This is a genomic window from Actinoplanes sp. NBRC 101535, from assembly GCF_030269225.1.
GTDB classification, from domain to species: domain Bacteria; phylum Actinomycetota; class Actinomycetes; order Mycobacteriales; family Micromonosporaceae; genus Actinoplanes; species Actinoplanes rectilineatus.
In genome coordinates, this window is record NZ_BSSY01000003.1 from 1 (window position 1) to 113001 (window position 113001).

108 protein-coding genes, 1 rRNA gene, 2 pseudogenes and 1 riboswitch (1 of these 112 only partly in view) are annotated in these 113001 nt (G+C 71.2%); of the genes and pseudogenes, 65 read left to right on the forward strand and 46 right to left on the reverse strand.

All coding sequences use genetic code 11. The features are described from left to right. The first annotated feature begins 9 nt into the window (after window positions 1–9). Window positions 10–126: ribosomal RNA gene (gene rrf / locus QSK32_RS09035) — 5S ribosomal RNA — on the forward strand. 356 nt (window positions 127–482) lie between these two features. On the opposite strand, the gene QSK32_RS09040 is transcribed toward rrf, so the two are convergent. Next, entirely contained in the window at window positions 483–1466 is a 984-nt protein-coding gene (locus tag QSK32_RS09040; protein ID WP_285471651.1) for a hypothetical protein, read from the reverse strand. Window positions 1467–1540: 74 nt separating this feature from the next. Between QSK32_RS09040 and QSK32_RS09045 the strand changes: the two genes are divergently transcribed. From QSK32_RS09045 to QSK32_RS09055, 3 genes are read left to right on the forward strand one after another with little or no spacing between them, the layout of a single operon-like run. Beyond that, a complete protein-coding gene (locus QSK32_RS09045; RefSeq protein WP_285471652.1) occupies window positions 1541–4180 on the forward strand; it encodes a valine--tRNA ligase in 2640 nt (879 codons plus the stop codon). 39 nt (window positions 4181–4219) lie between these two features. Then, on the forward strand, window positions 4220–5545 hold the full coding sequence (locus QSK32_RS09050) for a bifunctional folylpolyglutamate synthase/dihydrofolate synthase (protein WP_045748444.1): 1326 nt from the start codon (window positions 4220–4222) through the stop codon (window positions 5543–5545). Continuing rightward, complete coding sequence (locus QSK32_RS09055; RefSeq protein ID WP_045748443.1) at window positions 5542–5937, forward strand: DUF4233 domain-containing protein; 396 nt, start codon at window positions 5542–5544, stop codon at window positions 5935–5937. The genes QSK32_RS09050 and QSK32_RS09055 overlap by 4 nt, the downstream gene beginning before the upstream one ends. A gap of 77 nt (window positions 5938–6014) precedes the next feature. Here QSK32_RS09055 and QSK32_RS09060 read toward each other — a convergent pair whose 3' ends face one another. After that, entirely contained in the window at window positions 6015–10010 is a 3996-nt protein-coding gene (locus QSK32_RS09060) for a VOC family protein (RefSeq protein ID WP_285471653.1), read from the reverse strand. 151 nt (window positions 10011–10161) lie between these two features. On the opposite strand from QSK32_RS09060, the gene ndk reads away from it, so the two are divergent. Beyond that, window positions 10162–10581 (forward strand): nucleoside-diphosphate kinase, encoded by a 420-nt coding sequence (gene ndk, locus QSK32_RS09065; protein ID WP_285471654.1) that lies wholly within the window; start codon window positions 10162–10164, stop codon window positions 10579–10581. A 257-nt stretch (window positions 10582–10838) separates the two neighbouring features. Here ndk and QSK32_RS09070 read toward each other — a convergent pair whose 3' ends face one another. Genes QSK32_RS09070 through QSK32_RS09085 form a run of 4 tightly spaced genes read right to left on the reverse strand, consistent with a single transcriptional unit; the run spans window position 10839 to window position 14479 of the window. Continuing rightward, window positions 10839–11624 (reverse strand): ABC transporter permease, encoded by a 786-nt coding sequence (locus QSK32_RS09070; protein ID WP_285471655.1) that lies wholly within the window; start codon window positions 11622–11624, stop codon window positions 10839–10841. Then, complete coding sequence (locus tag QSK32_RS09075; RefSeq protein ID WP_045743421.1) at window positions 11621–12391, reverse strand: ABC transporter permease; 771 nt, start codon at window positions 12389–12391, stop codon at window positions 11621–11623. The genes QSK32_RS09070 and QSK32_RS09075 overlap by 4 nt, the downstream gene beginning before the upstream one ends. Next, entirely contained in the window at window positions 12388–13431 is a 1044-nt protein-coding gene (locus QSK32_RS09080; RefSeq protein ID WP_083449119.1) for an ABC transporter ATP-binding protein, read from the reverse strand. The genes QSK32_RS09075 and QSK32_RS09080 overlap by 4 nt, the downstream gene beginning before the upstream one ends. A 28-nt stretch (window positions 13432–13459) precedes the next feature. Beyond that, window positions 13460–14479, reverse strand: coding sequence for an ArsR/SmtB family transcription factor (locus QSK32_RS09085; RefSeq protein WP_045743420.1), 1020 nt, complete (start codon window positions 14477–14479; stop codon window positions 13460–13462). A gap of 59 nt (window positions 14480–14538) precedes the next feature. Here QSK32_RS09085 and QSK32_RS09090 point away from each other — a divergent pair, with 59 nt between their 5' ends. The 3 genes from QSK32_RS09090 to QSK32_RS09100 all read left to right on the forward strand — a co-directional run bounded on the left by QSK32_RS09090 (window position 14539) and on the right by QSK32_RS09100 (window position 20397). Beyond that, the gene (locus QSK32_RS09090; protein ID WP_285471656.1) at window positions 14539–16065 is read left to right on the forward strand and encodes an alkaline phosphatase D family protein; all 1527 of its coding nucleotides are present in this window, start codon (window positions 14539–14541) and stop codon (window positions 16063–16065) included. A 376-nt stretch (window positions 16066–16441) separates the two neighbouring features. Further along, complete coding sequence (ileS, locus tag QSK32_RS09095; protein WP_285471657.1) at window positions 16442–19558, forward strand: isoleucine--tRNA ligase; 3117 nt, start codon at window positions 16442–16444, stop codon at window positions 19556–19558. Window positions 19559–19722: 164 nt separating this feature from the next. After that, window positions 19723–20397 carry a lysophospholipid acyltransferase family protein gene (locus tag QSK32_RS09100; RefSeq protein WP_045743417.1) on the forward strand — a complete coding sequence of 225 codons (675 nt, stop codon included), beginning with the start codon at window positions 19723–19725 and terminating at the stop codon, window positions 20395–20397. Here QSK32_RS09100 and QSK32_RS09105 read toward each other — a convergent pair. Further along, entirely contained in the window at window positions 20388–21536 is a 1149-nt protein-coding gene (locus QSK32_RS09105; RefSeq protein ID WP_157411099.1) for a hypothetical protein, read from the reverse strand. The two genes, QSK32_RS09100 and QSK32_RS09105, sit on opposite strands and share 10 nt — an antisense overlap. 303 nt (window positions 21537–21839) lie before the next feature. On the opposite strand from QSK32_RS09105, the gene QSK32_RS09110 reads away from it, so the two are divergent. The 18 genes from QSK32_RS09110 to QSK32_RS09195 all read left to right on the forward strand — a co-directional run bounded on the left by QSK32_RS09110 (window position 21840) and on the right by QSK32_RS09195 (window position 42679). Beyond that, window positions 21840–22637, forward strand: a complete 798-nt coding sequence (locus QSK32_RS09110; protein WP_045743416.1) for an alpha/beta fold hydrolase — start codon at window positions 21840–21842, stop codon at window positions 22635–22637. 29 nt (window positions 22638–22666) lie between these two features. Further along, the gene (locus tag QSK32_RS09115; RefSeq protein ID WP_045743415.1) at window positions 22667–25168 is read left to right on the forward strand and encodes a SpoIIE family protein phosphatase; all 2502 of its coding nucleotides are present in this window, start codon (window positions 22667–22669) and stop codon (window positions 25166–25168) included. Next, window positions 25165–25509: an STAS domain-containing protein gene (locus QSK32_RS09120; protein ID WP_045743414.1), complete on the forward strand. Its 345-nt coding sequence runs from the start codon at window positions 25165–25167 to the stop codon at window positions 25507–25509. Before QSK32_RS09115 ends, QSK32_RS09120 begins: the two co-directional genes overlap by 4 nt. 21 nt (window positions 25510–25530) lie before the next feature. After that, window positions 25531–27474 (forward strand): TIGR03960 family B12-binding radical SAM protein, encoded by a 1944-nt coding sequence (locus QSK32_RS09125; RefSeq protein WP_045743413.1) that lies wholly within the window; start codon window positions 25531–25533, stop codon window positions 27472–27474. Between the two features lie 52 nt (window positions 27475–27526). Continuing rightward, the gene (locus QSK32_RS09130) at window positions 27527–28261 is read left to right on the forward strand and encodes a TIGR03936 family radical SAM-associated protein (RefSeq protein WP_083449123.1); all 735 of its coding nucleotides are present in this window, start codon (window positions 27527–27529) and stop codon (window positions 28259–28261) included. Window positions 28262–28392: 131 nt separating this feature from the next. Beyond that, window positions 28393–31725 (forward strand): Rne/Rng family ribonuclease, encoded by a 3333-nt coding sequence (locus QSK32_RS09135; protein ID WP_285471658.1) that lies wholly within the window; start codon window positions 28393–28395, stop codon window positions 31723–31725. 112 nt (window positions 31726–31837) lie between these two features. Continuing rightward, window positions 31838–32377 (forward strand): hypothetical protein, encoded by a 540-nt coding sequence (locus tag QSK32_RS09140; protein WP_157411098.1) that lies wholly within the window; start codon window positions 31838–31840, stop codon window positions 32375–32377. A gap of 152 nt (window positions 32378–32529) precedes the next feature. Continuing rightward, window positions 32530–32844, forward strand: coding sequence for a 50S ribosomal protein L21 (gene rplU, locus QSK32_RS09145; RefSeq protein WP_045743411.1), 315 nt, complete (start codon window positions 32530–32532; stop codon window positions 32842–32844). A gap of 8 nt (window positions 32845–32852) precedes the next feature. Beyond that, window positions 32853–33110: a 50S ribosomal protein L27 gene (gene rpmA, locus QSK32_RS09150; protein ID WP_045743410.1), complete on the forward strand. Its 258-nt coding sequence runs from the start codon at window positions 32853–32855 to the stop codon at window positions 33108–33110. Window positions 33111–33416: 306 nt separating this feature from the next. Continuing rightward, the gene (obgE, locus tag QSK32_RS09155) at window positions 33417–34922 is read left to right on the forward strand and encodes a GTPase ObgE (RefSeq protein ID WP_045743409.1); all 1506 of its coding nucleotides are present in this window, start codon (window positions 33417–33419) and stop codon (window positions 34920–34922) included. Window positions 34923–34979: 57 nt separating this feature from the next. Next, the gene (locus tag QSK32_RS09160) at window positions 34980–35432 is read left to right on the forward strand and encodes a GNAT family N-acetyltransferase (protein WP_045743408.1); all 453 of its coding nucleotides are present in this window, start codon (window positions 34980–34982) and stop codon (window positions 35430–35432) included. Window positions 35433–35556: 124 nt separating this feature from the next. Next, complete coding sequence (gene pepN / locus QSK32_RS09165; protein ID WP_045743444.1) at window positions 35557–38049, forward strand: aminopeptidase N; 2493 nt, start codon at window positions 35557–35559, stop codon at window positions 38047–38049. Window positions 38050–38119: 70 nt separating this feature from the next. Continuing rightward, the gene (locus QSK32_RS09170) at window positions 38120–39622 is read left to right on the forward strand and encodes a hybrid sensor histidine kinase/response regulator (RefSeq protein ID WP_285471659.1); all 1503 of its coding nucleotides are present in this window, start codon (window positions 38120–38122) and stop codon (window positions 39620–39622) included. 58 nt (window positions 39623–39680) lie between these two features. Continuing rightward, a complete protein-coding gene (gene nadD, locus QSK32_RS09175) occupies window positions 39681–40286 on the forward strand; it encodes a nicotinate-nucleotide adenylyltransferase (RefSeq protein WP_045743406.1) in 606 nt (201 codons plus the stop codon). Window positions 40287–40325: 39 nt separating this feature from the next. After that, window positions 40326–40730 (forward strand): ribosome silencing factor, encoded by a 405-nt coding sequence (gene rsfS / locus QSK32_RS09180; RefSeq protein WP_045743405.1) that lies wholly within the window; start codon window positions 40326–40328, stop codon window positions 40728–40730. Next, complete coding sequence (locus QSK32_RS09185; protein WP_045743404.1) at window positions 40727–41356, forward strand: histidine phosphatase family protein; 630 nt, start codon at window positions 40727–40729, stop codon at window positions 41354–41356. The genes rsfS and QSK32_RS09185 overlap by 4 nt, the downstream gene beginning before the upstream one ends. A 52-nt stretch (window positions 41357–41408) precedes the next feature. Next, window positions 41409–41804 (forward strand): hypothetical protein, encoded by a 396-nt coding sequence (locus QSK32_RS09190; protein WP_285471660.1) that lies wholly within the window; start codon window positions 41409–41411, stop codon window positions 41802–41804. Between the two features lie 29 nt (window positions 41805–41833). Beyond that, on the forward strand, window positions 41834–42679 hold the full coding sequence (locus tag QSK32_RS09195) for a DegV family protein (RefSeq protein WP_045743403.1): 846 nt from the start codon (window positions 41834–41836) through the stop codon (window positions 42677–42679). A gap of 31 nt (window positions 42680–42710) precedes the next feature. Here the strand turns inward: QSK32_RS09195 and QSK32_RS09200 are convergent, their stop codons facing one another. Continuing rightward, window positions 42711–45008, reverse strand: coding sequence for a ComEC/Rec2 family competence protein (locus QSK32_RS09200; RefSeq protein ID WP_285471661.1), 2298 nt, complete (start codon window positions 45006–45008; stop codon window positions 42711–42713). Beyond that, the gene (locus tag QSK32_RS09205) at window positions 45008–45787 is read right to left on the reverse strand and encodes a ComEA family DNA-binding protein (RefSeq protein WP_083449116.1); all 780 of its coding nucleotides are present in this window, start codon (window positions 45785–45787) and stop codon (window positions 45008–45010) included. The genes QSK32_RS09200 and QSK32_RS09205 overlap by 1 nt, the downstream gene beginning before the upstream one ends. A gap of 79 nt (window positions 45788–45866) precedes the next feature. Here QSK32_RS09205 and QSK32_RS09210 point away from each other — a divergent pair, with 79 nt between their 5' ends. The 4 genes from QSK32_RS09210 (at window position 45867) to QSK32_RS09225 (ending at window position 49716) form a co-directional block, all read left to right on the forward strand. Continuing rightward, window positions 45867–46652, forward strand: a complete 786-nt coding sequence (locus QSK32_RS09210; protein ID WP_045743401.1) for a putative protein N(5)-glutamine methyltransferase — start codon at window positions 45867–45869, stop codon at window positions 46650–46652. Between the two features lie 22 nt (window positions 46653–46674). After that, a complete protein-coding gene (locus QSK32_RS09215) occupies window positions 46675–47736 on the forward strand; it encodes a hypothetical protein (protein WP_211275398.1) in 1062 nt (353 codons plus the stop codon). A 310-nt stretch (window positions 47737–48046) separates the two neighbouring features. Continuing rightward, window positions 48047–49030 (forward strand): DNA polymerase III subunit delta, encoded by a 984-nt coding sequence (gene holA, locus QSK32_RS09220; protein ID WP_285471662.1) that lies wholly within the window; start codon window positions 48047–48049, stop codon window positions 49028–49030. Further along, window positions 49027–49716, forward strand: coding sequence for a hypothetical protein (locus QSK32_RS09225; protein WP_285471663.1), 690 nt, complete (start codon window positions 49027–49029; stop codon window positions 49714–49716). The genes holA and QSK32_RS09225 overlap by 4 nt, the downstream gene beginning before the upstream one ends. 449 nt (window positions 49717–50165) lie before the next feature. On the opposite strand, the gene rpsT is transcribed toward QSK32_RS09225, so the two are convergent. Together rpsT and QSK32_RS09235 are read right to left on the reverse strand one after the other, a co-directional pair. Next, a complete protein-coding gene (gene rpsT, locus QSK32_RS09230; protein WP_045743399.1) occupies window positions 50166–50432 on the reverse strand; it encodes a 30S ribosomal protein S20 in 267 nt (88 codons plus the stop codon). Window positions 50433–50679: 247 nt separating this feature from the next. Continuing rightward, complete coding sequence (locus QSK32_RS09235; protein ID WP_285471664.1) at window positions 50680–51660, reverse strand: phosphotransferase family protein; 981 nt, start codon at window positions 51658–51660, stop codon at window positions 50680–50682. Window positions 51661–51712: 52 nt separating this feature from the next. Between QSK32_RS09235 and QSK32_RS09240 the strand changes: the two genes are divergently transcribed. The 4 genes from QSK32_RS09240 (at window position 51713) to QSK32_RS09255 (ending at window position 55629) form a co-directional block, all read left to right on the forward strand. Then, window positions 51713–52246, forward strand: a complete 534-nt coding sequence (locus QSK32_RS09240; RefSeq protein ID WP_045743397.1) for a DUF4240 domain-containing protein — start codon at window positions 51713–51715, stop codon at window positions 52244–52246. A 247-nt stretch (window positions 52247–52493) separates the two neighbouring features. Next, complete coding sequence (locus QSK32_RS09245; RefSeq protein WP_045743396.1) at window positions 52494–53192, forward strand: MOSC domain-containing protein; 699 nt, start codon at window positions 52494–52496, stop codon at window positions 53190–53192. Window positions 53193–53376: 184 nt separating this feature from the next. Continuing rightward, window positions 53377–55254 carry a translation elongation factor 4 gene (lepA, locus tag QSK32_RS09250; protein WP_045743395.1) on the forward strand — a complete coding sequence of 626 codons (1878 nt, stop codon included), beginning with the start codon at window positions 53377–53379 and terminating at the stop codon, window positions 55252–55254. A 93-nt stretch (window positions 55255–55347) separates the two neighbouring features. After that, entirely contained in the window at window positions 55348–55629 is a 282-nt protein-coding gene (locus tag QSK32_RS09255; RefSeq protein WP_045743394.1) for a GlsB/YeaQ/YmgE family stress response membrane protein, read from the forward strand. A gap of 104 nt (window positions 55630–55733) precedes the next feature. On the opposite strand, the gene QSK32_RS09260 is transcribed toward QSK32_RS09255, so the two are convergent. The 3 genes from QSK32_RS09260 to QSK32_RS09270 form a co-directional block, all read right to left on the reverse strand. Continuing rightward, window positions 55734–57377: a PAS domain S-box protein gene (locus QSK32_RS09260; RefSeq protein WP_285471665.1), complete on the reverse strand. Its 1644-nt coding sequence runs from the start codon at window positions 57375–57377 to the stop codon at window positions 55734–55736. Between the two features lie 72 nt (window positions 57378–57449). Then, window positions 57450–58319 carry a hypothetical protein gene (locus tag QSK32_RS09265; protein ID WP_045743392.1) on the reverse strand — a complete coding sequence of 290 codons (870 nt, stop codon included), beginning with the start codon at window positions 58317–58319 and terminating at the stop codon, window positions 57450–57452. 91 nt (window positions 58320–58410) lie between these two features. After that, window positions 58411–59175, reverse strand: a complete 765-nt coding sequence (locus QSK32_RS09270; RefSeq protein WP_045743391.1) for an enoyl-CoA hydratase-related protein — start codon at window positions 59173–59175, stop codon at window positions 58411–58413. Between the two features lie 27 nt (window positions 59176–59202). Between QSK32_RS09270 and hemW the strand changes: the two genes are divergently transcribed. The 3 genes from hemW (at window position 59203) to dnaJ (ending at window position 62690) form a co-directional block, all read left to right on the forward strand. Continuing rightward, window positions 59203–60402 (forward strand): radical SAM family heme chaperone HemW, encoded by a 1200-nt coding sequence (hemW, locus tag QSK32_RS09275; protein WP_285471666.1) that lies wholly within the window; start codon window positions 59203–59205, stop codon window positions 60400–60402. A 97-nt stretch (window positions 60403–60499) separates the two neighbouring features. Further along, window positions 60500–61522: a heat-inducible transcriptional repressor HrcA gene (gene hrcA, locus QSK32_RS09280; RefSeq protein ID WP_045743389.1), complete on the forward strand. Its 1023-nt coding sequence runs from the start codon at window positions 60500–60502 to the stop codon at window positions 61520–61522. Window positions 61523–61556: 34 nt separating this feature from the next. Continuing rightward, window positions 61557–62690 carry a molecular chaperone DnaJ gene (dnaJ, locus tag QSK32_RS09285; protein WP_045743388.1) on the forward strand — a complete coding sequence of 378 codons (1134 nt, stop codon included), beginning with the start codon at window positions 61557–61559 and terminating at the stop codon, window positions 62688–62690. Window positions 62691–62914: 224 nt separating this feature from the next. Here dnaJ and QSK32_RS09290 read toward each other — a convergent pair whose 3' ends face one another. Further along, window positions 62915–63742 (reverse strand): SDR family NAD(P)-dependent oxidoreductase, encoded by an 828-nt coding sequence (locus tag QSK32_RS09290; RefSeq protein WP_285471667.1) that lies wholly within the window; start codon window positions 63740–63742, stop codon window positions 62915–62917. A gap of 44 nt (window positions 63743–63786) precedes the next feature. Further along, window positions 63787–64656, reverse strand: a complete 870-nt coding sequence (locus QSK32_RS09295; protein ID WP_285471902.1) for a TIGR03620 family F420-dependent LLM class oxidoreductase — start codon at window positions 64654–64656, stop codon at window positions 63787–63789. A gap of 118 nt (window positions 64657–64774) precedes the next feature. On the opposite strand from QSK32_RS09295, the gene QSK32_RS09300 reads away from it, so the two are divergent. Then, entirely contained in the window at window positions 64775–65377 is a 603-nt protein-coding gene (locus QSK32_RS09300) for a TetR/AcrR family transcriptional regulator (protein ID WP_045743385.1), read from the forward strand. Between the two features lie 17 nt (window positions 65378–65394). Then, the gene (locus QSK32_RS09305) at window positions 65395–66129 is read left to right on the forward strand and encodes a 16S rRNA (uracil(1498)-N(3))-methyltransferase (RefSeq protein ID WP_045743384.1); all 735 of its coding nucleotides are present in this window, start codon (window positions 65395–65397) and stop codon (window positions 66127–66129) included. A gap of 46 nt (window positions 66130–66175) precedes the next feature. Here QSK32_RS09305 and QSK32_RS45450 read toward each other — a convergent pair. Both QSK32_RS45450 and QSK32_RS45455 read right to left on the reverse strand, forming a co-directional pair. Further along, a pseudogene (locus QSK32_RS45450) lies at window positions 66176–66451 on the reverse strand (hypothetical protein); the annotation flags it as partial. Window positions 66452–66516: 65 nt separating this feature from the next. Further along, window positions 66517–66738 (reverse strand): annotated as a pseudogene (locus QSK32_RS45455) (PadR family transcriptional regulator); the annotation flags it as partial. An 87-nt stretch (window positions 66739–66825) separates the two neighbouring features. Here QSK32_RS45455 and QSK32_RS09315 point away from each other — a divergent pair. Beyond that, the gene (locus QSK32_RS09315) at window positions 66826–68382 is read left to right on the forward strand and encodes an MATE family efflux transporter (protein ID WP_285471668.1); all 1557 of its coding nucleotides are present in this window, start codon (window positions 66826–66828) and stop codon (window positions 68380–68382) included. Here the strand turns inward: QSK32_RS09315 and QSK32_RS09320 are convergent. Next, window positions 68372–70744 carry a beta-glucosidase family protein gene (locus QSK32_RS09320; protein WP_285471669.1) on the reverse strand — a complete coding sequence of 791 codons (2373 nt, stop codon included), beginning with the start codon at window positions 70742–70744 and terminating at the stop codon, window positions 68372–68374. The two genes, QSK32_RS09315 and QSK32_RS09320, sit on opposite strands and share 11 nt — an antisense overlap. A gap of 69 nt (window positions 70745–70813) precedes the next feature. Here QSK32_RS09320 and QSK32_RS09325 point away from each other — a divergent pair, with 69 nt between their 5' ends. The 8 genes from QSK32_RS09325 to QSK32_RS09360 all read left to right on the forward strand — a co-directional run bounded on the left by QSK32_RS09325 (window position 70814) and on the right by QSK32_RS09360 (window position 78697). After that, a complete protein-coding gene (locus QSK32_RS09325; RefSeq protein WP_045743382.1) occupies window positions 70814–71161 on the forward strand; it encodes an HIT domain-containing protein in 348 nt (115 codons plus the stop codon). Next, entirely contained in the window at window positions 71158–72546 is a 1389-nt protein-coding gene (locus QSK32_RS09330) for a serine hydrolase domain-containing protein (protein ID WP_045743381.1), read from the forward strand. The genes QSK32_RS09325 and QSK32_RS09330 overlap by 4 nt, the downstream gene beginning before the upstream one ends. A 272-nt stretch (window positions 72547–72818) precedes the next feature. Continuing rightward, window positions 72819–73895: a PhoH family protein gene (locus tag QSK32_RS09335; protein ID WP_045743380.1), complete on the forward strand. Its 1077-nt coding sequence runs from the start codon at window positions 72819–72821 to the stop codon at window positions 73893–73895. A 22-nt stretch (window positions 73896–73917) separates the two neighbouring features. Then, window positions 73918–74388, forward strand: a complete 471-nt coding sequence (gene ybeY, locus QSK32_RS09340; RefSeq protein WP_045743379.1) for an rRNA maturation RNase YbeY — start codon at window positions 73918–73920, stop codon at window positions 74386–74388. Window positions 74389–74393: 5 nt separating this feature from the next. Then, entirely contained in the window at window positions 74394–75767 is a 1374-nt protein-coding gene (locus QSK32_RS09345) for a hemolysin family protein (protein ID WP_045743378.1), read from the forward strand. Further along, window positions 75760–76143 (forward strand): cytidine deaminase-like protein, encoded by a 384-nt coding sequence (locus QSK32_RS09350; protein ID WP_045743377.1) that lies wholly within the window; start codon window positions 75760–75762, stop codon window positions 76141–76143. Before QSK32_RS09345 ends, QSK32_RS09350 begins: the two co-directional genes overlap by 8 nt. A 509-nt stretch (window positions 76144–76652) precedes the next feature. Further along, entirely contained in the window at window positions 76653–77573 is a 921-nt protein-coding gene (era, locus tag QSK32_RS09355) for a GTPase Era (protein ID WP_045743437.1), read from the forward strand. Window positions 77574–77656: 83 nt separating this feature from the next. After that, on the forward strand, window positions 77657–78697 hold the full coding sequence (locus tag QSK32_RS09360; RefSeq protein WP_285471670.1) for an acyltransferase family protein: 1041 nt from the start codon (window positions 77657–77659) through the stop codon (window positions 78695–78697). Here QSK32_RS09360 and QSK32_RS09365 read toward each other — a convergent pair. Beyond that, window positions 78656–79414: a DUF4097 family beta strand repeat-containing protein gene (locus QSK32_RS09365; protein ID WP_285471671.1), complete on the reverse strand. Its 759-nt coding sequence runs from the start codon at window positions 79412–79414 to the stop codon at window positions 78656–78658. The genes QSK32_RS09360 and QSK32_RS09365 overlap by 42 nt on opposite strands. A 107-nt stretch (window positions 79415–79521) precedes the next feature. Between QSK32_RS09365 and recO the strand changes: the two genes are divergently transcribed. After that, the gene (gene recO / locus QSK32_RS09370) at window positions 79522–80301 is read left to right on the forward strand and encodes a DNA repair protein RecO (protein ID WP_045743375.1); all 780 of its coding nucleotides are present in this window, start codon (window positions 79522–79524) and stop codon (window positions 80299–80301) included. Further along, window positions 80298–81080 carry an isoprenyl transferase gene (locus QSK32_RS09375; protein WP_045743374.1) on the forward strand — a complete coding sequence of 261 codons (783 nt, stop codon included), beginning with the start codon at window positions 80298–80300 and terminating at the stop codon, window positions 81078–81080. The genes recO and QSK32_RS09375 overlap by 4 nt, the downstream gene beginning before the upstream one ends. 135 nt (window positions 81081–81215) lie before the next feature. Here QSK32_RS09375 and QSK32_RS09380 read toward each other — a convergent pair whose 3' ends face one another. From QSK32_RS09380 to QSK32_RS09390, 3 genes are read right to left on the reverse strand one after another with little or no spacing between them, the layout of a single operon-like run. Next, window positions 81216–82001, reverse strand: coding sequence for an SAM-dependent methyltransferase (locus QSK32_RS09380; protein WP_245674012.1), 786 nt, complete (start codon window positions 81999–82001; stop codon window positions 81216–81218). Between the two features lie 10 nt (window positions 82002–82011). Next, complete coding sequence (locus QSK32_RS09385) at window positions 82012–82689, reverse strand: HAD family hydrolase (protein ID WP_045743372.1); 678 nt, start codon at window positions 82687–82689, stop codon at window positions 82012–82014. Continuing rightward, complete coding sequence (locus QSK32_RS09390) at window positions 82686–82982, reverse strand: MTH1187 family thiamine-binding protein (protein WP_045743371.1); 297 nt, start codon at window positions 82980–82982, stop codon at window positions 82686–82688. The genes QSK32_RS09385 and QSK32_RS09390 overlap by 4 nt, the downstream gene beginning before the upstream one ends. A 150-nt stretch (window positions 82983–83132) precedes the next feature. On the opposite strand from QSK32_RS09390, the gene QSK32_RS09395 reads away from it, so the two are divergent. Both QSK32_RS09395 and QSK32_RS09400 read left to right on the forward strand, forming a co-directional pair. Beyond that, window positions 83133–83348: a hypothetical protein gene (locus QSK32_RS09395; protein ID WP_045743370.1), complete on the forward strand. Its 216-nt coding sequence runs from the start codon at window positions 83133–83135 to the stop codon at window positions 83346–83348. Beyond that, entirely contained in the window at window positions 83345–83764 is a 420-nt protein-coding gene (locus QSK32_RS09400; protein WP_285471672.1) for a PIN domain nuclease, read from the forward strand. Before QSK32_RS09395 ends, QSK32_RS09400 begins: the two co-directional genes overlap by 4 nt. 21 nt (window positions 83765–83785) lie before the next feature. On the opposite strand, the gene QSK32_RS09405 is transcribed toward QSK32_RS09400, so the two are convergent. The 5 genes from QSK32_RS09405 to QSK32_RS09425 all read right to left on the reverse strand — a co-directional run bounded on the left by QSK32_RS09405 (window position 83786) and on the right by QSK32_RS09425 (window position 88056). Next, entirely contained in the window at window positions 83786–84160 is a 375-nt protein-coding gene (locus QSK32_RS09405) for a PH domain-containing protein (RefSeq protein ID WP_045743368.1), read from the reverse strand. Window positions 84161–84191: 31 nt separating this feature from the next. Beyond that, window positions 84192–85112 carry a methylenetetrahydrofolate reductase gene (locus QSK32_RS09410; RefSeq protein ID WP_285471673.1) on the reverse strand — a complete coding sequence of 307 codons (921 nt, stop codon included), beginning with the start codon at window positions 85110–85112 and terminating at the stop codon, window positions 84192–84194. Window positions 85113–85238: 126 nt separating this feature from the next. After that, a complete protein-coding gene (locus QSK32_RS09415) occupies window positions 85239–86042 on the reverse strand; it encodes an energy-coupling factor transporter transmembrane component T family protein (protein ID WP_425394654.1) in 804 nt (267 codons plus the stop codon). Beyond that, window positions 86039–87469, reverse strand: a complete 1431-nt coding sequence (locus QSK32_RS09420) for an ABC transporter ATP-binding protein (protein WP_285471674.1) — start codon at window positions 87467–87469, stop codon at window positions 86039–86041. Before QSK32_RS09420 ends, QSK32_RS09415 begins: the two co-directional genes overlap by 4 nt. Window positions 87470–87471: 2 nt before the next feature. Continuing rightward, window positions 87472–88056, reverse strand: coding sequence for an ECF transporter S component (locus QSK32_RS09425; RefSeq protein WP_285471675.1), 585 nt, complete (start codon window positions 88054–88056; stop codon window positions 87472–87474). A 71-nt stretch (window positions 88057–88127) separates the two neighbouring features. Beyond that, window positions 88128–88232: riboswitch (TPP riboswitch) on the reverse strand. A gap of 59 nt (window positions 88233–88291) precedes the next feature. Between QSK32_RS09425 and QSK32_RS09430 the strand changes: the two genes are divergently transcribed. Then, window positions 88292–89104 (forward strand): alpha/beta fold hydrolase, encoded by an 813-nt coding sequence (locus tag QSK32_RS09430; protein WP_285471676.1) that lies wholly within the window; start codon window positions 88292–88294, stop codon window positions 89102–89104. A gap of 29 nt (window positions 89105–89133) precedes the next feature. Next, window positions 89134–89667, forward strand: a complete 534-nt coding sequence (locus QSK32_RS09435; RefSeq protein WP_045743363.1) for a DUF6328 family protein — start codon at window positions 89134–89136, stop codon at window positions 89665–89667. Here the strand turns inward: QSK32_RS09435 and QSK32_RS09440 are convergent. The 6 genes from QSK32_RS09440 to QSK32_RS09465 are packed head-to-tail and all read right to left on the reverse strand — an operon-like array spanning window position 89636 to window position 93519. Further along, window positions 89636–90241 carry a hypothetical protein gene (locus QSK32_RS09440; RefSeq protein ID WP_045743362.1) on the reverse strand — a complete coding sequence of 202 codons (606 nt, stop codon included), beginning with the start codon at window positions 90239–90241 and terminating at the stop codon, window positions 89636–89638. The two genes, QSK32_RS09435 and QSK32_RS09440, sit on opposite strands and share 32 nt — an antisense overlap. A 45-nt stretch (window positions 90242–90286) precedes the next feature. Further along, window positions 90287–90583: an ArsR/SmtB family transcription factor gene (locus QSK32_RS09445; RefSeq protein WP_045743361.1), complete on the reverse strand. Its 297-nt coding sequence runs from the start codon at window positions 90581–90583 to the stop codon at window positions 90287–90289. 28 nt (window positions 90584–90611) lie between these two features. Then, window positions 90612–91478, reverse strand: a complete 867-nt coding sequence (locus tag QSK32_RS09450) for a metal ABC transporter permease (protein WP_285471677.1) — start codon at window positions 91476–91478, stop codon at window positions 90612–90614. Next, on the reverse strand, window positions 91478–92272 hold the full coding sequence (locus QSK32_RS09455) for a metal ABC transporter ATP-binding protein (protein WP_285471678.1): 795 nt from the start codon (window positions 92270–92272) through the stop codon (window positions 91478–91480). Before QSK32_RS09455 ends, QSK32_RS09450 begins: the two co-directional genes overlap by 1 nt. Beyond that, window positions 92269–93204: a metal ABC transporter substrate-binding protein gene (locus tag QSK32_RS09460; RefSeq protein ID WP_285471679.1), complete on the reverse strand. Its 936-nt coding sequence runs from the start codon at window positions 93202–93204 to the stop codon at window positions 92269–92271. The genes QSK32_RS09455 and QSK32_RS09460 overlap by 4 nt, the downstream gene beginning before the upstream one ends. A gap of 57 nt (window positions 93205–93261) precedes the next feature. Further along, window positions 93262–93519: a DUF6703 family protein gene (locus QSK32_RS09465; RefSeq protein ID WP_045743357.1), complete on the reverse strand. Its 258-nt coding sequence runs from the start codon at window positions 93517–93519 to the stop codon at window positions 93262–93264. Window positions 93520–93554: 35 nt separating this feature from the next. Between QSK32_RS09465 and QSK32_RS09470 the strand changes: the two genes are divergently transcribed. From QSK32_RS09470 to QSK32_RS09480, 3 genes are all read left to right on the forward strand, one after another. After that, window positions 93555–93896 carry an antibiotic biosynthesis monooxygenase family protein gene (locus tag QSK32_RS09470; RefSeq protein ID WP_045743434.1) on the forward strand — a complete coding sequence of 114 codons (342 nt, stop codon included), beginning with the start codon at window positions 93555–93557 and terminating at the stop codon, window positions 93894–93896. Window positions 93897–93946: 50 nt separating this feature from the next. Further along, window positions 93947–94477 carry a hypothetical protein gene (locus QSK32_RS09475; protein WP_052720551.1) on the forward strand — a complete coding sequence of 177 codons (531 nt, stop codon included), beginning with the start codon at window positions 93947–93949 and terminating at the stop codon, window positions 94475–94477. A 68-nt stretch (window positions 94478–94545) separates the two neighbouring features. Continuing rightward, entirely contained in the window at window positions 94546–95925 is a 1380-nt protein-coding gene (locus QSK32_RS09480; RefSeq protein ID WP_045743356.1) for a glycine--tRNA ligase, read from the forward strand. A gap of 22 nt (window positions 95926–95947) precedes the next feature. On the opposite strand, the gene QSK32_RS09485 is transcribed toward QSK32_RS09480, so the two are convergent. After that, window positions 95948–96427, reverse strand: coding sequence for an XdhC family protein (locus QSK32_RS09485; RefSeq protein WP_045743355.1), 480 nt, complete (start codon window positions 96425–96427; stop codon window positions 95948–95950). Between the two features lie 239 nt (window positions 96428–96666). Here QSK32_RS09485 and QSK32_RS09490 point away from each other — a divergent pair, with 239 nt between their 5' ends. The 4 genes from QSK32_RS09490 to QSK32_RS09505 all read left to right on the forward strand — a co-directional run bounded on the left by QSK32_RS09490 (window position 96667) and on the right by QSK32_RS09505 (window position 100520). Continuing rightward, a complete protein-coding gene (locus QSK32_RS09490) occupies window positions 96667–98478 on the forward strand; it encodes a trypsin-like serine protease (protein WP_285471680.1) in 1812 nt (603 codons plus the stop codon). Between the two features lie 62 nt (window positions 98479–98540). Next, the gene (gene dusB / locus QSK32_RS09495; protein ID WP_045743354.1) at window positions 98541–99659 is read left to right on the forward strand and encodes a tRNA dihydrouridine synthase DusB; all 1119 of its coding nucleotides are present in this window, start codon (window positions 98541–98543) and stop codon (window positions 99657–99659) included. A gap of 166 nt (window positions 99660–99825) precedes the next feature. Then, window positions 99826–100194, forward strand: coding sequence for a type II toxin-antitoxin system RelE/ParE family toxin (locus QSK32_RS09500; RefSeq protein WP_045743353.1), 369 nt, complete (start codon window positions 99826–99828; stop codon window positions 100192–100194). Then, window positions 100191–100520 (forward strand): helix-turn-helix domain-containing protein, encoded by a 330-nt coding sequence (locus QSK32_RS09505; RefSeq protein ID WP_045743352.1) that lies wholly within the window; start codon window positions 100191–100193, stop codon window positions 100518–100520. The genes QSK32_RS09500 and QSK32_RS09505 overlap by 4 nt, the downstream gene beginning before the upstream one ends. A 20-nt stretch (window positions 100521–100540) precedes the next feature. On the opposite strand, the gene QSK32_RS09510 is transcribed toward QSK32_RS09505, so the two are convergent. The 11 genes from QSK32_RS09510 to QSK32_RS09560 all read right to left on the reverse strand — a co-directional run bounded on the left by QSK32_RS09510 (window position 100541) and on the right by QSK32_RS09560 (window position 109307). Then, the gene (locus tag QSK32_RS09510; RefSeq protein ID WP_052720549.1) at window positions 100541–100897 is read right to left on the reverse strand and encodes a Rossmann-fold NAD(P)-binding domain-containing protein; all 357 of its coding nucleotides are present in this window, start codon (window positions 100895–100897) and stop codon (window positions 100541–100543) included. 8 nt (window positions 100898–100905) lie between these two features. Continuing rightward, window positions 100906–101139 carry an SDR family NAD(P)-dependent oxidoreductase gene (locus QSK32_RS09515; RefSeq protein WP_052720548.1) on the reverse strand — a complete coding sequence of 78 codons (234 nt, stop codon included), beginning with the start codon at window positions 101137–101139 and terminating at the stop codon, window positions 100906–100908. 164 nt (window positions 101140–101303) lie between these two features. Further along, window positions 101304–102374, reverse strand: a complete 1071-nt coding sequence (locus tag QSK32_RS09520) for a TFIIB-type zinc ribbon-containing protein (RefSeq protein WP_285471681.1) — start codon at window positions 102372–102374, stop codon at window positions 101304–101306. Next, window positions 102371–103459 carry an SPFH domain-containing protein gene (locus QSK32_RS09525; protein ID WP_285471682.1) on the reverse strand — a complete coding sequence of 363 codons (1089 nt, stop codon included), beginning with the start codon at window positions 103457–103459 and terminating at the stop codon, window positions 102371–102373. Before QSK32_RS09525 ends, QSK32_RS09520 begins: the two co-directional genes overlap by 4 nt. 74 nt (window positions 103460–103533) lie before the next feature. After that, on the reverse strand, window positions 103534–104676 hold the full coding sequence (locus tag QSK32_RS09530) for an MFS transporter (RefSeq protein ID WP_285471683.1): 1143 nt from the start codon (window positions 104674–104676) through the stop codon (window positions 103534–103536). Between the two features lie 81 nt (window positions 104677–104757). After that, window positions 104758–105834, reverse strand: a complete 1077-nt coding sequence (locus tag QSK32_RS09535) for a DUF2786 domain-containing protein (RefSeq protein ID WP_285471684.1) — start codon at window positions 105832–105834, stop codon at window positions 104758–104760. Between the two features lie 304 nt (window positions 105835–106138). Then, window positions 106139–106510, reverse strand: coding sequence for a hypothetical protein (locus tag QSK32_RS09540; protein ID WP_045743348.1), 372 nt, complete (start codon window positions 106508–106510; stop codon window positions 106139–106141). Window positions 106511–106556: 46 nt separating this feature from the next. Further along, entirely contained in the window at window positions 106557–107081 is a 525-nt protein-coding gene (locus QSK32_RS09545) for a roadblock/LC7 domain-containing protein (protein ID WP_045743347.1), read from the reverse strand. Between the two features lie 38 nt (window positions 107082–107119). Further along, complete coding sequence (locus tag QSK32_RS09550; RefSeq protein WP_045743346.1) at window positions 107120–108238, reverse strand: DUF4388 domain-containing protein; 1119 nt, start codon at window positions 108236–108238, stop codon at window positions 107120–107122. 55 nt (window positions 108239–108293) lie between these two features. Then, a complete protein-coding gene (locus QSK32_RS09555) occupies window positions 108294–108644 on the reverse strand; it encodes a roadblock/LC7 domain-containing protein (RefSeq protein ID WP_245674011.1) in 351 nt (116 codons plus the stop codon). Between the two features lie 144 nt (window positions 108645–108788). Next, entirely contained in the window at window positions 108789–109307 is a 519-nt protein-coding gene (locus QSK32_RS09560; protein WP_157411096.1) for a hypothetical protein, read from the reverse strand. A 77-nt stretch (window positions 109308–109384) separates the two neighbouring features. Between QSK32_RS09560 and QSK32_RS09565 the strand changes: the two genes are divergently transcribed. The 4 genes in view from QSK32_RS09565 to QSK32_RS09580 are tightly spaced (at most 45 nt apart) and all read left to right on the forward strand, a layout consistent with a single transcriptional unit that may run on beyond the window. Further along, window positions 109385–109537 carry a VOC family protein gene (locus QSK32_RS09565; protein WP_353050961.1) on the forward strand — a complete coding sequence of 51 codons (153 nt, stop codon included), beginning with the start codon at window positions 109385–109387 and terminating at the stop codon, window positions 109535–109537. A gap of 18 nt (window positions 109538–109555) precedes the next feature. Then, window positions 109556–110770, forward strand: coding sequence for a deoxyguanosinetriphosphate triphosphohydrolase (locus QSK32_RS09570; protein WP_285471685.1), 1215 nt, complete (start codon window positions 109556–109558; stop codon window positions 110768–110770). 45 nt (window positions 110771–110815) lie between these two features. After that, the gene (gene dnaG / locus QSK32_RS09575; RefSeq protein ID WP_045743342.1) at window positions 110816–112684 is read left to right on the forward strand and encodes a DNA primase; all 1869 of its coding nucleotides are present in this window, start codon (window positions 110816–110818) and stop codon (window positions 112682–112684) included. Window positions 112685–112694: 10 nt separating this feature from the next. Continuing rightward, window positions 112695–113001, forward strand: the 5' portion of a protein-coding gene (locus QSK32_RS09580; protein WP_045743341.1) for a molybdopterin-binding protein. Its footprint extends 221 nt past the window's final position; the window shows 307 of its 528 coding nt (coding positions 1–307); its start codon is at window positions 112695–112697; the stop codon falls past the right edge of the window.

Here is a 113001-nt window from a genome sequence, read left to right on the forward strand (position 1 = left end):
GAAAGGTGTTTCGGTGGTCATAGCGGAGGGGAAACGCCCGGTTACATTCCGAACCCGGTAGCTAAGCCCTCCAGCGCCGATGGTACTGCACTCGGGAGGGTGTGGGAGAGTAGGACGCCGCCGGACTTAACGTTGAGAAAGGCCCACCCTTCGGGGTGGGCCTTTCTTCGTTTCCGGACTTTTTCCGTTCTGGACCCGTTTTCACAGGGTGATTCTGACAGCGTTTTCCGGCTGCAGAGAATACGAGCTGGGACGGTGTGGGGCGTGGGATGACCTCCTCCGGGCGGTCAGGCTCGATCCCCGCGTAGGCCATTCCACGCCCCACACCGTGCCTACCTGATCAGGCCAGCGGCCTTCCCCGCGCACTCTTTCTTGCCGCATCGCGGCCGTCGCCTGCACCCTGTCCGCTGCCACGAGAACGCCGGCTCGGCCTCGGTGAGACCTTGCCGGCGTCTGGTGTGTCGCTCCGTACTGGAGGAGGGTCAGCTTCGGGTCTGGGTGGCTGTGCGGATCTGGCGCATCAGTGGGGGGACGTCGGCCTCGGCGTACTGGGGGAACATGGCCAGGGCCAGGCTTCCGTGGTCGGACCAGCCGCAGACGGCCATGTCGACACCGTCGGACTTGGTGGTGCCGCACTTCATGACGCCGCCCAGGTCGCCGGGATCCACCGACTTGAGGCTTGTCACGGCGCCCTCGTCGTCGGCGATCAGGCTGAAAGCGTTGTCGAGTTCCTTCTCCGGGGACCACAGGAGGGTGGTGCCCCCGAAGAAGAGCACGTTCTTGTCCTCGGGCGTGCTGTAGACGCCGCCCACCGTCTTGTCGAGCTGCACCTCCGCGGAGAGTGCCCCGCGCAGGTAGTCGGCGGTGGCCGTCGCGTCCTCGCTGTCGTCGAGCACCAGGTCGGCGATCTGCGGGGGCGTCGAGAGCGTGGTGTGGCGTTCGGAGTTGATCTGCCAGCCGACGTAGGCGAGCATGCCGCCGCCGGCCAGGACCACCACCAGCAGGACGGCCAGCACGATGGTGCGGACGTTGCTCGGGCGGGCCGGCGTCTCAGCGGGCTGGTCGGACTCACCGGCCAACAGGAACGGGCCGACGTCGATCTCGCCGGGCTCGCCTTGCGCGGGGGCGTCGCCGGGAGCGTCGTCCGAGGTCACCGACAGGTCGCGGAGGCCGTCGTCAGGCCCGGTGGAGGGGTTGTCCTGCCAGAGTTCGACGCCGTCGTGCTCGTCGCCGTCCGGAGCCGGGGTCTCGCCCTGACGCCATCCGGGGCGCTGCTGCTCGTGGCCGTCAGGGTGTGCCTCGGGGTCGTCGAGCCCGTCGGGATCGGGCCTGTCGGCGACCGGGGCGACGGGGTCGGTGGTGCGGGTGGCGCCGATCGCGTCGAAGGGGTTGAAGGCGGGGCGCTCGGTGTCCGGCGCCGCCGCGGGGTCGGCATGGGAAGGCGTTTGCTGACCGCGGTCCGACATCAGGCGAGCCTACCGTCCCCCACGGGTGGAGGTGCGAATACCGGGCGCTCGGCGGGGCTCCGTAGACTTGTCGGGTGACCGATGAGACCGAACCCCGTACCCCCGACAGCCGGCCAGCCGGTGGCCTATCCGCCCAGTACCAGCCGGGCGAGGTAGAGCAGCGGCGGTATGAGCGTTGGGTATCGGAGGGTTACTTCACCGCCGACCCGACCAGCGACAAGCCACCGTTCACCATCGTCATCCCGCCGCCGAACGTGACCGGTTCGCTGCACATCGGCCACGCCCTCGACCACACCATCCAGGACGCTCTCGTCCGCCTCAAGCGGATGCAGGGGTTCGAGGTGCTGTGGCTGCCCGGCATGGACCACGCCGGCATCGCCACGCAGAACGTGGTCGAGCGCCAGCTGGCCGAGCAGCAGCTGTCCCGCCACGACCTGGGCCGGGAGAAGTTCGTCGAACGGGTCTGGGAGTGGAAGGCCGAGTCCGGCGGCACGATCCTCGGGCAGATGCGCCGTCTCGGCGACTCCGTCGACTGGAGCCGTGAGCGCTTCACGATGGACGAGGGCCTGTCCCGGGCCGTGCAGACGGTGTTCAAGCGGATGTTCGACGACCAGCTGATCTACCGGGCGAACCGGATCATCAACTGGTGCCCGCGCTGTCTGACCGCGCTCAGCGACATCGAGGTGGAGCACACCGACGACGAGGGCGAGCTGGTCTCGATCCGCTACGGCGAGGGTGCGGACAGCATCGTCGTCGCGACGACGCGTGCCGAGACGATGCTCGGTGACACCGCGGTGGCCGTGCACCCCGACGACGAGCGTTACCGGCACCTGGTCGGCACCGAGGTGGAGCTGCCGCTGACCGGCCGGCGCATCCCGATCGTGGCGGACGAGCACGTCGACCCGGCGTTCGGCACCGGCGCGGTCAAGGTGACCCCGGCGCACGACCCGAACGACTTCGAGATCGGCCAGCGGCATGGGCTGCCGAGCCTGGCAGTGATGGACGAGCGCGCCGTCATCACCGTACCCGGACCGTTTGAAGGTCTTGATCGTTTTGAGGCGCGTCCGGCGATCGTCGCGGCGCTGCGGGCGCAGGGCCGGATCGTCGCCGAGAAGCGGCCTTATCTGCACTCGGTGGGCCACTGCTCGCGCTGCAAGACCACGGTGGAGCCGCGCCTGTCGCTGCAGTGGTTCGTCAACACCACCCCGCTGGCGAAGGCGGCCGGTGACGCCGTGCGCGACGGCCGGGTGACCATCGAGCCGGCCGAGCTGTCCAAGCGGTACTTCGCCTGGGTCGACAACATGCACGACTGGTGCATCTCCCGGCAGCTGTGGTGGGGCCACCGCATCCCGGTCTGGTACGGCCCGAACGGCGAGATCGTCTGCGTCGGGCCGGACGAGCAGCCGCCGTCCGGTGAGGGCTGGCGCCAGGACGAGGACGTCCTGGACACCTGGTTCTCCTCCGGCCTGTGGCCGTTCTCCACGCTGGGGTGGCCTGCGAAGACCGCCGAGCTGGAGAAGTTCTATCCGACCAGTGTCCTGGTCACCGGCTACGACATCCTGTTCTTCTGGGTCGCCCGGATGATGATGTTCGGGCTGTACGCGATGGACGGCAAGCAGCCGTTCGACGTGGTCAACCTGCACGGCATGGTCCGCGACCAGTTCGGCAAGAAGATGTCGAAGTCGTTCGGCAACGTCGTCGACCCGCTCGACTGGATCGAGCGGTACGGTGCCGACGCCACCCGCTTCACGCTGGCCCGCGGCGCCAACCCCGGTTCCGACGTGCCGATCAGCGAGGAGTGGTGCCAGGGCTCCCGCAACTTCTGCAACAAGCTGTGGAACGCCACCCGGTTCGCGCTGATGAACGGCGCCACCGTGGAGGGCCCGCTGCCCGACAAGGCCGCGCTGTCCGCGATCGACAAGTGGATCCTGTCCCGGCTGCAGCACACCATCGCCGAGGTCAACGAGCAGTTCGACAGCTACGAGTACGCGAAGGTCTGCGACACGCTCTACCACTTCGCGTGGGACGACGTCTGCGACTGGTACCTCGAGCTCAGCAAGCCGGTGCTGGCCGGCGAGGGCGCGGCGGCAGACAACACCCGCCGGGTGCTCGGCCACGTGCTCGACCAGCTGGTGCGTCTGCTGCACCCGGTGATCCCGTTCGTCACCGAGGAGCTGTGGATCGCGCTGACCGGCGGCGAGACCGTGATGCGGGCCGCCTGGCCGGCCGTCGACCACGACCTGGTGGACGGCGGTGCCGAGGAGGAACTGGCCGCCCTGCAGAAGGTGGTCACCGAGGTCCGTCGCTTCCGGTCCGACCAGGGCCTCAAGCCGAGCCAGCGGGTCACCGCGGCGCTCACCGGCCTGGGTAACGTCGGCATCGACACGCACGAGCCGCTGATCCGTTCCCTGGCCCGGCTCGACGTGCCCGGCGCCGACTTCACCGCCACCGCGACGCTCGCCGTCACCGGCGGCATCACGGTCGACCTGGACACCCGCGGTGCCATCGACGTCGCGGCCGAGCGGGCCCGCCTGGAGAAGGACCGGGTGGCCGCCGAGAAGGAGGCCACCCAGTGCCGGGCCAAGCTGAACAACGAGGCGTTCGTCGGCAAGGCCCCGGAACAGGTGGTCGCGAAGATCAAGGACCGGCTGGCGGCCGCGGAAGCGGACCTGGTCCGCACCGCCGACGCGCTGGCGGCACTGCCGTCCGCCTGAACCGGCGGCGGTCCGGCGACAGCTGAGAGAAAGAAGAGCATGACCGAGTACACCGAGGTCGAAGCCGCGCTGGACAAGCGCGGCTTCACCCGCATGGTCTTCGACATGCAGAAGATCCGGGACGTGATGGACGTGCTGGGCAGCCCGCAGCGGGCGTACCCGTCCGTGCACCTGACCGGCACCAACGGCAAGACGAGCACGGCCCGCATGATCGACGCGCTGCTGCGGGCGCACGGCCTGCACACCGGCCGGTACACCAGCCCTCACCTGGAGAGCGTGCGGGAACGGATCAGCCTCGACGGTGAGCCGATCTCCGAGGAGCAGATGGTCGCCACCTACGACGAGGTGGCGCCGCTCGCCGAACTGATCGACGCGCGCAACCCGGAACCGCTGACCTACTTCGACATGACCACGGCGATGGCGTACGCGACGTTCGCCGACGCCCCGGTCGACATCGCGGTCGTCGAAGTCGGCCTGGGCGGCGAGGAGGACGCGACGAACGTCATCGAGGCGGGCGTCTGCGTGCTCACCCCGATCGGGTTGGACCACACCGAGTGGCTCGGCGACACGATCGAGGACATCGCCTGGCACAAGGTGGGCATCATCCACCAGGGCGCCACGGTGATCACCGCGCTGCAGGAGGAGGACGCCATGCGGCCGATCCTGGAACGCTGCGCGGACATGGGCGCCACCCTCGCCCGCGAAGGCAGCGAGTTCGGCGTGGTCCAGCGGACCCAGGCGGTCGGCGGGCAGGTGCTCGTCCTCCAGGGCCTCGGCGGCGTCTACGAGGAGGTCTTCCTGCCGCTGTTCGGCGCGCACCAGGCGCAGAACGCGGCACTGGCCCTGGCGGCCGTCGAGGCGTTCCTCGGCGCGGGCCCCGACAAGCAGCTGCAGATCGACCTGGTCCGGGAAGGCTTCGCCGAGGTGGACTCGCCGGGCCGCCTCGAACGGGTCCGCAGCGCGCCGGCGATCCTGCTGGACGGCGCGCACAACCCGCACGGCATGGCGGCGACGGTCACCGCCCTGGAGGAGGAGTTCTCCTTCCGGCACCTGGTGGCGGTACTGGCGGTGCTGGGCGACAAGGACGCCAACGGCCTGCTCGAACTGCTCGAACCGGTCGCGGCCCGGATCGTGGTCACCGAGAACAGCTCGCCCCGGTCGATGCCCGCGGAGGAACTCGGCCGACTCGCGATCACGATCTTCGGTGAGGACCGGGTGACGATCGCCGAGACCATGCCGGACGCCATCGAAGAAGCGGTCGTCCTGGCCGAGGAGGACGCCTCCGGCGAGATGAGCGGCGTCGGCGTGGTGATCACCGGCTCGGTGGTCACCGTCGCCGACGCCCGGAAACTGCTCAAACGATGACCGAGCCGGAGAAGGACGCGATGACCGTCGAGAGCGACGCCCCTGCCGCGGTGCGGCGCTCCGGTCTGAAGAATCCCGAGGCTGCGGTACGCGGACTCGGCTCCGGAACACTGGCCCTCGAGGCGATCGTGCTGCTCCTGGCGATCGCCCCGCTGAGTGTTTTCGCCGGTGACCGTCGCGGGCCGGCGATCGGGACGGTGCTCGCCCTGACGGTGCTGTGCGTGCTGCTGGCGGGAGTGATGAAACGCAGCTGGGCGTGGAACGGTGGCACGCTGATCCAGGTGCTGCTGCTCGCCGGCGGGTTCCTGCACTGGTCGCTGGCGGCGCTCGGCGTCGTCTTCGGCCTGGCGTGGGCCTACGCGACCCATGTGCGCCGCAGCATCCTGGGCTGATCGTTCTCTGCGCTTCGGTGCCGTTGTGAAAGGGCGGGAGACCATCGTGGTCTCCCGCCCTTTTCTCGTACGCTCGGTCAGCCGATGGCCCGCCACTGGGTGATGGCGATGTTGTGGTTGTCGGGATCCCGGAAAGTGGCCGACCAGAGTTCCAGTTTGTCGCCCCGGTTCACGGCCCGCGGCGAGTGCACGAACTTCACGCCCTTGGCCACGAGCTCCGCGTAGACGGTGTCGACGTCGCCGACCTCCAGATTGAGGTAGATCAGCCGACCCGCCTCGACCGACAGGTTGTGCACGGTACGCAGCACCAGCCGGGTGTCACCGGACGCCAGCACGGTGCTGCTCTCCCCGCTGTCGATCTCGAAGAACCCGAGCATGTCCCGGTAGAAGACGGTCGACCGGGCCAGATCGGTGACCAGCACGGTGATCCCGACCCCGTGGATGGCGCCGCCGGGGCCGGGGCGGGCGCTCGGATAGCCGGTGATGATGTCGCCGGCGCGGTCGTCCGGCTCGGAGGTCCCGAAGTCCCCCCACGGTCCGCCGGCCGTCCGCCGGCCGTCCGCCGCCGCGCCCTTGCGGGCCTCGGCGTCGCCGGAGTCGTCCTGACCGGCCTCGCTCTCGCCGGTGTCGGTCTTGCCGGCCGCGTTCTTGTCGGTGTCGGTCTCGCCGGCTTCGTTCTCGTCGGTGTTGGTCTTGCCGCGTTCGGTCTCGAGTCCGGATTCGGGGGAGGCATCCGTCTCGGACGGCTTCTCGGCGCGAGAGGCCGGCGGGATCGGGACAGCCGCTGTGGTGGCGGTGTTCCCCAGGGCTGAGGGCTCTCGAGCCGGGATGGCGGCCGCTGAGGTGCTCTCCGGGGCTGCGGGCTCCGGGACCGCGGTGGTGTTCCGCGTAGGGCCCGGGAGCGGTGTAGCGGCTGCGGTGGTGCCTTCCGCGGGCTCCGGGAGCGGGATGGCCGCCGCGGGGGAAGCCGTATCCGGGCGGCCCGGCTCCGGGAGGGGGATGGCGGCGGCCAGGAACGACGAATCCTCCCCAGCCGGGATGGCTGGATCCGGAGAGGGGTTCGTGTGGGGAGCCGCGTGCCGTGGGACGTGGGACTCCGCGGAGGTGTCCGTCTCGTCCGCGTGAACGGGAATGGCCGTAGCCGCAGAACCGTGGACGGGTCTGGCCGGGTCATCCGCAGATGACCCGGTCGGCTGGGCGGGGATGGTCTCGGCGGGGGGAGCGATGATGCCGTCGGCCATGGCTGCTGCGGCTGCGGGGCGGAATTCCGGTGCGGGCTCGGGGTAGTCGTCCAGCGGAATGTCGACCTGATCGTCGAGAGGGATGTCGATCTGGTCGGTCGGGGGCCGGTCGTCGGCGCGGAGCGGTGATCGGCCCGGATCGGACGGGGCCACTGCCGAATCGGACGCCGCCGGGTTGGACGCCGCCGGGTTGGACGCCGCCAGGTTGGACGCCGCCAGGTTGGACGCTTCCGGATCGGACGTCGTCGGGCCGGGCGTTGCGGTGCTGGACGCTGCGGGGCCGGACTGGGGCTGATCGGATGCTGAAAGGCTGGAACGGGGCGGGCCGGATTGCGGGGTGGGTCCGGACGGCGGCCGGGTGGACGGGGTGGGGGCGGTCGGGAACGGTCTGTCCGGTTCCGGGGCCACGGGTGGGGCGGAGACCGGCCTGGGGGAGGACAGGGTCGTCGCCGGGGTGGGTTCCGGGCGTGGACGGGGCTGCGGGCGGTCCTCGGAGGGTTCCGGACCGGGGACCGGCGCGGATCCGGTGGCGAGCACCGTCGCGTTCTCGCTGCGCGGCCGTCCGCCGACCGTGCCCTGCCGTGAGCTGTCTGTCGAGCTGTCTGCCGGGTCGACGGCGTGACCGTCCGCCGAACTGTCCGTAGGGCCGTTTGCCGGGCGGCCGGCCGCGTTCCGGGGCGAGCCGTTCACCGCGTCGTCTGCCGAGCCGTTCACCGCGTCGTCTGCCGGGCCGTGCGCTGCGGTGCCGGCCGGGTCGTCGACGGGGACAGCGGCAGGGGCGGACTCGCCGGCGGGCGACGGCGGGGTGGCGCTGCCGGGCCTGATGGCCCACGGCGGGACGTCGTCGGGGTCGTCGGGGAAGTCCGCGGGGGTGCTGCGGGCCGCGTGCGGTGACGGCTGTTCCACGGTGGGGGATTCGCCGGGCTGCATGATGAAGCGGGTGCCGCCGGGTGAACGACGCCGGAAGACCGGCTCGGGTTCGGGGGGTGGTTCGGTCCAGGTGGGAGGTTCGGTCCTTCGGGGCCGGCCGGTCTGCGCGGACTGGCTCGGGCTGCCGGACTCGGTCGCCTCCGAGGAATCGGCCGGGACATGGCTCACCGGTCCACCGGACTCGTCTGACTGGGCAGACCGGGCGGCAGGGGCGGAACCCTCCGGAGCGGCCGCGGGGGTGGCGTCGTTGCGGGTGGCGGGTTCTGCGGTGCCGGCGGAGTGGGAGCGGATCGGGGCTGCGGCGGTCCAGGCTGTGGTGGAGAGACCGGATGACGCGGGGCGGTCCTGGTCATCGAGCGGGAGATCCAGTGGATCGTCGGCCTGAGGTGTGCCGGTGTTCCGGAACTCCGCCTCCCGAAGCCCCGCCTCCCGGTCCCGGGAACCGGCATTCAGGAGACCCGCATCCCGAGACTCCGCATCACGGGAGCCGCCATTCCGGGATCGGGCTTCCCACGATCTTGCGTCCTGAGACTCGGCATCCGCCGTCTCCGCGTTTTGGGAGCGCGCGTCCTGGGAGCGCGTGTCCGGGAAGTCCGGGGCCGGGGCGTCCGGGGCCGGGGCGTCCGTGGGGCGGGCGGTGGACGGGCCTGCGCCGGTGCGGCGGGTGTCGGACGACGAGGTCCTCTGTGCCGGCGGGCGCGTGGTGACCAGGGGCGTACTGGGGGCCGACGAGGCGACGTGGGACTGCTCGTCGTCTGTCGGCGGGGTGTCGCCGGGCGTGGAGGCGTAAGGGTCCTCGTCGCGCTCGACTGTCGCGGTTGCGGCGCCGCCTCGGGGGCGGGGACTGGGCCGGGCGCCCGGCGGTCGTGTGGTGCCCGGGCCGCCGGCCGAGCCGCGTGTGGACGAGCCGGGACCGGACCACGGTGAGCCCGGAGCGCTGCCGGAGGGACGGTCGTCCTCGGCCGCGGAACCGGAGCCGGGCCCATAGCCGGAGCCGGGGTCGGAACCGGGCCCGTAGCCGGAGCCGGGGTCGGAGCCGGGTCGGGAGCGGGATCCGGGCGCGTGGTCGGAGGCGGACCGGAAACCGGAGTCGGGGTCGGTGCCGGGGGTGAACGGGTCGTCGGCCGGGCCCGGCGGGGTGTGGGCCGCGGTCGCCGGGCCGGGCGCCTGGCCGAAACGGGTGCCCCCGGCGCGCCGGGGCAGGGGCTGCGGGTCCTCGTCGGAGCCGACGACCTGGCCCTCCAGTATCGGGCCGGCGGGCGTGTCGCGGACCACCACGGGGGTGGCGCGGCTGGTCATCCGGTGTGGCGGCTGCGGCGGGGGCGGCGGCTCGTCGGCGTCGACCGACCAGTCGCGTTCGCGGCCCTCCCACGGTGCGGGGCCGACCGCGCCCAGCACGTCGTCGTCGATCTCGTCGTCGGCGTAGTCGGCCGGCGGCGGCGGGGGTGGCGGGTCGCCGCCCTCGGCGCGGGCCGGCGCGTCCTTCCAGTTGACCCGGACGCGGCGGGTGTCGTCGACGTCGACCGAGATGGGCACGGTGGCGCCGGGGACCGGCCATTTGGCGACCGGGATGCGGGACTCGCGCAGGGTGGTCTCGAACGTGCCGAGGCCGGGGGCGATCACGATGACCGCGATGTCGGCCCGGCCGTATGCCGCCGAGACCGGTGGCGGCGGGATCGACTTGACCTCGGCGTTGCCGACCACGGTGGCTCTCCCGCCGCGGCGGGAGACGTTGAGGAGCGCGAGGAGTATCGCGAGCACGAGGACGGCCAGGCCGAAGAAGGCGACCGCCCAGCTCGACATGCCGAGCCCGAAAACGATCACAAAGACCGCGAGCGTGCCCATCACCGCCGCCACGAGCTTGCGCGCCGGAGCTATGGGCCTGCCGCCCTGGTTCGCCACTGTGGACCTCCCGGTTGTTCCCGTCAGGTTATGACCCCCGGTGGCTCGGCGAAAGTGCGGGCAGTCCGGGGATCGCCACTCACCGTTCGTGGCGGTACCGATAGGCTGATGGCCCCGCGTGTCGGCTAGTAGTGTCAACGGAGGATCCCGCGTGTCCAGCAACACCGAGCGTTCGCTCGTGCTCATCAAGCCTGACGCGGTGCGTCGCGGCCTGCTCGGCGACATCCTTTCCCGTTTCGAGCGCAAGGGGCTGCTCGTCGACGCGCTCGAGTTGCGCACGATGGACGCGGCTCTCGCTGACGAGCACTACGCCGAGCACGTCGACAAGCCGTTCTACCCGCCGCTGAAGGATTTCATGACCAGTGGCCCGCTGGCTGCCGTGGTCCTCTCCGGAGACTCGGTCATCGAGGTGGTCCGGGCCATGATCGGCGCGACCGACGGCCGCAAGGCGGCCGCCGGCACGATCCGCGGCGATCTGGCGCTCTCCAACCGGGAGAACCTGGTGCACGCGTCCGATTCCCCGGACAGTGCGAAGCGCGAGCTGGCCATCTGGTTCCCGGGTCGGTTCTAGACACGTTTCATGGTCAGCGTCCGTGTGGTGACTTCGGGTGCTCAGCGCGCCCGTATTCACCACGCCCCACCACGGGTGTGGTGACTTCGGGTGCTCAGTGCGCCCGTATTCACCACGCCCCGCCACGGGTGTGGTGACTTGGGGTGCTCAGTGCGCCCGTATTCACCACGGTCCACGACGGGTGTGGTGAATACGGGCGCCCAGCGCGCCTCAAGTCACCACGCGGACGGGCTTCATGACCTGACCACGGAACGTTTCTACAGGGTCTCCAGGCTGGCCCGGCGCCGCGACTCCGCCTCGAAGATCTTGAGGAGGAGCACGGCGAGCAGGGCATAGCCGGTTCCGACCAGCAACTCCGCTCCCAGCGCGGGCGCGGCCGCACCGAGCCCGCGTCCCGCGGCGAGTGTCCGGGCCGCCTCCGCCGCGTGGGTGATCGGCAGGAACTCGCCGACGGTGGCCATCCACGGGGGCAGGCCGCTCCGGGGCACGTTCACGCCGGTGAGCAGGAGCAGCAGGCTGGCCGCGACGTTCGACACCACCCACACGTCACGGAACCGCAGGCCCACCGCGCCCAGGGTGAGTCCGAAGAACGCGCAGGCCAGCGAGCCGGTTGCCAGGGCCAGCACGATTCCGGGCAGGGCGGCGAGGGGGATCCGCAGACCGAGCGCCGCGGTGCCCACGGTCAGCGTGAAGGCCGCGATCAGGAGACCGTTCCCGGCGTACGGGAGAACCCGCCCGGCGAAGATGGCGGTGCGGCTGCGCGGCGACAGCAGGACATGGCCCAGGGTGCCGTAGCGGCGTTCGTTGCCGACGGCCAGCGTCCCGCCGAACACGCAGGCGGTCGAGGCGGCCAGCACCGCGTTGCCGACGATGAAGAAGCGGTCGTCGGCGACCTGCAACTGTCGTCCGAGGTACGCGAAGAAGATCAGCTGGAAGGCCGGGCCGGCGAGCAGAGTGCCGGCGTACATGGCGGGCGTGGTCCAGTTGAACAGGGCCCGGTAGGCGAGGGCGCCACCCGTGGTGACGAGCCGGACCGGGTTCATGACAGCGCCAGGGTGGCGGTCACGCGGGCGCGACGCTCGAACACGGTCAGGCAGTAGCCGCCGACGACCAGGCACACGGCGCCGATGGCCAGGCAGATCCCGATCGACGGCCAGACCGGCCCGCCCACGGTCGCCTCACGCAGCGCCCGGGCACCCCAGGTGGTGGGCAGCACGGCCGCGACCGGGAGCGTCCAGGACGGCAGCACGGTGATCGGCACGAGCATCCCGGAGAGCAGCCAGATCGGGTAGTCGAGCGGGTTGGCCAGCGCGTTGGCGTTGCGCAGCAGCACGAACGTGGAGGCCAGCAGCAGGCCGAACATGCCCAGTCCGAGGACGCAGGCGACGGCGGCGGCGAGGAACGCGGCCGGGTGCGCGAGTTCGATCCGGATGCCGTAGACGATCCGTCCCCAGGCGAGTGTGGCGAGCAGGGCGTACATGCCGGTGACGGCGGTGGCGGCGGTGATCGGCAGGATGACCGTGACCGGCCGCCGCGGCGCCAACATGATCATCTCGAGGGTGCCCTGCCAGCGCTGGTTCTGGATGGCCCCGCCGGAGCCGGTGAGCACCGACGCCCAGATGCCCATCAGGCCGGCGCCGACCGCGGCCTCGATCAGCCGGTGCGAGCCGTCGCCGGAACGGAACAGGTGGACGGCGAGGGTGGCCTGGACCAGCGGGACGATCAGGGCCATCGCCACCTCGAACGGGGAGCGGCTGAGGTGCTTGGCGTGCAGCAGGGTGCCGATCGCCAGCATGCGCAGGGTCGTCATGACGCGTTCACGATCGCCACGTACGCGTCCTCGAGGGTGGGTTCGCGGCTGGTGACCCGGCCCAGCCGGATCCCGGACAGCTCGCGCAGCACGTCGCCCTGCACGTCCACGTCCGTGTCGGACTGGACGGTCAGCAGCTGCTGCGTGCCGCGCGCCTCGACCGCGGTCTCGCGGACGCCGGGCAGTTCCCGGAGGGCGGCGAGGGCGGCGTCCGGCACCCCGTAGGCCTCGATCTCCAGCACCCGCCGTCCGTCGGCCCGGCGCCGCAGCTCGGCCGGGGTCCCGAGGGCCTGGATGCGGCCGCCGGCGATGACCGCGATCCGGTCGCAGAGTTCGTCCGCCTCGGCCATGTAGTGCGTGGTGAGCACGATCGTGGTGCCGTTGGCGGCCAGGCCGGCCACCGTGCGGCGCAGTTCGCGGGCGGCCACCGGGTCCACCCCGATCGACGGTTCGTCCAGGAACAGCACCTCGGGACGGTGCAGCAGGCCGCGGGCGATGTGCAGGCGCTGGCGCATACCCCGCGAGTAGCCCTCGACGCGTTCGCCTTCGCGGCCGCGGAGACCGACGAGTTCCAGCAGTTCGGCGATCCGGCGCTTCTGCTCGCGGGCCGGCACCGCGTAGAGCTCGGCGAAGTAGCGCAGGTTGTCCAGCCCGGACAGCCTGTCGTAGAGACCTCGGTCGCCGCCGAAGACGTACCCGATGCGCCGCCGCACCTCCCGGGTCTGGGTGACCACGTCGTAGCCGCCGACCCGGGCGGTGCCGGCGCTCGGGATGAGCAGTGTGTTGAGCATCTTGATGGTGGTGGTCTTGCCGGCGCCGTTCGGCCCGAGCAAGCCGAAGAGTTCGCCGCGCCGGACGCTCAGGTCCACGCCGCGGACCGCGTCCACCGTCTGCAGGCGGGGCCGCAGCCAGCCGGTACGGGTCCGGTAGGTGCGGGACAACCCCTCGGCCTCGATGGCGAAGTCACTGCCGGCTCGGGTCGAGGGGGACAGTGCCGGCGGGGGTGGTGAGGGGGCCGTGAGGGTGTGCTCGCTGTCCATGCCGCCGAAGGTAGGCGGGACCGGGCGGTCAGGAAACGGATTCGGCTCCGGCCGAATCGTCGCCGAGCAGGGTCACCAGGGCCAGCCCGGCCGGTTCGAGACCGTAGAGGACCCGGCGGCCGGCCCGGCGGCGGTGCACCACCCCGGCGGCCAGCAGCCCGGTCAGGTGTTCGGAGACCGTGCTCGGGGCCAGGCCCAGCGCGCTCGCCAGTGCCGTCGTGGTGGCCGGTGTGGTCAGGGCGCGCAGGATGACGGCCCGGCCCCGGCCGAGCAGGATCGCCAGCCGGTCGTCGTCCGCGGCGGCCACCGGCGGGGCCGCCTCGGCCAGCAGCGCGGCGCCCCGGGCCTGGTAGGTGACCATCATGATCTCGGGGTGGTCGGTGGAGCAGCTCAGCGCGCCCCGGGAGAAGATCAGCGGGACCAGGAGCAGCCGCTTGTCGGTGGCGACGACGTCCCGGTCGAGGTTCTTGACCAGGGTGAGCACCGGACGCTCCCAGCGGATCCGGTCGTGCAGGCGGGCGAGCAGCGAGTCGGGGCCGTCGGCGGCCAGCGCCCGGGCCCGCAGCAGGACCTCCTCGTCGAGGGCCGCGCGCATGGCAGGCCAGTACGGTGCGATCGCCGCGGTCCAGTAGGTGCCGAGTGCGGTGGCGAGCCGGTCCAGGGCCGCCTGCCGGTCGTCGCGGAACGCCGTCAGACAGTTCGGCAGGTCGCCGTCGGGATGGTGCCGGGCGAGCTGTTCCTCGATCAGGGCGGCCGGGGTGTTCCGGATCTGGTCGAGCTGATCGTCGATGGTGGGCACCGCGACCTCGGGCACCGGGTCGAGGAAGTCCGGATAGGATCCGTCGAGCCGGTTCAGGTAGAGCGAGAGCGGCTCGAGCGACGGGTCGGTGCGCAGGATCTCCCGGGCCCGGGCGGCCCAGGCCGTGTACGGCCACGGCACCTCGGGGTTGCGGCGCAGCAGGTAGAGGCCGCAGATCAGCTCACCGAGCGGGCTGATCGCGATGCGTGTCCGCGCCAGCGTCGGTTCATCGATCTCGATCCGGATCACGGGGTGAAGTTTAGGGCCTGGACACCCGGCTGCCATCTGCGATCGATAGGCATCAGGACATGAGCTCCCTTTCCCGACGGAACCTGCTGCGGGCCGGACTGGCCGGCGGCGTCGCCACGGCGGCCCTGCCCGCTCCGGCGCTCGCCCTCGGCGGTGCCCGGCCCTTGATCACCCACGGCGTACAGAGCGGCGACCCGGCCGGCGGCACGGCCGTGGTCTGGAGTCGCGCGGACCGTCCCGGCCGGCTCTGGGTGCAGACCAGCCGGCGTCCGGACTTCCGCGGCTCGCGGGTGATCCGCGGTCCGATCGTCACCCCGGAGACCGACTTCACCGGCAAGGTGCGGTTGCGCGGGCTGCCGGCCGGCGAGCGCCTGTACTACCGGGTCAAGGTGGAGAGCCTGGACCGGCCGGGACTGTTCAGTGTTCCGGTGACCGGCGAGCTGACCACCGCGCCCACCGACCGCCGGGACGTGCGCTTCGTCTGGACCGGGGACGTCGCCGGTCAGGGCTGGGGCATCGATCCCGCCTTCGGCGGCATGCGGATCTTCGAGTCGATGCGGCGCCGCCGGCCGGACTTCCTGCTGCACAGCGGGGACACGGTGTACGCCGACGGCCCGCTCGCCGAGAGCGTGACTCTCCCGGACGGCCGGGTGTGGCGCAACGTGCTCACCGACGCCAAGCTCAAGGTCGCCGAGACGCTCGACGAGTTCCGCGGGCAGTACGCGTACAACCTGCTGGACGAGCACTACAGGCGGTTCGCCGCCGAGGTCCCGCAGATCAACCAGTGGGACGACCACGAGGTCACCAACAACTGGTACCCGGGGGAGATCCTGGCCGACGACCGGTACACCGAGAAGCGGGTGGACGTGCTCGCCGCCCGGGCCCAGCGGGCCTACCACGAGTGGGTGCCGGTCCCGGGCTCGACCGCTCCGATCCACCGGAAGATCTCGTACGGCCCGCTGCTCGACGTGTTCGTGCTGGACATGCGGACGGTCAAGGACGCGAACGACGGCAACATCTACGCCGATCCGGCGCGCGGGCTGCTCGGGGCCGAGCAGCGGCGCTGGCTGATCGACGGTCTGCGGCGCAGTCGCGCCACCTGGAAGGTGATCGCCAACGACCTGCCGATCGGTCTGGTCGTGCCGGACGGGGCCGCCGCCCAGGAGGGTGTGGGGCAGGGCGACCCGGGTGCGCCCAAGGGCCGGGAGCTGGAGTTCGCCGAGGTGCTGCGGTCGATCCACCGGCACGGGGTGCAGAACGTGGTGTTCCTGACCGCGGACGTGCACTACACCGCGGCACACCACTACGACCCGTCGCGGGCGGCGGTCCGGGACTTCACGCCGTTCTGGGAGTTCGTGTCCGGGCCGGCCCATGCCGGAGCGTTCGGCCCGAACGCGCTGGACGCCACGTTCGGGCCGGAGGCGGTGTTCGTGCACGCGCCGCCGGCCGCGAACACGTCGCCGGCGAGCGGGTTCCAGCATTTCGGCGAGGTGCGGATCGACGGTGGATCGGGCACGTTCACCGTCGATCTCCGCGACCGTGACGGCGTCAGCCTGTGGTCGGTCGTTCTGCGGCCCGGGCGATGACCCGGCAGCTCAGCCCGGAGGCGGCGGCAGAGGCGTGACCGGCGACGGCGGTCGCGAGGGAGGCACGGGACTTCTCGCGACGCGTACCCCCACATGAATTTGATCTTGGAAGTTGATCGTCGGGGGTAATGCGGATGAAGGAATCCCGGGGTGGCCGGTATCGTTGTGCTCCGACGCAGGCAGCGAACCGGCCATCACCGGGGAGCCTCCGGAAGAACGGGTCTTTCTCGGAAGATCCTGGTAGAACCGGGCGGACCGGCACGCGCGACAGGCCGGCGAATGAGCGGGCGCCCCCGAGGCGTCAAGCGAGGTGGTACCGCGGGCTGATTCCAGCTCGTCCTCGCAGTCACGTGATGTGAACTGCTTGAGGAGAACCATGGCCTACCCGAAGCACACCGACGCCACCGGCGTTCCGGCGTCCCCGGACCTGCCGGCGGTCGAACGCGCGGTCCTCGACCACTGGACGGCGGACAAGACCTTCGAGGCGTCCGTCGCGCAGCGCCCGGCCGGGGAGAACGGCGACAACGAGTACGTGTTCTACGACGGCCCGCCGTTCGCCAACGGCCTGCCGCACTACGGGCACCTCTTCACCGGTTACGTGAAGGACCTGGTGCCGCGGTATCAGACGATGCGCGGCAAGCACGTCGAGCGGCGGTTCGGCTGGGACACCCACGGGATGCCCGCCGAGATCGAGGCGGAGAAGCAGCTCGGCATCACCACCAAGGCGCAGATCGTCGAGCTGGGCATCGACAAGTTCAACGAGGCCTGCCGCACGTCCGTGCTGGCCTACACCAAGGACTGGGAGGGTTACGTCACCCGCCAGGCCCGCTGGGTGGACTTCGAGAACGACTACAAGACCCTCGACCCCAGTTACATGGAGTCGGTCATGTGGGCGTTCAAGACCCTGCACGAGAAGGGCCTGGTCTACGAGGGATTCCGCGTCCTGGCCTACTGTTTCCGGTGCGAGACGCCGCTGTCGAACACCGAGACCCGGATGGACGACGTCTACCGGGACCGGACCGACCCGGCGCTGACCGTGCTCTTCCGGCTTTCGACGGGCGAGGACATCGCGGTCTGGACCACCACGCCATGGACGCTGCCGTCCAACCTGGCGCTGGCGGTCGGGCCGGACATCGAATATGTCCTTCTCGAGAAGGACGGTCACCGCCTGTTCGTCGGCGCCGGCCGGGTGGGTGCCTACGCCAAGGAACTGGAGGGGTACGAGCAGACGGGCACCGTCCTCGGGCGCGAACTCGTCGGCCGCCGCTACACGCCGCTCTTCGACTACCTGGTCGAGCCCGCCGGGGAGAACGCCTTCCAGGTGCTCGGCGCGGACTTCGTGACCACCGAGGACGGCACCGGCGTGGTGCACATGGCGCCCGCCTTCGGTGAGGACGACCAGAACGCCTGCAACGAGGCCGGCATCCCGACCGTGGTCACCGTGGACGAGCGGACCCGGTTCACCTCGCTGGTCCCGGACTACCAGGGCCTGCAGGTCTTCGAGGCGAACAAGCCGGTGATCGCCGCACTCAAGGCGCGGGGCGTGGTGCTGCGGCACGACGCGTACACGCACTCCTACCCGCACTGCTGGCGCTGCGACACCCCGCTGGTCTACAAGGCGGTCTCGTCCTGGTTCGTCGCGGTCACCGCGTTCCGGGACCGGATGGTCGAGCTCAACCAGCAGATCACCTGGACGCCGTCGCACATCAAGGACGGCTCGTTCGGCAAGTGGCTGGCGAACGCCCGGGACTGGTCGATCTCCCGGAACCGGTTCTGGGGCTCGCCGATCCCGGTCTGGAAATCCGACGACCCGCAGTACCCGCGGGTGGACGTCTACGGCTCCTACGAGGAGTTGGAGCGCGACTTCGGCGTGCGGGTCACCGACCTGCACCGTCCGCACGTGGACGAGCTGACCCGGCCGAACCCGGACGACCCGACCGGGCAGTCCGTGATGCGGCGCGTGCCGGAGGTGCTGGACTGCTGGTTCGAGTCCGGGTCGATGCCGTTCGCCCAGGTGCACTACCCGTTCGAGAACAAGGACTGGTTCGAGGACCACTACCCGGGTGACTTCATCGTCGAGTACATCGGGCAGACGCGCGGCTGGTTCTACACCATGCACGTGCTGGCCACGGCGCTGTTCGACCGCCCGGCGTTCCGGAACTGCCTGAGCCACGGCATCCTGCTGGGCGAGGACGGCCGGAAGATGTCGAAGTCGCTGCGCAACTACCCGGACGTCTACCGGGTGTTCGACTCCTACGGGTCGGACGCGATGCGCTGGATGCTGATGTCGTCGCCGGTGCTCCGGGGTGGGGACATGCCGGTCACCGAGGTGGCGATCCGGGACTCGGTGCGTCAGGTGCTGCTGCCGCTCTGGAACGTCTGGTACTTCTTCAGCCTTTATGCGAATGCATCGGGGTACGAGGCGAGGTTCCGGACTTCGTCGGATCACCTGCTCGACCGTTACGTCCTGGCCAAGACCGGCGAGCTGGTGGCGGACGTGCAGCGCCAGATGGACGAGTACGACATCTCCGGTGCTGCCGCTTCGGTGCGGTCGTACCTGGACGCGCTGACCAACTGGTACGTCCGCCGCTCGCGGGACCGTTTCTGGGCCGGTGACCAGGACGCGTTCGACACCCTGGCGACCGTGCTGGAGACCCTGTGCCGGGTGGTGGCGCCGCTCGCGCCGCTGACCAGCGAGGAGATCTGGCGTGGCCTGACCGGTGGCCGCTCGGTGCACCTGACCGACTGGCCGTCCGCGGACGCGTTCCCGGCCGACCACGAGCTGGTCGCCTCGATGGACGCGATCCGGGACGTGGCGTCGGCGGCGCTGTCGCTGCGCAAGGCGAAGGGCCTGCGGGTCCGGCTGCCGCTGGCGGCGCTGACCGTGGCCAGCGGGTCGGGTGCCTCGCTGACCGGTCTCGGTGACCTGCTCAAGGACGAGGTCAACGTCAAGCAGGTGGTCTTCACCGACGACGTGGCCGCGTACTGCCAGCAGGTGCTGACGGTGGTTCCGCGGGCGCTCGGCCCCCGGGTCGGCAAGCAGGTCCAGCAGGTGATCAAGGCGGTGAAGAGCGGCGACTGGCAGCTCGTCGACGGCGCCCCGGTCGCGGCCGGCGTCACCCTCGCCGAGGGCGAGTACGAGCTGAAGCTCGTCGCCGCCGACCCGGAGAACTCCGCGCCGCTGCCGGCCGGTGCCGGTGTGGTCGTGCTGGACACCGTGGTCACCGCGGAGTTGGCCGCCGAAGGCGTGGCCCGTGACGTGATCCGCGTCGTGCAGCAGGCCCGCCGGGACGCGGACCTGGACGTCAGCGACCGGATCGACCTGGTCCTGTCGGCCAGTCCGGTGGTGCGGTCGGCGGTCGAGACCTTCCGCGAGTTCGTGGCCGGTGAGACCCTCGCCACCTCACTCGATTTCGGGGATCTCGGCGGCGCCGGCTTCACCGGTGAGGTCGGTGAAGGGGAGCAGGTGGCCGTCAAGGTCACCGCCGTGTGATTCATCACGGTCGCATGAATCAGCCGAAAGGCCCGGATGTTCGCCTGGTGGGGGCGAATGTCCGGGTCCCGGCCCAAGATCACTAGGTTCATCGGGCGCCGCGTCCGATAACCTCACAGCACCCCGCTCCCAACTTCGCACTGTGTGTATTTCCGGAGGACGCGTTGCCGCTGCTCTACTCACTCGCCAAGGTCACCATCGGTACGGCCTTGATGACGGGCTGGCGGCCGACCGTCGAAGGCCTCGAACACGTGCCGCGCACCGGGGGAGCCATCTTCGCCGGCAACCACCTCTCCGTCGCCGACGAGCTGTTCCTCGGCGCGGTCGTGCCCCGCCACCTGGCCTTCTGGGCCAAGTCCGACTACTTCACCGGCACCGGGGTCAAGGGCTTCCTCAACCGCAAGATGATGGAGGGCGTCGGCGCGATCCGGGTCGAGCGGGCCGGCGGCCGGGCCGCTCTCACCGCCTTCGACGCGGCGATCCCCGCCCTCGCGGCCGGCGACCTGGTCGCGGTCTACCCGGAGGGCACCCGCTCACCGGACGGCAAGCTCTACCGCGGGCGCACCGGGGTGGCCCGCCTCGCGGTCGCCGCCGGGGTGCCGATCATCCCGGTCGGCATGCAGGGCACCGACAAGGTGCAGCCGATCGGCCGGCTCTACCCGAAACTGATGCGCGACACGGTCACCATCCGGGTCGGCAAGCCGATCGAGACCGCCGGGCGCTCCGACGACCGGACCTCGCTGCGCGAACTGACCGACCTGGTGATGAGCGAGATCCAGAAGCTCACCGGCCAGGAGTACGTACCGCGCTACGCCCCGAAGCGGCCCGATCAGATCTGATCGGTCAGGAACCGCGGCAGGTACTTCGGGGTCAGCACCTCGGTGCGCAGCCGGGCCACCAGCTCGGCGCTCTCGTCGATCGACCGGCGGGTGAGCACGGCGGTGGCCATGCTGCCGTGGTCGGCCCACGCGCACACCACCACGGCCGAGCCGTCCAGCCGGCCGATGCCGCAGCTCTCGTGCACGCCGGCGTCACCGGAGTCGTAGACCACGATGTTCTTCAGCTTCAGGTCGCCGGACAGGCTCGCCAACTGCTCCTCCACGTCGGAGCCCGGGGTGAACCGCCATCCGGTGACACCGAACAGGGTGACCCGCTTGCCGTTGCCGTCGCCGTAGACCCCGGCGAACGCGTCACCGGTCGCACCGGCCGCGGAGAGCTGCTCGGCCAGGCGCTCGGCGGCCTGCCGGCCGTTGTCGCGCAGCTCCAGGTCGGAGAAGGACGGCGGCAGCACCGCGCTGACCGGGAACTGCCGGACCGCCGGGAACTGCCAGTAGGCCAGCGGGGCGCCGCAGCACAGCACGAGGGCGAGCGCGGAGGACGTGGTCAGCCGGCGCAGCCAGCGGCGGCGCCGGGGCCGGGGCCGGGACAGCGGTGGCGGCATCGGCGGGCGCGGCTGCACGGGGGCGCGCTTCTGCGGCGCCGGCGACTCCTTCCACCAGCGGGGCTTGGCGGGTGCGCGCGGCGGCAGCCCGGTGCCGGCGGGCGGCGGCGGGTAGGTGCCCGGGCTCGGGATCGCGGTCTTCTTCTCCGTGCGGGCCGCCTTCAGGGCCTCGGCGGCGGCCTTGAGAGCCTTCTCCTTGACCTCTCGGGCCTTCTCCTTGGCCTCCTGCGCCGCGGGGATCACCACGCGGGTCGGCGGCATGTCGACTGCCGGTGCGGGCGCCTCCGGCCAGACCGGGGTGTGCTCCTCCGTCTGGTCGGCCCAGGGGTCGACGGCCGGCACCGCGGTGCGGTCGTCGAAATCGGGCGCCGGCCCGGCGACCTTGTCGCGCAGCCGGGACCACACCGATCGGCGGGGTTCGGTCGCGGGGATCGGCGCGGCGCCGCTCCAGCGTGCCGGCGGCAGTGTCGCGGTGGCCGGTTCGGCGGCATCCTCGATCCGGGTCGTCTCGGGCGTGTCCCGGGCACTCTCGGGCATCCCCGCGACCGGAGTCGATTCTTCCGGCTGGTCGGCCATTCTCGTGTTCTCCTCCCGCGCGCTCTCTAATCCCAGGTTAGGCATGGTGTGCCACTAGGACGGCGATGCCGGATCCGGACGGTGGACGTGAATGCCGGACAAGGAGGGCGATGTGCGGAACGCTCCGGAGTCGTATGGTTACCCGGACTTGTCATCTGACCTGTCCACCGAAGGTGGATAGTGCCGGTCGTCACCCTGTGGTTTTCCGTTCGGTCACGTGCTATTGGGAGGAGGGGCGCCGCCCTCGGGGGCGCCACTAACAGCATGAGCACCACATACAGAAACGCCGTCTCGACGCTCGGTTCCGACGCCGGACAGCCGATGCTCTTCGCCCACGGGTACGGCTGTGACCAGAACATGTGGCGCCTGGTGACACCGGCCTTCGAGAAATCGCACCGGATCGTCCTCTTCGACCACGTGGGCAGCGGCAAGTCCGACCTGTCGGCGTACGAGGACTCCCGCTACGCCGACCTGAGCGGCTACGCCGACGACATCCTGCAGATCATCCACGAGCACGACCTGCACGACGTGGTCTTCGTCGGCCACTCGGTGAGCGCGATGATCGGGGTGCTGGCCGCGGTCCGCGAACCCGAGCGGTTCGCCTCGCTGGTGATGGTCGGCCCGTCCCCGCGCTACATCGACGACGAGCAGGATGGTTACGTCGGAGGCTTCAGCGCGCCGGACATCAGCGAACTGTTGGAGTCGCTGGACAGCAACTATCTGGGCTGGTCCAGTGCGATGGCGCCGGTGATCATGGGAAACCCGGAGCGCCCGGAACTCGGCGAGGAGCTGACCAACAGCTTCTGCCGGACCGACCCGGCGATCGCCAAGAAGTTCGCCCGGGTCACCTTCCTCTCCGACAACCGCAAGGACCTGCCCCGGCTGCGGGTGCCGTCGCTGATCCTGCAGTGCGCCGATGACGTGATCGCCCCGACAGCCGTCGGCAGGTACGTTCACCAGCACACTCCCGGCAGCACCTTCGTCGAGATGAACGCGACGGGGCACTGTCCGAATCTGAGTGCTCCGGAGGAAACGGTTGACGCGATCAAGTCCTGGTTGTAGACAGCGGGCATGATCGGCGGAGCAGTTTCGTGAGTGAATCTGGTGGGCCGGACGTGACAAGCGAGTTACGACTGCCCTGGGACGACGATCCTGAGGACCTGTACGAGCACGCGCCGTGCGGCTATCTCACGACGCTCCCGGACGGCACGATCGTCCGGGTCAACGAGACCTTCCTGACCTGGACCGGGTATGCGCGTACCGACCTGGTCGGGCACCGGCGGTTCCGGGACCTCCTGGCGGTGGGGGACCGGATGTACTACGAGACGGTCTACGCACCTCTGCTCATGATGCAGAGCGAGGTGCACGAGATCGCGCTCGAGGTGGTCGGGCAGGACGGCCGGCGTCTGCCGACCCTGGTCAACTCGGTGCTCGAACGCGGTCCCGGGGAGTCGCCCAGGATCATCCGGACGATGGTGCTCAACGCCACCGAACGGCGCAGCTACGAGCGTGAGCTGCTGACGGCGCGGCGGGCGGCCGAGTCGTCCGAGCAGCGTGTCCGGGTGCTGCAGCAGATCGTGGCCGACCTGGCGGCGGCCCCGACCGAGGCCGAGGTCGCCGAGGCGGTGGTCCGCGCGCCCGAACCCGGCTTCGAGGCGGCGAGCAGCAGCATCTACCTGGTCGACGTGGAACGCGACCAGCTCGTCGCGGTCGCCTCCACCGACCCGACCACCGGCAACTGGGACGACATGCCCCGGTCGTCGCAGCGGGCGGTGGCCGAGGTCGCCCGCCGCGGTGACCTGCACGTGGTCGCCACCGTCGACGAGGCGCGGGAGCACTTCCCGGACCTGGCCGAGACGATGACCCGGTCCGGTCGCAGCACGGTGGTGCTGCTGCCGTTGACCACCGGGCCGGTCGAGGAGCCGGACGGGGTGACCGTGCTCGGGGTGCTGGCGTTCAGCTTCCGCGAGGAGCGGGTTCTCGACGACGCCGAGCTGACCGTGATCCGGCTGCTCGGCCAGCAGGCCGGTCAGGCGCTGGACCGAGCCCGGCTCTACGACGACGCCCGGCGCCGCGAGGAACAGGCCGGTTTCCTGGCCCGGACGACGCGGTCGCTGGACGAGGAGCACCGGCTGTTGCAGCGGGCCCGCCGGCTCGTCGAGCGGGTGGTCCCGGAGATCGCCGACTGGGCGTCGGTACGCCTGCAGGTCGGCCCGGCCGGACTGCTGGAGAGCGCCGGTGGCCCGCCGCCCGAGGCGGCCCTGCTGGCCGGCCGGATCGCCGAGGCGACCAGCACGGCCGGACCGGTCTGGGCGGCCGACGGCGACGGCCTCGGCTGCACCGTGCTGCCGCTCACCGCCCGCGGCCGGGTCCTCGGCACGCTGGCCCTGCGGATGGCCCCGGACCGCCGCGGCATCGAGGCCGAACGTCTCTTCCTCATCGACCTGGCCGACCGGGCCGGACTGGCGCTGGAGAACGCCCGCCTCTACGAGCAGGAGCGGGCCATCGCCCGGACCCTGCAGCGCAGCCTGCTCGCCGCGGACGTGCCCGGCGGCGACCCGCGGTTCGCGGTCGAGAGCTACTACCAGGCCGCGGCCCAGGACCTGGAGGTCGGCGGCGACTGGTTCGACGCCTTCCTGATCACCCCGAACCGGCTGGCCGTGGTGGTCGGCGACGTCGTCGGCCGGGGCATCGAGGCGGCCACCACGATGGGCCAGCTGCGCAGTGCCATCCGGGCGCTGGCCTCGGGGGAACACGGGCCGGCCCGGCTGATCGAGCAGCTGGACCGGTTCTGCGAACGGGAGGAGGCGGCCCGGATGGCGACCGTGGTGTACGCCGAGATCGACCTGCTCCACGGGGAGATGACGTACACCTGCGCGGGGCACCTGCCGCCGCTGCTGCACGAACCGGCCGGCTCCCCGCAGTACCTCCTGCAGGCCCGGTCCGCGCCGATCGGCTCCCGGGCCGGCGACCGGCGGCGGACCGAGCAGAAGGTCCGCCTGGCCTCGGGCAGCCGCCTGCTGCTCTACACCGACGGCCTGGTCGAACGCCGGGGCCGGCCCATCGACCGCGGCTTCGAGGTGCTCGCCCGCGAGTACGCCCGCCGCCGTGACGCCCCGCTCAAGGGCCTGACCGCCGGTCTCGCCGACACCATGGTGGGCCGGGACCACGCCGACGACGTCTGCCTGCTCTGCATCACGCTCGGTACCGAGGAACGCCTGGAACGCTCGATCGGCGCCGACCCGCTGCAGATCGCCCTGCTCCGGGCCGACCTGCGCGGCTGGCTCGCCGGGCACAGCGTCGACACCGACTGCCTGAACGCCGTGCTGCTGGCCTGCTCGGAGGCGGTGGCGAACGCCATCGAGCACGGCTACCGCGACGACCCGTTCGGGGTGGTCGACGTGACGGCCACGGTCAGCGAGGACGCGGTCGAGGTCCGGGTCACCGACCGCGGCACGTGGCGCGGCACGGGCGCCGGCTTCACCCGCGGTCGTGGTCTGCAACTGATCGAGGAAGCGATGGACGAGGTCCTCTTCGATCGGGGGGACGGGACAACCGTGATCATGCGACGGCAGCGGGGAGGTGAGCTGTGACAGATCAGTGGGTGAGTTTCTCGCGGCGGGGGGTGGCCGAGTTGGTCCACCTGAAGGGTGAGATCGACCTGGCCAACGCGAACGACATCGGGCGGGCCATCGTGGCCCGCACCACCGGGGCGAACGCGGTGCTCATCGACCTGACCGCCGTCTCGTTCCTGGACAGCGCGGGTGTCCGGCTGCTCGACTTCATCGTCGGTGACCTGGACGATCGGGGGAAGCCGATCAGGCTGGTGGTCGGTGAGCGCGGCGCCGCCCGGATGACCCTGCAGCTGTGCGCGTTCCGGACCGATCTGCTGACGACGGATCTGGAACGGGCCGCGGCTGAGCTGGACGGCTAGTCTCGCGTACCCTGGACACCCATGAGCGTGAGTTCCGTCTTCCCGCAGCTCGAGCAGTTGCTGCCCAGGGTCAGTAAACCGATCCAGTACGTGGGCGGCGAGCTCGGCGCCGTCGTCAAGGACTGGGACGACACGGTGGTCCGCTGGGCTTTGATGTACCCGGACGCCTACGAGGTCGGCCTGCCCAACCAGGGCGTGCAGATCCTGTACGAGGTGCTCAACGAGCAGCCGGATGTGCTCGCCGAGCGGTCGTATGCGATCTGGCCGGACCTCGAGGCGCTGATGAAGGAACACGGCGTCCCGCAGTTCACCGTCGACGCGCACCGCCCGGTCAAGGCGTTCGACGTCTTCGGCATCTCGTTCGCGACCGAGCTGGGCTACACCAACCTGCTCAGCGCGCTCGACCTCGCCCAGATCCCGCTGAACAGCGCGGACCGCACGGTGGAGCACCCGATCGTGCTCGCCGGCGGGCACGCCTCGTTCAACCCGGAGCCGATCGCCGACTTCATCGACGCCGCCGTGCTCGGTGACGGCGAGGAGGCGGTCCTCGAGATCACCGGGATCATCCGGGACTGGAAGGCCGAGGGCTGCCCGGGTGGCCGCGACGAGCTGCTGCTGCGCCTGGCGCGGACCGAGAGCATCTACGTCCCCCGTTTCTACGATGTCGACTACCTGGACGACGGTCGCATCCAGCGCGTCGTGCCGAACCGGCCGGACGTCCCGTTCCGGGTCGCCAAGCGGACCACGATGGATCTCGACGCGTGGCCGTACCCGAAGAAGCCCCTCGTCCCGCTCGCCGAGACGGTCCACGAGCGGTACGCCGTGGAGATCTTCCGGGGTTGCACCCGGGGCTGCCGGTTCTGCCAGGCCGGCATGATCACCCGCCCGGTGCGGGAGCGTTCGATCACCACGGTCGGCCAGATGGTGCGTGAGGGACTGGAGTTCTCCGGCTTCAACGAGGTCGGTCTGCTCTCGCTCTCCAGCGCCGACCACTCCGAGATCGGTGACATGTGCTCCGGTCTCGCCCAGCAGTACGCCGACGAGAACGTGTCGCTGTCGCTGCCGTCGACCCGGGTCGACGCGTTCAACATCGATCTGGCCCAGGAGCTGTCCCGCAACGGGCGGCGCACCGGCCTGACGTTCGCCCCGGAGGGCGGCTCGGAGCGGATCCGCAAGGTCATCAACAAGATGGTGACCGAGGAGGACCTGATCCGGACGGTCGTCACGGCGTACGGCAACGGCTGGCGGCAGGTGAAGCTGTACTTCATGTGCGGTCTGCCCACCGAGACCGACGAGGACGTCCTCGAGATCGCGCACATGGCGCACGAGGTGATCCGGGCCGGCCGTGAGGCCGCCGGCACCAAGGACATCCGCTGCACGGTGTCGATCGGCGGTTTCGTGCCGAAGCCGCACACGCCGTTCCAGTGGGCGCCGATGGAGCGTCCCGAGGTCATCGACGCCCGGCTCAAGATGCTCAAGAACGAGATCAACAGCGACCGGTCGCTGGGCCGCGCCATCGGTTTCCGCTATCACGACGGCGAGCCGTCGCTGATCGAGGGCCTGCTCTCCCGCGGTGACCGCCGGATCGGTCAGGTCATCCGCCGGGTCTGGGAGAAGGGCGGCCGTTTCGACGGCTGGTCCGAGCACTTCTCCTACTCCCGCTGGGTCGAGGCCTGCGACGAGGTGCTTCCGCAGTTCGGGGTCGACCTGGACTGGTTCACCGTCCGTGAGCGTGAGGAGCAGGAGGTCCTGCCCTGGGACCACCTGGACTCCGGTCTCGACAAGGACTGGCTCTGGCAGGACTGGCAGGACTCCGTCGGCGAGTTCGAGCAGGACGACTGCCGCTGGACCCCGTGCTTCGACTGCGGCGTCTGCCCGTCGATGGACACCGAGATCCAGATCGGCCCCACCGGCAAGAAGCTGCTGCCCCTGACCCCCGTCAACAACCTCCGGGTTCCCGCTTAGGAGAAGGACCATTCCCCCGAAGAACCAGCCCGTGGGCGGTCAGGCCCCGGTCGTGCAGCGGATCCGCCTTCGCTATGCGAAGCGCGGACCGCTGCGTTTCACCTCACACCGGGACTTCGCCCGCGCCTTCGAACGTGCCCTGCGACGCGCCAGGGTGCCCATCGCCTTCTCGCAGGGATTCACCCCACACCCCAAGATTTCGTACGCCAGCGCGGCGCCCACCGGCGTCGGCAGCGAGGCGGAGTACCTGGAGATCGGTCTGCAGGCCGTGACCGATCCGGATCAGCTGCGGCTGGCCCTGGACGCCGCACTGTCGCCGGGACTCGACATCCTCGACGCCGTGGTCGCCGGTGAGGGAAGTCTCGCCGACCGGATCGACGCGTCGTACTGGCGTATCGAGTTGCCCGACGTCGAGCCCGCGTTGGCGAGCAAGGCGGTCACCGCGTTCCTGGATTCCCCGGAAGTCCTGGTGGAACGCATGACCAAGCAGGGCCGCCGGTCGTTCGACGCGCGCGGGGCGGTCGTCCGGTGCACGGCCGTGGGAGAGGCGGACCTACCTTCCGGGGCCATGGGAGTACCGTGTGCGATAATCGACCTTGTCGTACGGCAGGTGCAACCAGCCGTGCGGCCCGATGACGTCCTCTCCGGCCTGCGCGTGGTGGCCGGCCTGGAGCCGCCGGTGCCCCCACGGGTGACCCGGCTGGCCCAGGGCACACTCACCGCGCAGGGGGAGATCGTCGATCCGTTGGACACGGATCGCGGTGACGTCGGCATCGGAGGACGCTAGCCGGGATCCGGTCGGCGTTCGTTGGCAGACTTCGGAAGCCCGTCCGCGACGGCCGGGCCCGAAACACTTGCAGCGACCCTGCGTGGCAGCGCTTACCCGCGCCCGGGGTCGCGAGAACTGGAGAGCGCCCCATGCTCGATAACGAGCCCCCAGTCAACCTGGGAGATCAGGGCGGTGAACGGGACGGAGTTGCCGCTCCGACCGGAGAAACCGCCGCCGAAAGCACGACCCCGGCACGCCGGACGCGGGCTCCGCGTCGTAAGGCAGTGGCACCTCCGCCGGAGGCTGCCGAGCCGGACACACCCCCGAGTGCAGAGACGTCCGTCACCCCCGACGCGTCCGCGGAACCGGTCGCCCCGGTGAAGAAGGCCACGCGCAGCCGCCGCAAGGTGGCGGCGCCGGCCGCCGACCCGGCCCCGGAGGCTGAAGCCGCCGGTCCCGCTGCGGAGACCGCCGACGCGCCGGTGGCTCCGGTCGCCCCGGTGAAGAAGGCCACGCGCAGCCGCCGCAAGGTGGTTGCGCCGGTCGACGAGCAGCCGGCTCTGATCCCCGCCGAGGTTCCCGAACCGGTCGCGACCGTCCCGGTCGTGGCCGAGGACGACGAACTCACCGCCGAGGACGAGGCCGCCCTGATCGAGGACGCCGCTGTCGAGGCCGCCTCCGCGGCCCGTGCCGCGGGCGTCCCGGTGGCCGGGGTCCTGCCGCTCGACGACGACTTCGTCGAGGAGCAGCCGGCCAAGCCGACCCGTGCCCGCCGCGCCGCCCTTCCCCCCGCGGTGCTCTTCATGCCGCCGGAGGCCACCCAGGCCGAGGCCGCCGCGCCGCCCGCCCGGCGCCGCCGTGGCACCGTCGCGGTGGAGCAGCCGGCCGCCGAGCAGGAGACGCCGGCCGTCGAGCCGGTCGCCGCCGCCGAGCCGGTGGAGACCGTCGCCGAGGAGCCGGCCGAGGGCGTGCGCCGCAGCCGGCGCCGCCGTCGTGGCGCCGCTGAGGAGACTCCCGAGGAGGCGCCGGCCGCCGAGGTCGTGCAGCCGGTCCTCGACGAGACCGACGAGAACGCCGACGACGCCGACGACGCCGAGGACGGCGACGAGAACGACGAGGACGACGAGAACGGTGGCCGCCGCCGCCGTCGCCGGGGTCGCCGTGGCCGTGGCCGGGGCAAGGGCCCGTCCGACGAGGCCGACGACGACACCGATGGCGACGCCGACGGTGAGGCCGACGGCGAGGAGACCGCCGAGGCGTCCGCCGACGACAGCGAGGACGGCGAGGACGAGGAGCCGGAGGGTGTCGACGGTGACGGCGTCACCCGCCGCCGGCGTCGCCGCCGTCGCAAGGGCGCCGGTGGCGAGACCGAGACCGGTGGCATCGAGGACGGCGTGCACACCGTCGTCCGGGTCCGTGAGCCCCGGCGCAGCGACGAGGTGCAGGGTGTCTCCGGCTCGACCCGGCTCGAGGCCAAGCGCCAGCGCCGCCGGGACGGCCGCGAGCAGCGCCGGACCCGTCCGCCGATCCTGAGCGAGTCCGAGTTCCTGGCCCGCCGCGAGGCGGTGGACCGGGTCATGGTGATCCGGCAGAAGGCGGACCGCACCCAGATCGCGGTCCTCGAGGACGGCATCCTGGTCGAGCACTACGTCGCCCGGGCCACCTCCGGCACCATGGTCGGCAACGTCTACCTCGGCAAGGTGCAGAACGTGCTGCCGAGCATGGAGGCCGCGTTCGTCGACGTGGGCCGCGGCCGCAACGCCGTGCTCTACGCCGGTGAGGTCAACTGGGACGCCACCGGGCTGGAGGGCCGGGCCCGCTCGATCGAGCAGGCGCTGCGGTCCGGCGACCCGGTGCTGGTCCAGGTCACCAAGGACCCGATCGGCCACAAGGGCGCCCGGCTGACCAGCCACATCGCGCTCTCCGGCCGGCACCTGGTCTACGTGCCCAACGGCAACGCGTCCGGGATCAGCCGCAAGCTGCCGGACAACGAGCGCAAGCGCCTGCGCGACATCCTCAAGAAGCTGGTGCCGGACGGCGCCGGTGTGATCGTGCGGACCGCCGCCGAGGGCGCCAGCGAGGACGAGCTGGCCCGCGACGTCAAGCGTCTGCAGGCCCAGTGGGAGGACATCCAGGCCCGGGCCGCCGAGGGCAGCGCCCCCAAGGCCCTGTCCGAGGAGCCCGACCTGGTGATCCGGGTGGTCCGGGACCTCTTCAACGAGGACTTCCGCGAGCTGGTCGTGCAGGGCGAGCAGGCGTACGCCGAGGTGGAGAACTACCTCGACTCGGTCTCGCCGGACCTGGTCGAGCGGCTGCGCCGGCACACCGGTGTGCAGGACGCGTTCGCCGAGTGGCGGATCGACGAGCAGATCCTCAAGGCGCTCGACCGCAAGGTCTTCCTGCCCTCCGGTGGTCACCTGGTGATCGACCGGACCGAGGCGATGACCGTGGTCGACGTCAACACCGGCAAGTACACCGGTGCCGGCGGCAACCTCGAGGAGACGGTCACCCGCAACAACCTGGAGGCGGCCGAGGAGATCGTGCGTCAGCTGCGGCTGCGCGACCTCGGTGGCATCGTGGTCATCGACTTCATCGACATGGTGCTGGAGAGCAACCGCGACCTGGTGCTGCGCCGGCTGACCGAGTGTCTGGGCCGGGACCGGACCAAGCACCAGGTCACCGAGATCACCTCGCTGGGTCTGGTGCAGATGACCCGTAAGCGGATCGGTGCGGGCCTGCTCGAGGCGTTCAGCGAGAACTGCGACCACTGCAAGGGCCGCGGCCTGATCATCCACCAGGAGCCGGTGCCGGAGAAGCGGTCCAACGGCAACGGTGGCGGTGCTCCGGCCGGCCAGGTGAAGGCGGTGGCGGCGCCGGTGCGTACCGAGAGCCCGGCACCGCAGCAGCAGGCGCCGGCGGGCAAGCAGCGGCGGCGTCGTGGCGGCGAGAGCGCGCCGGTGGAGCAGCCGGTGGAGCAGCCGGTCGCGGAGACCCCGCTTGCGGAGGCCGTCGAGGCCCCGGCAGTGGTTCCGGTCACCGCCCCGGAGGCGGTGGCTCCGGTCACCGCGCCGGTGCCGGAGGCGGTCGCGCCGGTGGTCGAGGTGACCGCTCCGGTGGTGGAGTCCGGCCCGGTGGCGGAGGTGGCCGCGGTCGCGCAGACGCCGGTCGTGGGTTCCGGCATCGTCCGGCCGATGCGGCAGCCGGCGCTCTCCACGGCGGACGCCGACGACGAGTACGACATCAGCGGCTACGACCTGTCCCGTTACGACACCCCGGCGAGCAACGGCGCCGTGGAGAGCAACGGGACGCCGGAGACCAACGGTGCGCAGTACCCGGCCGACGAGGAGCCGATGCGTCTGGCCGGTGCGGACGACCCGGACGCGGCTGACGAAGAGGATGAGGACGAGGAGCCGGTCGGTGCGGGCACGGGTGCCCGGCGCCGGACCCGGCGGGGCGGAACGCGACGGCGTACGCGTCCCTGACCTGTGACGACGCGACCGGGCAGTTAACTTGAAACAAAGTTAACTGCCCGGTCGCGTCTTCGGTTACCCTCATCGGCATCGATTCCCCCGTCGATCCCGAGGAGACCGGACCATGCGCCGTGCCGCAGCACTTCTCGCCCTGACCCTGGTGGCCGGTTGTTCGAGCGGGGCGCCGGTGGGCGGTCCCGTCCCGGCCACGGGGGAGCCGCCGCGGCCGGCGGTGGCGATCACCCCCGCCCCGGGGGCGTCGAGTGGCCCCGGCCCGGCCCAGGGCGCGGTTCCGGCCCAGGGCGCCACGGGGCAGGGGGATGCGGCCCTGACGCAGGACACCGCGGCCATCTGCGACCAGGCGGACCGCGTCGGTACGGAGTTCGGCACCAGGTTCGCCGCCGACTACCGTGCCCTGGTCGCCGCGGCCGCTCAGGGCGGCCAGGACGAGGAGCAGGCCCGGACGAGGATCTCCCGGACGGTGCAGAACTACTCGTCGGCCCTGCTCGACATGGCACGGCTCGCCGACGACCCGGAGTTGACGAAGGCGTTGTCGGCGGTGGGCGCCCAGGTGACCACACTTCGGGAGGATTTCGCCGCGATCGACGGCGGGAAACTCGCCGCCGTGCACGCCACGCTGGACAAGGCCTGCGGCCAGGAGTAGCCCGGTTTGGGTTCGGGCCCGGCGATGAAGTAGTCTTTCCGACGGCGCCTTTTCGGCGCTTGTTCCGTGCGCGCTCACACAGCGGTCGCCGGATCCCAGCAGTATCCGCCAGCAGCCCTCTCGGCTGCGTAAGTCTCAGGGAGTCCGCGTCGATGTACGCGATCGTCAAGACCGGCGGCAAGCAGTACAAGGTTGCCGAGGGCGACGTGATCGAGGTTGAGAAGCTCGTGGGTCAGCCCGGCGATGCTCTGACCCTGGCCGCGGTGCTCCTCGTCGACGGTGACAACCTGGTGACCGATGCGGCCAAGCTTGCCAGCGTGACGGTGTCCGGCGAGATCGCCGAGCACACCAAGGGTCCGAAGATCCGGATCCACAAGTTCAAGAACAAGACCGGCTACCACAAGCGCCAGGGGCACCGCCAGCCGCTGACCCGCGTCAAGGTTACCGGCATCAAGAGCGGGAAGTAGGGGCAGCCATGGCTCATAAAAAGGGTGCGTCCAGCTCCCGCAACGGGCGCGATTCCGCCGCCCAGCGGCTGGGCGTGAAGCGGTTCGGTGGTCAGCTGGTCAGCGCCGGCGAGATCCTGATCCGTCAGCGCGGCACGAAGTTCCACCCGGGCGACCTGGTCGGCCGTGGCGGCGACGACACGCTGTTCGCGCTTGCCGCGGGCAACGTGCTGTTCGGCACGACGCGCGGTCGCAAGACCGTGAGCATCGTTCCGACCGCGGAGTAAATTTCTTCTCCACAGCGGGCCGTGGACCCTCGGGTCCACGGCCCGCTGTCGCGTTTCCGGACGGGAAGTCCACGCGCCGACCGGACGTCGGGTCAAGGCGGCACTCTCTGCCGAGCTTGGTGCGGCAGCCACCCCACGGGATGGCTGCCGCACCAAGATCCGGGAAGGGGCGATCGTCTGCGGGACCGCAGACGCCGTCGGGCGTGATGTGGGTGAGTGAGGGGCTACCGCCGGGAGCGCGGTGGCACTGTTGAGGGTGCGGCCACCGGCCGCCGATGTGCTTTTCTCGGTTAGGGAGTCTCTGAAGTGACCACGTTCGTCGACCGGGTCGTGCTGCACCTGCAGGCGGGTGACGGCGGGCACGGCTGTGTCTCCGTGCACCGGGAGAAGTTCAAGCCGCTCGGCGGGCCGGACGGCGGCAACGGCGGGCATGGCGGCAGCGTCACGCTGGTCGTCGACCCGCAGCAGCACACGCTGCTCGACTTCCACTTCCACCCGCACATCAAGGCGAGCAACGGTGGCGGCGGTGCCGGGTCGAACCGGGACGGCGCCAACGGCAAGAACCTGGTGTTGAAGGTGCCGAACGGCACCGTCGTGCAGACCCTCGACGGTGAGGTGCTGGCCGACCTGGTCGGCGACGGCACCGAATACGAGGTGGCCCAGGGCGGTCGCGGTGGCCGGGGCAACGCGTCGCTGGCCAACACCCGCCGCAAGGTGCCGGGCTTCGCCGAGTTGGGCGAGCCGGGCGACAACCTGGACGTGGTGCTCGAGCTGAAGAGCGTCGCCGAGGTCGGGCTGGTGGGCTTCCCGTCGGCCGGCAAGTCGTCGCTGATCGCGGTGATGTCCGCGGCCAAGCCGAAGATCGCCGACTACCCGTTCACCACGCTGGTGCCGAACCTCGGCGTGGTGCAGGCCGGCGAGGAGATCTTCACCATCGCCGACGTGCCCGGCCTGATCCCGGGCGCGGCCACCGGCAAGGGCCTGGGCATGCAGTTCCTGCGGCACATCGAGCGCACCTCCGTACTGGTGCACGTGCTGGACGCGGCGGCGCCGGAGATCGAGCGGGACCCGCTGGCCGACCTGGACGCGATCGAGGCGGAGCTGGCGGCGTACGGGGGCCTGGAGGACCGGCCCCGCATCGTGGTGCTCAACAAGGTCGACATCCCGGACGGACGGGACCTGGCCGAGATGGTCCGCCCCGATCTGGAGGCCCGTGGTTACCGGGTGTTCGAGATCAGCGCGATGACCCGTGAGGGTCTCAAGGAGTTCACCTACGCGCTCGCCGCCCTGGTCAAGGAGTACCGCCTGGCCAAGCCGGTGGAGGAGCCGACCCGGGTCGTGCTGCGGCCGCGGGCCGTCGACGACAGCGGATTCACCCTGGAGCAGGACGAGGACGGCGTCTTCGTCATCCGCGGCCCCAAGGTCGAGCGTTGGGTGCGGCAGACCAACTTCGACAACGAGGAGGCCGTCGGTTACCTGGCCGACCGCTTGGACCGGCTCGGTGTCGAGACGGCGCTGGCCAAGAAGGGCGCCCAGCCCGGCGACCCGGTGCGGATCGGCGAGCGGGAGTTCGACTGGCAGCCCAACGCCGGCGACTACGTCTCCGGTCCGCGTGGCACGGACACCCGTCTGCAGGAGGCCAACCCCCGGGCCGGTGCCGCGGAGCGTCTCGCCGCTCGCAAGGCCCGCCGGGTCCGCAGCGAGGACGAGATGGTCCACATGGCAGCGGACGGCACCGTCAGTAACGTGTCGAACTCGAAACTCCCCGTGCTTGTTACCGACGAGGACGACGACGAGGACACCGACGAATAGTGCACCGTCCAGATCACCGCAACCCTCCAGAAATGGTCGTCACCTAGAGTCACGTTCGTGCTGATTGAGTACCGCTCCTCCCTTGATCCCGAATTGGCCGCCCTCGTCACCTTCCAGAACCGGGAGTTGACGGAGGCCGGCCTCGGGACGGGAAGCCGGATGTTCCGGCCGCAGGACGACGTCGAACACCTGATCGGTGTGGTGAACGGTCGTGCTGTGGCCTGCGGCGCGTGGCGGGCTCTGGAGGACGGTGTCGCCGAGTTCCAGCGGATGTACGTACGGCCGGCGTACCGCGGTCGCGGCCTGGCCCGCCAGATGATCGTCGCGATCGAGGAGGAGGCGCTCGCCGCGGAACGCCCGGTCGTCCGCCTGGAGACCTGGAGTTTCCTGCCCGCGGCGATCGCCCTCTACCAGTCGTCGGGATACCGGCGGATCCCCGTCGCCGGGGCGTACGCCGGTGATCCGCGCCGTGTCCGCTTCGAGAAGCGCCTGCCCGCTCTGGTGTTCTGACGAGGCGGGTGCGCCCCGTGCCGGGGTGGTCGGCGGCGGCGTTTCGCGAACGATCGGTTGTGATTCTCACGTCCGTGGCGCGTGCCTGCACTGATGCCACTCCCCGGCGGGCATGATGGTCGTCATGCCGACCCTGACCCGTGCCGAGGCCGCCGAGCGAGCGTCCACCGTCGACGTCGACGAGTACCAGGTGGATCTCGATGTCACCGGGGACGGTGACACGTTCCGGTCCCGGACCGTGGTGCGTTTCCGTTCCCGGGCCGGCGCCGCGACATTCCTGGAGTTCGAGCCGGTCGAGGTCACCTCGATGACGCTGAACGGCGTGCCGGTGCCGGCCGCCGCGGCCACCGGCGACCGGCTGGCCCTGACCGGCCTCGCCGCGACGAACGAGCTGGTCGTCGACGCCGTGATGCGCTACTCCAACAACGGCGAGGGCCTGCACAGGTACATCGACCCGGCAGACGGCAACGTCTACCTCTACCAGCACCTGTTCATCAACAACGGCGGCCGGGTGCTGCCCTGCTTCGACCAGCCGGACCTGAAGGCGTCGTTCCGGGTGAGCGTCACCGCCCCGGCCGACTGGACCGTCGCCACCAACGGTGAGCTGGTCTCCCGCGACGGCGGGCGCTGGGAGTTCGGCGCCACCGAGCGGATCTCCACCTATCTGGCCACCCTGATCGCCGGCCGCTACCACGTGGTGCGCGACGAGCACGACGGCATCGCGCTCGCCCTGTACGCCCGGGCCACGCTCGCCGGCCACCTGGACACCGAGGCGCCGGAGATCTTCGAGATCACCAAGCAGTGCCTGGACCGGTTCCACGAGATGTTCGACATCCGCTACCCGTTCGGCCACTACCAGCAGGCGTTCGCCCCCGAGTTCAACTTCGGCGCGATGGAGTACCCCGGCCTGGTGGTGTTCCGCGACGAGTTCATCCCGCGCTCGGCGATCACCGAGAGCGAACGCGAGCACCGGGCCAACGTGATCGCCCACGAGATGGCCCACCAGTGGTTCGGCGACCTGGTCACGATGGCCTGGTGGGACGACCTGTGGCTGAACGAGTCGTTCGCGGAGTACCTCGGGGCCCGGGTCACCGCCGAGGCCACCCGGTACCGCGGCACGTGGACCACGTTCGCGATGCACCGCAAGGCGTGGGGCCTGCGGTCCGACCAGCGGCCGTCCACCCATCCGGTCGCCCCGGACGAGGTGACCGACACCGACGAGGCTCTGATGAACTTCGACGGCATCTCGTACGCGAAGGGCGCCGCCGTCCTCAAGCAACTGGTCGCCTGGCTGGGCGACGAGGCCTTCCTCGCCGGCCTGAACGCGCACTTCGACGCGCACGCCTTCGGCAACGCCACCCTGGCCGACCTGCTGGGCGCGCTCTCCACGGCCAGCGGCCGCGACCTGTCCGGCTGGGCCGAGGTGTGGCTGCGCCGCGCCCAGGTCAACACGCTGCGGGTCGAGGTCACCCGGAACGGCCCGGACTACGCCGAGGTCGCCGTGGTGCAGACCGCGCCCGAGGGCTTCCCGACGCTGCGCCCGCACCACATCGGCATCGGCCTGTACGACAAGGGCGCCGGCGGTGTGGTCCGGCGGCGCCTGATCGAGGTGGAGCTGGCGGCGACCGGGCGGACCGTGATCGCCGAGCTGTCCGGGGAACCGGCGGCCGACCTCCTGCTGCTCGACGACGGCGATCAGACGTACGCGAAGATCCGCCTCGACCCGGACTCCGCCGCGGCCGTGCCCCAGCTCCTGCCCCTGCTCGACGACTCGCTGGCCCGCGCGGTGATCTGGGCGTCGACCCTGGACGCCGTGGTCGACGGCGAACGCCCGGTCGACGAACTGGTCACACTGGTGCTGACCGCCCTGCCTGCGGAGACCGAGGTGGTCGTCGTCGAGGACGTGCTGCGGGCCACCCGCGGTCTGGTCGACCGGTACGCGACCCCGGCCGCCCGCCCCGCCGCACTGGAACTGCTGGCCCAGGCCACCGACCGGCTGCTCGCCGCGGCGGCGCCCGGCGACTCCCGGCAGCTGGCGGCGGCCCGCGGCCTGATCGGCGCGACCGTCGACACCGCCCGCCTGCACGGCTGGCTGGCCGGCGAGGACGTGCCGTCCGGTCTGGCCGTCGACGAGGACCTGCGCTGGCTGATCATCTATCGGCTGGCGGTGCTCGGCGCGGCCGGGCACGACACCGTGGACGCCGAGCTGGACCGGGACCGCAGCGCCTCCGGCGAACAGTGGGCCGCCCGCTGCCGGGCCGCCCTGCCGGACGCCGAGGCCAAGGCGGCGGCCTGGTCGGCGGTGGTCGGCGACGCCTCGCTGTCGAACCGGCTGGCCGAGCTCACCGCGGCCGGCTTCTGGCAGCCGGAACAGCGGGAGCTGCTGGAGCCGTACGTGGAGCGCTACTTCGCCGAGATGCCGGCGATGATGCGGATCCGCAGCGGGATGAGCGCGGAGAAGACGGCCGGGGCGGCGTACCCGGACGTGGCGGTCTCCGAACGCACCCGCGAGCTGGCCGCCGGGCTGCTCGCCGACCCGCGGGCCAACGCGATCCTGCGCCGGGTGGTGCAGGACGCCGACGACGACATGCGGCGGGCACTGGTCTCCCGGGCCTGACCGATCCGGCGTTCCCCTCCCTGCGACCTCGTGGCCCTCGTAGCCTGAGGTCACGGGGCGGGGAGGGCGCGTGGAGTGGTCCGAGGAGTTGTCCAGCGGTCTGCTGCAGGCCGCGCCGGACGCCATCCTGGTTCTGGACGGCCCCCGGATCCTGCTGGTCAACGACCGGGCCGCGCGGATGTACGGCTGGCCCCGCGACGACCTGGTCGGACAGTCGGTGGAGGTGCTGCTGACCGCCGAGGCGAAGGCGATCTACCCGGAACGCCGCCGGATGATCGAGGAGGGTCCGCCGGGCTCGATCGGCACGGTGGTCACCACCCTGCGGCGCCGGGACGGTTCGGAGTTCCCGGTCGAGTCGTCCACGACCGTGGTGGAGACCCCGCAGGGCCGCCTGACCATCTCGGTGGTCCGTGACCTCACCGAACGGATCCGCGCCGAGCAGGAGCAGGCCCGGCTGCGCGCCGAGGCGCAGGCCCACCGCAGTCAGCGGTTGGAGAGCCTGGGTCAGCTCGCCGGCGGCATCGCCCACGACTTCAACAACATGCTCGGCGTGATCCTCAACTACGCGAGTTTCGTGGTGGAGGAGGCGCAGTCCGGCCGCCCCGACCCCGCGCTGATCATCGCGGACGCGGAGCAGGTCATCCAGGCCGGCAACCGGGGCACCGCCCTCACCCATCAGCTGCTCGCCTTCGCCCGGCGCGAGGTGGTACGCCCGCAGCCGCTGGACCTGAACGCGCTGATCAGCGGGGCGCAGGAGTTGTTGCGGCGTACCATCGGCGACCACCTCACCCTGGTCTTCCGCCCCGGCGGCGACCTGCCGCTGGTGACCTGCGACCCCCACCAGATCGAGCAGATGCTGGTCATCCTGGCGTTGAACGCCCGGGACGCGATGCCCTCCGCCGGTGAGCTGGCCATCGACACCGACTGTCACGAGGAGCGGGTCCGGCTGCGGGTGGCCGACACCGGCCGGGGCATGCCGGAGGACGTCCGGGACCGCGCCTTCGAGCCGTTCTTCACGACCAAGGGCAGCGCCGAGGGCACCGGGCTCGGCCTGGCCACCGTCTACGGCATCGTCACCCAGGCCGGCGGCGAGGTGAGCATCGCCAGCGAGGTCGGCCGGGGCACCACGGTCACCGTGCTGCTGCCGCCGGGGGCCGGGGCCGAGGCGTACGCCGCGACGGAGAAGCCGGTCACCACGGGCGGGTGCGGCGAGACGCTGCTGGTGGTGGAGGACGAGGTCGCGTTGCGCGAGGTCACCGGGCGGATCCTGACCGCGGCCGGGTACCGGGTGCTGAGCGCGGAGAGCGGACCGCAGGCCCTGGAGCTGGTGGCCGGCCACGACGGGGTGATCGACCTGCTGGTCAGCGACGTGGTGATGCCCGGGATGCTGGGCAAGGAGCTGGCCGAACGCCTGGTCGAGGCCCGTCCCGGCACCCGGGTCCTGTTCATGTCCGGGTACGCCCAGCCGGTCCTGGCCTCCGAGGGAACCCTCGACGAGGGTGTCGCCCTCCTGGAGAAGCCCTTCACCGCGAAAGACCTGCTGACGGCCGTTCGCCGCCGTCTAGACGGTTGATCTCCATCCGGCCGCCCCGCCCACCGTCCCTGATCGGAACAAAAGATATTCTCCTTCGATGGCCGGGCGTCGCGTAGGAATCATGGGTGGGACCTTCGACCCCATCCATCACGGGCACCTGGTCGCGGCCAGCGAGGTCCAGGCCCGCTTCGACCTCGACGAGGTCATGTTCGTCCCGACCGGCCAGCCGTACGAGAAGGGCCGCGTCTCCCCGGCCGAGGACCGCTACCTGATGACGGTCGTCGCGACCGCCTCCAACCCGCGCTTCCACGTCAGCCGCGCCGACATCGACCGGGACGGCCCCACCTACACCGTCGACACGCTGCGCGACATGCGTGCCGTCTACGGCCAATCCGCCGAGCTGTACTTCATCACCGGCGCCGACGCCCTCTCCCGGATCCTGTCGTGGAAGGACGCGCTGACCATGCTCGGCCTGGCGCACTTCATCGGCGTGACCCGTCCCGGCTTCGAACTCTCCGGCGAACACCTGCCGCCGGACAGCGTGACGCTCGTCGAGGTGCCGGCGATGGCCATCTCCTCGAGTGACTGCCGCAGCCGGGTCGCCCGGGGCCTGCCGGTCTGGTACCTGGTGCCGGACGGTGTCGTGCAATACATCAACAAGCGCGGCCTGTATCGGGACTCGGGACTTCCCGGGACGGTGTGAGACTCTTGAAGCTCATGAAACCCGACCGAGGGGACTCTTTTGCCCGTCACCGAACGCGCTCTTGAACTCGCGACGGCAGCCGCTCAGGCCGCCGCCGACAAGAAGGCGCAGGACATCTCCATCATCGACGTCGGCGAGCAGCTCTACATTACCGACGCGTTCGTGCTCGCCTCCGCGGCCAACGAGCGTCAGGTGGTCGCGATCGTGGACGCCATCGAGGAAGCACTCCTCAACCTTCCGGAGAAGGCGAAGCCGGAGCGTCGCGAGGGCCTGCAGCAGGGCCGCTGGGTGCTGCTGGACTACGTCGACATCGTGGTCCACGTGCAGCACACCGAGGAACGCGAGTTCTACGCCCTGGACCGTCTGTGGAAGGACTGCCCGATCGTCCCGTTCGTCGACCGGGACATGGTCGAGGCCGGTGCTGCCGGCACCGAGGCACCGTGACCCGTCTCATCGTCTGGCGGCACGGCAACACCGACTGGAACGCGGTCGGCCGTTTTCAGGGGCAGACCGACATCGGGCTCAACGACCGGGGCCGGCGGCAGGCCGCCGAGGCCGCCGCGCTGCTGGCCCGGAAGAAACCGGATGCGCTGGTCTCCAGCGACCTGAGCCGGGCCGCGGACACCGCGGCCGCGCTCGCGGCGCTGACCGGTCTCACCGTGCGCCACGACGAACGCCTCCGGGAACGCTCCTTCGGCCGCTGGCAGGGCCTGACCGCCCAGGAGGTGGCCGAGCAGAGCCCGGAGGAGTACTCCCTGTGGAAAGCCGGCCGGGAGGTCGTCGGCGTCGACGTGGAGAGCGCCGACGACCTGAGCAAACGGGTGTCCGAGGGGCTGCAGGACGCGGCCCGGCAGGCACCGGGCGGGACGATCGTCGTCGCCACGCACGGCGGCGCCGCCCGGTACGGCGTCGCCCAGCTGCTGGGCTGGCCGGCCGAGCAGGTGCGGACTCTGCGCGGTCTGCAGAACTGCCACTGGGTGGAGCTCACCCATGACGCGGTCCGTGGCTGGCAGCTCTCGGCGTACAACGTGGGTGTGGTCGGGGACAAGGCGGTCCCGCCCTCGATCTGACGGCGGGGCACGGCCGGGGGAACCGGCGAGCCTCCGGTAGCGTCCAAGCATCATGTTGATCCGTCGAACCGTTGCCCCCGCGGCGCTGCTCCTCGCGATGCTCGCCGCCGGTTGCGCGAACAACACCAGTGACAGCACCGATGCCGGCGCCCCCGCGCCGGCCTCGTCCTCCGCCGGGATCCCGGAGAGCACCACCGTGCAGCCCTCCGGCTCGGCACCCGCCGACGCGAAGACCATCACCGGCACGGTCACCGCGGGTGTGGAGCCCGGCTGCCTGCTCCTCAAGGACGCCACCGGCGATCATCTGCTGGTCGCCAAGGACCAGACCCTGACCGCCTCGCTCACCGTGGGCACCCAGGTCACCGTGGTCGGCGTGCCCGAGCCGGGCATGATGAGCACCTGCATGCAGGGCGAGCCGTTCCGGGTCCTCTCCGTGGCCGCGAACTGAACCGGGCCTGAATCAAGTACCTTGCCTGCATGGCCATAGCGGTCGTCACCGACTCCACCGCCTATCTCCCCGCCGAGCTGAACGGCACCTACGACCTGACGGTCGTGCCCCTCACCGTGGTCGTCAACGGCTGGGACGGGCTGGAGGGCCTGGAGATCTCCCCGGCCGAGGTGGCCCGTGCGCTGGGGGAACGCCGGGCCGTCGTCAGCACCTCCCGGCCCGCGCCGTCCCAGTTCGCCGAGGTCTACCGCCGGTTGCTGGACGAGGGCGCCGACGGTGTGGTCTCGGTGCACCTGTCCGCCAAGCTGTCCGGCACGTTCGAGGCCGCCCGACTGGCCGCCGCCGAGGTGGGCGACCGGGTGCGGGTGGTGGACAGCGGCACCGCGGCGATGGGGCTGGGCTTCCCGGCCCTGGCCGCGTCGGCGGCCGCCCGCGCCGGTGCGGACCTGGAGCAGGTCACCGCCGCGGCGATCGAGCACGCCGCCCGGGTGAGCACCCTCTTCTACGTCGACACCCTGGAGTTCCTGCGCCGGGGCGGCCGGATCGGTGCGGCGTCCGCGCTGCTCGGCACGGCCCTGGCGGTCAAGCCGATCCTGCACGTGCTGGGCGGTGCCGTGGTGGTGCGCGACAAGGTGCGCACCGCCGGGCGGGCGCTGACCCGGCTGGTCGACCTCGCGGTGGAGGCGGCCGGCGACGGCGAGGCCGACATCGCCGTGCATCACCTGCGCACCCCGGAACGTGCGGCGGCCCTGGTCGAGGCGGTCAGCATGCGTCTCGGTGACCGCCTGCGCGACTGCTATCTGACCGAGGTGGGCGCCGTGGTCGCGGCACACACCGGACCCGGTCTGGCCGGCGTCGTGGTCCATCGCCGCTGATTCTCCGGTACGCGTCGATGTCCGGCACACGTCAACCTGCGCTGGTGGCCACCGCCAGTCCGGTGCCGGTGACCACCGCGGCGATGTCACCCCGCTCGTCGGTGCGTAACACCCGCGCGCCGTCCCGTGCCAGCCGGGCCAGCAGCGACGCGTTCGGATGACCGTAGTCGTTGTCCGGCCCGACCGACACCAGCGCCACCGCCGGATCCACCGCGTCCAGCAACGCCGGGGCCTGCAGCGCGCTCCCGTGGTGGGCCACCTTCAGCACGTCCGCCCGTAGCGCCGCCGGTCCCAGCCGGTCGAGGAGGTCCTGCTGCTGCTCGGTCTCCGCGTCGCCGGGCAGCAGCACGGTCCGCCCGCCGGTCACCGCCCGCAGGATCAGGGAGTTGTTGTTCGGGTCCGAGTTGGTCCCGCGCATCGCGTCGATCGGCCCGAGCACGTCCAGTCGCAGACCACCCGCCGCGTACGACCAGCCCGGCCCGGCGAGCCGCAGCAACGTCCCGGCGGCGCGGGCCGCCCGCTCGACCCGGGCCCGCCCGCCGGCCGGCTCCGGCCAGTCCGGCCCGATCACCGCGGCCACGTCGCGTCCCCGGAACACGCCGTCGATCCCGCCGATGTGGTCGGCGTGGTAGTGACTGATCGCCAGCACCGCCACCCGGGTCACGGCGAGCCGGCGCAGACAGCGGTCCACCGGATCCGGCTCCGGTCCGGCGTCCACCACCACCGCCCCGGCCGGCCCGCCCGGCAGCACCACGGCGTCACCCTGTCCGACCTGGCAGACGACGACGAGCCAGCCGGGAGGCGGCCAGCCCGATGCGAGAAGGCGTACCGGGAGGGCACCCAGCATCGCGCCCAGCGCGACCACCACGGTGAGCCTGCGCACCACCGGCCGGTGGGCCGCGACCAGCAGACCGATGGTGACGACCGCCAGCAGCAGGCCGCCGAGCACCCCACCGGGCCAGGGCAGCGCCCCGGCCGGCACCCGGGCACCGGCCCGGGCCACCAGGACCAGCCACTCGGCCGGCCAGTGCGCCAGCCAGGCGGCGAACTCGGCGCCCGCCGGCCACACCGGTGAGAGCACCGCCGCGGCCACCCCGAGCAGCGTGGCGGGGGCGATGGCCGGCACCGCGACCAGGTTGGCCGGCACCGCGATCAGACTGACCGTCGCCGAGATGGCGGCCACCACGGGACCGCAGGCCACCTGGGCCGCTGCCGGCACGGCCAGGGCCTCGGCGGCGCCGGACGGCCAGCCCCGGCGGCGCAGCGCGTCCCGCCAGCGCGGCGCCAGCAGCAGGAGCCCGGCGGTGGCCAGCACGGAGAGCGCGAACCCGGCGTCCGCGGCGAGTTCCGGGTCGATCAGCAGGAGCACCGAGGCCGCGGCGGCCAGTGCGGGAACCGCGGCCCGGGGCCGTCCCGCGGCCAGGCCCAGGAGACCGACCGCACCCATCGCCGCGGCACGCACCACGCTCGGCGAGGGACGCGCGAGGATCACGAACCCGGCCAGCGCGACGGCACAGAGAACGGCGGAGAGCAGCGGCCCGGCGCGGGCCCGCCGCACCACGAACAGCACCACGCCGAGGACGATCGCCACGTTGGTGCCGGAGACCGCCACCAGGTGGGTCATGCCGGTGGCCCGGAAGTCCTCGGCGAGCGCCGGGTCGAGACGGCTGACGTCCCCGACCACCAGGCCCGGCAGGAGACCGCCGGAACCGTCGGGCAGCGGCTCACAGGCGCGTTGCAGGCCGTCTCGCAGGACGCCGGCGGCCCGCTGCACCCGGGACGGTTTCTTCGTCGGTACGGGTGGTCTCCGCACGGAGAGGACCGCGGCGCGCAGATCGCCGGGGCGGGGCGCCCCGAGCCGACCGGACGCGGTGACGTGCTGGCCGGGCAGCAGATCACGCCAGCCCGGATCGGTGCCGAGCACCAGCGCCCGGGCCGACAGACGGACCGGTGCGGCGTCCTCGGGCCGGACCGCCCGCAACTCCACCGACACCAGGTAGGTGGGTGGTCCGGCCGCGGCCGGCAGCAGCTGGGGATCGTCCTGGACGACGAGATCCGCCTCGACGGTGGCGCCCGCCGTCACCAGTGCCACCAGCGGTTGCGCCTCGCGGACCGAGACCCGTGCCGCGGTCGCCACCGCCCCGCACCCGATGCCCAGCGCGACCGCGATCACGATGCCGGGCAGTGGTTTCCGGATCAGCCCGAGCAGCGCGACGACCAGCCCGGCCGCGGCGAGGACGAGGCCCGCGGTCGCGGACAGGCGCAGGGCGGCCAGCGCGGCCGCCCAGAGCCCGGCGGTGAAACCGGCCAGCCGCAGGTCCGGCGTCATCAGACCGTCACCAGGTCCTTGAGCTGCTCGAACCGGGCATCCCCGATGCCGTCCACCTTGCGCAGGTCAGCGACCGCCCGGAAACCGCCCTGCGCGTCCCGGGCGTCGAGGATCCGCTGCGCCAGCACCGGGCCGACCCCGGGCAGCCCGTCGAGGTCGGCCGCCGTCGCCGTGTTCAGGTTGACCAGCCCGCCGGTGACCGCCCCGCCCGGGCCGGCCACCGGTGGCGCGACGCTCACCACGATCCCGACCGCGATCAGCTCGCCGTCGACCACCTTGCGGGCCAGGTTCAGCGGGCCCACGTCCACGCCCGGCTCCGCCCCGCCCGCCGCCTCCAGCGCGTCGGCGACCCGGGCGCCCACCGCCAGCCGCACCAGGCCGGGACGGCGGACCCGGCCGCTGACCGCCACCACGACCGCCTCGGCGGAGACGGCGGAGGCCGGGGCGGTCGTGGTGGTGACGGAGACGTCCGGCACCGGCTCCACCCGGGGCCGGGACCGCCACGCCAGGAACCCGGCGACGGCGACGACCAGCACGGCCACCGCCGCCAGCGCCCGGACCCCCGGCCGCCCCGGGTCGAACGCCCGGACCCACCCGCCGACCGGCCCCGGTGCCGGTGGGGTCTCCGCCGCCGACCAGGACGGGACGATGTCCGACCACTCCAGCGGCCCGTCCCCGGCCACCGGTTCGGGCACCGACTCGGGTCGCGCCGGTGGCCCGGCCAGGACCGCCCGCAGCCGAGCCGCCGCGGCCTCCCCGTTATCCTTCGCCTCTCGCACGGCCCCGACCGTAGGAACTCCCCGGTCGCCCTGCCCGGGCCCTTGTGGACGACCTCGCACTGTGGACAAGGACGAATCTATGGAAGACGCCCTGACCAGGGCCGTTATCCGGCTCCGCGCCGCCGGCTGCGTCTTCGCCGAGGAGGAGGCGGCGATCCTGCGGGAAGCAGCCCCCACCGAGGCCGTCCTGGACGACCTGGTGGAGCGACGGGCCGCGGGGGAGCCACTCGAACAGGTGGTGGGCCATGCCGATTTCTGCGGTCTGCGGGTCCACCTGCGCCCGGGTGTGTTCGTCCCCCGGGTTCGCAGCGCCCTGCTGGTCCGCCTGGCGGTGGAGGCGGCGAAGCCCGGGGCGGTGCTGGTCGACCTCTGCTGCGGCTCGGGTGCCCTCGGTCTCGCCGCACGGCGCTCCGTGGACGTCACGCTGCACGGCGCCGACCTCGACCCGGTCGCCGTCGACTGCGCCCGGGACAACTACCGGCGCCACGGGCTCGATCCCGGCGACGTCCACCGGGGTGACCTCTACACCGCCCTGCCCGGCGCGCTCCGGGGCACCGTGGACGTTCTGATCGCCAACGTGCCGTACGTCGCGACCCGGCACATCCCCTTTCTGCCCGCCGAGGCCCGCGACCACGAACCCCGCGAGGCCCTGGACGGCGGCGCCGACGGGCTCGACCTCTTCCGCCGGGTGGCCGCCGGAGCACCGGACTGGCTCGCCCCCGGTGGCCTGCTGCTATCCGAGATCACCGAGGCCCAGGAGGAGACCGCGGTCCGGATCGTCACCGGGAACGGATTGACGGCCACGGTGCTCCAGGACGATGATCTCGACGCCCGCGCGATCGTCACGCGGCGCACCCACCCTTGACCCCGAGGACGAAGTGGGCCTGATGCGACGACGGATCGCCCGCGCCCGGCTGGCCGCCCAGGTCATCCGGCGACTACGCCGTGCCGGGGTGCCGGACGCCCGCTACCACGCGCGTACCTTCGAGATCCACTTCACGGTCCCGGGCGACGACGAGCCGACGATCCTGCAACTGGCGCCCCTGCTGGCCGAGCGGGGCCGGCGGGGACGGTCCCGGCGTCGGATCCTCGACGAGTTCGTTGCGGGGCTCCTGCACTCGCCGGAACTGCCCGCCGACTGGGCGGACGCGGCACCGCTGCTGCGGCCGGTGCTGCGCGGCGCCGCGCCGGGGGAGCCGCTGCACCGGCCGGTGCTGCCGTTCCTGTCCGAGTTCGTCGTCGCCGACAGCCCGGAGACGATCACCTACGTGACCCGGGCCCAGCTGGAGACCTGGTCGGTGTCGTCCGCGACGGTCTTCGAAACGGCACGGTCGCAACTGACCGGCGCGGTCCTGCACGGCACGGCGACCGGGCCGGTGGTGGTGCGGTTCGTCGACGACGGGAACGCGTACTGGACCTCTCACCTGTTGCTGCAGGGCTGGCTGGCGCGGCTGTCCGGGCAGGTCGGCGGTGTGCCGGTGGCGTTCGTGCCGGAGCGGGGCACGCTGCTGGTGGCCGCGGACGGCAGCGATCATCTGCCCGGACTGTTCGCCCAGTCCGAGGCGGTCTTCCTGACCTCACCGGCGGCGCTCTCCCCGATGGCCTACGTCAGCGACGAGAACGGTTGCACGATCCCGTACCCCGCGCCGCCCGGCCATCCGCTGCACCAGACGGTGCGGCGGGCCGAGCGGGTGCTCGCGGTCCAGGAATACGCCCGCCAGGCCGCCGCGTCCCCGGAACCCCTGCCGCCGCTGTTGCTGCGGGACGCGGATCCGGCGGGCTGGACCACCCGGGCGATCTGGGAGCACGACGGTCCCGCGTTGCTGCCGGAAGCGGACGAGGTCCAGCTGGGGGACCGGGTGGTGCCCTGGGCGAGTCTCGCCCCTCATCTGACGCGCGCGGAAGACTCTGGTCCGCCGCGCTGGGTGGGCCGGTCCTGGTCGCTGTGAAGATCTTTGCGGGGGTACGCCGTAAGCGGTGGTCCCGGTGATCTCCCTCTCCTCCGCGCGCTCCCGTCACTCCGGGGAGCACTGTCTTGTCGGGAGGGGACACGCCCGGGTGGGGGATGCGTTTTGCGCGGACAAGCGGTCCGATTGTGGTCGATAAGGGACGAAAAGGCATCCATGCATTTGACCTGAGCAACCGACTGTACGACCGCCGAGGCATCTTCGTCCGCCGATATGTCTGGTTTCGCATTCGGTGATCGGTGCCCTGCGCGCAGGAGTGAGCCGTGCGGTCCTGTCGGTGCACCGTGCGACGATGTTGCACGTGAATGCCGCGCCGCCCCCCTCGCTGCTGCTCGTCCAAGGCGATGAGGAGCTGCTCGCCGCCCGCGCCGTCACCACGGCCGTCGAGCAGGCGCGCGCCGCCGACCCCGGCGCCGACGTCCGGGAATACGAGGCCGGCTCGCTCGCCGCCGGTGAAGTGGCCGAGATGCTGAGCCCGTCCCTGTTCGGCGGGCGGCGGGTGCTGGTCGTGCGCAGCGGGCAGGACGCCCGCAAGGACCTCACCGCAGCCCTCCTCGCCTATGCGAAGAACCCCGACCCTGACGTCACCCTGATCGTCACCCACCTCGGCGGCGCCAAGGGCAAGGCGTTCGCCGACGGCCTGCGCTCCGCCGGCGCCACCGTCGTCACCGCCGCCAAGATGAAAGGCGACCGGGAACGCATCGGGTTCGTCCGCGACGAATTCCGCCGCAACGGGGCCCGCTGCGACGAGGCCGCCGCGTCCGCCCTGCTCGCCTCGGTCGGCAACGACCTGCGGGAGATCGCCGCCGCCTGCTCACAGCTGCTCGCCGACACCGACGGCACCATCACCGAGGCGGTCGTCGCCCGCTACTACAAGGGCCGGGCCGAGGTCAGCGGCTTCACCGTTGCCGACGCCGCAGTGGTCGGCGACCTGCCCGGAGCACTCGAGGCGCTGCGCTGGGCCCTGCACATCGGCGTCGACCCGGTGCCGATCGCGGACGCGCTCGCCGACGGTGTCCGGACCGTGGCCCGGGTGGCGTCCGCGGGCCGCGGCAACCCGTACCAACTGGCCGGCACCCTCGGCATGCCGGCGTGGAAGATCCAGCGCGCCCAGGAACGCAGCCGCGGCTGGACCCCCGACGGCCTGATCACCGCGATGCGAGCCGCCGCCGACTGCAACGCCGCGGTCAAGGGCGGCGCCGAGGACCGCGGCTTCGCCCTCGAACAGGCGGTCTTCGCGGTTGCCGCGGCCCGCCGGGAAGGCGGCTCCCGATGACCCGGACGGTCCGATCGAGTCGCGCCGAGTCGGCCTACCAGCCGCTCTACGCCCGCACGCTGCGACTGCGCCACCTGGCCCCGAGCGGCCTGCTCTGCTTCGTCTTCCTCGAGGGCACGATCGTCCTCGGCATCCTCCTGGCCCTCGCCGAGCTGGTCAGCTGGTGGGGCGTCCTGGTTCTGCCGATCACGGTGGCCCTGATGGTTAAGTTCAACGACATGGTCGCCGGTTCGCTGACCCGCCGCTACGCGCAGACGGCGTCGGCCCGTGCCAGTGTCCGGGGCGGCGGCTTCCCCGGTTTCCCGGAACAGGCGACGGTCGAGGCGCCCGCGGTGGGCGGGCCCCGCGTCACCTTCGAAGGCATGACCGGCCCGGTCGGCCCGATGCAGCAGCCCGCGGCGTGGGTGCCCGAGGCTTCCCGCTCCACCGCGAGGGCGACCGCGGCTGCCCCCGGTGCCGTCGCCTACGGGAGCCCGGCCGGAGACCCCGGCAGCGCCGCTGCCGGGGTCGGCACCGCGGCTGCCGGATCCGGTCATGGCGCGGGTCATGCGGCTGCCGGATCCGGTCATGGCGTGGGTCACGCCGGTGCCGGTGTCGAGGGCGGGGCGCCGCGGCGGGGGTGGGCGGACGAGGTCGACGTGCGACGTCAGATGGCCCGCCAGGCTGCCGTCCGCCGTTACGAGTGAACGTCCCGATCGGGCACGTGACCAGGTAACGAGCGTTCCCGGCCGTCAGCGGCCGCAACCGATCGGGCAGGCCGTCATCCGATCGCGTCGTCGGATTCCGGGTTCTGCGTGGCTATCGCTGTGTTCGACCGCGGAGTCCGTCGGTCAGGGCGTGACCGGTCGCGCCTATCGATGTCGGCGAAGACCGCCGGGATTCGATCCACGACCACCCCCGAGAGCGGCTCCCGGGCCGGCGGCGGTGGTGAAGACCACGTCCCGTCCGGTGCGGCGTCCGCCTGATCCGGCGCTGCCGGGCGCGGACCACCTCATGCGGGCAAAGAAAACCGGGCACCGCCGTGGACCTGGGAAGGTCCGGCGATGCCCGGGTCGTCCAAGCGTGCTCGCCTGACGTGGCAAGCGTTGTCCCGGGTCGCGTCCGTGCGACCGAGACCTGATCCCGAACGAGTGGGTCAGGCGGACAGCGAGGCGATCTTCTTAGCGATGGCCGACTTGCGGTTGGCCGCCTGGTTCCTGTGGATGACGCCCTTGCTGACAGCCTTGTCCAGCTTGCGGGAAGCGTCACGCAGGAGCGCGGTGGCCGTCTCGGCGTTGCCGGCGTCGCTTGCCTCGTGAAGCTTGCGGATCACGGTCTTCAGCGACGACTTGACGGACTTGTTGCGCAGACGGGCCTTCTCGTTCTGCCGGTTGCGCTTGATCTGGGACTTGATGTTCGCCACGCGACAGCCTTGTCCTGACTAGGTTCGGAAACGGTCTCAAGCGGTGACACTGTCAACCCCAGGCCCGGCGGTGAAACCAGGCAAGCGGCGAACAGCGTGTTGCCACACGCGATGTATCAGGTTACCAGCACCCCTCCGAGCCGCCAAAACGGCTGTCGAGAGCGCGGACGAAACCGCTGCTGGAGGGGCTGCCGGACGTTGCGGAAGAGCCTACTGCCACCGCGGGAGCCGGGCACGGCGGGGCGGGTCAGTGAAGAGGGGGCCAGCCTCGGCGCTCGGCCAGCCAAGCCAGGGCCTGGCCGCCGCTGAAGCGCTGATGCTGCCGGCTGTGCGGGGAGGCGCTGGTGGGACCACCGTCGGCACGGACCAGCCAATATCCGGACAGGGCCGCCAGTGCGCCGTCCACCCCGGCGTCGGGGGCACCGAAGTCGCGCAGCCGGGCGTCGGTGTCGTGGCCGCCGGCGTACGCGCTGACGAGCACGGTGACCGTGTCGAACCAGGGCGCCCCGAGACACGGCCACGTCCAGTCGCACAGCCACGCCGCCCCGGCCCGGTCGATGAGCACGTTGTCGACGCGCAGGTCGCCGTGTGACATCCCGGTGCCGGCCGCCAGGGCGGGCAGGGACCGTTCCAGCGCGGCCAACTCGGCGAGGTGCGCTTCGGCGAGGGTGCCGCGAGCCGTTGCGGGCATCGGTTCATGGCCGGACTCGATCAACGACCACCAGGACATCTCCGCGCGCAGGATCTCCGGCAGGGGTGGGAGGCCGGCCGCGAGCAGCTCCGGGCCCGGCTCGGCGAGCGCCGCGGAGGCCGCCGACCACGTGGACATGGTGGCGTCCAGGTCGGCGGGGGACCACGGCAGTGCCGGGATCCGGCCGTCGACCGCCTCCAGACAGAGGACGAACCAGCCGGCCGCGGTCATCGTCCAGCGCGGCCGGGCAGCGCGTACCCCCTGAGGTAAGGCGCTGGTCAGCGCTGCTTCCCGTGCGTACCACCGCGAGACCGGATCCTGCAGGGGCGCGGCCTTCACGAAGACCTCGGCCCCCGACCGGCCGGTGAGAACCGCGGCGAAGGCGCGGGTGAAGCCGCCGCCCGCGGTCCTCGCGGTGGCGACCGGCTCACCGAGGCGTTCGCTGATCGCCGCGCGCACGCGCCGGGGGAGGTCGGGCCATCCTGGGCGTACGGACGTCGCGTCGTACGGAACCTCGGGCAGCGTGATCGGCCGCATGTCGCTCCTGTCGCCTGCGGAGTTGTCGTACCTCACTGCGAGGATGGCAGGCATGAGAACCGACGACTTCTGGGCGGTCATCGACCGCGCGACCGAGCAGCGACCCGCCTCGCCCGCCGAGGTGGCCGAGCGTGCCGTCGCCGACCTGGCCGCCCGTGCCCCGGAGGAGATCGTCGCCTGGGGCCGTCACCTCGACAAGGTGCTCGTCGCGTCCGGCACCGAGGATCTGTGGGCGGCCGCCTACCTGATCAACGGCGGGTGCACCGAGGAGGGCTTCGACAACTTCCGTGGCTGGCTGGTGGCGCACGGGCGCAAGGCGGTGGCGGCCTCGGTGAAATCGCCCGACGTGCTGGCCGGGATGCCCGCGGTGCGCGCGGCGGCGGACACCGGCGCGGTCTTCGAGGCGGAGGAGGTGCTGTCGATCGCGGCACGGGCCCATCAGGAGGCGACCGGTGAGCCGCTGCCCGCGGAGGAGCGGGCGAAGACCCGGCCGGACGTCGCCGACCTGTGGGACTTCGACAACGAGGACGAGATGCGCCGGCGTCTGCCCCGGCTGTCCGAGCTGTTCCTGGAGCCGCCGGACTGAGACGCCGGACCTTCGAGGGGGGCGGTGCCGGCCGGCAGGGCGCATTGAGCGCTGTGGGCCGTTCTGCTGCGTCGTCGGGCGAGACCGGCTGGTCGAACCGGATCCGACCGAACCGGATCCGACCGAACCGGTTTGACGCGGCTGGGCGTTCGACCGCGGGTGGGGCGCCGAGGTGCGGGGGACGGGTCGGCCCGCGAGGTGGGAAGAGGGTCGAACGGGATGGCTCCGAGCGGTGAGACTCGGTGGCATGAGCGCTGAGACCGGAACAGTCGTCGCAGTCAGCGGTAACGACGTCTACTCCTTCACCAAGCCGACCCGTGACGAGATCGTCCTGCTGGCGGGCCTCGGCGTCGAGGGTGACGTGCATGCCGGGGTGAACGTGCGGCACCGCCACCGGGTCCGGATGGATCCCACCCAGCCGAACCTGCGGCAGGTGCACCTGATCCACGCGGAGTTGTTCGACGAGGTGGGGGAGAAGGGCTACGACGTTCCGGCGGGCGGTCTCGGTGAGAACGTCACCACCAGCGGGATCGATCTGCTCGGGTTGCCGCGGGGCACGATCCTGCGGTTCGGCGTCGCCGAGGGGCCGGGTGCCGCCGACGGGACCGGTCCGGTGGGTGCCGTTCTGGCTGCCGCCGCGGCCGCGACCCTCGACGCGGAGAACGAGCGGGCCGCCGCCGCGGTGAGTGCCGCGCTCGAGCGGGATGCCCGGGACGGTGACGGGCGGCCCACCCTCGTGCTGGCCGGTCTGCGCAACCCCTGCCAGCAGATCAACGGATTCCGGTCCGGGCTGTTGAAGGAGGTCATCGGCCGGGACGGGGACGGCAACCCGGTCCGCAAGGCCGGTGTGATGGCCGTGGTGTTGCGGGGCGGCACGATCCGCCCCGGCGATCCGGTCACCGTCGAACGGCCGCCGGGCGTCCCCGAGCCGCTCGAGAGGATCTGACCGAGTGGAAAGTGCGGGCCGGGAGGTGTGATCCGAGTGCACCGCGCGGACGTGGGACGATAGGGAGTGCCGGTCCCGACGGACCGGCGCTCTCCGGGGCAGGCGCGGGACGACCGCCAGAGGCCAGCCCGAGACGAACGACTGCCGGCCATCGCGTGGGCCGGCCCGACAAGAACGGAAGACCGTGCCTGGACCGCTCGACCCCGGCGTGAACGTGATCGGATCGACCGATCCCAGCCGCATCCGCAACTTCTGCATCATCGCTCACATCGACCACGGCAAGTCGACGCTGGCCGACCGGATGTTGCAGATCACCGGGGTTGTCGACCCGCGTCAGATGCGTGCGCAGTACCTCGACCGGATGGACATCGAACGCGAGCGCGGCATCACCATCAAGTCGCAGGCCGTGCGGATGCCGTGGACGGTCCGTGCCGGCGACAAGACGGGCGAGACCGCCGTCCTCAACATGATCGACACCCCGGGGCACGTCGACTTCACCTACGAGGTGTCCCGCAGTCTCGCCGCCTGTGAGGGCGCGGTTCTGCTGGTCGACGCGGCGCAGGGCATCGAGGCGCAGACCCTCGCCAACCTGTACCTGGCGATGGAGAACGACCTCCACATCATCCCGGTGCTCAACAAGATCGACCTGCCGGCCGCGCAGCCGGAGAAGTATGCCGAGGAGCTCGCCAAGCTGATCGGCTGCGAGCCGTCCGACGTGCTGAAGGTGTCCGGCAAGACCGGTGTCGGCGTCGACCACCTGCTGGACGAGATCGTCCGGCAGTTCGTGGCGCCGGTGGGCAAGGCCGACGCCCCGGCCCGCGCGATGATCTTCGACTCGGTGTACGACGTGTACCGCGGCGTCGTCACCTATGTCCGTGTCATCGACGGCCGGATCGAGGCCCGTGACCGGATCAAGATGATGTCGACCGGGGCCGTACACGAGCTGCTGGAGATCGGTGTCGTCTCGCCGGAGATGGAGAAGGCCGGCGCGCTCGGTGTCGGCGAGGTGGGCTACCTGATCACCGGTGTGAAGGACGTCCGCCAGTCCCGGGTCGGTGACACGGTCACCGGCAACAACCGGCCGGCCCAGGAGGCGCTCGGCGGTTACAAGGACCCGAAGCCGATGGTCTACTCGGGTCTCTACCCGATCGACGGCTCGGACTACCCGGCGCTGCGGGACGCGCTCGACAAGCTGAAGCTGAACGACGCCGCGCTCACCTACGAGCCGGAGACGTCGGCTGCGCTGGGCTTCGGGTTCCGGGTCGGTTACCTCGGCCTGTTGCACCTGGAGATCATCGGGGAGCGGTTGGAGCGCGAGTTCAACCTGGACCTGATCTCGACCGCGCCGAACGTGGTCTACCGGGTGCTCACCGAGGACGCCAGCGAGACCGTGGTGACCAACCCGAGCGAGTTCCCGGCCGGCAAGATCGCCGAGATCCACGAGCCGGTCGTGCGGGCCACCGTCCTGGTGCCGAACGAGTACGTCGGTGCCGTCATGGAGCTGTGCCAGAGTCGTCGCGGCAACCTGCTCGGCATGGAGTACCTGTCCGCCGAACGGGTGGAACTGCGGTACACCCTTCCGCTCGCCGAAATCATCTTCGACTTCTTCGACCAGCTGAAGAGCAAGACCAAGGGGTACGCCTCGCTGGACTACGAGCCCTCCGGCGAGCAGGCGGCCGAACTGGTCAAGGTGGACATCCTGCTGCACGGTGAGCCGGTCGACGCGTTCAGTGCCATCGTGCACAAGGACAAGGCCTACTCGTACGGCACGACGATCGCCGCCAAGCTGCAGAAACTCATCCCGCGGCAGCAGTTCGAGGTGCCCATCCAGGCGGCCATCGGCAGCCGGGTCATCGCTCGCGAGACGATCCGTGCGATCCGTAAGGACGTGCTCGCCAAGTGCTACGGCGGTGACATCAGCCGTAAGCGCAAGCTGCTCGAGAAGCAGAAGGAAGGCAAGAAGCGGATGAAGATGGTGGGCCGTGTGGAGGTGCCTCAGGAGGCCTTCATCGCCGCACTTTCCACCTCGGACACCGCCGACAAGGGGCCTGCCAAAAAATGAGCAAGAAATAGGGCGGTTTGAGTTCTGGGAGGGTCGGGAACTCAGGGGGCCGACGGACGCAACAACATGCTCCACCCCCCGAGGAGGAACCTCATGGAATTCACTCTCACCGGCATCATCGTGGCCCTCATCGTCGGCCTGATCATCGGTGCGCTCGGCCGGCTCGTGGTGCCCGGCCGACAGAACATCCCGATCTGGCTGACCATGGTGGTCGGTGTGGTTGCCGCGCTGCTGGGCACCGTGCTCGCCCGGGCCTTCGGTGTCGCTGACACCGCCGGCTTCGACTGGATCGAGTTCTTCTTCCAGGTCGTGTTCGCCGCGATCGGTGTCGCTCTGGTCGCCGGTGTCGGCAGCCGTCGGCACCTGACCCGCTGAGGCGGGGTGCCGCAGTAACAACTGAAACCTGAGAAACGCCGGTCCTTCGGGGCCGGCGTTTTTCAGTGTTCCGGTCGATAAGAGATCGTTTATAGAAGATCAGATCAATAGCGGAACTTGTGCTGGGCACTCCGCCTGTTCACCCGTCCGGGCATGTCGTCGTGCTGTTCCGGATGGGGGAGGCGTTCCACCGGATCGTGGCGGTCGGTGATGTCCTTCAGGGTGACCACCAGTCCCTGGACGAGGCGGTCCTCCCGCAGATCCCGATAGGTGATCTCGATCAGTGCCTGGGTCTGGTCCACCCGTTGCAGCGCACAGTGGATGGTGCCGTCGCCGGTGGCGCGCATCTCCCGCTGGACCCGCCGGCGGTCGTCCGGGTGGATCAGGTCGTCCAGCGCGGTCAGCGGCGGCAGTTCGTCGAGGCCGATCAGCTGTCGCAGGGCCGGGCTGGCGTACCGGATGCGGCGGTCCGAGTCGACGACCGCCATGATCTCGGCGGTGTTGCGGATCACGGCGCGCAGGTAGAGGTCGCTGTCGCGGCGGCCGACCGCCTCGACCAGGGTGATCCGGTCCAGGGCGAGGGCGGCCTGACCGGCCAGCACCTCCAGCGCGTCGCGTCCGGCGGTCAGGGCGTCCCGGCTGCCGGTGATCACCAGGGCGCCGCCGCTGGGCCGGGCCACGGCGAGGGGCTCGAGGCGCAGTGGACAGATCAGGGTCCGCTCGTCCGGGTCGGCGGTGGTGGCCAGCCAGCTGCGGGAGTCGGCTCCCGCCGGGGCGGGCGGCAGGTTCTCCCCGGCCAGCCGGCCGTCGTCGGTGGCGAGCACCACACGGCGTACCGCGTGCGGCGGCAGCAGGCGGGTCACGGCCGCGCGGACCGCGGCGTCCACGGCGGGCAGGTCGGCCGCGGCGACCAGGTCGGTGGTGGCCGTCCGCAGACCGCGTTCGCGGCTGAGGGCCTGGCTGTGCTGGTGCACCGCGTCGGCCAGCCGGGTGACGGTGAGCAGCAGGGTGATCGCTCCGGAGACGGCGAGGACCAGCCCGTTCTCCACCGAGACCGTGCCGGTGAGCGCCTCGGCGAGCAGCACCGCCGGCGGCGTCGCGACCGACAGCGCGAGCAGGGCGATGTGACGCAGACGCCACGGGCCGGGTTCGGGCGATCGGGGCTCGGTGAGCCGGGTCATCGACGGGTGCAGGCCGGCCGCTCCCCACGCGAGGTAGAACAGGACGTATCCGGCCTCGGCGGGGCGGTCCGGCCACAGCGGATAGGTGATGTCCGCGGCGAGCAGGCCGAAACCGCCGGTGAGCAGCAGGTAGGCCGCGGCGTTGCGCCGGTCCTCGGCGACGAGACGGCCGATGACGCCGATGAGCAGCAGGTCACCGATCACGTCGTAGGAGGACACCGCGCCGAACTCGTCGGCCGCACTGATCCCGTAGACCCAGACGACCAGCAGGGTCGCGCAGGAGAAGGCGAGCAGGTCGATCAGCCGGGACCGGTCGGCGAGCATCGTGCCGACCCGGGTGAACTGCAGCAGACTGATCGTGATCAGGGCGTAGTTCAGCAGGTATCCGACGTCGGCGAGCCCGGTCAGATGCAGGTCGTAGGCCACGTCGCCGACGGCGAGCGCGACCAGCGACGCGGCCACCAGCAGCCAGGGTGTGGGCCGGACCGGCCGGTGCCACCGGATGCCCGCCAGGACGGCGATCGCGCTGCCCACACCCAGCAGGATCCACTCGACGGCCCTCAACACGTCCTACTTAGTACCAGGATGGTTGCGCACTGTCCATGTGGATGTATACGCAGCGCAATCACCATCCTCGGGTCAGTTGTAGACCTCGGCCACCACCTGTGCGGCGTCGGCACTGCTGCCGTCGGTCAGCGGCTGCCACTTGCCCTCCGGGGCGTGCCACTGCAAGTTGCCGAAACGTACCCGTTCGAGTCCGGTCGCCGAGGCGTGCGAGACCAGCCAGTGCGCGTACCGCCAGCCGATGCTCTCGTCGGCGACGGCCACGGTCAACCCCGCGGAGCCGGTCGCTTCTTCAGCTTTGCCGGCCAGCTTCTTGCCCCAGTCCAGTTTGAGGGTCTCCAACAGGTTGGTGGCCGCCGCGGCGCCGCGCAGCACGGGCGTCCCGGTGAAACGGCACTCCACCGCCTGGGTGGCCCGGCCGGTCAGCGCGGCGGCGAGCACCCGGGACTTGTCGGCCCACTTCTCGTAGGCCTCCGGGTAGGCGGACCGCTGCACCGTCTGCGCGGCGTCGGTGATCCGCATCTCCTCCCAGCCCTCGACCTTCTTGAGCGCCGTGTAGAACCTGCCCGCCGAGTACCGCGGGTCGGAGATCTCCTCCACGGTGCCCCAGCCCTGGCTGGGACGCTGCTGGAACAGGCCGACCGAGTCCCGGTCGCCGTCCTCCAGGTTCTCCAGCTTGGATTCCTGGAACGCGGTGGCCAGGGCGATCACGATGGCCTGCTCGGGCATGTTGCGGCGCACCCCGACCGCGGCGATCGTCGCGGCGTTGGCCATCTGCACCGCGTCGAGGGCCACCTCGCCGTCGGCGCGGACCGTGCACGCGGGGCCTATCTGCGGCAGTTTGAGGTTGCTCGCCATGGTGTTCACCAGCACGACGACACCGAGGACACCGGCGAGGGCGACCACGGCGAGGACGCCCACCAACGGTTTCGTGCGCACCCTCACCTCCTGAGTTCCTGAACTTTCGGACCGCCAAGCCTAGACAACGAGCGCTCGGCGCCCGGCGTGACTGGAGCGGCAGCACCCGCTCCAGTGATCACGGTATCCAGTCCGGATCGCGTTTCTGGCGGGCGGCGGCGACGCCCTCCCGGCCCTCGGCGGACTGGAAGTATCCGGCCGAGCGGTGCGCGAGATCGGCCAGTTCGGCGCGGATGCCGTCGTTACGCGTACGCCGCAGCAGTTGTTTGGTGCCGGCGAGCGCGAGCGGACCGCCCCGGATGAGCGACGCGCAGAAGCCCGCCACGGTCGTGTCCAGTTCCTGCGCCTCGACGGCGGTGGTGACCAGCCCGATCTCGGCGGCCCGTGTCCCGTCGAAGACGTCGCCGGTCAGGTAGAGCTCGGCGGCGGCCCGGGGCGCGAGCCGCGGCAGGACCGTCGCGCTGATCACCGCGGGGATCACCCCGAGTCGCACCTCGGTGAAGGCGAAGGTGGCGGCCCGGTCGCAGACCGCGATGTCGGCCGCCCCGATCAGCCCGAGCGCGCCGGCACGGGCCGGGCCGGCGATCCGGGCGACGACCGGTTTGGGGTACTCCCAGAGCACGGCCAGGACGTCGGCGAGTATCTCGGCGGGGAGCCGGTCGCCGGGTCGCGCCGCGGCGGTCTCCTTGAGGTCGACGCCGGAGCTGAACACCGGGCCGGTGTGCGAGAGGACGACGACCCGGGCGGACTGGTCGCCGACCGTCCGGCCCAGGGTGTCGAGGAGTTGCTTGAGCAGGGTGGTGGACAGGGCGTTGCGGTTGGCCGGGCTGTCCAGGGTCAGAGTGGTCACTCCGGCGGCGGTGGCGGTACGGACCAGATCCATGCCGGGAACCTTAACTACGCTTGACCGATGGCCGGCGCACTCCCTGACGGCGAACCCGTCCCCACTGACGGTTCGCTCCCCGACGAAGCAACCCAGCACGTGGGCAAGAACGGCTTCGCCGTGTATGTCCATGTCCCGTTCTGCGCCAGCCGGTGCGGTTACTGCGACTTCAACACCTACACGGCGAGTGAGCTGGGCGGAGGGGCGAGTCGCGACGAGTACGCGGACACCGTCCTCCGCGAGTTGTCCCTGGCGTCCCGGGTGATCGCACCCGGCCGGGTGGACACGGTCTTCGTCGGTGGCGGCACCCCGACGCTGCTCAGCGCGAGTGATCTCGGCCGGATCCTGGAGGGCATCGACCGGACGTGGGGCCTGGCGCCGGACGCCGAGGTGACCACCGAGGCGAATCCGGAATCCGTCGATCTGAAGTATTTGTCGGAACTTCGGAAAAGTGGCTTCACCCGGATCTCCCTCGGCATGCAGTCCTCCGCCGAGAACGTGCTCCGCCTCCTCGACCGCCGGCACACCGCCGGGCGCGCCCCGCAGGCCGCCCTGGAGGCGCGCGAGGCCGGGTTCGAGCACGTCAACCTGGATCTGATCTACGGAACCCCGGGCGAGACCGCCGCCGACTTCGACCGCTCGCTGCAGACCGTGATCGATGCCGGGGTGGACCATGTGTCCGCCTATGCCCTGATCGTCGAGGACGGCACCCGGATGGCGGCCCGGATGCGCCGCGGTGAGATGCCCTATCCCTCGGACGATGTCGCCGCCGACCGCTACCTGGCCGCTGACGAGGCACTGACCGCGGCCGGTTTCGACTGGTACGAGGTCTCCAATTGGGCGAAAAAAGACGGTAACTGTCGTCATAACGAGCTTTACTGGACGAACGCCGACTGGTGGGGGTTGGGTCCCGGCGCGCACAGCCATGTCGGCGGCGTCCGCTGGTGGAACGTCAAGCATCCGACGGCGTACGCGCAGCGCCTTCACCGGAACGAGACCCCGGCGCAGGCGCGGGAACTGCTCACCGACGATGACCGCCATATGGAGGACGTGATGCTGCGGGTCCGCCTCCGCGAGGGCATCGAGCTGAGCCGGGTGGACCGGGACGCCGCCGCGAAAGCGCTGGCCGACGGCCTTCTGGACCCCGGTGCCTACGCCGCCGGGCGACTCGTCCTGACTCTCCGCGGACGGCTGCTGGCCGATGCGGTGATCCGTGACGTCCTGTGATCGGTGGAGGATCCGTACTTTCGATCATCGCGCCGACGCCCGCCGGGACGTAGACTGGCACTCTGTCCACTGGAGTGCTAGCAAGGGGAGGAGCCGGATGAGTCTGGATGACCGCAAGCTCGCCGTGCTCCGGGCGATCGTCCAGGACTACGTCGAGACCCGGGAGCCGGTCGGCAGCAAAGCCCTCGTCGAGCGCCACCAGCTGGGCGTCTCCCCGGCCACCGTGCGCAACGACATGGCCGCGCTGGAGGAGGAGGGCTATCTCCGCCAGCCGCACACCAGCGCCGGCCGGGTGCCCACCGACGCCGGTTACCGGCTCTTCGTGGACCGGTTGACCAGGATAAAGCCGCTCAGTCCGGCCGAGCGCCGGGCGATCGAGCGCTTCATGGTCGGCGTCGTGGACCTCGACGATGTGGTGCATCGCACGGTCCGGCTGCTGGCCCAGCTCACCCGCCAGGTCGCCGTCGTGCAATATCCCAGCCTCTCCCGCTCCGCCGTCCGCCACCTCGAGCTGGTGCCGATCTCCACGACCCGGCTCATGCTGGTCATGATCACCGACACCGGCCGGGTGGAGCAGCGACTGGTGGAGATGCCCGGCCCGGTTCCGGAGACCGACGTGTGGGAGCTGCGCCGCCGGGTCAACGAGAAACTCGCCGGTCAGCGGCTCGCCGACACACCACCGTTGGTGCAGACCCTGGTGGACGAGTGTGACACCGAGCGGCGTGCGACGATGGCCTGTCTGGCTTCGGTGCTGCTCGAGACGCTCGTCGAGCGCAGTGAGGAGCGCCTCGCCCTCGCGGGTACGGCAAACTTGACACGCGGGGGTGTGCTGGACTTCCAGGGCACGTTGCGCCCCGTCCTCGAGGCTCTCGAGGAGGAGGTCATCCTGCTCAAGCTGATCGGCGACCTGGAGCCCAGCACCACCCGGGTCCGGATCGGCGACGAGAACGAGATCGACAACCTGCGGTCCGCCTCGGTGGTCAGCAGCGGTTACGGACCGGGTGCGACGATCGTTGGGGGGCTCGGAGTGCTGGGCCCCACTCGCATGGACTATCCCGGGACCATCGCTACTGTTCGAGCCGTGGCACGGTACGTTGGCGACCTGTTGGCACAGAATTGACGGATTCGCGCAGACATTGAGGACTCCAAACCCCGTGGCCAAGGACTACTACGGAATTCTCGGCGTCAGCCGGGAAGCCACCGACGACGAGATCAAGCGCGCCTACCGCAAACTGGCTCGGCAGTACCACCCCGACGTCAACCCCGACCCCGAGGCTGCCGAGAAGTTCAAGGACATCAACGCCGCCTACGAGGTCCTCTCCGACGACCAGAAGCGGCAGATCGTCGACCTGGGTGGTGACCCGCTCGCGCCCGGCGGCGGCGCGCCCGGCCCCGGGGGCGCCGGACCGTTCGTCGGTTTCCAGGACATCATGGACGCGTTCTTCGGCACCGCCGCCGGTGGTGGCTCCCGGGGACCGCGCCCCCGCACCCGGCCCGGCGCCGACGCGATCCTGCGTCTCGAGCTCGACCTGGTCGAGACCGCCTTCGGCGTCGAGGCGCCGATCACCGTCGACACCGCGGTGCTCTGCACCCAGTGTTCCGGCGCCGGCACCGCCCCCGGCACGCACCTCGCCACCTGTGAGGTCTGCGCCGGCCGTGGCGAGGTCCAGTCGGTGCAGCGCACCTTCCTCGGACAGGTGGTGTCGTCGCGCCCCTGCCAGAACTGCCAGGGTCACGGCACCACGATCCCCAACCCGTGCCCGACGTGCGCCGGTGACGGCCGGATAAGGACACGCCGCTCGCTCACCGTCAAGATCCCGGCGGGTGTCGAGGACGGCATGCGGATCCGCCTGGCCCAGCAGGGCGAGGTCGGCCCCGGCGGTGGCACCGCCGGCGACCTCTACGTCGAGATCCACGAGCGCCCGCACGACGTCTACTCCCGCAAGGGCGATGATCTCCACTGCCGGGTGACGCTGCCGATGACGGCCGCCGCCCTCGGCACCCGGATGACCATCAAGACCCTCGACGGCGAGGAGAACATCGAGGTCAAACCGGGCACGCAGCCCGGCAGCACCCTGCGCATCCGCGGCAAGGGCGTCCCGCACCTGCGCGGTCAGGGCCGCGGTGAGCTCTACGTGCACCTCGACGTCAAGACGCCGACCAAGCTCACCGCCGATCAGGAACGCATGCTGCGGGACTTCGCCAAGACCCGCGGCGAGGACATCGCCGAGCTGAGCAAGCAGGGCGGATTCTTCAGCCGGATGCGCGACGCCTTCAACGGGCACTGATCAAAATCGTAAGACCGATGTCGTAGCGGGGTGGTGGGTGCCGACCGTCGCTCCCGCCGAGGGCCTCGGAGAGCTTCACTGGCCGCTGGCGCGTCCAGAGCGTGAAGCCCTCCGAGGCGACCTGCGTGAGTGGTTGCGCCCCTCTGGTACGCCTGAACTCCCCGCGGCCGCCGCCGATGTGGGAGTTCAGGCGTTCTGTGGCCGGTATGACAGCCTCGGGTGGGTCAGATCTGGCTGGCGCCGCCGTCGACGTACAACTCGGCGCCGGTCATGAAGCTGCTCCGGTCGGAGGCGAGGAAGACCACCGCGTCGGCGATCTCCTCCGGGCGGCCGAGGCGGTTCATCGGGACACCGGCGGCCAACTGCTTGAGCAGCTGCTCGGCGGCGGCCGGGTCGGGGGCCAGGCCGCTGAGCCCGGGCGTCTCGATCGGGCCGGGGGCGATGCTGTTGACGCGTACCCGGCGGCCGGCCAGTTCGGCGGCCCAGCTGCGGGTGAAGGAGCGCAGAGCCGCCTTGCTCGCGGCGTAGACGCTGAACGCCGCAGCACCCTTCACGTCGATGTTGGAGCTGGTGACGATCACCGAGGCGCCCGGGTTGAGCAGGGGAAGCGCCTTCTGAACGGTGAAGAGCGTCCCGCCCACGTTCGTGTGGAACGTGTCGGCGAAATGCTCCCAGGTGATGTCCTCGAGGGCGGCGAACCCGCCCCCGCCGGCGTTGGCGAACATGATGTCGAGTCCGGTCCCGCGGTCGCGGACGGCGTCCATCACCCGGTCGAGATCGCCGTGGTCGGCGACGTCCGCCCGGATGCCGGTGACGTGCCCTCCGGCAGCGACGGCGGTCGAGGCCCGCCCGGCCGGTGCGAGTGCCGGGTCCCGAGCGACCAGGGCCGCCGTCTCCTGCTCGATCGCGGCGACCGCGGCATCGAGCGCGTCCTGACGCCGGCCGGTGACGAATACGTGGGCACCCTCCGCGGCGAGTGCCCGGGCCGCGGCGAGTCCGATGCCCGAGGTGCCGCCGGTGACGAGCGCGGTCCGGTTGTCGAGTCGTCCCATGATGTCTCTCCTTGATGAACAGGTCGGGCGAAGTGGCGAACAGGTCAGGCGAAGTGGCGGTTGAGGAAGGCCAGCTCGCGCCAGGCGGCGAGGGGCAGGCCCGGAGTGGCCGGATCGGTGAGGACGTGCACGGCCACGTGGTCGGCGCCCGCGTCCCGGTGTTCCTGGACGCGCCGGGTCAGGTCCTCGGCGGTGCCGTGGGCGACCAGCGCGTCGATCAGGCGGTCGCTGCCGCCGGGGACGAGGTCGTCGTCGCCGAATCCGAGGCGCCGCAGGTTGGCGCGGTAGGTCGGGAATCCGAGGAACATCCCGATGCCGGCGCGGGCCGTCGCGCGCGCCCGCCGCGGGTCGGTGTCCAGCACCACGGCCTGGTGCGGGGCGAGGAACGGCGCGCTGCCGACCCGGTCCCGTGCGGCGGCGATGTAGTCCGGCGTGACCAGGAACGGGTGCCATCCCGCGGTCCGCGCCACCGCCAGGTCGACCATCTTCGGCCCCAGCGCGCCGAGGAGCCGCCGGTTCTCCGGGACTGCCAGGTCGTCGAGGTAGTGCCGCATCGACGTGACCGGGTCGCCGTACGGCCGGCCGTGCGCGGCGGCGCCGGCCGGGCTGCCGATGCCGAGGCCGGTGACGGTCCGCGGCCCGTGTTCGGCGTCCAGGGCGGTGACGCGCCGGGCGAGGTCGGTGGGGGACTGCCCCCAGATGTTCAGGACGCCGGTCACCACCCGGCTGTGCGGGGCGGCGCCGAGTAGCCGGTCGACGTCGTCGAGCACCCCGGATCCGTCCAGTCCGGGGAGCCAGATCGTGTGCCAGCCGAGGTCGTCCAGTTCGGCGGCGGCGTCGCGTACCCCGGGCTGTCCGGCGTTGCGCAGTTCCATGCTCCAGACGCCGACCCGGCCGAGGTTCTCCAGTCCCATGACGATCACTCCCAAATTCTTTACTGCTCGGTATGCAATTCGGAACGCTAGCACGCTCGGTCCTATTTCTGTACCGGCCGGTTAGAATGAGGTGCGTCACGAGAGAGAGGCGGAACCGATGGCAGAGTCGACGCGCAAGCGCGGCCGTCCCCGTGCCTTCGACACCGACGTCGCCCTGGACCGGGCGGTCGAGGTGTTCTGGCGGCGGGGATACGAGGGCGCCTCGCTGAGCGAGCTCACCGCCGCGATGGGCATCGAGCGCCCGAGCATGTACGCGGCCTTCGGCAACAAGGAGGACCTGTTCCGTCTCGCCGTCGCCCGCTACGCCGAGGTCGACATGGCGTACGTCCGGGTGGCGCTGGCGCAGCCGACGGCGTACCAGGTGATCGAGACCTTCCTGCGCACCAACGCCGACGCCCTCACCCGCAGCGACCGCCCCGCCGGATGTCTCTCGATCCAGGGCGGGCTGGCCTGCGGCACGGACGACGGGCGGGTGGCGACGTTCCTGGCGGAGAGCCGGCTCACCGGCGAGCGGGCGCTCGCCGAGCGGCTGTCCCGGGCCGTCGCCGAGGGGGATCTGCCGGAGGGCACCGATCCGGACCGGCTGGCCCGGTACGTGATGGTGGTCAGCGAGGGCAACGCCGTGCACGCGGCGGCCGGTGTCGGCAGGGAGAGCCTGTACGCCACGATCGACCTGGCTCTGCGGGCCGTCCCGCGGTGATTCGGTAGCGTGCGGGGGTGTCTGCGCCGCTGTTCCTCGTCGAGAGTCTGCCCGGTGGTTCGTCGTTCACGCTCGACGGCCCGGAGGGGCATCACGCCGCCACCGTCCAGCGTCTGCGCGTGGGTGAGGCGCTGATCCTCGCCGACGGCCGGGGCGGAACCGCGTCCGCCGAGGTCACCGCGGTCGGCAAGGGCAGCGTCGACGTGGTCGTCGGCGAGCGCTGTCACGAGCCGGCGGCCGACCCGCGCCTGGTGGTGGTGCAGGGCATCGCCAAGGGCGACCGGGGTGAGCTGGCCGTGCAGGCGATGACCGAGACCGGCGTGGACGAGATCGTCCCGTGGGCGGCGTCGCGGTCGGTGGCCCAGTGGCGTGGTGACCGGGGCGTCAAGGCCCGCGACAAGTGGTCGTCCACCGCCCGGGAGGCGGCCAAGCAGGCCCGTCGTTCCTGGCTGCCGGTGGTGACCGGCGATCCGGACTGTTCGACGAAGCAGGTGGCGGCCCGTCTCGCCGGGGCGGCCGCCGCGTTCGTGCTGCACGAGGAGGCGGACGACCCGCTGACCGGCGTGGCCCTCCCGCCGGCCGGGGAGATCGTGCTGGTCATCGGCCCGGAGGGTGGCATCAGCGACCCGGAGGTCGCCACGTTCCGGGAGGCCGGCGCGACCGCGGTGCGCCTGGGTTCGTCGGTTCTGCGGACCTCGACCGCCGGGGTGGCCGCCCTGTCAGTGCTCTCCGCGCGTCTCGGCCGCTGGTGAGGTGAGCGCGCCCGAGGCGAGCCTGCCCTGGGCGGGCCCGTCTGAAGTGTGCCCGTCTGAAGTGTGCTCGTCTGAGGTGAGCTCGTCGGAGGCGAGCTCGTCGATGGCCCGGGTCAGCCAGGCGACCTCGGCCTGACGGGTGGCCCGGGCGACCTCGAACATCCCGCTGCGGAACGGGTCGTCCATGTCCTTCTGGCGGAGTTGCCTGCCGTCCCGGGAGAAGAACGTCACCGGGCCCTCCAGGAAGGCGAGCCGCCGCCGCAGCACGTCGATCTGCTTCTCCCGATCCGGCAGATGGCGCAGAAACGCCAGGACCGTCCAGTACCGGTTCCGGTCGGTGATCTCGGTCGGTACCGGGTTGCCGAGGCGTTCCAGCAGGCGGGTGCGGCCGGCGTCGGTGAGGAAGAGCATCTGCCGGGGCGCCGCCGAAGTGCCCGGTTCGATGCGGCGTTCCAGCAGGCCGGCCGCCTGCAACCGGTTGATCGCCGGGTAGAGCGCGCCGTCGCTGACCCGCTTGACGTGCCCGGTCAACTCCATGATCCGTTCCTTGAGTTCGTAGCCGTGCAACGGCTCGTCGTAGAGGAACCCGAGGATCGACAGCTCCAGCATCGCGCCCTTCCCTGTTTGTGCCGTCCCAGGGTAGACCTATATCGTTCCGAGGTACCTCGATTAGAGGTAGAGCGAAACGAGGTAGTGATGAATCACCGGTCGCGGTTGTTGCGGCTCGCGTTCCCCAGCTATGTGGCCCTGCTCTCCGGCGTGCTCACCGGGATCATCGACGTGGCCTGGGTGGCGCGGCTGGGCTCGTCCGCGGCGGCCGCCGTCGCCGTCGCCACCACGGTCGAGAACGTGCTGCACAGCGCCATCCTGCTGGTCAACGGCGGGATGCTGGTGCTGATCTCGGCACGGCTCGGCGCCGGGAACACCGGCGCGGTGCGGATCATCGCGCGGGCCGGCTGGCGGATCTACGCGGTGATCACCCCGGTCGTCGTGATCACCGGGTGGGTGCTGCGCGAGCCGATCGCCCGGCTGTTCCTGGACGATCCGGTCGCTGTCGCGGCGGCGGCGTCGTTCTTCGCGGTGCTCTTCCCGGCGCTGGCCATCTTCTACGCCGAGCAGGTGGTCGACGGGATCTTCGCGGGCCACGGCGACACGCGTACCCCGATGCGCCTGGCCCTGATCGCCAACGGGATCCTGCTGGTCCTCGACCCGCTGCTGATCTACGGCCCGGGCCCGTTCCCGGCACTCGGAGTGACGGGCGCGGCCGTCGCCACCGCCATCGGCCGCGGCATCGCCCTGTGTCTCGGTCTGCTCCTGCTGCACCGGCTCCTCACCCGCGGCCCGGCGCGGGCGGCGACCGTGGACCCGGCGGGAGGGGCGCGTGCGGCGGCCGTGGGCCCGGCGGGAGGGGCGCGGGCGACGACCACGGATCCGGCGGGACGGACGTGGGCGGAGAGCGCGGACGCGGCGGGGGAGATGCGCGCGGCGGTCCGATCAGTTGCGGTCACCGGGGCGCCGATCGCGGGAGACTTCCTGGTCCGGATGCTCGGCGCGCTCGCTATCGTCGCCGTCGTCGGGCGCTCCGGGGTCGCGGCGGTGGCCGCGTACGGGATCGGGATGAAGATCCTCTATCTGGCCACGATGGGGTTCTACGCGTTGCGCAACGCCGCGACGGTGCACACCCCGCACACGCTCGCCGCCCTCACACCGCAGGCCGCGGCCGTGCAGCGCCGCGTCGTCGGCCGGCACGTGCTGGTCCTGGCCGCGACCGCCGGGATCGTCGCCGTCACGGTCTTCGCGGCCGCCGCGCCCGTGCTGATGCGGATGTTCACCAGCGACCCGGAGGTGATCCGGGTCGGGGTGTCCATGCTGCGCGGCATCGGCGGCTACCTGGCCCCGCTCGCGGTGGTGGTCGCGCTCGCCGGTTTCCTGATGGGCGCCGGTCAGGGGCCGCGCCTGTTCGCGATCACCGTGACCGGCACCGTCACCCAGACGGTGCTGGCCTGGTGGGCCTCCGGCGAGTGGGGCCTGTCCGGTGTCTGGGCGGCGATGGCGGCGGGTTCCGTGTTGCAGTGCGTCCTGGTGCTGCGCCTGACCTTCCACACCGATCGCCGAAGCAGCCGTGAGGACGAGCATCGTGGGGGCGGCAGCCGCGAGGACGGGCACCGTGAGGACGAGCATCGTCAGGACGGCGATCGCGAGGACGACCGCCGTCAGGACGGCCGCCCTGCTGGGCGACGACTTACCGTGTGACGCTCGCGGTGAGACGGGGATCGTCGAGGGCATGAGCGGCGATCACGCTGTAGACGCCGGGCACCGTACGCCATCCGCCGTCCCACACCTGGAAGGCGCGTTCCGGCAGCGGGATCCGGACCGTGACGGTCTCGCCCGGTGCGGCCTCCGCGATCGCGAACCCGGCCAGCCAGCGTTCCGGCCGTGCGAGGGCGCTCGGTGCGGCTTCCGCGGACAGGTAGACCTGCACCACCTCCCGGCCGGTGCGGTCTCCCGTGTTGGTCAGCGTCACCCGCGCCTCGGCCCCGGTGACCGTGATGTCGGCGTACGCCCAGGTGGTGTAGCCCTGACCGTGACCGAACGCGTAGAGCGGGCGGGCCGCCGACCGCAACCATCCGCGGTATCCGACGAAAATGTCCTCGTCGTAACCGAGCGTGCCGTCCGCGGGGCGCACCTCGAGCACCGGGCAGTCCTGCTCGCGACGTGGCCAGGTGGTGGGCAGGCGGCCGCCCGGCTCGGCGACGCCGAGGAGCACGTCCGCGAGGGCGGCGCCGGCCTCCTGTCCGGGGAACCACGTGAGCAGCACCGCGGCCGCCTCCTCCGACCAGGGCAGCAGCACCGGTGAGCCGGCGTTGACCACCACCACGGTCCGCGGGTTCGCCGCCGCCACCCGGCTGACCAGTTCGTCCTGGCGTCCGGGCAGGGCGAGGGAGGTCCGGTCGAAGCCTTCGGACTCGACCTGCTCGGTGGTGCCGACGACGATCACCGCGACGTCGGAGTGGGCGGCCAGGGCGACCGCCTCGGCGATCAGGCCCTCCTCGTCCGGGCCGGGTCCGCGGTGACCGAGGGTGGTCGCCACCGAGTGGGCCGCGCCCGGTTCGAAGGTCTGCCGCAGCACCACCGGGGTCGGCGTGCCGGCCGCCAGTGACACGGTGAAGAGTTGCTCGCGCGGGTTGAGCAGCAGGTCCGCGCGGCCGGTGCCGGGCGGGTGCAGCGATCCCTGATAGAGCTTCTCGTCGCCGACGGTGAGTTCGAACGCGCCGAAGCCGGACACCGCGATCCGGTGCTCGCCGGTGACCGTGGGGGTGAGGACGGTACGCAGTTCGAGTTCGGTGATCGTGCCGACGTCCTGTCCGCCGGGCGGGTCGCCGATCCAGCGGACCGCACCGGTCTCCGCGGTGAACCGGTGCCCGCCGGTGGTGAAGACGAACGCGGACCATTCCGGTCCCTGGGCCGGTGGCAGGAACGGTCGCGGGTCGGCGCCGATCGCGTGCACCACCTCGGTGTCCGGAAGGGCGGCGCGCAGGCCGTCCAGCGGGGAGATCACGTGGGCCGGGGTGAGCTGGGCGCTGCCGCCGCCGAGGACCCGGGCGTCGGTGGCCAGGGCGCCGATCACCGCGACCCGGCGCAGGTCCGGGCCGGTGAACGGGAGCAGGCCCTCGTTGCGGACCAGCACGAACGATCGGACGGCTACCTCGCGGGCCACCGCGTCGCCGTCGACAGAGATAGGCGAAATATCGGAGAAGTCGCTGGAGAGCGCGCCGACCCGAGAGGCCAACAGCAATACCCGCCGCACCTTGTCGTCGATCACCTCAAGCGGCACCCGGCCCTGTCGAACCGCTTCGACGAGCGCCGGACCCCACGGGTTGTCCATCGCCGGCATGGCCACGTCCAGGCCGCCCAGCGCGGTGTCCACGGTCGACCGCGCGGCCCGCCAGTCGGAGACCACGAACCCGTCGAAGCCCCACTCCCGCTTGAGAATCTCCTCCTGAATCGTCGCGTTCGCCGCCATCGACGCCCCGTTGACCCCGTTGTACGCGCTCATCACGCCCCACCCGCCGGCCCGGACCACCCGTTCGAACGGCGCGAGGTAGATCTCCCGCAGCGCCCGCTCCGGGATCCGCACGTCCACGGTCATCCGCTCGGTCTCGAAGTCGTTGCCGACCAGGTGCTTGGTGGTGGTGGCCACGCCCTGGGACTGCACCCCGGCCACGAACCCGGCCGCGATCTCGCCGGTGAGCAGCGGGTCCTCCGAGTAGCACTCGAAGTGCCGGCCGCCCAGCGGGGTGCGGTGCAGGTTGACGGTCGGGCCGAGCAGCACGTGCACGCCCTTGCGCCGGGATTCGGCGCCGAGCATCCGGCCCGCCCGTTCGGCCAGGGCGGGGTCCCAGGCGGCGGCCAGCGCGGTGGGGCTGGGCAGGGCGGTCGACGGGTCGTCCGGCGTGTATCCGGTGCCTCGGACGCCGACCGGGCCGTCCGACATGACCAGGGACCGCAGTCCGATCCGGGGGATCGCCGGCAGTGACCAGAAGTCCTGTCCGGTCAGCAGGGATACCTTCTCGTCCAGGGTCAGAACCCCGACGAGATGATCAATGTCAGTCATGCGTGCGCTCCCGTGATCGGGTGTGAGGATCCGCCGACCATTCAATCCGTACGACATAAGATCCGACAGGTGGAAAACTCCTGCCTCTTCTGTCGCATCGTGGCCGGTGAGATACCGGCGACCGTCGTACACCGCACCGAGACCACCCTCGCCTTCCGGGACATCGACCCGAAGGCGCCGACCCACGTGCTGGTGATCCCGGTCGCCCATCACGCCGACGTGACCGCACTCGCCGCCGACCCGGCCGCCGCCGCGGACGTGCTGGCCACCGCCGCCGCGGTCGCCGAGAGCGAGGGCCTCACCGAGGGCTTCCGGGTGATCTTCAACACCGGTGGTCACGGCGGCCAGGAGGTCTTCCACGTCCACGCGCACGTCGTCGGTGGCGCCCCGCTGGGCCCGATGCTGGCCGCCAGGTGAGCACGCCCACCGGACGCTACGAACGCGCCGCACGCCGGGCCCAGGCCGAGGGGCGCATCCCGGCACTCTCCGTGGCCCTGCACCGCCCCGACCGGGAACCGTGGGTGTTCACCGTCGGTGACTCCGGCAACCCGGACCACCCGCTCGGTGCCGACAGCCGGTTCCGGATCGGATCGGTCACCAAGACCCTCACCGCGGTGCTCGTCATGCAGGCCCGCGACGAGGGGCTGCTCGACCTGGACCAGCCGGTCTCGGCCTACCTCGACGTGCCCGCGCACGGTGACGCCACCCTGCGCCGGCTGCTGTCGCACACCTCCGGGTTCCAGCGGGAGCCGCACGGCGACGTCTGGGACACCCTGATCACCCCGGACGCGACGCGGCTGATCGCCGAACTGGACCGGGCCGAGCGGGTGCTGCCCAACGCGCGCCGCTTCCACTACTCCAACCTGGGACTCGCCGTGCTCGGGCGGATCGTGGCCGAGGTGCGTGGCGGCACCTGGGCGGAGATCCTCGCCGAGCGCATCCTCGCCCCGCTCGGGCTGCTCTCCACCACGGTCGAGCGGCCGGCCGAGGCGGTCACCGGGTACCTGGTCGACGCCTACTCCGACGCCGCCCGGCCGGAACCTCCGGTCGACCTCGGCGGTGTCGGACCGGCCGCGCAGGTGTGGAGCACCGCCGGCGACATGGCCCGCTGGTCGGCGTTCCTGGCCACTCCGGAGTCGAGCGACCCGGACGGCCGGGTGCTCGCCGCCGCCAGCCTCGACGAGATGCGCTGGCCGCTGACCACCACCGACGAGACCCTGTGGGGTGCCGGGTTCGGTCTCGGCCTGATCCTGGTCCCGGACGGCAAGCGCGTGGTGCACGTCGGCCACGACGGGGCGATGCCCGGATTCCTGGCCGGCGTCTACGGCCGGCGTGGCGGGGAGGGCAACCCGGGGGCGCTGGGCTGTGCCGTCCTCGGGTCCTCCGGCACCGCGGGGCAGACCAACGAGCTGGTCCACGAGCTGCTGCGGCTGGCCGTCGAGGCCGATCCCGCGGACATCCACCCGTGGCGTCCGGCGCCGCCCGCGCCGAAGTCCTACCGTTCGGTGCTGGGCCGCTGGTGGAGCGAGGGCAGCGAGTTCGTCTTCGCCTGGCACGACGGCGCGCTGCAGGCCCGTGCGGCGGAGGCGCCCGCGGACCGGCCGCCGGCGGTGTTCCGGCCCACCCCGGAGCGGGCCGACGTGCTGCGTACGGTCTCCGGACGGGAGGCGGGCGAGCTGCTGCGGCTGACCCGTGACGAGTCCGGGGCGGTGGTCCGGATGCACTGGGCGACGTACCGGTTCACCCGTCTGCAGGAGGGCTTCGACGGCGGTCCGGCGTCGTCCGGCCCCGAGCCCGCCTGACGGCGTCCTTTCCCGGGTACGCGCAGAGCCCCGTCCCGTTCGGCGCGGACGGGACGCCGAGCGCGCCCGGGGAGGGCCACGGTGGTGTGGGGTTGCGGCGAAGCGGGCGGGTGATCTCCCCCGGGCGGCCGATAATGGCATCGGCGAGCGGACGGGGGAGCGGATAGGATGGCACGATCCTTGAGCACGCCGCCCCGCCTGAGCCACAGGACCCAGCCCCCGGGACGACGCAGAGAACGAGAGCAGGTGGCGGAGGCCCGCTGGGCCGCCCTATGACCGGTACGCCGAATTCTTCCAGCACGGGCTCGTCCGGCCCGGTGCGGGCGCAGACCAAGATCTCGGTGAGCGACCCGAAGATCATGGTGAACCTGCTCGGCGCCAAGGACGAGATCCTCCGCCTCGTCGAGCGCAGTCTCGACAGCGACGTGCACGTCCGTGGCAACGAGATCACCATCACCGGGGAACCGGCCGACAACGCCATCGCCGAACGCCTCTTCGCCGAGCTGATCGAGCTCATCGAGAAGGGCGAGACGCTCACCGTCGACGCCGTCCGCCGGACCCTGGCGATGCTCGAGGCCAACACCTCCGAGCGTCCCGCCGAGGTGCTCACCCTCAACATCCTGTCCCGGCGCGGGCGCACCATCCGGCCCAAGACGCTGGGCCAGAAGCGTTACGTCGACGCCATCGACGCCAACACCATCGTCTTCGGCATCGGCCCGGCGGGTACCGGTAAGACGTACCTCGCCATGGCCAAGGCCGTGCAGGCGCTGCAGGCCAAGCAGATCAGCCGGATCATCCTGACCCGGCCGGCGGTCGAGGCGGGCGAGCGTCTGGGCTTCCTGCCCGGCACGCTCACCGAGAAGATCGACCCCTATCTGCGGCCGCTCTACGACGCCCTGCACGACATGCTCGACCCGGAGAGCATCCCGCGCCTGATGGCGGCCGGCACGATCGAGGTCGCGCCGCTCGCCTACATGCGCGGGCGCACGCTCAACGACGCGTTCATCATTCTCGACGAGGCGCAGAACACCACGCCCGAGCAGATGAAGATGTTCCTGACCCGTCTCGGCTTCAACTCGAGCATCGTGGTCACCGGCGACGTCACCCAGGTCGACCTGCCCGGCGGCACCACCAGCGGCCTCAAGGTCGTGCGGGAGATCCTGCGCGACGTGGAGGACGTGCACTTCGCGGAGCTGTCCAGCTCCGACGTGGTGCGGCACCGCCTGGTCGCCGAGATCGTCGACGCCTACGCGCGGTTCGACGCCGAGCAGGAACAACAGGCAGCACAATCCGTCCACGCCGTGCCGGGCCGGGCCGCCAGTGGTGGCCGGCCGGGTCGACGGCGCTAGTACAAGGGGTAATCGCACCACTATGTCCATCGAGATCGCCAACGAGTCGGGAGTCGAGGTCGACACCGACGCGATCCTCGCGGTTGCCCGGCACGCCCTGGACGAGATGGGGGTCAACCCGCTCGCCGAGCTGTCGATCCTGCTCGTCGACATCGACTACATGGCCGAGCTGAACCACCGGTGGATGGGCAGCGACGGTCCGACCGACGTGCTCGCCTTCCCGATGGACGAGGGCAGCGTCGACCACGGTCCGGGCGAGTCCGGTGCCGGTGAGCCGGCGCTGCTCGGCGACATCGTGCTCTCGCCCGAGGTCGCCGCGAAGCAGGCGGCGGTGGCCGGGCACTCGGCCGCCGACGAGATGCACCTGCTCACCGTGCACGGCGCTCTGCACCTGCTCGGCTACGACCACGCCGAGCCGGACGAGGAGCGGGAGATGTTCGCCCTGCAGAACAAGCTTCTGCAGAGCTGGCGCGCCGGTCGTAAGGCCGGCTGAGCGCCGTGGAGCCCGCCCAACCTCTGGCAGCGTCCGCCGTCTCGGCGGGCCTGCCGGATGTGCAGTTGATCGTCGTCGCGGTCGTGTTGGTGTTCCTGGCCGGACTCGCGTCGATGACGGACGCCGCGCTGGCGACCGTCTCGCACGCCCGGGCGACGGAGTTGGACAAGGAGGGGCAGCGGGGCGCGGGAGCACTGGCCGCGGTCGTCTCCGACGTGGTCCGCTACGTCAACCTGCTGCTGCTTCTGCGCCTGCTGTTCGAGCTGACCGCGACCACCATGGTGGCGCTGGTCGCGGTGGACAGCTGGGGCGTGGGCTGGCGTGCCGCGCTGGTCACCGCCGGCGCGATGACGCTCGTCAGTTTCGTGGTGGTCGGTGTCGCCCCGCGGACCGTCGGCCGGCAGCACGCGTACGCGGTGGGCCGGGCGACCGCGCCACTGGTCCGCTGGCTGGGCAAGGTCCTCAACCCGCTGGCCAAGCTGCTGATCCTGATCGGCAACGCGGTGACGCCCGGCAAGGGCTTCCCGGAGGGGCCGTTCGGCAGCCAGGTCGAGCTGCGGGAGCTGGTCGACCTGGCCGAGCAGCGCGGCGTGGTGGAGCACGGCGAACGCGAGATGATCCACTCGGTGTTCGCGCTCAGCGACACGATCGCCCGTGAGGTGATGGTGCCGCGGACCGAGATGGTGTGGATCGAGGCGTCGAAGACACTGCAACAGGCGCTCTTCCTGTTCCTGCGGTCCGGGTTCTCCCGGATCCCGGTGATCGGCGAGAGCGTCGACGACGTGCTGGGCGTGCTCTACCTCAAGGACGTCATCCGGCGGACCCAGAACGGGGATCCGGCGGCGGCCGCGCAGGCGGTGGCCGACGCGATGCGCCCGGCGACCTTCGTGCCCGAGTCGAAACCGGTCGACGACCTGCTCTCCGAGATGCAGGCCGCCCGCAACCACCTGGTGATCGTGGTCGACGAGTACGGTGGCACGGCCGGCCTGGTCACCATCGAGGACATCCTCGAGGAGATCGTCGGCGAGATCACCGACGAGTACGACGTCGAACGCCCGCCGATCGAGCACCTCGACGACGGCGCGGTGCGGGTGACCGCACGGCTGCCGATCGAGGACCTGGGCGACGTGTTCGGCGTGGAGCTGCCGGCCGACGAGGTGGAGACCGTCGGCGGCCTGCTCGCACAGACCCTGGGCCGGGTGCCGATCCCCGGTGCCACGGTCGAGGTCGAGGGCCTGCACCTGACCGCCGAGGGCACCACCGGCCGGCGGAACAGGATCGACTCGGTGCTGGTGCGCCGGGTCATGCCGGAGCCGCCCCGCGGCCCGGCCGATGAGAACGTTGCCGAGAATGAGGAAAGACAACCCGCCGATGCCTGACCAGACCTTTGCCGCCGCGACCGTACCGAGCGCGGACGGCGCCGTGCTGAGCGCCGAGGACGCCAAACTGGTGACCTTGGCGCGCAGCTCCCGGGCCCGGGTGGGCTCGGTCGAGGGCGCCGCGGTCCGTGACCAGGACGGCCGCACCTACGCGGCGGCGACCGTGGCCCTGCCGCACCTGGCGGTCACCGCGCTGCAGCTGGCGGTGGCGCAGGCCGCCGCGTCCGGCGCGACCCGGCTGGAGGCGGCCGCGGTGGTGACCGAGGCGTCGACGCTCGACGGCGGTGGGCACGCGGCGGTGCGTGACCTGGCGGCCGACGCGCCGATCCACGTGGCGGGCCCGGACGGTTCGCTGCTGGGCACGGTCACCCAGTGACGGGCCGGGAGCCGGGTAAGAACGGCGAGCAGAAGAAGCGTCAGACCGGCAGCCGTCAGGCCGGTGCCGCCCGCCAGGGCGGTGAGCGTCAGAACGGCGAGCGCCAGTCCGGCGGCAAGCAGAAGCACACCATCCGGAGCCTGACCGCGGATCCGCAGACGGGCACCCGCAAGGGCGGCGACCGTCAGAGCGGCACCGGCCGTCCGGGCGCGGGCCGTCCGAGCGGCGAGGGCCAGGCCGGTGGGGAACGCCGTCTGACGGCCGGCGAACGCAACGAGAAGCTGCGCCAGGAACGGCGGGCGGCGAAGCGGGCCGCCGATCAGGGCGATCAGCAGCAGCGCCCGCGCAAGCCGCGGACCCGCCCCGGCGCCACGGCTGATCGTCATGGCACCACGGGGGCCGGACAGCCGGGGACTGCTCGGGGACGTGCTGGTGCTTCTGAGTCAGGTGTGGCGCGTACCCCTGAGGGATCCTCCGGTGAGGAGAGGCGTGGCGCGCCGCAGCAGCGGGTGCACCGGCACAAGGCCGCGTCTGCCCAGAAACGCGGTGAGGGTGACTACCGCGCGGGTTTCGCCTGTTTCGTCGGGCGGCCGAACGCCGGCAAGTCGACGCTGACCAACGCGATCGTGGGTCAGAAGATCGCGATCACCTCGAACAAGCCGCAGACCACCCGGCACGTCATCCGGGGCATCCTGCACCGCCCCGATTCGCAGCTGGTGCTGGTCGACACGCCGGGTCTGCACCGTCCGCGGACGCTGCTCGGCGAGCGCCTCAACGACCTGGTCCGCGAGACGTGGAGCGAGGTCGACGTGATCGGGGTGTGCTTCCCGGCGGACGAGCCGATCGGGCGCGGTGACCGGTTCATCTCGACCGAGATCAGTGCGCTGAAGGCCACGGTGATCGCCGTGGTGACGAAGGTCGACCTGGTCAGCCCGGCGGTGCTGGCCGAGAGGCTGCTCGCGGTCGCGGAGCTCTACGACTTCGCGGAGATCATCCCGGTCAGCGCGGTCTCCGGGCACCAGGTGGAGAACCTGACCGACGTGATGATCGGTCATCTGCCGCCGTCGCCGCAGCTCTATCCGGACGACGTGCTGACCGACGAGCCGGAGCAGGTGCTGATCGGCGAGCTGATCCGCGAGGCGGCGCTGGAGGGCGTCCGCGACGAGCTGCCGCATTCGATCGCCGTGATCGTCGAGGAGATGTTGGTCGAGGGCAAGCTCACCAAGATCTACGCCGACGTGTACGTGGAACGGGACAGCCAGAAGTCGATCGTGATCGGCAGTCGAGGTGCGCGCCTCAAGGAGGTCGGTTCCCGGGCCCGGGGTGAGATCGAGGAGCTTCTGGGTACCAAGGTTTACCTGGATCTTCATGTCCGGGTGGCCAAGGAGTGGCAGAGGGATCCGAAGCAGCTGCGTAAGCTCGGCTTTTAGATCGAGGTATGGATATTCGCTGACTATGGGATAGTTCACCGCGGTTTGCACTTTTCTGCATATCACGGGTAACACCTGTGGCCATGCGGAACCGGTACCTGGACCTCCTGCGCGCCGTGGCCACCGTTCGGGTGGTGGTGTACCACCTGACCGGATGGGCTGCGCTGACCATCGTCTTCCCGGCGATGTCGGTGATGTTCGCGCTGGCCGGCTCGCTGATGGCGAACTCTCTGGACCGGTTCGGGGCGTGGGCGGTGGAACGCCGCCTGCGCCGCCTGCTGCCCTCGCTCTGGGTGATCGGCGTGATCGCGGTGACCGCGATGCTGGCCACCGGCCGGCCGTGGGACACCCGGATGCTGCTCTGGGGGTTCCCGCTGGCCGACGCGACCGCGCACGGCTGGTGGGCGCAGGCGCTGAACCACACCTGGTACCTGCGCGACTTCCTCTGGTTCGTGCTGCTGTCGCCGCTGGCCCTGCCGGTGTACCGGCGGTTCCCGCTGGCCACGATCGTCACGCCGTACCTGGTGCTGATCGTGCTGACGGTGAGCGCGATCGAGGTGCCGTCGATCGCCTTCCACATGGCGTTCTACGGCGGCGCGTGGATGCTCGGTTTCGCCCACCACGACGGCCGGCTGCAGCGCCTCGGCCGCCGGAAGATTTTTCTGCTGGCCGGGACGCTCGCCGTGCCCGCCGCGATCTGGGTGATCACCCATCCCGGCCCGCGCGGGTACGACCTGAACGACATCCCGCTCGGCAACGCCCTCTGGTCGGCCGCGTTCATCCTGGTCGCGCTCGGCATCACCGCGCCGATGGTGGGCGAGAGCCGGGTGCTCACGCTGCTGAACGCCCGGGCGCTCACCATCTATCTCTGGCACATCCCGATCATCGTGACGGTCGTGCAGTTCGGCGAACGTCACCAGCTGCCCGGCGGCAACGCCGGCCTGATCTGGCGCAGCGCCGTGGTGATCGCGCTGCTCGCCCTGATCACCCTCGCGGTGGGCTGGATCGAGGACCTGGCGGCCGGCCGCCGGCCCGCGCTGGTGCCGGGTCACCGGCCGCTGAGGCCCCCGGCGCCGGGGGCCTCAGCGGCCGGTGACCGTGATGTCGCCGTTGCTCGCTCGTAGGTTCAGGGTGTTCGCCGCCTTCGGGTCGTCGGCAAGGTCCATCACCGTCGCCTCGCCGTGGGCGGACTGGGCGCTGATCCGGTAGTCGCCGCGCGGCACGAACACCTCGATGTCGCCGTTGGCCACTGTCGCCGTCACCGACGACGCCGACGCCAGGTTGAGAGCGATGTCGCCCGACGTGCTGCGCGCCGTCATCGGGCCGGTCGTGCCGAGTGCGACGATGTCGCCGTTGGTGGTCTCCAGGCTCGCGGCGCCGCCACCCGTCACCGAGATGTCGCCCGACGTCGACCGGACCGCCACGTCGCTTGTCGCATCCTCCACGGCGACGTCGCCGGAGGTCAGTTTCAGGTCGACCGGGCCGACCTGGGTGAGGAACACGTCACCGGACCGCATCTCGCCGCGGACCGTCACCCCGGCCGGGGCCTCGATCTCGTAGGAGACGCGGCAGTCGGACCCGCAGTCGGTGGTCAGGGACAGCACCCCGTCCTTCAGGGTGTAGGACGAGCCGGGCGAGGTGCCGCCGGTGACCACCCGCTGGACCTTCGTGGTGGCCTCGGTGCCGGTGCGCACCCGCACGTCGCCATTGCCACCGGTCAGCACGATGTCGGTGACCTTCGTCGTCTCGGTGTCGTTGAAGATCATCCGGGCGCCGACCGCCTGGTCGCATCCGGCCAGGACGAGGGCAGAGGTGAGGATCAGGGCGGCACGTCGGCTCATGGCTCGACGCTATTTCCGGCAGCCCCTGAGACACCACCGGTCCCGCCCCGGAGCCGACCCTGAGATCCGGGTCAGGGTATGTCGTAGGCACCGGGCACAATGGCGGGGTGCCAGCCGCCGGATACCGCCGACAGCTCTACCGCGACGACGCGGTGGTGCTGCGTGTGCAGAAACTCGGCGAGAGCGACCGGATCGTCACCCTGCTGACCCGCCGGCACGGCCGGTTGCGCGCGGTGGCCCGGGGCGTGCGCCGCACCAACTCCCGTTTCGGTGCCCGGCTCGAGCCGTTCGGGCACATCGACCTGCAGCTGGCCGGTTCCCCCGAGGGGGTGGGCAGCTCGCTGCACTCGGTCAGTCAGGTCGAGGCGGTCGCGCTCTACGGCAAGAACCTGCTCGGCGACTACCCGCGATACACCGCCGCCAGCGCGATCTGCGAGACCGCCGAGCGACTCACCCCGGTCGAGCGGGAGCCCGCGCTGCGGCTGTTCCAGCTGACCCTCGGCGCGGTCAAGGCGCTGTCGTCCGGTGAGCACGCCGGCACCCTGGTGCTCGACGCCTACCTGCTGCGCGCCATGGCGTTCGCCGGCTGGGCACCGGCGGTCGCCGAGTGCGCGGTCTGTGGCACCCCCGGGCAGCACGCCGCCTTCGCCGTCCCGGCCGGCGGTTCGGTCTGCCCGGACTGCCGGCCACCCGGCGCGGCCCACCCCAGCCCTGCCACACTCGGCTTGATGAGCGCCCTCACCTCCGGCGACTGGACCGTCGCCGACGCCTCCGAGGCCGAGGTGCGCCGGGAGTGCAGCGGCCTGGTCGCCGCCCACCTGCAATGGCACATGGAACGAGCGCTGCGATCGCTGCCGCTCGTCGATCGACGGGAGTTGAACCCTTGAGCCCGCGTCCGCCCACCCCGCACATCTCCGGTGCCCAGCCGCCCAAGCTGCCCGCCGCGGCGATCCCGAAACACGTGGCGATCGTCATGGACGGCAACGGCCGCTGGGCCAAGGACCGGGGACTCTCCCGCACCAAGGGGCATGAGCAGGGCGAACACAGCCTGTTCGACACCATCGAGGGCGCCATCGAGCTCGGGATCCCCTATCTCTCGGCCTACGCGTTCTCCACCGAGAACTGGAAGCGTTCGCCCGAGGAGGTGCGCTTCCTGATGGGCTTCAACCGCGACGTCATCCGCCGTCGCCGCGACCAGCTGGTCGACCTGGGCGTGCGGGTGGTCTGGTCCGGCCGGTCCGGTCGCCTGTGGAAGAGCGTCATCTCCGAGCTGCAGACCGCCGAGGAGATGAGCAAGGGCAACAAGACGCTCACCCTGCAGTTCTGCGTCAACTACGGCGGCCAGGCGGAGATCGCCGACGCGACGGCGGCCATCGCCCGCGACGTGGCGGCCGGCAAGCTCAAGGCCGACAAGGTCAACGAGAAGACCATCGCCAAATACCTGTACCACCCCGAGGTGCCGGAGGTGGACATGTTCCTGCGGCCCTCCGGCGAGCAGCGCACGTCGAACTTCCTGCTCTGGCAGTCGGCCTATGCGGAGATGGTCTACCTGGACACCCTCTGGCCCGATTTCGACCGTCGCCATCTCTGGTATGCCTGCGAGCTCTACGCGCAGCGCGACCGGCGTTTCGGCGGAGCGCTGCCCAACCCGGTGAGTCCGACATAAAAGATTAGAACCGATGTCGTAGCGGGGTGGTGGGTGCGGACCGTCGCTCCCGCCGAGGGCCCGGCGACTCCCGCTGGCCGCTGCGCGTCCAACCCGCGAGAGCCACCGGGCGGCCTGCGTGAGTGGTGGCGCCCCTCAAGGTTTACGGCCGACGGCGGCCCACACGTTGATGTCGGAGCGGTCCGGGATCAGGGTGCCCGGGTCGGGACGCCACTCACTGGCCGGCACGACCCCCGGATCGACCAGCTCGAGACCGGCGAACAGGTCGGCGAACTCGTCCCGGGACCGGGTCCAGACGTCGGACCTCCCCTGCTCGACCAGCTGCTGATAGAGCGCCTGCTGCTCGGGCGTGCCGAAATCCGAGGTGGCGTGCGTGGCCACCAGGAAACTGCCCGGCGGCAGCGCGTCCAGCAGTCGGCCGACGACCGGTTTCGCCGCGCCGGGACCGTGCAGGAAATGCAGGACCGCGATCAGCATCAGGCCGACCGGCTGCGACAGGTCGAGGGTCTCGCGCAGCGTGTCGTGTGCGAGGATCGCCGCCGGGTCCCTCAGGTCGGCCTCGAGGTATGCCGTCCGGCCCTCGGCACTGCTCGTCAGCAGGTTTTCGGCCATCGAGGTGACCATCGGGTCGTTGTCGACATAGACGATCCGGCTGTCCGGGGCGTGCCGCTGCGCCACCTCGTGCGTGTTGTCGGCGGTCGGCAGGCCGGTGCCGATGTCCAGGAACTGCCGGATCCCGGCCTCGGCGGCCAGGAACCGGGTGGCCCGCTGCAGCAGCGCCCGGTTTGCCAGCGCTCCGACCCGGACCTTGGGGAAGAGCCGCTCCAGCTCGTCGCCGGAAGCGCGGTCGGCGGCGAAGTTGTCGGTGCCGCCGAGCCAGTAGTTGTAGCGGCGCGCGGGATGTGCCGTCTCTGCGTCCACGGCATCCACATTAGATGTTCGAGAGCGCCCTGACTGCCCTCTCGGTGTCGCTGAGGTCGGGCAGGACGACATGCGCGCCGGCCGCCACCAGATCGGCGGCCGCGGTCGCACCGGTCGCCACGCCGATCGCGACCGCGTCGTTGGCCAGGGCCGCCTCGATGTCGCGCACGGTGTCGCCGATGACGACCGGGTGGAAGTCCTCGCCGTACTTGGCGCGGGCCCGCTCCAGGCTGCGCCGCACCAGGGTGGCGCGCAGGCTGTCGTCGGTGCCGTAGCCGCCCACCTCCGCGTCGAACGAGCCGGTCAGCCCGAACGCCGCGACCTTCGCCGCCGCGACCTGCGGGACGTTGCCGGTGACCAGGGTCTGCACCACGGCCGGGTCGTCACCGAGCCGGGTCAGCACCTCGCGGACCCCGGGCATCAGGGTGCCCTGCTCGGCGAACTCGTGCCGGTTGTCGTGCACGATCGCGACGTAACGGTCGAAGAACCGCTCCGGCGTGCAGTCGGTCACCCCGTGGGTGGCGAAGACCTCGGCGCAGATGTCCAGATCGGTGCGCCCGCCGAAGATCGGCGTCGCCCGCCAGTCCAAACCGGTGATCTCGGTGAACGCGGCGATCCAGGACCGGGCGGCGACCCCGCCACCGCGCAGCAGCGTGTAGTCGATGTCCCACATCACCAGGCGCCTCATGAGTCGCCCAGGACCCGCTCGATGTGCGCGACCTTCGCGGTGAGGGCGTCGGTGACGCCGGGGCGGACGTCGGCCTTCAGCGAGAGGCTGACCCGCGGCGCGACCGCGGCGACGGCGTCGACGGCCTGCTTGACGACCGCCATCACCTCGTCCCACTCGCCCTCGATCGTGGTGAACATGGCGTCGGTGCGGTTCGGCAGCCCGGACGCGCGAACGACCCGGACCGCCTCGGCGACGGCGTCCCCGACGGAGTCGCCCGCGCCGATCGGCGTGACGGAGAAAGCGATGAGCATGCCGTCATTCTTCCCGGTGATCCCGCTTGAGTCGATCAATGTACGGATCTAACGTGTGCATGCGACCAGATACATGGAGCTAGTCGCAAGGGACTAGTCACGTCCCGCTTTTCGTCTAGATTGGGGAGGGCTCGACACGTGGGAGATGTGATGACGGAACTACGGGTCAACGTGGAGGTCGAGGCGCTCAAAGCCGCGGCGAAGATCCTTGGAACGGAGGGCGATCCGGAGGCCACCATCAATGCCGCGCTGCGCGAGGTCATTGCTGTGCGCCGCAGAGTCGAGGCATTCGAGCGGTTGGCGGAAATGGGCGACGCCGGCGAGTTCGACGCCCTCGCCGACAAGAAGAACTACCGCCCGCGATGATCAGGTATCTCATCGACACGAGCGCGTTCTTTCGGCTGCTGCGTAATCCCGAGCTGCAGGAGAGGTGGCGAGGCCCCATCGAGTCCGGTTCGATGGCGATCTGCCCGTTGACCGAGCTGGAGATCTACCATTCCGCGCAAACCCCCGAGCAGCGCGCGAGATGGAAGGAGGTGCTCGAGGAGAGCTACTGCTGGGTTGTCATCACCGACCGGGTGTTCGATCGGGCTCCAGAGATCCAGGAAGGGCTCTTCAATATTGGCGCGCATCGCTCCGCCGGGCCCGTTGATCTGGTGGTCGCGGCGGTGGCCGAAGACCACCGGATGACGCTTCTGCACTACGACAACGACTTCGCTCAGGTGGCTAAGGTCACCGGGCAGCCGACCCGATGGGTGGCGGCCCCCGGGTCGGTCAACTGAGGCGTCGCCTGCCTCCCCGCGTCAGAGGAGGTAGGTGGCGATCAGCTGGCTCAGCTGGCGGATGTCGACGTTGCGCTTGAACTCGAGGCGCACGTTGCCGAGACCGCTGAACCACAGGTCCAGCTCCGAGTCACGGTCGAAGCTGCCCGCGGTCTCCACCGAGAAGGCCTGGATCTTGTTGTACGGCAGGGTGGTGAAGTCCGTCTTCGAACCGGTGATGCCCTGCACGTTGGCGGCGATCAGGCGCTTGTCGGTGAAGACGACGAAGTCGCGGACCGTTTTGAAGGTGAAGACGACCCGCTCACCCGGCACGAGGAACGGGGCGATCTGGGAGTGCACCTCCTGCGGGTCGCACGGGTTGAGCTTGAACACGGAGTCGGTCTTGAAGTCGATCACGCAAACCACGGTAGCCGGAGCGGGCCAGCGGTCACGCCTTCCGCAGCAGGGCGGCGACCTCGGTGGCGAGGTCGGTGGTGGCCTCGATCTCGGCTTTGCGGATGGAGACGCTTTCGATGTTGAAGCCGTACGGGACGCCCAGGTGGTCGCAGAAGTCGATCAGGTCGCGGGCGATGGCGACGCACTGCCGGTAGGACTCGGCCAGCGGGTCGGGGGAGTGTTCGATCGAGTTCTGCAGCCAGCGCGGGATGTCGACGCCGAGCCAGCGGACGAACTCGAGGGTCTTCAGCGAGCCGCAGAGCGACAGCGTGAAGACGATCGTGCGCGGGGTGACGCCGCGGCGGCGGCACTCGTAGAAGTAGTCGGAGACCAGGTTCTTCGTCTCGTTGACGTGGTAGACGACCTGGGAGACGAAGAACGACGCGCCGCGGTCCTGTTTGGTGAGCATGCGCAGGTGTTCGTCGGCGCGTTCGCTGATCGCCACGGCGCCCAGCGGCAGGTCCGGCCGGACTTCGGCGCGCAACTCCTGGGCCCGTCGCAGGCCGGTGTGCACGTCCTTGCCGCCGGAGGAGGCGCCGACGAAGACGCCGAGGACCTCCGGGCCGGCGGAGGCCATCCAGTTGCGGAGTTCGTCCTCCGGGTATTTGCCGACGCAGCGGTAGATGATCACCGGCTTGTCCCAGCCGCCCAGGTGGTCGGTCAGGTAGCGGGCCGGGTCCAGGGTCGGCAGGTACGGGAACGGGCGCTCGTCCGGGTTGCGGTCGGATTCGTCGTCGATGTCGTACAGGATCAGGCCGTCGAGGTCGAGGCCGCCCAGCCGGTCGAGGGTGACCGTGGCGATCTCCTTGATTCTCTCCGCGGTGGCGCTGCGGCGGGGCGGGGTGATGCTGAAGAGCAGCACGCCGCCGCGTGCCTCGGCGAGTGATGTGTGCAGAGTGGGACGCGACGACATCCCCTCAGCCTAGGGAACCCGTGATCAGTGGGCGGCGTGGCAGGGAGTCGCATCCCGCCTTTCGAACGGGACCATCCCGTCACCGGTGGCGGGCGGGACGGTCGGCACCACTCGGGCGGCGAACGGTCAACTGATGACCGGCTGGAAGAACCCGGTGAGCACGGCGACGGTCAGGATCAGGGCGGCCAGTCCGGCCGCGCCGGCCAGCAGGGCGGTGTCCGCGCCCGTGAATCGCTGCAGGCGGGCATGGGTGCGGGGTGTCCGCGCGTCGAACCCCCGGGAATCCATCGCCACCGACAGCCGGACACCGCGCCGCAGCGCCCCGACCAGCAGCGCGAACGCGGTCGACGCGAACAGCCGCAGCCGGGCCACCGGGTTGCGCCCGGCGTCCACCCCGCGGGCGCGGCGGGCCAGGGCCAGCGCCCGCCACTCCTGCCCGAGCAGCGGCAGGAGCCGGAACGCGGCGAGCGCCCCGATCGCGAAACGGGCCGGGGCCTTGGCGTTCTGCACCAGCGCGTCGGCCAGGTCGGTGGGGTCGGTGGTGGCGAACACGATGATCCCGGGCAGCGCCACCGCGAAGATCCGCAGGATCAGGGCGGTGGCGGTGGTGAGCACGCCGGTGGTGATCTGTATCGGTCCGAGGGCCAGCAGTAGGGTGCCGCTGCGGTCGGCCGCGAACAGCACCATGGAGACCAGGATCCCGGCGGCGGCGAGCAGCAGCGGGGCGAGACGGCGGGCCAGCACCCGCATCCGGACGCCGAAGGCCGGCAGCAGGGCCAGCTCCACCAGCAGGGCGGCGGCCGGCGTGACCGGATCCACCGTGGAGATCAGCGGCAGCGAGAAGAGCAGCGCGGCGCCCAGCTTGGCGACCGGGTTGCGGCGGGCCAGCGGGGCGGCCGGGTCGGCGACCGGGGCGGGAGCGAGGATCACGGCCGCGATCTCCGGGGGAGTGGTTGTGGGTCGGGCGCGCCGAGCGGGAAGGTGCGATCAGCGAGGGTACGCACGAAGTCCTCGTCGTGGGTGACCGCGACGATAGCGTGCCCCTCGTCCCTGAGCCCCGCGAACAGTCCGATCAGTTCCCGCCACGTCCGCCGGTCCTGGCCGAATGTCGGCTCGTCCAGCACCAGCAGCCGCGGGGCGGTGGCCAGCGCCGTCGCCACGCTCAGCCGCCGCGCCTCGCCGCCGGAGAGGGTGAACGGGTTGGCGTCGGCCAGCCGGGTCAGGCGCAGACGGTCCAGCAGGTCGTCCACGATCCGCCGGATCTCCGCCGGGGACCGGCCGAGCCGTCGCGGGCCGAGGGCCAGTTCGTCGGCCACCCGGCCGGTGACGAACTGGTGTTCCGGGTTCTGGAAGACCGATCCGATCCGCCCGGCCAGGGTGGCGGCCCGCCATCGGTGCGGGGGCCGGTGGTCGCCGGTGACCCGGACCTGTCCCGTGTCCGGGGCGGTCAGCCCGCCGAGCACCAGGGCCAGGGTCGACTTGCCGACGCCGTTGGGGCCGGTCACGGCGAGGACCTCGCCGTCGCGGACGGTCAGCGAGACGGGGTCCAGTCGGCCGGTGACGGCGGCGCTCGTCACGCGTACGACATCGGTTGTCGGGGTTGAGGTGGCCTTGACCGGCGGAATGCTGAAGCCGGGCACCCAGACCCCTTCCGCCGCCAGCCGGTCGCCGTAGGCGGTGAAGACCACGTCGGGGGAGCCGTCGGCGCGCACGCCACCGCCGGGCTCCAGGACCACCACCCGGTCGACGAGTTCCAGTGCCTCGGCGACCCGGTGTTCCACGACGATCAGGGTGGTGTCGGCGCCGGTCGCGCGGGCCACCGCGTCGCGGATCAGCGCGGCGCCCGGCGGGTCGAGGTTGGCGGTGGGCTCGTCCAGCAGCAGAAGCCCGGGCCGCAGCGCCAGGACCCCGGCGAGAGCCAGGCGTTGCGCCTCACCGCCGGAGAGGGCCGCGGTCGGGCGATTGATCGGGTACGGGAAACCGACCCGGTCCAGTGCGTCGCTGACCCGTGGCCAGATCTCCGCGGCCGGCACACCCCGGTTCTCGAGACCGAAGGCCACGTCGTCCCCGCTGCGGGCCATCACCAGCTGGGTCTGCGGGTCCTGGAACACGATCCCGGTCCGGTCCCGGGCCTTGCGCGGCTCGAGGCCGTCGATCTCGATCGTGCCCTCGGCCTCGCCGGAGTCCTCGGGCAGCAGGCCGGCCAGCGCGGCGAGCAGGGTGCTCTTGCCGGCCCCGGAGGGACCCAGCAGCAGCACCCGCTCGCCGTGCCGGATGTGCAGGTCGAGGCCGCGGACCGCCCAGGCGCGGCGCCCGGCGTGCCGCCACCCGAAGTCACGGATCCGAACCTCGGACATGACTAGATGAGTGCCCGTTCCCGGCCGGGTCCGAACCGGTCGAGCACACCGGTCGGTGCCAGCGCCTTCACCAGCACCCAGCCGCCGAGTCCGGCGAGCAGGGCGCCGCTGACCACGGTGAGCAGCGCGTACGGCACGCGGTAGTCCCACAGCGCGTACTTGGCGTTCCAGACGAAGAAGTCGAACAGCGCCGCGGTCACCCCGGTCATCGCGCCGGCCAGCAGCGCGGCCGGCAGTTTCCAGGACCGGTAGAACAGGACCGCGAACGCCAGCTCGGCGCCGAGCCCCTGGACCAGTCCCTGCGGGATGACGGTCGCCCCCCAGGCACTGCCGAGCAGCGCGGAGACGATCGCCGCGACCGCCTCGGTGTACAGCGACGCGCCCGGCTTGCGGATGATCAGGCCGCCCAGCACGGCCGGCAGCAGCCAGACCCCGTAGAGCAGGGTCTGCGCGGGCGGGAAGAAGGCGAAAGCGGCCTCGGTGACGCCCCAGACCGTGTTCCAGGCCCAGAAGATCACGCCGAACGCCACGGCGATGACCGAGGCGATCACGATGTCTATCGTGCGCCAGCGGTGACGGTTGTCCATGATTTGCCTCCCAGCGGGTACCGGGAGGAGACGCATGCCGGCACCGGGCGACGTTGCCCGGAACGCGGCACGGCTGTGAGAGACCGAACTTCCTGCGCTGGCATTACCCAGATCAGGTACGAGGGTCTGCGGGTCCACCCGCACTCTCAGCGCTGTGCGCTCCCCTGTCGGATTACATGTGCTTCGATGACGCTAACACCCGGTTAACGGTGCGGCACAGGGAGGGACCGGTCACATGGAGATCAAAGCCCGAGGCATGACCTTCGACCTGTACGAGGGGGGACCGTCGGACGGCGAACCGGTGCTCCTGCTGCACGGCTTCCCGCAGGATCACCGGGAGTTCGATGCGATGCTGCCGCACCTGCACGCGGCCGGGCTGCGGACGTACACGGTGGACCAGCGCGGATACTCGCCCGGCGCCCGGCCGGGCGAGGCCGCCGCGTACCGGATCACCGAGATGACCGCGGACGTCCTCGCCCTGCTCGACGCGCTCGGGCTGGAGTCGGCGCACATCGTCGGGCACGACTGGGGCGCGAGCGTGGGGTGGCTGCTCGCCGCCAACCACCCCGGCCGGGTGCGGACCCTGACCGCGGTCTCGGTGCCGCATCCGCGGGCGATGATGCTGGCGATGCGGGTCCGGGCCTCGCAACGGGCGCGGATGGCGTACTTCCAGGTGTTCCGGTCGGCGTCGGCGGAACGGCTGCTGTTGGCCCGCAACGGGACCCTGCTGCGCTGGATGCTGCGGCCGCTGCACCACGCCGAACAGTACGTGGCGGCGATGCACGAGCCGGGCCGGCTGACCGGCAGTCTGAACTGGTACCGGGGATACCGGACCGCGGACGTCGCGGACACCCCCACGGTCACCGTGCCGACCACGTACGTGTGGAGCGACCGGGACGGGGTGGTCGGCCGGACCGCGGCGCTGCGGACCGCGGACTGGGTGGATGCGGACTACCAGTTGGTGGCGATGCGCGGGGTCAGCCATTGGGTGCCCGAGCAGGCGCCGCGGGAGCTGGCCGGGTTCGTCCGGTCACGCATCGGCGTTTGACCATGTGGTGGACGGGGAATGGCCGGGCGATGGCCCCCTCGTCGCACCAGGAAAAATCGCACCAGGAAACCGAGAAACAGCGGTGGGACCGGAACTTCGCGGATCTCCTCCAGGAGTTGCGCGTCGCGCAGACCGGCGTGCAGATCCTCTTCGCGTTCCTGCTCACCCTGCCGTTCAGCAGCGGATTCCCGAATACCACCGACATCCAGAAGGACATCTACGTGGTCGCCCTGATCAGCGCGGCGTTCGCCACCGCGATGATCATCTCGCCGGTGGCGTTCCACCGCGCGCTGTTCCGGCAGGGCCGTAAACCGGAGCTGGTCCGGTACGCCCACCGGATGGCCACCGGCGGCCTGGCGTTCATGCTGATCGCGATGGTCAGCAGCGTCCTGCTGATCACGGACTATCTGCTGACCTGGAAGTGGGCGATCCCGCTGACCGTGCTCACCGGCGGCTGGTTCCTGACCTTCTGGGCGCTGCTCCCGTTCGGCCACCGCAACTGGGGCGATGACACCGACCAGGACGGTTACATCATGGACGACGCCGCAGACCGAGCTTCCTGAGTTCCAGCTCCGCCAGGGCGTCCACCGCCGCGCCGTCCCCGGCCCGCCAGCTCTGGGCGATGTCCGGGCCCAGCTTCGCCAGCTGGTTGAGCGGACGGGAGGTGAGCGCCCGCAACGCCAGCAGATCCCGGCCGGCCGGGTCGTCGCGGACCGCCGCGGCGACCCCGGCCCGCCGGATCCAGCGCAGCCGCAACGGCAGCCAGAGGAACAGCACCAGCGCGATCGGCACCGCGATCGCCACCAGCGGCAGGATCAGCGCCAGCTGGTCGACGAACGCCTGCTGGTCCCGGCCGGCCTCGGCGAGGTTGCGGGCCGCGTCGGCGGCGCTGGTGAACGGCTTGGTGAGCTCGTCGCCGACCAGTGGGACCCGGCCCACCTTGCCACCGGCCTCGGCCAGGTTGTCGGCGATGCCGCCGCCGGCGCTCTCCAGTTTCTGACCGGGCACGGCGAGCTGCAGCACCACGTCGTGCACCCACAGGGCGACGCGAATCCACAGGTAGACCCAGAGAACGACGAGGATGTCGGTGATCAGTTGGCGGATCGCGGTCGGCATGCGGTCGGCGTAGAGCTTCACCCCGGAAGCGTCGCACCCCGCGCGCCGTGGCGCATCACCGGAGAATCAGCGGCCCTCACGGGCGTGACTGACCGCGTCGGCCACGATGTGCGCGACGTGCTCGTCGACCAGCGAGTATTCGATCTCGCGGCCGCGGCGGACGCCCCGGACCACGCCGGCGCCGCGCAGCACCCGCAGATGCTGGGACACCAGCGGCTGCGGGGCGCCGAGCTTCTCCACCAGGTCGTGGACGCAGCGTTCGCCGGCGCCCAGCTCGACCACGATGGCGACACGGATCGGCGCGGAGAGCGCCCGCAGCAGCGCGCTCGCCGGCTCGTAGGCCTCGTAACCGGTGACAGTCATATGTGTGACAACCGTACAGGTGGGGTGGTCAGGACTGCAGGACGACGTCCGGTGGCTCGGTGTCGGCGGCGGCCCGCGCGGGACGTCGCAGGCGCCCCCGGACGGTCGCGGTGATCGCGGTACCGAGGAAGGCCGCCAGCGCGAGGAGCACGGTGGTGGCGCCCGGCGCGGTGTCCGCCTCGGCCGACACCAGGATGCCCGCGCCCGCCGAACCGACGCCGACCAGCATGGCCAGCGCCATCGTGCCCTTGAAGCCGCGGGTGACCTGCTGTGCGGCGGCGACCGGGACCACCATCAGGGCGGAGACCAGCAGCAGGCCGACGGTACGCATGGCGATCGTGACGGTGATCGCGGTGGTCACGGCGAGGAGGATGTTGAGGGTCCGTACCGGCAGGCCGCTGACCTTCGCGTACTCCTCGTCGTTGCAGAGGGCGAACAGGGCCGGCCGGAACACCAGCATCGCCACCAGTACCGCCGTGCCCAGCACGCCGATGACCACGATGTCCTGCGCGGACGTGGTGATCAGCGAACCGAAGAGGTACTGCATCAGGTTGGCGTTGCTGCTGTTGTCGGAGAGGCCGACCAGCACCACGCCACCGGCGATGCCGCCGTAGAAGAGCAGTGCCAGCGCCAGGTCGCCGGAGGTGCGCCCGCGCTCGCGGATCAGCTCGACGCCGACCGCGCCGATCGTGGCGACCAGTACCGCGGTCACCACCGGGGAGTTGTCGGTGAGCAGGCCCAGGCCGACGCCGGTGAGGGCCACGTGCCCGATCCCGTCGCCGATCAGCGACAGGCGCCGTTGCACGAGGTAGATCCCCAGGGCGGGCGCGACGAGACCGATGATCAGGGCGCCGGCCAGGGCGCGGAGCATGAAGGGGTACGCCAGGAGCTCCATCAGAACGTCGTCGTCCCTTCCGTGGGAGCCCACTCGCAGATGGTCGCCTTGACCTCGTCGGCGTGCGGGTGCACGTGGTCGTGTCCCGGCTCGGCGTGGTGCCCGGCCGGTTCCGGTGGCGTCCCGGAATACGCGATCCGGCCCTCGTGCACCACGATGGACCGGCCGATCAGCGGGCGCAGCGGGCCCAACTCGTGCAGGACCAGCAGGATGGTGCCGCCACCGGCGGCGAACCGGGCGAGCGACGCGGCGAACGCCTCCTGGCTGGCGGCGTCGACGCCGGCGTTCGGCTCGTCGAGCACCAGCAGGTCGGGTTTGCCGGCGAGCGCCCGGGCGATCAGGGTGCGCTGCTGCTGGCCGCCGGAGAGGGTGGCCACCGGGTCGTTGATCCGGTCCAGCAGGCCGACGTCGGTGAGCGCGTCGCGGACCGCGGCCTTGTCGGCGGCGCCCGGGAAACGGAAGATGCCGCGCCGGGCCAGACGGCCCGACGCGACGACCTCGCCGACGGTGGCGGGTACGCCGCTGCCCGCGCCGAGGCGCTGGGGGACGTACCCGATCCGTTCCCAGTGCCGGAACCGGCGCTGGGGTGTGCCGAACAGTTCGATCTCGCCGCGGCGCAGCGGGACCAGGCCGAGGACGGTCCGGATCAGTGTGGACTTGCCCGATCCGTTGGCGCCGAGGACCGCGACGACCTCACCGGCGGTGACGCTCAGGGAGATGTCCCGCAGGATCTCGCGACCGTCGTAGCCCGCGGCGCCGTGCCGTACCTCGACGACACTGTCGGCATCGGTCATGCGGAACACTCCAGTGCTGTGGTCAGGGCGGCCAGGTTGGCGCGCATCACCGAGAAGTAGTCTGCTCCCTCCTCGGTGATGCCCTCGAGCGGGTCCAGGACCGCGGTCTTGGCGCCGACCTCCTGCGCGATCGTCTCGGCGACCTTCGGGCTGACCAGGGTCTCGAAGAAGATCGTGGTGGTGCCGCTGGCCTTGGCGGTCTCGGCGACCTCGGCGAGGCGCTGCGGGGACGGCTCGGCCTCCGGGTCGATGCCGGTGATGCCGACCTGGGTCAGGTCGTACTTCTCGGCCAGGTAGTGGAACGCGGTGTGGCTGGTGACCAGTTCGCGGCGGGCGCAGGTCTTCAGGCCGGCGGTGTACTCGCCGTCGAGCGCGGTGAGCTCGGTGTGCAGGGCTGCGGCGCGGGCGGTGTAGTCGGCCGCGTGGTCCGGGTCGGCCTGGCCGAGGCGCTCGGCGAGTTTGTCGCCGATGGTGGCGAGCCGGGTCGGGTCGAGCCAGACGTGCGGGTCGGTGCCGTTGGTGCTCTCCTGCTCGTGCTCCTCCTCGCCCTCGGCGTGCTCCTCCTCGCCGTGCGGGTCGGCCTCGGTGGCGGCCAGCAGCTGGACCGCGGAGCCCGCGTCGAAGACGTGGTCGCCACCGTTCTGCTTCACCGCGTCGTCCACGGCGGGCTGGAAGCCGCTCAGGTAGACGACCAGGCCCGCCTCGGTGATCTGCCCGACCTGGCCGGCGTTCAGTTCGAGGTCGTGCGGCTCGGCGCCGGGCTTGGTGAGGTTGGTGACGCTGACCGCGTCGCCGCCGATCCGCTCGCTGACGAACTGCAGCGGGTAGAACGCGGTGACCACGGAGAGTTTGCCGTCGTCGGCGCCCGCGGTGCCGCCGCAGGCGGCGAGGGGGATGGTGAGGAGCAGGGCGGGGAGCAGGCGGCGCATCATGCCACCAACTGTCGTCGATAATGACAATGATTGTCAAAAGCGCATGGGTTCCACCGATCAGGTGACGATCTTGGAGATGGCCCCCGCGATCAGCAGCGTGAGCAGGACCAACCGGACCACCCGGGTGACCCCGGTCTGCACCGGCCAGGTGGTGAAGGTGAGCGTGCCCACCCCGGCCGCCAGCACCACCAGCAGCAGGGCCCCGACGATGCCGGGCAGGAACAGCCCGGCCAGCAGCAGGACGAGCGCCCCGGCGAACGCCGCCGTCGGGTTCACCCGGGACAGCCGGCGCAGAAGATGATCGGGCGGGGTCACTGGCGGCTCCTGTCGGCGTGCGTACCCTCGGTCACATGCTGGTGCTCAACCGCTTCACGGTCCCGCCGGACACGCAGGACGACTTCGCCGCGCGGGCCCACGCCGCGCTCGACGCCCTGGCCCGCAGCAACGGGTACCGGTCCGGCAAGCTCACCCGGGCCATCGAGGATCCGGAGCACTGGATCCTGGTCACCGAGTGGGAGTCGGTCGGAGCCTACCGGCGCGCGCTCGGCGGCTTCGACGTCAAGGTGCACGCCACCCCGCTGCTCGCGCAGGCCCTCGACGAGCCGTCCGCCTTCGAGACCCTGGCCGAGGCCGCACCGGGCGAGCCCGTGGTCGTCAGCGCCAGTGACCGGGCCGCCGATCCCTGGCGCTGACGGTCAGGTGCACTCGCGCGATCCACGACACAGGACCTAGGCTGGGAGACATGAACCCGGCGCCGCCCACCGCATACTTCCCGCCGCCTGAGCCGGGTTCCACGGTGCCGCCGCCGCCCCAGGGTCCCGGCGTGCACCCACCCTTCCCGGCGCCGCCGGTCGAGGGCCGGGGCAAGCGGATCGGACTCGGGCTGGGCATCGGCGCCGGTGTGCTGCTGCTGGTCTGCGGTGGTGGCACGGGCGCGCTGATCGGGCTGGGCGCCGCGATGGAGTCGTCCTTCGACGAGCAGGCCGGGGTCGTGGTCAGCCGCTACCTCGACGCCGTGCAGGACCGGTCGTTCTCCGAGGCGTACGACCAGCTGTGCCAGGACGCGCAGGACGACGAGAGCAAGGCGCAGTTCATCGCCCGGATGTCGACGGGGGATCCGTTCACGTCGTACACCGTCGGTGATCTTGATCTGGTGACCGGCTCGGTCCCGGTGGATCTGCGCTACGCCGACGGCGACGTCGAGCAGGTCTATGCCGAGCTCGGGCAGAACACCACGACAGGCGCGTTCGAGGTGTGCGGCGTCGGAGAGTAATCTCACTGTTCGTCCTGACACATCCACGTTTCCCCGCCGACACCCAGCCGGCGTAGGAGGAGATCCACATGCCTGCCGACCGTATCGACGCCGTCGTCAACCTGGCCAAGCGCCGGGGCTTCGTCTTCCCCTCCAGCGAGATCTACGGAGGCACCCGCTCGGCGTGGGACTACGGTCCGCTCGGCGTGGAGCTCAAGGAGAACGTCCGCCGGCAGTGGTGGCGCACCATGGTCCAGCAGCGCGACGACATCGTCGGCCTGGACTCCGCCGTCATCCTGTCCCGCGACGTCTGGGCCGCCTCCGGTCACCTCGACGCGTTCGTCGACCCGCTGACCGAGTGCCAGTCCTGCCACAAGCGGTTCCGGGCCGACCACCTCGAGGAGGCGTGGGAGGCCAAGCACGGCAACCCGCCGGCCTCGCTGCAGGAGCTCAACTGCCCGGACTGCGGCAACAAGGGCACCTTCACCGAGCCGAAGATGTTCAACGGCCTGATGAAGACCTACCTGGGCCCGACCGAGAGCGCCGAGGGCCTGCACTACCTGCGCCCGGAGACCGCCCAGGGCATCTTCGTCAACTACAACAACGTGGCCACCGCGGCCCGCAAGAAGCCGCCGTTCGGCATCGCCCAGATCGGCAAGAGCTTCCGCAACGAGATCACCCCGGGCAACTTCATCTTCCGTACGCGTGAGTTCGAGCAGATGGAGATGGAGTTCTTCGTCGTGCCCGGCAGCGACGAGGAGTGGCACGAGTACTGGTTGCAGCAGCGCTGGAACTGGTACACCGACCTGGGCCTGTCGGAGAGCAACCTGCGCTTCTTCGAACACCCCAAGGAGAAGCTCTCGCACTACTCGAAGCGGACCGTCGACATCGAGTATCGCTTCCGGTTCGGTGGCACCGAGTTCGCCGAGCTCGAGGGCATCGCCAACCGCACCGACTTCGACCTGGCCACGCACTCGAAGCACTCCGGCGTCGACCTGTCCTACTTCGACCAGGAGAAGGGTGAGCGCTGGGTTCCGTACGTCATCGAGCCGGCGGCCGGCCTGACCCGCGCCGTGCTGGCGTTCCTCCTCGAGGCGTACGACGAGGACGAGGCGCCCAACACCAAGGGCGGCGTCGACAAGCGGACGGTCATGCGCTTCGACCCGCGGCTCGCGCCGATCAAGGTCGCGGTGCTGCCGCTGTCGCGCAACCCGGAGCTGTCGCCGAAAGCCCGCGAGCTGGCGGCGAACCTGCGCAAGCGCTGGATCGTCGAGTTCGACGACTCGCAGGCGATCGGCCGCCGCTACCGCCGGCAGGACGAGATCGGCACCCCGTTCTGCGTCACGGTCGACTTCGACACCCTCACCGACGACGCGGTGACGGTCCGGGACCGCGACACCATGAAGCAGGAGCGCGTCTCCCTCGACCAGATCGAGGACTACCTGATCAAGCGCCTGCCCGGCTGCTGAGGTCTCCGCCCCCGCCCCGGCGTCAGAAGACGAAACCGCCGGGGCGGTGGTTGCGGTCGGCGATCAGGCCGGCCAGGGTGGCGACGGCGATCTCCGCCGGGGTACGCGACCCGATGTTCAACCCGACGGGCCGGTGCACCCGGGCGATCTGATCCTCGGGCACGCCCCGTTCCCGCAGGGCCGCCACGTGCGGGCCCTCGTGCCGCGGGTTCCCCACGATCCCGACCCACCGGGTCCGGGCCCGCAGCGCCTCCTCCAGCAGGATCCCGATCTCCGGCCGGTGGTGGTCGGTGAGCAGCACGTCGGTGTGCTCGTCGAGCCCGGCCGCGGACAGGTCGTGGACGAGCGCGTCGCCGTGTGCCCGCGGGGTGCCGCCCAACCGGGCCGGGTCCGGTTCCACCAGCACGGTCCGGAAGCCCAGCTCGACGCCGAAGCGGACGAGCATCTCCGCCGTCGGTGACGCGAACACCGCCACGAGCCGCCTGGGCCCATCCACACTCATCCTGCCGACTCTGCCAGAAGTGCCGATGGCCCGCCTGCTGGACGTCGACTGTGGCCTTGGCCACACATTCACCTTCTGTGATCATCCTGTTGACGGAAAGAAACGCCTGGTTAACCATCGTGGTCGATGCGATGAGCTGGGCGGCCGCCGATTTTCCGGGGCATCGCGCCGTTGAGCGATGCTCTATAAAGAGTCGATCTTTTTGAGTGAAGACACTCGATCGACTAAGGCGGGAACATTTGCGGAACAGAACAATCCTCGCCGGGCTGACGATCTCCGCGGTCGCCGTGGGGCTGGCCGGAAGTGCCCCGGCCCTCGCTGTGGTCAACGGCTCGGCCGTCGCTGACGGCACCTACGGCTTCGTCGCGCACGTCGCGGTCGGCACCCCGGAGACCGGCGGGCAGGCCTGCACCGGCGCGCTCGTCGACCCGCAGTGGGTGATCACCGCGGCGGCCTGCTTCGCCGTCGACGGGCAGGCCCCGGCGGCCGGCAAACCGTCCCGGCCCACCACCGTGACGATCGGCCGCGCCGACCTGAGCGGGACCGCGGGCCAGGTGCGCACCGCCGCCCGGCTGGTGCCGCACCCGAGCCGCGACGTGGTGCTGGTCCGGCTGAACCAGCCGACCACCGTCACCCCGGTCGCCCTGGCCGCGACCGCTCCGGCGACCGGTGACCTGCTGCGCGTGGCCGGGTACGGCCGGACCGCCACCGAGTGGGTGCCGGGCCGGCTGCACAGCGCCCAGTTCCAGGTGAACACGGTCGGCGCCGGCCTGCTCGACGTGGCCGGCGTGACCGAGAACCAGCCCGGCGTCTGCAAGGGCGACGCCGGTGGGCCCGCGCTGCGCGAGACCGGTGGCGTGACCGAGCTGGTCGCCATCAACCACGCCTCCTGGCAGGGGGGCTGCATCGGCGTGGACGAGACCCGCCGGGACGCGACCGAGACCCGGATCGACGACCTCGGCTCGTGGATCCGGACGTACGCGCCCGGTGGGTTGGCGGAGGACCACCGCGACGACGTCAAGATGGTCTACAGCTACGCCGACGGCTCGGTCGGACCGTTCACCTTCACCACCGCGGCGGACGGTGCGATGACCGCCCGCGGTGGCTGCCGCACCGCCGTCGGGCTGTACAACGTCAACCGCCTGAAGACCTTCAAGGGCGACTTCAACGGTGACGGCCGGATCGACCAGGTGGTCCTCAACGGCGTCGCCGACGCTCAGACGCTCACTCTGGACACCTTCCTGACCAACGCCGACGGCACCTGCTCGGCCGGCGTCCGGTCCTGGACCAGCACCACCTTCGGCACGTACGAGCGGCTGCTGATGACCAGCGGCGACTACAACGGCGACGGGCGCACCGACCTGGCCGGGTTCTACAACTACGCGAACGCCTCGATCGGCCTGTTCACCTGGATCGCCCGGGCCGACGGCACGTTCGGGTCGCCGACCCGCAGCTGGTTCAACGACGCCACCCCGTACTGGGGCGAGATCGCCCGGATGAAGGTGTTCAGCGGCGACTTCAACGGTGACGGCCGCGACGACGTCGGCTCCTTCTACAAGTACGCGGACAACAGCGTCGGCATCTACAGCTGGACCTCGACCGTGGCCGGTGGCTTCGGCGAGGACGCCCGCGTCTGGTCCGTCCCGGCCTCCCCGTACTGGGGCGACCCGGACCGGCTGCGGATCGCCGCCGGCGACTTCAACGGTGACGGCCGTGGCGACGTGGCCGGCTTCTACAACTACGCCAGCGGCGAACTGGCCATGCTGACCTGGACCGCCAAGGCGGACGGCACCTTCAACAGCCCGTTCAGCTCGTACAAGTCCACCACCAGTGGCTGGGGCTCGTGGGACCGGACCCGGTTCACCTCGGGCGACTTCAACGGTGACGGCCGCGACGACCTGGCCGCGCTCTACGGGTACGCCGACGGCAGCCTGGGCCTGCACACCCTGGTCGCCAACGAGCAGGGCGGCTTCGCGTCCCCGGTGCGGTCGTGGACGTCGGCCACCTTCGGCTCGTACGCCAGCATCAACCTCGCCGAAGACCCGGTCTGATCTCACCGATTCGAGTCCAGGGTGCCCTTCGTGGCACCCTGGACCGCGTGACTGCACCGCTCATGCTCGGCAACCATGCCGTCAATCCGCCCGTCGTGCTGGCCCCGATGGCGGGCATCACCAACGTGGCGTTCCGGCGACTCTGTCGCGAGCAGGGTGGCGGGGTCTACGTCTGCGAGATGATCACCACACGGGCGCTGGTGGAGCGGATCCCCAAGACCCTCAAGATGATCGCGTTCGCCGAGGACGAGGGCTTCCGCAGCCTGCAGCTCTACGGCGTCGACCCGGACGTGACCGCGGCCGCGGTGCGGATGATCGGCGAGGACGGCCTGGCCGACCACATCGACCTGAACTTCGGCTGTCCGGTGCCCAAGGTGACCCGTCGCGGTGGCGGTTCGGCCCTGCCCTGGCGCCGCCGGCTCTTCGCCCGGATCGTCCAGCAGGCGGTCGCGGCGGCGAAACCCTACGGCATCCCGCTGACCATCAAGATGCGCAAGGGCATCGACGACGACCATCTGACGTACGTCGAGGCCGGTCTCGCCGCGCAGGAGGCCGGCGTCGCCGCGGTCGCCCTGCACGCCCGCACCGCCGAGCAGCGCTACTCCGGCAAGGCCGACTGGGATGCGATCGCCACCCTCAAGCAGGCCCTGGACGTGCCGGTGCTCGGCAACGGCGACATCTGGGAGGGCTCCGACGCGCTGCGCATGGTCGCGCACACCGGCGTCGACGGGGTCGTCGTCGGCCGCGGCTGCCTGGGCCGCCCGTGGCTCTTCGCCGACCTGGAGGCCGCGTTCACGCAGGGCGACGGCTACCGTCCGGTGCTGCCCACCCTGGGCGAGGTCGCCAAGATCATGTCGCGGCACGCCCAGCTGCTGGTCGAGGCGCTGGAGGACGAGAAGCACGGCTGTGCCGACTACCGCAAGCACGTCGCGTGGTACCTCAAGGGCTTCCCGGTCGGCAGCGACCTCCGCCGCCGGCTGGCGATGATCTCCTCGTTGGCCGAGCTCGATGACCTGCTGGCCCAGCTAGACCCGTCGATCCCGTTCCCCACCGACGCGCTGGGTCAGCCCCGGGGCCGGGTCAACGCCCCCGGCAAGGTCTCCCTGCCGCACGGCTGGCTCGACAGCCGCGACGAGGACGTCGTCCCCGAGGGCGCCGAGACCGACGAGTCCGGCGGCTGATTCCTCAGGTACGACCTACCGGGAGCCCCCACCCACCCGCGACCTGAGCGTCACTCCGGCCTGTGCCGCCACCGCCGGGCTGAGATCGGTGTGCATGCACCCGTTCCGGTGAATCCATCGACTATCCTCTTGGCTGAAAATAAGTCAGAACTTATTTTTTGGTGTCATGTGGGAGGTTGTACTGCTGGCCCCGGTGGAGGAGTGGTTTCTCAGCCTTTGCGAGGAGGACCCGACGACCGCCAACCGAATCACGGAGGCGATCGACCACCTCTCGGAGGTCGGGCCGGGACTGGGGCGGCCAATGGCGGATCGGGTACACGGAAGCACGCTGCATCATTTGAAGGAGTTGCGTCCCGGCTCGGCCGGTCGTTCAGAGATTCGGCTGCTGTTCGTCTTCGACGTTCAGCGTGAGGCGGTGATCCTGGTCGGTGGGGACAAAGCCGGGCACTGGAATCGCTGGTACAAAGAAAACATCCCGATTGCCGAGAGCCGGTACGAGGAATACCTGATCGAACGCGAGAAGGAGAAGCCATGACCGGTCGGCGGTGGAGTGAGGTCAGGGCCGAGGCGATGGAGCGGCAACCCGCGCTGGCGACTCCCGAGGCAGCAGCGGAACGTGCTGCCGTCCGGGTCGAGAACGTCGGCCGGATCCGTGGGCACGAGCTGGCCGAGATGCGGAAGTCGGCCGGCCTCACGCAGGCCGACGTCGCGACCGCACTCGGTGTGACCCAGGCCCGTGTCTCGCAGATCGAGCACGGCCATGTCGACAGCCTGGACACCCTCCGGGCCTACGCCGAGGTGTTGGGCGCCGAGGTCTCCGTCGTGGTCTCCCGAGGGCCGATCACGCTCCGGGTCGCCTGAGACGGCCCGGAACCGGGTGGTCAGCGGGGGACGTGGTCGGTGGACCGGGTCAGGGACTGCCAGCGGTCGGTCTCCTCGGCGACCGCGGCCAGTTTGGTGCGGATGTCGGTGAGGGTGGAGCTGCCGAGCGGGATCCTGGCCGGCATCTGATCCAGCCCGGCGACGGTGAGGATCGCGGCGGCCGCGCGGACCGGGTCGCCCTCCTGGTTGCCGTCGGTGGCGTCCGCCCAGGCCCGGGAGGCGCCGCCGGTCGGTGTGTAGTCGTCGATGACCAGGGCGGCACGCCGCAGGGAGGTGCCGCTGAGGAAGTCGGTGCGCAACGGGCCGGGCTGCACCGACGTCACCTGGACGCCGAGTGGGGCGAGTTCCAGCCGCATCGCCTCGGTCAGCCCCTCGACGGCGAACTTGGTGGCGCTGTAGACGCCCCCCAGCCCGCCCAGGCGGCCACCCCGCCGGTGGAGCTGATGTCGAGGACCCGGCCCCGGCCGGCGGCCCGCATCACCGGCAGCACCGCGCGGGCGACAGTGAGCAGGCCGAACACGTCGGTGTCGAAGACGTCGCGCACCTCGGCGTCGCTGCTCTCCTCGACCGCGACCACCGGGTCTCCGAACACCGGCACGGGGTGAAACGGTTCTTCCACGAGGCCGTCGGCGATATGCGGCTCAACTGGCAGACGCTTCTATCTGCCCGGCGGCCTCGGGCAGAGCGTCGTCGTCTACAGCGCCGACACCGGCTCCCCGTCCGAGGAGAAGCTGCGGCTGCTGGCCAGCTGGACCGCCGCCCCTACCGATTCAGTTGAACCGCCACGATGATCGCGGCGATCAGGGCGAGGGCGGCGACGATCGCGGCGGCGATCTTCACCGCGCTGTACGGACGCTCGCCCGCCACCTCGGCGGTGCGGCCGTTGACCACCACGTTGAACGTCCGGCCGGCGTGCAGGTAGCAGGCGATCCACACCGGCAGCAGCATCAGCTTGAACATGACGTGGTGGTACTCGGTGTCGACCGCGTCCACCCGCTGCTCGTCGCCGCCGATGTCGTCCCGGCAGTCCCGTTCGATGACCGGGGCCATCCGGGACTTCGCCCGGTCCAGGCCGGTCTCCGGTTCGACGTCGTAGCGCAGCGTCTCGTGCCCGGCCAGGAACTCCGGCCGGTACGCCTGCGACTCCAGCAGCGGCCACGGCTCGAGACCGTCCAGGTGGTCGGGCAGCACCCGCCCGGTGCCGGCGACCAGCACGTCGTCGAACGTGCGCTGGACCGTGCCGGAGGCCGGCCACCAGCGGGTCTTACGGACCTGCCGGGACTTGGTCTCGCCGTTCTCGGTGTACGTCTCGGTGACCCAGTAGTGCTCGCCGCGCTGCCCCCGGTAGTGCGACACGGTGTGCGCGTCGTACGTCCAGTGCGGCAGGTACGAACTGTGCGCCGACTCCGCCTCGGTGACCTTCTTGAGGCTGTTCGGCGCGAACCACCGCGACGACGCCCAGCCCCGCAACGCCTCGCGCAGGGCCGGCTTGTCCACGGTGAACGGCAGCACCGCCTCCGGGACGACCTGTTCGCCGGAGGTCACGTCGGCGACCAGGGGCGCGCCGCAGAACCCGCACCGGTCCGAGATCTTGTCGCTCTGGGTGACCGCACCGCAGCCCTGGCAGGTGAACGTGTGCGGCGCCAGGCTGGCGATCGGTTTCCGGGGCAGGACGGCGAACGAGGCGTACGCGTGTTCCCGCACCGCCCGTGCCGGGGCGGCGATCGGCGTCTCGGCACCGCAGTACGGGCATTTGAGGACGCTGGTGCCGGGCGCGAACTCGACGTTGGCCCCGCAGTTCGCACACGGGTACTGGGTCTGCTGGGCCGTCATTGCGGCGGCAGGGGCGGCGGAACCGCGGCGAACACGCTGTTCAGTTCGGCGACCTGCCCGGCGGCGGTCCACCCGGCCATCCCGCTGCGCCACACCAGGGTGTCCCGGGTCAGCGTGCCGGAACCGGCGTGCCCGGTGAGCGCGGCCAGGTCGAACGGCCCCTGCTGCTGACCGCCGAGGGCGGCGAACCACTCGCCGGCCGGCAGCGGCGGGGGAACGATCGGTGGCGGTGTCGCGGCCATCGACTGCGCGGCCCGCTGCCCGGCGGCCATGCCCAGCCCGAGGCCGATCGCATCGCCGGCGCCACCCGGGTTGCCGGCGGCGTCCTCGATCGCGTTCGCGGTCTGGAACTTCGTGTACGCGTCCAGGTCGCCCAGCACCCCCATCGAGGTGCGCTTGTCCAGCGCCTGCTCCACCTCGGGCGGCACCGAGATGTTCTCGATGACGAACTTGGGGATCGCGATGCCGGACGAGTCCAGCTCGTCGGTGAGGACGGCGGCCAGGGTGCTGCCGATGGAGAGCTGCTTGGCGGCCAGGTCCAGCATCGGCACGTTCGCGGTGGCGAGCGCGCTGCCCAGGTGGCTGACGACCAGCTGCCGCAGGTATTCCTGCACCTCGGCGGTGCGGAACTGCGGGTCGGTGCCGACCAGTTCGGTGAGCAGCTTGCCGGGGTCGGTGACCCGCATGGCGAAGGCCCCGAAGGCGCGCAGCCGGACCGCCCCGAACTCCGGGTCGCGAACCATCACCGGGTTCTGCGTGCCCCACTTCATGTCGGTGAACTGCCGGGTGCTGACGAAGTACACCTCGGCCTTCCACGGCGACTCGAACCCGTACTTCCAGCCCTTGAGGGTGGACAGGACCGGCATGTTCTGCGTGGTCAGCGTGTGGGTGCCCGGACCGAACACGTCGGCGACCCGGCCCTCGTTGACGAACACCGCGGTCTGCGACTCGCGGACGACGAGCTTGGCGCCCATCTTGATCTCGTTCTCGTAGCGGGGGAACCGCCAGACGATCGTGTCGCGGCTGTCGTCCAGCCACTCGATGATGTCGACCAGCTCACCCTTGAGTTTGTCCCAGAGTCCCACGCCGGTGTCCCCTCGCCTGTGCCGATCTTCGTGCGGCGCCGACCGTACCAAAACCGGTCTAGCTGGGAGAAGGCCTACCGGCGGAGGGTGACCAGGGCGGCGGCGAGCAGCGGCACACCGGCCAGCACGAACAGGGTGCTCAGCGGGAGCGGCACGGCGAACAGGGCGTAGATCGCGACGGCGAACACCTCGGCCCCGAAACCGCTCACCGACAGCACCGTGGTCCGGGCCGGGCCGCTGATCGCCTCCTGCAGGCGCGTCCCGGTGTGCACCACCGCGAACTGCAGCGCCCCGAAAGCCACCGCGACCACCAGCAGGCCGGCCGGATGCGGCACGGTCGCGCCCATCGCCGGCAGCGCCGCCGCCAGGGTGAGGACGCCGGCGAGGCGCCGCGGCGAGGTGCGGGGCAGTCGTGCGGCAAGTGCGCTTCCCCCGGCCATCGCCGCCGCGGTCAGAGCAAACAGTGGGGGTACGCCGTGAGCGCCCGCACCCTTGTCCGCGGCGAGCAGCGGAAGGTACTCGTCGAGCGCCCCGAACCCCGGGACGAGTGCCGCCACGAGCAGCAGCCGCAGGACGCGCCCGTTCCCGGTGGCCTCCCGCAGTCCCGCCCGCAGGACCGCCCGGTAGCCACGGTCGTCCGGCGCCGGCACCACGGGAGCCGCGATGCCGGGGGCCACCCCGGGACGGTTCGTGCTGCGGTCGTCGGGGGTGTGGCTCGTACCCCGGCGTGGTTCTTCCGGGAGACGCAGCGCGAGGAGACCGCCCAGGGTTACCGTCGCGATGCTGATCGCGCCGACCAGCCGATAGCCGCCGGCGGCCAGGGCGGGAGTGGCGAGCAGGGCCGCGGCAAGTATGCTGAGCTGCGCGATCGTGCCGCCGCGGCCGATCGTCCTGGTGTAGCTCTCCGGATCGCCGGACCGGTCGTGGACCAGCGACTCGAGGGTGCCGGAACTCAGCGCCCCGCCGGCGCCCCACAGCACGAAGCCCAGTGCGAAGCCCGGGTAGGACGGCCGGAGCAGCCAGACGGCGTAACCGGTCGCGGTGAGGAACTCACCGAGCGCGTAGACACGCTTGCGGGACCAGACGTCGGCGAACGCGCCGGACGGGATCTCGCAGACGAAGGACACCACCGACCAGATCACGAACAGCGACGAGATCTCGCTGGTGGTGAGCCCGGCGCCGGCGAAGATCAGCGCGTAGACCGGGTAGAGGAGCACGCCCTCGGAACAGGCGCGAACCGTGTAGTAGAGCCGCTGTCAGCGTCAAACCGGGTGCATGAGGCCAGTCTGCCGCACGCGTCAACGCAATTCGGCCTCGTCGGCGGCGGCCCGGCCGGACTCCCAGCCCTCGAGGCTGTCGATGCGGCTGCCGCGGGCCCGGACCGTGCGGGGGAAGACCTTCTCCATCTGCTCACGCACCTGGATGTCCCGGGTCCGCAGCACCGGCAGCAGATCGTCGCGCTCGGCGAACTCGCGCTCGGCGACCTGGCGCAGCCGCTCGCCGATCCGGTGTGCGTAGGCGACCAGGAACGACCGGCGGAACGCCTTCACCCGGGCGCGCCCCTTGCCCGGCTCGTCGCGGGTCATCGCCCGGTTCGCCTGGACCAGCAGCGAGGTGTGCAGCAGTTCGACCGCGTCGATGTCGGCGTCGAACCCGAAGACCGTGCTGAAGCCCAGCTCCGGCGACCAGACCGTGCGGCACGAGTTGGCCCGGGCCACCGCGTCGAGCAGGCTGGCCTTCTCACTCTCGTAGGGGTGGTCGACGCCGATCCGCCGGGCGAACGGGGTCAGATCGACCGCCGGGGCGGTGACCTCCTCGATCCGGTATCTGGTGATCAGCTCCTGGGCCTTGGCGCTGTAACTCTCCGCCTCGGCCGGGAACTCGGTGGCCTCCGCCTTGGCGAGCAGCGCCCGCACCCGGTCCAGCATCTTCGAGTCGCCGTGCCGCGGCACGGTGGTCAGCGGGGTGCCGGGCGGCGGGATGAGGATCTCGATGCCGGGCAGCCGCCGCAGCTCGGCGAGCAGGTCGAGGGAGGCGTCCAGCACGGCGATCCGGTCCGGCCGGCGACCTTCCGGGGTACGCGTGACGCCGGCCTGATCCTGCCAGCGCGGGTCGACCGGGCTCTTGCCCCGGAGGAAGGCGGCCGCGGCGTCGGCGACCAGGGGCGGCTGGAGCGGGTTGCCGCGGCGCGCGACGGCCCGCTGCAGTTCGAGGGGTTGCCAGCCGGACCGGAAGAGCCGGTCGAACTCGGCGTCGAGGGCCACACGCATGGCGACGTCGACGTCAGCGGCGGTGACCCCGGTGAGAGCGTCGAGGGCGGCCTCGTGTCCGAGGGCTCCGGAACGCAGCCCGTCGATGATGGTCCGGGCGCTCATGGAACAGGATGGTAGTTGCCGGGGTCCTGGTTCCCGGCCAGGACCCCGGCACCGTGCTCGCCGAGCGACCGAACGGGCACGGACGCAAAACGCCACCGACGGGATAAACCTCACGTCAGTGGACCTTTCGGTGCTGCCTTCACAGCATGCACGCCGCTCAATCATCAAACAAGGGGTAACGTCCCGGAAACTTAGAGTTCCGTAGTCCGACCCCGCTGCTATGGATCTGCCGAGGGGGTGGGCGGGGAGGGCGGTGCGGGCCCTCCCCGCCAGGGGTGGCGATCATGGGATCCGCCGGCCGGGCTCAGACGTCGAGGTCGTTCTCGATGCGCTTGAGCTGGTGGCGGGACATCGCCAGGTTGGCCCGGTCGCGGCGCAGCGCCACATAGAGGAAGAGGCCCTTCCCCGAACGGCTCGTCAGCGGCCGGATCATGTGGTACTGCGTGTCCAGCGTGATGAGGATGTCCTCGATCTTCTCGGAGAGGTTGAGCATCTCCATCGCCCGGAGCTTGGCCCGGACCACGTCGGTGTTGCCCGCGGCGGCGACCGTCAGGTCGAGTTCCTTGCCGCCGCCGAGGGTGCCCAGGGCCATGCCGCTGGTGTGGTCCACGAGCGCGACGCCGATCGCGCCGTCGATCTCCATGACTTCCTTCAGTGCGGTGTCCATGTCGGGCATGGGTCGTTCTCCTATCACTGTGGTGGGTGGTGATGGAAACTGCCGGTCAGCCGGCCGCCTGGTGGTGGCGGGCCACGGTCGGCAGGGTGGCCATCGGGGTACGCCGGGCCAGCGGTGCCGACGGGCCGGACTGCGTGGGGATCTCCGGCCGCGGCGGGGGCGGCGGCGGGGGGAGTTGTTGCTGCGCGGCGGTCGCGTTCTGGACGGCCATGAGCTTCACGAGCCGGCGCACCGAGCGCCGTGCCTCGAGGTGGACCATGGCGAGGTTGGCGTCGCCGGAGGTGACCAGGGTGAGTAGCCCGTTCAGCCCGGCGGTGTACGACGTGATGTACCCGCCGTCGCACTCAACTACGGATTCCCGCAGGTCACCGTGGCTGACCGCGTGCGCGAAGCGCCGGGCCAGGGCCAGGTGGGCCGCGGCGAGCGCGGCCAGGGTGTCCGGTTCCAGTCCGTGCGAGTCGTGTGCGACGACCAGCCCGTCGGCGGTGGCCAGCACGCTGCCGGAGAGTTCGGGCACTCTGCTGCGCAGGCGTCCGAGTTCCTCGAGTACCGCCGGATCGACCGTGGTCATCCTCTCCTCGCTCCTTCAGCTGATCGGGGGTGCGCGGGTCACCGCAGTGCCCTCAAGGCGGTGCGGATGCGCTTGAGAAGTACTTCGTCGGTGCCCTGATGCACCGGCGGGTTCTCGGCGGCTGCCATCTCCTTGGGCAGCTTGGCGCCGGGCTTGCGGCGGGCCAGCCGGGGAAGCCGGTTCATCCCCGTCGCGCTGTCGCCCCCGCCGGAGGCGGGTGGTGGGTCACTGTTCGCCGGCGACATCCGGGCGGTGTGCCCCGCGCCGTTGATCACGGGTACGAGCGGAACGTCCGTCTCGTCCATCGGTGCCCGGTCGAGCGGCACCCGGGGCCGTTCGCGGGGTGCCGGCGTGCGGTCGGCCGGTGCCTGCGCCCGTCCGGCCGGTGGCGCCACCGCGGCCGGTGCCCGGTCGAGTGCCACCGAGGCGCCACGGGGCTGCGGTAGCCGGATCAGGTCGGTGCCGTCGCCGGCGCGTACGTCCGGAAGCTCGATGAGGCCCAGTGCCGCGAGGCGCCGCAGTTCCTGGATGGTCGCGTAGCCCGCGCGGCCCAGCAGCTGGGCCAGGTCGCCCGGGGTGCGCTGGCCGTCGGCGTGCACCAGCAGCTCCCATTGCAGGGAGGTCAGCGTGACGCGTTCCCGCGGGGCCCGGGTCACCGGGATGACGGCCGCGGTGTCGATGCGCTGGTCGGGGAAGATGTCGTCGAGCAGCCCGATCCGGCGGCGCACCTCCCGGCTGACCGCGGTCGCGTCGATGTGCACGACCGGGCCGAGCCAGTGGGTGGCGCCGGCGACGAACTCGACCGGTGCGGCGGTCGCGCCGAGCACGAAATACGCCGCGTCGTAGGTGGCGCCGAGCACGCAGAGTTCCAGTTCGCCCTGTGTCAGGTGGCCCTGCTCGACGATCAGCCGGCCGACCCGGGAGTGCGAGCCGCCCATGTCGAGCGCGCTCTGCCAGGTACGCCCGGCCAGCCGGCCGGAGGAGGTGAGCAGTTCGCCCACCCCCGGCGCGGACGACGACTCCGCGTAGATGACCCGGCCCTCGAAGATGTAGACCGCGCCGCCGGGGTGGCCACCGACCACCAGCGCTCCGGTCTTCCGCTCGCCGGCGGCCCGCGTCAGCAGGTTCCCGGGCGTCGCGGTCTTCGTGGGGGCCACCTCGTGCTCCTGTCCGTCTTCTTCGTCGGGTTCTCCGGGGATCCGCCTGCCGTGCTCATCGGGCCGTGACCAGCTCGTCGGCGAGGCGTTGCATCTTGCGGCGAGCCACGGCGAGGTTGCCGCGGACCCGGTCCAGCCAGACGTAGAGCACCAGTCGGCTGTCGAACTCGGTCTGGACGAGCCGCAGGAGGTGATAGCCGCCCGCGGTGGTGATGATCAGGTCTTCGAGCAGGTCGTGCGGTACGGCCGAGACGTACAGCGATCGGCTGGTCGCGGCCTGGACCACGTCCGCCGTACCGGCCGCGGCGGCTTCGTGGTCCTCGTTGGGTGCGGCTCCGGTCGTGGCGACCGGGAAGCCGGTGGTGTAGTCGACGATGCTGGCCCCGACCGCGCCAGGGATCGTCATGGCCTCCTGTAGACAGTGGTCGACGCCGGGCACTTCACTCCTCAGCGCTGTTCTTGTCGCTTCCGGTGACGAGGATTGATTCCTCACCACCACCGTGGGCCATCCTCCGGTGACCCTGCGACGACAAGTCGCACGTTTTGTGCGTCATGGTCCGGTCGGCGGTGGCCGTTGGGGTTGCGGACCGGTGGTGGTGGCGAACCGCCGCGGCCGTCGTCGCTGCCGGGGCGGCACGATCAGCCGTGCGTCGATCTCCACCCGCGGCAGCTCACCCAGCCAGTGACGCTCGTCGGGGGCGAACCAGGCCGGGGCGCCGCTCTGGCGCACCAGCACGTGGGTGGCGTCGGCGATCACCGCCACCACCCGCAGGGCCAGCTCGTGCTGACCCAGCCAGCCGTCCCGCAGCAGCACCCGGGCCACCTGACAGGTGTCGCGTCCCTCCGCGTACGCGTCCCGCCAGGTCTGCGGGTTCAGCCGCCCGGAGGAGACCAGTCGTTCGCCGATACCGGGGCAGGCCGGCGATTCGGCGTACGTGATGCGGCCGGCGACCAGGTAGAACACCCCGCCAGGGGTGCCGCCGACGTGCAGCGCGCCGGTCCGTCCCGACTCGCCCAGATCGGTGAGCAGGCGCCGCATGGTCGCGGTCGCCGGTGAACCAGGAATCACGGAACGTCATCCTGGGGTCCATCGAGCGATGTCGTCGCACCTGAGGTGCGCTGTCGGTACCGGGGTCATTCTTTAGGGTGCGGCCGGGCGATCAGGAGGCCGCGGCGGAACACCTGGTGGCCATGGGTGCGCGACCGGTCGACATCGGTCAGCGGAGCGTGCCGTGGATGGTGCCGGCCGACCCGGAGGGCAACGAGTTCTGCTTCCTCAGCAGCCGGACCATGCCTTAGGCGGCCTAGTCTGGGCACATGCCGGTCCCGGACACGCAACGGTTCTCGCCCGAGCCCGCCAAGGACAGTGGGTACGGGCGGACCCCGTACCAGCGCGACCGGGCCCGGGTGCTGCACTCGGCCGGGTTCCGCCGGCTGGCCGCCAAGACCCAGGTGCACACCGCCGGGTCGGACGACTTCCTGCGGACCCGGCTCACGCACTCCCTCGAGGTCGCGCAGATCTCCCGGGAGATGGGCGCCCGGCTGGGGTGCGACCCGGACGTGGTGGACGTCGCCGGCCTGGCCCACGACATCGGGCATCCCCCGTTCGGGCACAACGGCGAGGCGGCCCTGGACCGGGTGGCCGAGCCGTGCGGCGGGTTCGAGGGGAACGCGCAGACACTGCGGGTGCTCACCCGCCTGGAGGCCAAGGTGCCCGGCGCCGGTCTCAACCTGACCCGGGCCACCCTCGACGCGTGCTCCAAGTACCCGTGGTTCCGCAAGCCGGGGAGCCGCAAGTTCGGCGTCTACCCGGACGACCGGCCGGTCTTCGAGTGGCTCCGCGACGGCCGCGACGACGAGCGGAAATGCCTGGAGGCCCAGGTGATGGACTGGGCGGACGACGTCGCCTACTCGGTGCACGACGTGGAGGACGGGGTGCACGGCCGGTTCATCGACCTGCGCCGGCTGCTGGACGACCCGGTGGAGCGGGCCGCGCTCTGCGCCGACGTCGCCACCAGCTACTCCGAGGAGACCCCGGACGAGCTGGGCGCCTCGCTCGAGCTGCTGCTCGCCGACCCGGCCGTGATCGGTGCCGCCGGCCACGACGGGAGCTACGACGCGCAGGTGGCCCTCAAACGGATGACCAGCGTGCTGACCGGGCGGTTCGTCTCGTCGGCGGTCGGCGCCACGCACAGCCGGTACGGCACCGACCCGGTCCGCCGGTACGAGGCCGACCTGATCGTGCCGCGGACCGCCCGCAACCAGTGCGCCCTGCTCAAGGGGATGGCCCTGCGGTACGTGATGCGGGCGCGTGCCGCGGAGGAGTGGTACGAGCGCCAGCAGAGCATCCTGGTCGAGTTGGTGGCGGCGCTCACGCGTACCCCGGAGGCTCTCGATCCGCTCTTCGGCCCGCAGCATGCCGCCGCGGCCGACGAGGCCGCGGCCCTGCGGGTGGTGATCGATCAGGTGGCGTCGCTCACCGACCACGCGGCCGTCGCCTGGCATCGATCCCTGGTGGCGACGCGTCACTGAGGCGCGGGCCACCCTGCTGGCGGCGCGCCCCCGCGGGGAGGCAGGATGTATGCCGTGGCGGGCAGGGTCAAGGACGAGGACATCGCACTGGTCCGGGACCGGACCTCGATTGCGGACGTGATCAGCGAGACGGTGACGCTGCGGTCGGCGGGAGGCGGCAACCTGAAGGGCCTGTGTCCCTTCCACGACGAGAAGACGCCGTCGTTCAACGTCTCACCGGCCCGCGGGGTGTACTTCTGCCACGGCTGCGGCCAGGGCGGTGACGCGATCAAGTTCCTGATGGACGCGGAGCACCTGTCGTTCATCGAGTCGGTCGAGCGGCTGGCCGGCAAGGCCGGCATCGTGCTGCGCTACGACACCGAGACCGGCGGCCCGGCCACCCCGCGCCCGCAGGTCGGCCAGCGTCAGCGTCTGCTGGCCGCGCACACCGCGGCCCTGGAGTTCTACCGCGACCAGCTGGGTTCGCCGGGTGCCCGCAAGGCGCGGGAGTTCCTCGCCGAGCGCGGGTTCGGCCGGGACTCCGCCGAGAAGTACGGCTGCGGGTTCGCCCCGGACTCCTGGGACGCGCTCACCAAGCATCTGCGGCTGCAGGGCTTCACCAGCGACGAGCTGACCACCGCCGGGCTGTCCAAGGCGGCCCGGTCCGGTTCGCTGATCGACCGGTTCCGCCGCCGGCTGCTCTGGCCGATCAAGGACCTGGGCGGCGACGTGATCGGGTTCGGCGCACGCAAGCTGTTCGACGACGACGACGGCCCGAAATACCTGAACACGCCCGAGACGCCGATCTACAAGAAGTCGCACGTGCTCTACGGCATCGACCACGCGAAACGGGAGATCGCCAAGCGGGGCCGGGCGGTGATCGTCGAGGGCTACACCGACGTGATGGCCTGTCACGAGGCGGGCGAGCCGACCGCGGTGGCCACCTGCGGCACGGCCTTCGGCGTCGACCACATCCAGGTGCTGCGCCGGCTGCTGATGGACAGCGACAGCTTCACCGGCGAGATCATCTACACGTTCGACGGCGACGCGGCCGGGCAGAAGGCGGCGCTGCGGGCCTTCGAGGAGGACCAGCGGTTCGTCGGGCGCACCTTCATCGCGGTCTCGCCGGACAACATGGACCCCTGCGAGCTGCGCCTGGCCAAGGGTGATCTGGCCGTGGTCGACATGATCGCCAGCCGGGAGCCGCTGGTCGACTTCGCGTTGCGCCAGACCATCGCCCGTTTCGACCTGGACACCGTCGAGGGGCGGGTCGAGGCGATGCGCCGGGCGGCCCCGCTGGTTGCCAAGATCAAAGACCGGGAGAAGCGCCCGGAGTACGCCCGCAAGCTCGCCGACGACCTCGGCATGGACCTGGAACCCGTGCAGCGTGCCGTGCGGGCGGCCCAGTCCGGGGCTGCGGCGGCCGGCGACTCCCGGCCGGTTCCGGTGCACAGCACCCAGCTCCTGGTCGAGCGGGAGGCGCTGAAACTCGCCCTGCAGTACCCGGGGTTGGCCGGCGCGATGTTCGACACCTCGGAGCCCGACGACTTCAGCGACGAGATCCTCCGGTCGATCCGGATCGCCATCGCCTCCGTCGGCGGGACCACCTCGGCGAACACCGGCGCCACCTGGATCGAGGCGGTCCGGGAGGCGGCCGGGGACCTCGGGGCCAAGGCACTGGTGGGGGAGTTGTCGGTCGAACCGGTCCGGGTGGACCGCGAGGCCGACCCGTCGTACGTGTCGCAGCAGATCGCCAAACTCCAGATCCCCCGCGTCCTGTCCCGGATCCGGGACATCAAATCGAAGATCCAGCGGATGAACCCCGTCAAGAACCGGGACGAGTACTTCGCGCTCGCGGGGGAGCTGTTCCCCCTGGAGCAGCACGCGAAGGCGCTCCGGCAGGCGGCGTTCACCTACGACTCGGTGAATGGGTAGGTGGTTGCCGGTGTTCGGGTTCCTCCGTCGGCGTGCCGCTCTTCCAGGTGCGCTCAAACCGTCGCTGGAGCCCGAGGAACGGATCCTCGCCTGGTCCGCGGTCGAGGAGGCCGCCCTCGTGGTCACCAACCGGGGGATCTGGCTGCCCGGTGCGGACGCCCGGCTGGGCTGGCACGAGATCCACAAGGTGGCCTGGTCCGGTCGCGAACTGCGGATCACGCCGGCCGAGGTGACCGGCGAACGCAACGGCTACACGGTGCTGTCCGACGGCCCGGTGGTGTCCTACCTCCTGCTCGAACCCGGTGAGGTGCCCGACC

Coding starts and splice junctions, on each gene's coding strand:
- QSK32_RS09040 (WP_285471651.1), bottom strand. CDS start 1,466: ATGTCGGACCGCGGTCAGCAAACGCCTTCCCATGCCGACCCCGCGGCG.
- QSK32_RS09050 (WP_045748444.1), top strand. CDS start 4,220: ATGACCGAGTACACCGAGGTCGAAGCCGCGCTGGACAAGCGCGGCTTC.
- QSK32_RS09055 (WP_045748443.1), top strand. CDS start 5,542: ATGACCGAGCCGGAGAAGGACGCGATGACCGTCGAGAGCGACGCCCCT.
- QSK32_RS09070 (WP_285471655.1), bottom strand. CDS start 11,624: ATGAACCCGGTCCGGCTCGTCACCACGGGTGGCGCCCTCGCCTACCGG.
- QSK32_RS09075 (WP_045743421.1), bottom strand. CDS start 12,391: ATGACGACCCTGCGCATGCTGGCGATCGGCACCCTGCTGCACGCCAAG.
- QSK32_RS09080 (WP_083449119.1), bottom strand. CDS start 13,431: ATGGACAGCGAGCACACCCTCACGGCCCCCTCACCACCCCCGCCGGCA.
- QSK32_RS09090 (WP_285471656.1), top strand. CDS start 14,539: ATGAGCTCCCTTTCCCGACGGAACCTGCTGCGGGCCGGACTGGCCGGC.
- ileS (WP_285471657.1), top strand. CDS start 16,442: ATGGCCTACCCGAAGCACACCGACGCCACCGGCGTTCCGGCGTCCCCG.
- QSK32_RS09105 (WP_157411099.1), bottom strand. CDS start 21,536: ATGCCCGAGAGTGCCCGGGACACGCCCGAGACGACCCGGATCGAGGAT.
- QSK32_RS09110 (WP_045743416.1), top strand. CDS start 21,840: ATGAGCACCACATACAGAAACGCCGTCTCGACGCTCGGTTCCGACGCC.
- QSK32_RS09125 (WP_045743413.1), top strand. CDS start 25,531: ATGAGCGTGAGTTCCGTCTTCCCGCAGCTCGAGCAGTTGCTGCCCAGG.
- QSK32_RS09135 (WP_285471658.1), top strand. CDS start 28,393: ATGCTCGATAACGAGCCCCCAGTCAACCTGGGAGATCAGGGCGGTGAA.
- QSK32_RS09140 (WP_157411098.1), top strand. CDS start 31,838: ATGCGCCGTGCCGCAGCACTTCTCGCCCTGACCCTGGTGGCCGGTTGT.
- rplU (WP_045743411.1), top strand. CDS start 32,530: ATGTACGCGATCGTCAAGACCGGCGGCAAGCAGTACAAGGTTGCCGAG.
- rpmA (WP_045743410.1), top strand. CDS start 32,853: ATGGCTCATAAAAAGGGTGCGTCCAGCTCCCGCAACGGGCGCGATTCC.
- pepN (WP_045743444.1), top strand. CDS start 35,557: ATGCCGACCCTGACCCGTGCCGAGGCCGCCGAGCGAGCGTCCACCGTC.
- nadD (WP_045743406.1), top strand. CDS start 39,681: ATGGCCGGGCGTCGCGTAGGAATCATGGGTGGGACCTTCGACCCCATC.
- QSK32_RS09190 (WP_285471660.1), top strand. CDS start 41,409: ATGTTGATCCGTCGAACCGTTGCCCCCGCGGCGCTGCTCCTCGCGATG.
- QSK32_RS09195 (WP_045743403.1), top strand. CDS start 41,834: ATGGCCATAGCGGTCGTCACCGACTCCACCGCCTATCTCCCCGCCGAG.
- QSK32_RS09200 (WP_285471661.1), bottom strand. CDS start 45,008: ATGACGCCGGACCTGCGGCTGGCCGGTTTCACCGCCGGGCTCTGGGCG.
- QSK32_RS09210 (WP_045743401.1), top strand. CDS start 45,867: ATGGAAGACGCCCTGACCAGGGCCGTTATCCGGCTCCGCGCCGCCGGC.
- QSK32_RS09215 (WP_211275398.1), top strand. CDS start 46,675: ATGCGACGACGGATCGCCCGCGCCCGGCTGGCCGCCCAGGTCATCCGG.
- holA (WP_285471662.1), top strand. CDS start 48,047: ATGTTGCACGTGAATGCCGCGCCGCCCCCCTCGCTGCTGCTCGTCCAA.
- QSK32_RS09225 (WP_285471663.1), top strand. CDS start 49,027: ATGACCCGGACGGTCCGATCGAGTCGCGCCGAGTCGGCCTACCAGCCG.
- QSK32_RS09235 (WP_285471664.1), bottom strand. CDS start 51,660: ATGCGGCCGATCACGCTGCCCGAGGTTCCGTACGACGCGACGTCCGTA.
- QSK32_RS09240 (WP_045743397.1), top strand. CDS start 51,713: ATGAGAACCGACGACTTCTGGGCGGTCATCGACCGCGCGACCGAGCAG.
- QSK32_RS09245 (WP_045743396.1), top strand. CDS start 52,494: ATGAGCGCTGAGACCGGAACAGTCGTCGCAGTCAGCGGTAACGACGTC.
- QSK32_RS09255 (WP_045743394.1), top strand. CDS start 55,348: ATGGAATTCACTCTCACCGGCATCATCGTGGCCCTCATCGTCGGCCTG.
- QSK32_RS09270 (WP_045743391.1), bottom strand. CDS start 59,175: ATGGATCTGGTCCGTACCGCCACCGCCGCCGGAGTGACCACTCTGACC.
- hemW (WP_285471666.1), top strand. CDS start 59,203: ATGGCCGGCGCACTCCCTGACGGCGAACCCGTCCCCACTGACGGTTCG.
- hrcA (WP_045743389.1), top strand. CDS start 60,500: ATGAGTCTGGATGACCGCAAGCTCGCCGTGCTCCGGGCGATCGTCCAG.
- QSK32_RS09290 (WP_285471667.1), bottom strand. CDS start 63,742: ATGGGACGACTCGACAACCGGACCGCGCTCGTCACCGGCGGCACCTCG.
- QSK32_RS09295 (WP_285471902.1), bottom strand. CDS start 64,656: ATGGGACTGGAGAACCTCGGCCGGGTCGGCGTCTGGAGCATGGAACTG.
- QSK32_RS09300 (WP_045743385.1), top strand. CDS start 64,775: ATGGCAGAGTCGACGCGCAAGCGCGGCCGTCCCCGTGCCTTCGACACC.
- QSK32_RS09315 (WP_285471668.1), top strand. CDS start 66,826: ATGAATCACCGGTCGCGGTTGTTGCGGCTCGCGTTCCCCAGCTATGTG.
- QSK32_RS09320 (WP_285471669.1), bottom strand. CDS start 70,744: ATGACTGACATTGATCATCTCGTCGGGGTTCTGACCCTGGACGAGAAG.
- QSK32_RS09335 (WP_045743380.1), top strand. CDS start 72,819: ATGACCGGTACGCCGAATTCTTCCAGCACGGGCTCGTCCGGCCCGGTG.
- ybeY (WP_045743379.1), top strand. CDS start 73,918: ATGTCCATCGAGATCGCCAACGAGTCGGGAGTCGAGGTCGACACCGAC.
- QSK32_RS09350 (WP_045743377.1), top strand. CDS start 75,760: ATGCCTGACCAGACCTTTGCCGCCGCGACCGTACCGAGCGCGGACGGC.
- QSK32_RS09360 (WP_285471670.1), top strand. CDS start 77,657: ATGCGGAACCGGTACCTGGACCTCCTGCGCGCCGTGGCCACCGTTCGG.
- QSK32_RS09365 (WP_285471671.1), bottom strand. CDS start 79,414: ATGAGCCGACGTGCCGCCCTGATCCTCACCTCTGCCCTCGTCCTGGCC.
- QSK32_RS09385 (WP_045743372.1), bottom strand. CDS start 82,689: ATGAGGCGCCTGGTGATGTGGGACATCGACTACACGCTGCTGCGCGGT.
- QSK32_RS09390 (WP_045743371.1), bottom strand. CDS start 82,982: ATGCTCATCGCTTTCTCCGTCACGCCGATCGGCGCGGGCGACTCCGTC.
- QSK32_RS09395 (WP_045743370.1), top strand. CDS start 83,133: ATGACGGAACTACGGGTCAACGTGGAGGTCGAGGCGCTCAAAGCCGCG.
- QSK32_RS09400 (WP_285471672.1), top strand. CDS start 83,345: ATGATCAGGTATCTCATCGACACGAGCGCGTTCTTTCGGCTGCTGCGT.
- QSK32_RS09410 (WP_285471673.1), bottom strand. CDS start 85,112: ATGTCGTCGCGTCCCACTCTGCACACATCACTCGCCGAGGCACGCGGC.
- QSK32_RS09420 (WP_285471674.1), bottom strand. CDS start 87,469: ATGTCCGAGGTTCGGATCCGTGACTTCGGGTGGCGGCACGCCGGGCGC.
- QSK32_RS09425 (WP_285471675.1), bottom strand. CDS start 88,056: ATGGACAACCGTCACCGCTGGCGCACGATAGACATCGTGATCGCCTCG.
- QSK32_RS09430 (WP_285471676.1), top strand. CDS start 88,292: ATGGAGATCAAAGCCCGAGGCATGACCTTCGACCTGTACGAGGGGGGA.
- QSK32_RS09435 (WP_045743363.1), top strand. CDS start 89,134: ATGGCCCCCTCGTCGCACCAGGAAAAATCGCACCAGGAAACCGAGAAA.
- QSK32_RS09445 (WP_045743361.1), bottom strand. CDS start 90,583: ATGACTGTCACCGGTTACGAGGCCTACGAGCCGGCGAGCGCGCTGCTG.
- QSK32_RS09450 (WP_285471677.1), bottom strand. CDS start 91,478: ATGGAGCTCCTGGCGTACCCCTTCATGCTCCGCGCCCTGGCCGGCGCC.
- QSK32_RS09455 (WP_285471678.1), bottom strand. CDS start 92,272: ATGACCGATGCCGACAGTGTCGTCGAGGTACGGCACGGCGCCGCGGGC.
- QSK32_RS09460 (WP_285471679.1), bottom strand. CDS start 93,204: ATGATGCGCCGCCTGCTCCCCGCCCTGCTCCTCACCATCCCCCTCGCC.
- QSK32_RS09470 (WP_045743434.1), top strand. CDS start 93,555: ATGCTGGTGCTCAACCGCTTCACGGTCCCGCCGGACACGCAGGACGAC.
- QSK32_RS09475 (WP_052720551.1), top strand. CDS start 93,947: ATGAACCCGGCGCCGCCCACCGCATACTTCCCGCCGCCTGAGCCGGGT.
- QSK32_RS09480 (WP_045743356.1), top strand. CDS start 94,546: ATGCCTGCCGACCGTATCGACGCCGTCGTCAACCTGGCCAAGCGCCGG.
- QSK32_RS09485 (WP_045743355.1), bottom strand. CDS start 96,427: ATGAGTGTGGATGGGCCCAGGCGGCTCGTGGCGGTGTTCGCGTCACCG.
- dusB (WP_045743354.1), top strand. CDS start 98,541: ATGCTCGGCAACCATGCCGTCAATCCGCCCGTCGTGCTGGCCCCGATG.
- QSK32_RS09500 (WP_045743353.1), top strand. CDS start 99,826: ATGTGGGAGGTTGTACTGCTGGCCCCGGTGGAGGAGTGGTTTCTCAGC.
- QSK32_RS09505 (WP_045743352.1), top strand. CDS start 100,191: ATGACCGGTCGGCGGTGGAGTGAGGTCAGGGCCGAGGCGATGGAGCGG.
- QSK32_RS09510 (WP_052720549.1), bottom strand. CDS start 100,897: ATGCGGCTGGAACTCGCCCCACTCGGCGTCCAGGTGACGTCGGTGCAG.
- QSK32_RS09520 (WP_285471681.1), bottom strand. CDS start 102,374: ATGACGGCCCAGCAGACCCAGTACCCGTGTGCGAACTGCGGGGCCAAC.
- QSK32_RS09535 (WP_285471684.1), bottom strand. CDS start 105,834: ATGAGCGCCCGGACCATCATCGACGGGCTGCGTTCCGGAGCCCTCGGA.
- QSK32_RS09540 (WP_045743348.1), bottom strand. CDS start 106,510: ATGCCCGACATGGACACCGCACTGAAGGAAGTCATGGAGATCGACGGC.
- QSK32_RS09545 (WP_045743347.1), bottom strand. CDS start 107,081: ATGACCACGGTCGATCCGGCGGTACTCGAGGAACTCGGACGCCTGCGC.
- QSK32_RS09555 (WP_245674011.1), bottom strand. CDS start 108,644: ATGACGATCCCTGGCGCGGTCGGGGCCAGCATCGTCGACTACACCACC.
- QSK32_RS09570 (WP_285471685.1), top strand. CDS start 109,556: ATGCCGGTCCCGGACACGCAACGGTTCTCGCCCGAGCCCGCCAAGGAC.
- dnaG (WP_045743342.1), top strand. CDS start 110,816: ATGTATGCCGTGGCGGGCAGGGTCAAGGACGAGGACATCGCACTGGTC.